Here is a 112,309-nt window from a genome sequence, read left to right as displayed (position 1 = left end):
AAATCCTGCCCCCGCAACCAAATGGTCCCGTGGTGTAGCGGTTAACATGCCTGCCTGTCACGCAGGAGATCGCCGGTTCGATCCCGGTCGGGACCGCCATTTTTATCTGAATTTGTGGGTCAGTAGCTCAGTCGGTAGAGCATTAGATTGAAGCTCTAAGTGTCGGCGGTTCGATTCCGTCCTGACCCACCATTTTTTGCGGGTGTAGTTTAGTGGTAAAACCTCAGCCTTCCAAGCTGATGATGAGGGTTCGATTCCCTTCACCCGCTCCATTTTATATACATATGGGCCTATAGCTCAGCTGGTTAGAGCGCACGCCTGATAAGCGTGAGGTCGATGGTTCGAGTCCATTTAGGCCCACCATTCCGAAGTAGCTCAGTGGTAGAGCACCGCACTGTTAATGCGATGGTCGTAGGTTCGAGTCCTACCTTCGGAGCCATACTGGGGAAGTACTCAAGTGGCTGAAGAGGCGCCCCTGCTAAGGGTGTAGGTCGGGCAACCGGCGCGAGGGTTCAAATCCCTCCTTCTCCGCCAGTATATGGCCCCTTGGTCAAGCGGTTAAGACACCGCCCTTTCACGGCGGTAACACGGGTTCGAATCCCGTAGGGGTCATCATAAAAAAAGTGTCATGCATTCAGTTGCATGACACTTTTTTTCTTTTGTCCAGAAATGTAGCTGTGGACCGTCATCCCAAGCATGACGAGTACAATGCCGCACCAGGATAATGCAGAAGGCCATGCAATTGACAAGAAAAGGATTTCCCCTATTAAGGCAAATACAACTTCCATAGATTGGGTAGCTTCCACTGCGGCCAGTTTTTGCATATTCCCTCTGACCAGATCCGTTGCTTTAAAAAACAGTACGGTGGCAATGACTCCTGAACTGATTGCCACGACCAGCGTTTGAATGCTTTGCGATCCCGTCGGTCCACCAACTGTAAACAAGCCATAGAGTGACAGCAAAAACCAAAAAGGAAGGCTCGCTAATGCCATTCCCAGTACTCTTTGATAAGCGTCCAGTCTGCCATCGCACACTTCCATCATCTTTCTATTTCCTAATGGATAGGCAAAAGCAGCGAGTATAACAGGAAGAAAACCGAACCATATTGAAGCTGAGGAAACAGAAGCTATGTGTTCCAACTGCATCAGGCTGACACCGGCCACGATGATAAGTGATACCAGCAATCCCTTAATGGGGATTTGGCCTCTGACTTGAAGGGGCCCTTTATTTGTATGTAGAGTAATTAGAAAAAGTGGAGCCAGCAGCGTACCTGCTATTATGGTGATTTGCCATGTACCGGCTATTAACCATCCCGGGGAATAGGCAGCGGCAAAACACAGTGGGGCATAGAACAACCCAAATCCGACAAAACTCCAGAGCGCCCATGCTCTTTTATTTTTGTTCATTTCCAGCAGCAATTGTTTCAAATTGTTTCGCATAAGAACAATCACCAACAAAAAAGGAACCATAAAAATAAAGCGGAGAGAAGCACTCCAAATCCAACTGCCTCCGCCGGCTTCCATGATGGCGTTCAATACAAACGTAAAGGCGAAGAAAAATGCGGCGCAAATGCCGATAATGACAGGTTTCAGCTTCTTCCCCTCCAAACTAGAATCTCCTGAATTATCTATCTACTATATCGTATGGCTATCGATTTTTCAAAGTATAATTTAAATACAAAAAGGGATCTCCGAAGAAATCCCTTTTGAGCATTCTATTATAGTAGGTAGTCAATCAATAAACCGATGCCCAGCAAAAATGCGAAAAATGTATTTGTTTTACCTGTATCCTTCATAGCCGGCATTACTTGTAACGGTTCCGTATAGCGTTTAAAGATCTGCACAACTTTAACCGGTTTGAGGATGCTCAGAAAAACCAGCAAAGCCCAAGGTGTCAATGTCCCTGAAATAACTAGGATGACAATCCATGCATAAGCAATAATAAAGAAAAACATCAGAATATTGACTGCTGCCGGTCTTCTTACTAAAATCGCCAGCGTCTTGCGGCCGCTTTCTTCATCTCCCACAATGTCACGGATATTATTGGACATCATGATAGCTGCCACCAACAAAGTACTCGGAACAGCAAGCAAAGATGCTTCCAGAGTCACGGTGCCTGTTTGAATATAGAAGGCGATGATGACGATCAAGTAGCCCATGACGACTCCGGAAAAGAGTTCTCCGAAAGGGGTATAGGCAATCGGATAAGGTCCGCCTGTATAAAGGTAGCCGATCATCATTGCCACTCCGCCTACGACTAATAGCCACCAAGTAGTCTGTGAACAAATATAGATTCCGATTGCACCGGCAATCACGTAAAGCAACAATGCCAACATCAGAACGGTTTTGGGTTTGACGCCGTTCCGTACGATGGCGCCGCCGATGCCGACAGATTTCTCGTTATCTAAGCCTCGGGCGAAATCGTAATACTCATTGAACATATTCGTAGCTGCCTGAATCAATAAACTTGCGATCAGCATAGCTGAAAATAAAGTCCAGTTGATCGTAGAATAATGCAAAGCAATCATCGTTCCCAGAAAAACGGGAGCAAAGGAAGCGGTTAAGGTGTGGGGACGGGTTAATTGCCACCAGACGCGCCATCCGCTGTCTGCCTGTAGTGAATGTGTCATGTATATCTCTCCTTTAATTCTTTCCACTCTTCATTGTACTTCAAAATAGAGGCAAATACAGCATATGATGTGCTGATTTTAGCAGAAAAGAGTATGATAGAGGGTAGAGATTAAAAAGTAGAATACTGAATGAAATAAACTAAACTATTGTTTAAAACGGAGGTAATCAGGTGAATTCAGAATCGTATTCATCGACCCAGCAATTTGCGGAAAGCCGTTACGAAGGCTACCGCTTTTATACGGAAACAATCGAAGTAACCCGCATGTCCGCATTAGCTTTTTTTGAAGCGGGCAGAGACGGCCATGCAGGAAAGCGCATGTATTGGCAAAATCGTGAAAAAACCTTTACGCTTGTTGGCCTCGGGCATGCCCACGTTTTGACATCAGATGCGGCACAAGGCCGGTTTCAGAATATCAAAGTTGATTGGAAGAGCTTATGCCGGCAAATCGTCAATGAAGAGCATGCTGTACAACCAGTGCTGTTTGGTGGATTTTCATTTGACCCATTAAACGATAAGGAAAGTGAATGGACAAATTTCCCGCAAGCTTATTTTGCTGTGCCGACTTTCCAGCTTATTTTAAAAGGCGAGCAGGCTTACGTCAGCATCCATCTGATCACTGAACAACAAGAGAGCTTTGCCGAATTTGAGGCATTGCGCAAAGAACGCGACAAATTGATTCATGCAGCTCAAGTATCCGAAGTGGACAAATACGATAAGCCACAGGCAATTGGCCATCTGGAATTGAGAAAAGAGGAATACCTGCATTCCATTCAACAAGTCACCGACACCATCAAAGCTGAAGAGGTGGAGAAAGTCGTTATCGCACGTGCTTTGAAGCTGGAGTTCGATGAAAAACTTTCGCCGACGGCTGCCTTGTACCAGGTATCCAACGAACAACCCGAAAGTTTCCTCTTCGGGCTTGAAGCAGAAGAGCAGTTTTTCTTTGGGGCCACACCGGAACGACTAGTGAAAGTGGAAGACAAAAAAGCACTTTCCACTTGTTTGGCGGGCTCTACACCTCGCGGGAAAACTGTCGAGAAAGATACGGAACTGGGAAATGCTTTGCTGGCAGATCCCAAAAACCGTGGAGAACACCAATACGTGGTCAATATGATTTCTGAGGTTTTTGAAGCTTATTGCAGTCAGGCAAGTGTTCCTAAACTGCCGAAATTAATGAAAATCAGAGATATCCAGCACTTATATACACCGGTGGAAGGCAATTTAAATCCAGGTGCTACTTTGTTTGATTTGGTGGAAGCCCTCCACCCGACGCCAGCACTTGGTGGAGAGCCTAAACTGGAAGCTATGGAGATGATCCGGGAGTATGAGGCATTGAACCGCGGCTATTATGCAGCGCCGGTCGGTTGGATTGACGCTAAAGGAGATGGTGAATTCGCTGTTGCCATCCGTTCGGCTTTATTGGATGGAAAAGAAGCTTATTTATATGCGGGAGGCGGAATTGTAGCCGATTCCACACCGCAATCAGAGTATGACGAGACATGGGTTAAATTCAGACCGATGCTTCGGGCATTGGGAGGTCAATTGAGTGACGAGTCGTGAATCATTAACAGAGTACGTATCCGCATTTACCCATTCGCTGGTCGAGCAGGGAGTGACGGACGCGGTTATCAGTCCGGGATCCCGTTCAACGCCGCTTGCCTATGCCTGTATGAAGCAGGAAGGGATGACAGTATACCGACAGATTGATGAACGTTCAGCAGCTTATTTTGCACTGGGCATGGCGAAGGCTTCCGGCAAACCGGTGATGTTGTTATGTACATCCGGAACGGCGGCAGCAAATTATTTCCCAGCAATCGTCGAAGCTTATTATGCACGGGTCCCATTGATTGTCGTAACGGCAGATCGTCCGCATGAACTGCGGGAAGTAGGGGCTCCTCAAGCAATCAATCAAATCAATTTATTTGGTTCACATGTGAAATGGGCGACGGATCTGCCATTGCCGGAAACGGAAAACCAATTGGCGTTCCTATCCCGCCATCTGCATCGTTCTGTCCGAAATGCCAGCAGCGAACCAAAAGGCCCGGTACATATCAATGTGCCTTTCCGCGAACCATTGCGTATTGATTTCGAACAGGTGTATGAAAGCCTTGGTGAAATTGCTCATTTTGGCGGTGGGATATCATTAAGTGCTGATAGCCAGGCATTTCTGCAGGACCTTGTGAAAAAAGAAAAAGGCTTGCTGATTGTCGGCGAAATGACTGCACCGATGCCGGAGGAATTCTGGGGTTTTATTCGAAATCTCGATTGGCCGGTATTGGCGGATCCGCTGTCGAATCTGCGGGGCAATGTGCCTGCGGAAGCGCAACACCTAATTATCGACTCTTACGACGCTTTGTTGAAAAGTGAAGCATTTAAAGAAGACATGGTGCCTGAAGTGGTCATCCGCGTCGGACCGCAGCCGGTTTCAAAGCCGTTGACTTTGTTCTTGGCTGCAGCAAAACCGGAAAAGTACATCGTCTTTGACGAAAGCCCCATGTTGCGGGATGCCCAATCCGTGGTGACGCACCATATCCAGGCATCGGCGAATAGTTTATGGAAAATGCCTATGGACACTGGAAATGCCAACTCTTACCGTGAAAAATGGACAGCAGCATCCGCCCTTTACTGGGAAGTTGTCAGCCGCCATTGCCAGGAAGAATTGGATGAAGGTGTCTTGGCGAAACTGTTTTTTGACAGATTGGAAGCTTGCGATCTGATTGTCGGCAGCAGCATGCCAATCCGTGACGTCGATACGTTTTTTAAAGCGACAGAGCGGGATGTGATGGTGTATGCAAATCGGGGAGCAAACGGCATTGACGGCGTGGTCTCAACAGCATTCGGGGTTCAGGCTGCGAAACAGCGGCCGGCTTATCTATTTATCGGCGATTTGTCATTTCTGCATGATATGAATGGGCTGATTGCGTCCAAAATGCAGGAAACGGATTTGACCATTGTCATCATGAACAACGATGGCGGCGGCATCTTCTCCTATTTGCCTCAGTCTCAGGAAGAACGCCATTTTGAAGAATTGTTCGGAACCCCGACAGGACTGACTTTTAGTGATGCGGCGAAAATGTACGATGCACAGTATGCAGCGGTGGAAACGGCTGAGCAATTGGCAAAAGCATTGGACCAGCCGAAAAATAAAGCCGTAAAAATCATTGAAGTGTTTACAGACCGACAGCACAATGTTGTGACGCACCGCAAATTATGGAGCCGCTTTAATGAGGAGCTGGCAACGCAATGAAACTGGACGTTAATGGAGTAAGCTACCATGTGGAAATAATCAATGCCGACAAACAGGAAACGATTGTCTTTTTGCATGGCTTTACCGGCAGTACAAAAAGCTGGCAGCCGGTCATTGAAAAATGGAGCGGCGTGAAAATCGTTCTGATTGACTTGATTGGCCACGGCGAAACGGATTGTCCGGAAGATTTGGAGCATTATCGAATGCAACGGCAGGTGGAAGACCTGGATGTGTTGTTCGCCCAATTGGGTTTGGAAGGATTGACGCTTGTCGGCTATTCAATGGGCGGGCGCACGGCACTTGCTTATGCCTGCAATTTTCCGGAACGCCTTAAAGGATTGGTATTGGAAAGTGCGTCTCCCGGGCTTCGGACTGATGAAGAACAGCAAGAACGCCAGACCCGTGATGAAGGACTGGCGCAGCGGATTGCTGGCGGTGGAATAACGAATTTTGTTGACCGTTGGGAAAACATTCCGTTGTTCAACAGCCAGAAATCCCTCTCTCAGCCGGTAAAACAAGCTATCCGGGAAGAAAGGTTGGCACAGAATCCCATTGGCCTTGCAAACAGCCTGAACGGCATGGGTACAGGTACGCAGGAATCCTATTGGGAGCACCTGAAAGACTTAGAAATACCGGTTTTATTGGTGACAGGGCAATTGGATGGGAAGTTTAGAGCAATCGCCGAAGAGATGGCTGAGCTGATGCCGAACGCTGTTCATAAAACTATTGAAGGCGGGCATGCAATACATGTGGAAAAACCTGCTGAATTTGCTACAATAGTAAGGGAGTATTCAAGTTTGAACTATCAAGGAGGAAAATCATGACACGCGAGTGGATTACAGAACGTACATATGAAGATATTAAGTATGAAATTTTTAATGGTATTGCTAAAATTACCATCAACCGTCCGGAAGTGCGCAATGCATTCCGTCCAAAAACGGTTCACGAATTGATCGATGCATTTTCACGTGCACGCGATAATTCAGATGTCGGCGTCATCATTTTGACAGGAGAAGGCGAAAAAGCTTTCTGTTCAGGTGGAGACCAATCCGTACGCGGACATGGCGGCTATGTTGGGGAAGATGAAATTCCGCGTTTGAACGTCCTGGACCTTCAGCGTTTGATCCGTGTAATTCCAAAACCGGTCATCGCAATGGTTGCAGGATATGCAATCGGCGGCGGACATGTCCTTCACGTAGTATGTGACTTGACGATCGCAGCTGATAACGCACGTTTCGGCCAAACTGGCCCGCGCGTTGGTTCATTTGATGCCGGCTATGGTTCGGGTTACTTGGCACGCATCATCGGACACAAGAAAGCACGCGAAATCTGGTACTTATGCCGTCAATACGATGCGCAGGAAGCATTGGATATGGGCTTAGTCAACACAGTGGTTCCTCTGGACCAGCTGGAAGACGAGACCGTTCAATGGTGCCAGGAAATGCTTGAGATGAGCCCAACTGCTCTTCGTTTCGTTAAAGCAGCAATGAATGCAGATACAGATGGCCTTGCTGGATTGCAGCAGATGGCTGGAGACGCGACATTGTTGTACTACACAACGGATGAAGCAAAAGAAGGCCGCGATGCGTTCAAAGAAAAACGCAAACCGGACTTTGGCCAATTCCCACGTTTCCCTTGATCACCGAATAATTGAAAGCTGTCCTCTCAGGGGACAGCTTTTTTTGAAGAAAGGATTTTTTAAAATGACGTATCCGAACTGGTTGAGCCAGCGGAGTTATTTGAGCGGAGACCGGATGGCCTTGTCGTTCCAGGAACAGCAATGGACATTTTCAGAAATCAATGATTTGGCGCTTGTTTATGCCGGTAAACTGTCAGCAGTTGGCGTTAAAGCGGATTCACGTGTGGCCATCCTGGCCAAGTCTAATCCTGATTTTGTTTTTGTCATGTATGGCTGCCTTCATTTAGGCTGCGAGATGGTCATGCTGAATGAGCGTTTGGCGAAAGCTGAACTGGCCTATCAAATTGAAGATGCCCAGGTAAATAATGTATTGGTGGCTGATGTCCTGAAGGAGAAAATAGACGCAGCCAATGTGATTTTGTTCAGCCAATTAGATGAAACGGAACCGGCAGCATTCGAACCGCAAAAACAATGGCAACAGGACCGCACCATTTCCATCATGTACACATCAGGCACCACTGGAAACCCAAAAGGTGTCCGGCAAACAGCTGAGAATCATTTCTCCAGTGCTGTTTCATCGGCGCTTAATATTGGAATTGCTCCTGAGGATGTTTGGCTTTGTTCAGTGCCGTTGTTCCATATCAGCGGTTTTTCGATTCTTATGAGATCTCTGATTTACGGCATGGGAGTACGGTTGTATGAAAAATTCGACGCCGAGCGCAGTGCAGAGGAAATCTGCAACGGAACGGTGACGTACATGTCTATGGTCGGTGTCATGCTGGAACGCGTTCTGGCAAATGTGGAAGAAGCTAAAATGTCCGCTTCTCCTCGTTTCAAAGCCATCCTTGCAGGAGGAGGGCCCATTCCGGTCGCCTATATTAATCGCGCCGAGAAATTTGGAATTCCGGTGCTGCAGACATACGGCATGACGGAAACGTCTTCTCAGACCACCACTTTGCAATCAGCGGATGCTGAACGGAAAGTCGGTTCTTCCGGCAAGCCACTGTTTTTATATCAGGTAAAAATAGATGGAGCAAAAGAACCGGGAGAAAGAGGGGAAATCCTTATCCATGGCCCTCAAGTCACACCGGGGTATATCGGTAAGTTTTCAGATCGGAAAGTTCAGGGAGACGGCTGGCTCCATACCGGGGACATCGGCTATTTAGATGAGGAAGGGTTTTTATTCGTCGTGGATCGCCGTTCTGACCTGATTGTTTCAGGTGGGGAAAATGTCTATCCTGCTGAAATTGAAAAAGTGCTGCTGGCTCATCCTGCTGTCCGTGAAGCCGGTGTATGCGGTGGACCGAGTGAAAAATGGGGGGAAGTTCCCGTAGCGTTCGTCGTGTTGAACAAAGAGGCGACGGCGGATGAGCTGTTGGCGTATTGCCGCGAACAGGTTGCTTCCTATAAAGTGCCGAAGCAGCTGCTGTTTGTTGAGGAGCTGCCCCGCAATGCCTCCAACAAGCTGCTGAGAAGAGAGCTGAGAACATGGCTGTAACCATCCGGAACATCCAATTGGAGACGGTGCGGCAACCGCTGCGGAAACCGTTTAAAACGGTGCTGCAGCAAGTGGACGAGCGTGAAGTGATCATTGTTGCGGTGACCGGTGATAAAGGGCATGTCGGCTACGGGGAATGCGTGGCTTTCGAAACGCCCTGGTATACAGAAGAGACGATTACAGGCTGCCGTTTTGTATTGGAGCATTCGTTGCTGCCGCTTCTTGCCGGTAAAACCATCGGCCATCCGAGCGAAGTTTGGGAGTTGTTCAAAACGCTCAAAGGCAACCGGATGGCTAAAGCGGCGGTTGAAATGGCGGTATGGGATTTGTTCGCCAAAGTGGACCAACAACCATTGTGGAAGTTTCTGGGAGGTTCCCGGCAAGCGATTCCAGCAGGCGTGGTTGTAGCTGCGGACCCTTCAAAAATAGCAGAGCAGGTGGCACAGGCTGTGAACTCCGGTTACCGGCGAATAAAAATAAAGATACACCCTGAAACAGATCGTACTTTAATGAAAACGATTGTTGCCGCCTACCCGGAACTCCTGTTTTTTGCAGATGCCAATGGCAGTTTCCAGACACACAGTGTTGAACGATTGAAAACATTCGACGATATCGGCTTTACGCTGATTGAACAGCCTTTTGGCGAACGGCAATGGGAGTTGCATGCACAGGCGAAAAAAGAGCTCGACACGAAGATCTGTTTGGATGAAAGCATTGCCTCTGTGGAAGATATGCAGGAAATGATTGACCGGGAAGCCGGCGACATTATCGTTTTGAAAATGAGCCGGCTTGGAGGATGGACAGAAACATTAAAGGTGATCGAACTGTGCCGGACCCATTCCATCGGCACCTGGGTCGGGGGAATGATTGAATTCGGCGTTTCCAAAGCCCATAATCTGGCTTTGGCATCGTTGCCGGGAATCATCTACCCTGGTGATTTTTCAGCTTCCGGACATTTCTGGGAGAAAGATATCATCGAGCCTGAAATCACAGTAGAAAATGGCGAAATCGTTTTGAGCGATCAACCGGGAATCGGTTATACAGTGGTCTGAATCAATTATGGTTCAGACCTTTTTTATCAGATGGAATTTTTGTTTGCAGTTGGGAAATAATATGAGACAATGAATAAAAATTAACAGTAATGAATAATTAGCGGTTGTAATCATTCTTTTAAAGATCTGAGGAAAGAAGCCAGGGAGGTGCATCCATGTTTTTGAATCGAATCAGTTTATTGAAAGAAGAAATCGACGATTATGGAAAGTATCCTTTTACTGTTCCTTCGATCGGCACTATGGATCAACTGGATTTGAGCAATCCAATTACTTTTTTTGTAGGGGAGAATGGCTCGGGCAAGTCTACATTGCTCGAGGCCATTGCGGATAAATGTGGTTTTAACACAGCTGGAGGAGGCCGCAATAACACCTATGAAGTCCATGCTGCTGAATCGGCATTAGGCGACTATATCCGTCTTTCCTGGATGCCGAAAGTCACGAATGGGTTCTTTATGCGTGCGGAATCGTTTTACAACTTTGCCACACATCTTGAAGAAATCGACGGAGATGGTTTCCAATCGTATGGAGGCCGTTCCTTGCACGAGCAATCACATGGTGAGTCGTTCTTGTCTTTGTTCTTGAACCGTTTTAATGGGCGTGCCTTGTATTTGCTGGATGAGCCGGAGGCGGCATTGTCTCCTCAGCGCCAATTGACGTTTCTGCGGATATTGAAGGATTTGACTGATGAGGAAAATTGCCAGTTTATCATCGCGACCCATTCGCCTATTCTTCTTGGCTATCCGGATGCCAAAATCCTGAGCTTTGATGGTGGTTCCATTGAAGAGATCGATTATGAAATGACCGACCATTACCGGATCACTAAATATTTTCTGGACCATAGGGAAAATTTTTTGAAAGAGATTTTGGAGGATTGACAAGCCGCCATACTATGGAAGAAAATGAGAATCATTAATATATACAAAAGGTGGGGTGGATGTGACAAATTCGGAGAGAGCGGCCATAAAAAGTTTAGCTGTCGGTATGCCGGAAAAGATGGTGTATGGAGACGGCAAAATAATGGAAACGGCTATACGAAAAAAACAGGTGGAAGAAGTATATTTAACCAAAGATGGTTTCGAGGGAGATGGTGTGGCGGACCTGAAGCACCATGGAGGTCCGGAACGCGCTGTCTGCATTTATCCTTATGAACATTATAATCACTGGAACAACCACTTCGGCACACAATTGCCCCACGCTGCTTTTGGAGAAAACCTGTCTGTAACGAATATGCTGGAGCAGGATATCTGCATTGGCGATATTTTTCAGGTGGGAGAAGCCATCATTCAAGTGACGCAGGGGAGAGTTCCTTGCCATACAATCGACAAGCGGCTCAATATGAAGCCGCTGCTGAAAGACATGGTGAAGACAGGCTATACGGGATTTTTATGCCGAGTCCTGGAAGAAGGGACAATCAGAGCCGATTCGACCATCCGTTTAGTATCGAAAGATCCTCAACAAGTCTCAGTTCTCTATGCCAATGAAATCAATTTCCATCGCCCGAAAGATATAGATGGCATCGTCAAAGTGCTTGAAGCGGAAGAGCTTGCAGATGAATGGCGGCAATTTCTGACAAAGCGGTTGATTAAGCTGACCTCTGGAAAGTAGCATACCTTTTCTTTGCCATCAAAAAGCACGGCAGCTGAAATTTCGCTGCCGTGCTTTTTGATGGATCGGTGTACCTTTTTATTTCAGAATTGTTTCCAGTACCTGCAGATTTTTTTCCATTAAGGTGAAGTAAGTTTCTTCATTGTCGATATTCTCCTGTGTCAATACACCGAGATTATGCATTTGAATCGCTTCTGCGCCTACTTCGTTTTGAATGACTTCCGTCAAATTGGAAGAAACATTTTGTTCGAAGACAATGTACTGAACGTCTTTTTCTTTCGCCAAATCGACGATTTTGGTCAACTCTTTTTGCGATGGTTCATCCTGGCTGTTCAATCCTGCAATCGCAACTTGTTCAAAGCCATAAGGTTCAGAAAGGTAGCTGAAAGCCGCGTGAGAGACGAAGAAAGTATCTTTGCTGACACGTTCAGACAAAGCCTCGAATGATCGATCCAAAGTCTCTAACTCCGCAACCAGTTCTGTATAATTGCTTTCGTAAACTTCTGCATTTTCCGGATCAGCTTGTGTCAACGAAACCTTGATGGATTCCGCCAATTTCTCGCTAAGCACCGGAGACATCCAGACATGTGGGTCAGTAGAACCGTGATCATGGCCATCGTGGCTTTCCGCTTCTTCGGCATGTGCTTCTTCATGTTCTTCGTCGTGCTCTTCATCATGTTCCTCTTCTTTATGGCCGAGAGCTCCTTCCAGATCTTCATCTGAAATCTGATCGGCTGTGGCAATGAATTTGACGTTTTCATTCTGTAAAGTTTGTTTGGCGCTATCGATAAATCCTTCCAGCCCCAGACCGATTGAAAACATCAAATCAGCATCTGCCAACTTGATCATTTCTTGCTGTGTAGGTTCAAAAGTATGTTCATTTGAACCTGCTGGATAGATTGATCGGACATCGACCAAATCTCCAGCAATGCGCTCAGTGAAATAAGTCAGAGGATAAACTGTTGTGTAGACCTGCAGCTTTTCCGGATCTCCATCCACGCTTTGTGCTTCTTCACTTGTCTTTCCGCAAGCTGCCAATAACAAAATCAAGGATACCAATAATAGAATCTTTTTCATGTTCAACCTCCAAAATGTAATGATTACGTTTTAATGACTATTTGAATATTACAGGAAGCTCTTTAAAAACACAAGAAAAACCACCAATTATTTTTTTGGTGGCCATTCTTCCGGGACAAAATCAATCCCGCCTTTATGGAAAGGGTGACAGCTCAAAATGCGTTTTGCTGCCAAATATCCGCCTTTCAATGCGCCATGCTTCTCGACCGCTTCGATGCCGTAATGGGAACAGGTCGGATAGAAACGGCAGCTTGGTGGAGACAATGGCGAGATGAACCGCTGGTAGAAGCGGAAAATCTTCAGTAAAACCGTCTTCATGATTGTTCAGCTCTTTTCGGGTAAGTTCTTCACATGTTTATTGTAGGGGCATAAGAGGTATAAATAAAGTATAAGAACTTATCAAACTAATTGGAGTGTGATTGGAAATGTCAAACGAATTAAACCACGAATTAAACGTACAGGTGGCTACATGGTCTGTAGCTTATACAAAATTACATAATTTTCATTGGTACGTTAAAGGGCCTTCGTTCTTCACTCTGCATGTAAAATTTGAAGAATTGTATAACGAAGCAACCCTTCATATGGATGAAATCGCTGAGCGCTTGTTGGCATTGGGCGGAAAACCGGTCGCTACAATGAAAGAGCAGCTTGAGCTGTCCGTTATTGAAGAAGCAAACAAAAAAGAAACAGCCGAAGAAATGGTTGATACCGTTGTCAGCGACTACGACAAAATCATGAAATCTTTGAAAAAAGGCATGGAATTGGCGGCTGAAGACGGCGATGACATGACAGAAGATATGCTGAATGCTATTCACCAGAACCTCGAAAAACATTCTTGGATGTTATCAGCATTCCTGGGTGAAAAGAAGTAAAATAGAACTATACAAGCGTACACTGAATTCTAGTGTACGCTTTTCCTATGGCATCGGGGTGAAAAAATGCAGTATACAGATTTAAACGGTTATTTATGTCAATTATCATTCAAAGAAAACAGCTTTTTAATTGAGAGCAGGCATGTGTTGGTGATCAGCCGTTACAAAGGGCAATGGCTATTGACACGGCATAATGAGCGCGGACTGGAATTTCCCGGAGGCAAAGTAGAAGCGGGTGAAAGTTTACAGGAGGCGGCGATAAGGGAAGTTTATGAAGAAACGGGCGCTCATCTGAAGGACCTAGAATGGTTTGCAGAATACGTGGTTTTTTCGGAAATTCCTTTTTGCAAAACTGTCTTTACAGCGAGGATCGAAAAAGTCGATCCGATTCCGCTCCTTGAAACGCAAGGAATCGTTTTGACGAAAGAGTTGGAGTTGGACGGTACTTACAGTTTTTTGATGAAAGATGAAGGAATGAAGACATTAACAGAGAAGGTGAAGCAGCTTGGAAAATGGAATGATTGATAAAAAGAAACCTTATCCATCACCGAACCCTCATGTCCGTTTGACGGAAATTGTTTATTGGTCGGAAGGATTAAGGGTAAAAGGCATGCTGGCAGAGCCTAAGGAGCCCGGAAACTATAGCGGCATTTTGTATTTAAGAGGTGGCATCCAGTCGATCGGAATGGTGCGCCCTGCTCGCATCGCCCAATTTGCGGCACAGGGCTTTGTCGTTTTTGCGCCTTATTACAGAGGCAACCGGGGTGGTCAAGGCCGTGATGAATTTGCGGGAGCAGACCGGTGGGATGCGGTCCATGCAGTCGATGTCCTGAAGCACTACAGCAACGAAAACGTGCATCTGCTGGCGTTTTCAAGAGGCGGCATCATGGCTTTATGGACGGCAATTCTTCGCCAGGATATTGCATCTGTCGTTACGTGGGCGGGTGTAACAGATACAGTACTGACATATAAAGAACGGCCGGACATGCGGCGCATGATGAAACGGCTCTATGGCGGGACGCCCAACACTGCATTGGCTGAATACGAAGAACGCAATCCATTGTTGCGGATCGAGGAAAGTGCAGCCCCTTTTCTGATCATTCATGGCTTGAAGGATGAAAACGTCTATCCGGCTCAAGCTTTTCTGTTGGAAGAAGCATTAAAGCTGAATGGGCAGACGCACGAAACCTGGTATTTTCCGGATTACACACATTTTTTTCCGCCGGCAGCAAATCGCCAAACAGTACAAGCAGTCTGCAAGTGGATGGGTGAACAAGAAAAAAAATGATTTAACTGAATCCAAACAAAAAAACCGTTCGGATTTCTCCGAACGGTTTTTTAACATATGCTTATTTTTGAAGTGGTCCGCCGAGTGTAGTAATTTCCGGTGCGACAGTACCGAACTTTTGGAAGTTCTCTTGGAATTTCTGTGCCAATTCCGTTGCTTTCTGGTCATAAGCTTCTTTGTCTGCCCATGCATTGCGTGGGTTCAATACTTCTGTTGGCACTCCTGGTACTTCTACAGGAATCTCGAGGCCGAAGATCGCTTCTTTTTCAGTCGGTACGTTGTTCAACTCGCCTTTGATGGCAGCGCGAACCATTGTACGCGTGTAAGAAAGCTTCATGCGGCTGCCGACTCCGTAGACGCCGCCAGTCCAACCTGTGTTGACAAGGAAGACTTGAACGCCGTGCTCATCGATTTTATTGCCGAGCATTTCTGCATAGACCGTTGCGTGCAACGGCAGGAATGGTGAACCGAAGCAAGTAGAGAATGTTGCTTCAGGAGATGTAATGCCGCGTTCTGTACCAGCCAATTTTGATGTATAGCCGCTTAGGAAATGGTACATCGCCTGTTCTTTCGTCAACTTGCTGATTGGAGGCAAGACGCCGAATGCATCTGCTGTCAAGAAGACGATCGTTTTCGGATGTCCAGCAATTGAAGGGTCTACGATATTATCGATTGCCTGCATTGGGTAAGCAGCACGTGTATTTTCAGTCAATGAACCATCGTTGTAGTCAGGGATGCGTGTATCCGGATCCACTACCACGTTTTCAAGGACAGAACCAAAACGGATTGCGTCGTAGATTTGTGGTTCGTTTTCGCGTGACAAGTTGATGGTTTTGGCATAGCAGCCGCCTTCGATATTGAAGACGCCATTATCGGACCAGCCATGCTCGTCATCACCGACCAATTTACGGTCTCCATCAGCTGACAAAGTCGTTTTGCCTGTACCGGACAAGCCGAAGAACAAAGTCACATCGCCGTCTTGGCCAACGTTCGCTGAACAGTGCATAGGAAGAATGCCTTTTTCAGGCAACAAGTAGTTCATGATTGAGAAGATGGACTTCTTCATTTCGCCGGCGTATTCAGTACCCCCGATTAAAATGATGCGTTGTTCCATCGATACGATGATGAATGTTTCAGAAGCGGTCCCATCAACTGCAGGGTCTGCCATGAATGTAGGAGCATAGACTACAGTGAATTCAGCTTCATGCGTTTTCAATTCTTCAGCCGTCGGACGGATGAACAATTGGTGGGCAAACAGATTATGCCACGCGTACTCATTGATTGTTTGGATCGGTACACGAGATTCGTGGTCAGCTCCGGCGAATCCTTTGAATACGTATAGCGCATCTTTTTCTTTTAGGTGTTTGAGCACTTTAGCGTACAGGTTTTCGAACACTTCGCTGGAAATCGGACGGTTCACATTGCCCCAGTCGACTTTGTTTTTAGAACTTTCTTCTTCGACCATGTATTTGTCTTTCGGCGAGCGGCCTGTGTATTTCCCAGTCTCCGCTTTAACAGCGCCTTCCCGTGTCAAAACCGCTTCTCCGCGGGATGTTGCTGCTTCCACTAATTGTGGCACTGATAATTGAACATGTACATTTGGGCCAGTTAAAAGATCCTTCAAATCGTTTGCAAAGTTCACTGAAGTCATATATATGTACCTTCCTTTTCTGTTATTCCCATGGCGATGGGGAGGATGTATATTCGTTCATTAGTATAACACATTAGGTTCATTAGTCTATACTAATTCGCTGCAGAATTGAAAAAATATTGAAATAAGGTTCTATATTAGGGGATTGGAAAGGATGGAGGCCGTTGCTCCTTGAAAAATTCGAAGGTCATATTGTTTTAGGGATGGCGCTAACTTCCATCATAACAGGAGCTGAATGAAATCACATAATCCCAATGAGAAATTATTGCAGACTCCTGGCCGATAGGAAAAGAACTTCACGAATGTTCACTGCATAGGATGAGAACATCCAGCAATAAAATTTGAGCATTTTATTCGCCGAAATCGTTGACATCCCCGAACTATTTCCGTATGATGAAAAATTGAACGGATACTCTTATTCCGAGCTGGTGGAGGGGACAGGCCCTATGAAACCCGGCAACCTGCTGCAGCTGCAGTGATGGTGCCAAACCTGAAACAAGGCTTACAGGCCTTGGATGATAAGAGTGAAAGGTGCTTATGATGATTCTCCTTTCCTCATGACGAATGAGTGAAGGGATTTTTTTATGGAATGCCCTTAATCCTCGTGTGAAAGGCCACAGAAGGCTTGAAGTTCAATCCGGAAATTCCGGAACGGACTTGACATGGGAAACGAGTACCGTATCAATTTCGAGAGCAATCTCGCAGGATATAAGGAGGAACATTTTTTGAAAAACCGTCGATTATTTACTTCAGAATCAGTAACAGAAGGACATCCGGATAAAATCTGTGACCAAATCTCAGATGCAATTTTGGATGCTATCTTAACCGAGGATCCAAACGCACGTGTTGCGTGTGAAACGACTGTAACGACAGGACTTGTTTTAGTAGCTGGAGAAATCACTACTTCCACTTATGTGGACATTCCAAAAGTCGTTAGACAAACGGTAAGAGAAATTGGATACACACGTGCTAAATATGGTTTCGATTCAGAAACAAGTGCAGTCCTTACAGCAATCGATGAGCAATCACCGGATATCGCTGCTGGAGTAAACGTGGCACTTGAATCACGTGAAGGCCAAATGACAGATAAAGAAATGGACGATATTGGAGCAGGCGACCAAGGGTTGATGTTCGGATATGCCAACAACGAAACTGAAGAATTAATGCCATTGCCGATTTCATTGGCACATAAATTGGCGCGCCGCTTGGCTGAAGTACGCAAGGAAGAAATTCTTCCATATTTGCGCCCGGATGGCAAAACGCAGGTGACAGTTGAATATGATGAAAACAATCAACCGCTACGCGTGGACACAATTGTTATCTCTACTCAGCACCACCCGGAAGTAACGCTTGAACAGATTCAACGCAATATTAAAGAATACGTCATCAAAGAAGTCGTTCCGGCAAAATGGATCGATGAAGACACCAAATACTTTATCAATCCAACTGGGCGTTTCGTAATTGGCGGACCTCAAGGAGATGCGGGCTTGACTGGCCGCAAAATCATCGTAGATACCTACGGTGGCTATGCTCGCCATGGCGGCGGTGCTTTCTCCGGTAAAGACGCGACAAAAGTTGACCGTTCAGCAGCTTACGCAGCCCGTTATGTAGCTAAAAACATCGTTGCTGCAGGCCTTGCAGACAAATGCGAAGTGCAGTTGGCGTATGCAATCGGAGTAGCACATCCTGTGTCTATCGCTTTCGATACATTCGGCACGGGCAAAGTAGATGAAGACAAATTGGATGATTTGGTACGTGCAAACTTTGATTTGCGTCCTGCCGGCATCATCAAAATGTTGGATCTGCGCCGCCCGATCTACAAGCAGACTGCAGCTTACGGACACTTTGGCCGTACGGATGTTGATCTTCCTTGGGAACGTACTGACAAAGCAGCAATTCTTAAAGAACAAGCTGGCGTAGAAGCTGGTATTTAATTAGCACACAACAAAAAAGAACGGCCAGACAGTGATGCCTGGCCGTTCTTTTTCTGTTTTTATGAAGTGAAGCTGGTCTGCAGTTTATCAACACGTTTGCCTATCGCTTCTATCAATTCAGCCGGAAGTGGAAAATTCATAGCCGCAGGATCTGACTGGACTGCCGCTATAGTGGTCGGCAGTGAATCATCAGGAATATTGTATTTCGAAAAATCTTTCGGCAAGCCTACTTCTTCCTGCAAATCGCGGATTTTCTGTACTACTTCCTCAAGCAAATTTTGTGGAGACTTGTCACGATTGTCCACATTTAAGGCCTGCGCCAGCTGGTCGATTTTCGGCAAATACAGGGCTGGAATCATCTCGATAACATGAGGCAGGAAAACGGCATTCGCAAGTCCGTGTGGAATGCGGTATAGAGCGCCATATGCATGAGCCAGGTTGTGGACAGGAATGGCGTTCAGCGCGAAGCTGAAAGCAGTAATCCCCATAGTGCTGGCCTGCAGCATTTCCATGCGTGCTTTGACATTGCTGCCATTGTTGACTGCTTCAACAATGTTTTTTTCGAACATCCGGATGGTCTGAAGCGCGTAGGCGTCGGTAAATCCAGTTGCTGTCGGTGACGCGAGCGCTTCAATAGCATGTGTCAATGCGTCAAAGCCGGTAAAAGCCGTGATGAACGGTGGCAAGCCAATCGTTAGATCAGGATCCAAAACGGCCATATTGGCGCTGATGAAGGGGTGAATAATATTTGTTTTGACCTTTTTTTCTTCATTGTAGATTACGGCAATCGGCGATACTTCCGAACCGGTCCCGGCAGTGGTCGGAACGGCGATGTGCGGAATGGGAATAAATTGAGCTTCTGGCCAGGTATAATGTGCCAAACCGCCCGGGATCGCTTTTTTGATGTCGGTCAATCCGTGGTGTAAGGCAAACTTGATGCCTTTCACGGTATCCAAGACACTGCCGCCTCCAACAGCCAATAAAGAGTCAGCTGCCATTTCTCTTGCATACTGGATAGCGCGGTTTACAGATTCACTGCCCGCATCCTGCTGGATGTCGGTGAAGATGCCCACCAGTTGTGTGCCGGTGCCGTTTTGTGTCAGACGGAATATTTCTGCTACTTTGTCAACGATTCCGGCATCTTTCAGTCCTTTGTCGCTGAACAGCACGACCCGTTTGGCGCCAAGCCCATTTAACAGGTCTGGTATCATGGCTCTCGTATTGGAGCCGCTGTGGATGGTGGTCATCAATGCGAAATTCGAATAGGTTGTAATCAATGAGAGTCACCCCAATCTTAAAATTAGTGGTCATTTGTTCCTTCAGGAAACAGCAGTCCAAATGCAAGGCGGCGCTCAAGTTCCGGCACCATGGAAGTATGGACATGTTTTAATTGTGTATAGGCGTCCAACGAATACTTGCCCATTTCACGGCCGATGCCGCTTTGCTTATACCCGCCGAAAGGCGCATCATTCCGCAGCATATGCCAGTCATTGATCCAGATGACGCCGGCTTTAATTTTGCGGGCAACATCATAGGCTTTATTGACATCCTGGGTCCATACGCCGCCGGCAAGGCCGTAGATTGAGTCGTTGGCCATCTTAATGGCTTCGTCCACATCGTTGTAGCGGATGATTGTCAGGACCGGACCGAAGATTTCTTCCTGCGCGATAGCCATATCGTTGGTGACATCCGCAAAAATAGTCGGTTCGATAAAATAACCGTTTTCAAACCCTTCAACTACAGCTTCTTTTCCGCCGCAGACTAGCCGGGCACCTTCCTTAATGCCGGTGTCAATGTAGGAAAGAATGGTCTCTTTCTGCCGCTGTGAAATGACGGGGCCCATAGCAGTCGTTTCTTCCAATTGATTGCCGAGCTTCAGCGTTTTTGTCAGTTCGGCAAGTTTTTCGACCACGACATCATAGAGCGAGTCTGGAACAAACAGGCGAGTACCCGATTCGCATAGCTGGCCCGAATGGAGGAATACGCCGAACAGGCTGCCAGGCAAGGCGATTTCAAGATCTGCGTCTTCCAACAGAATATTAGGCGATTTGCCGCCAAGTTCAAGAGTGATATTCTTAATCGATTCGGCTGCGATTTTCATGATATTGCGCCCGACTTCAGTTGAACCGGTAAATGCGACTTTACTGACTTTCGGATGGCGGACAAGCGGTTCGCCGACTTCAGTCCCGGATCCGGCGACTACATTGATGACACCGGGAGGAACGACTTGTGAAATGATTTCAGCCAAGCGCAGAGCGGTCACCGGTGTATGGCTAGCCGGCTTTAATACGATGGTGTTGCCGGTAGCGAGAGCAGGCGCAATCTTCCAGGCAGCAATCAATAGGGGCATATTCCATGGAGTGATGGCTGCGCATACGCCGATTGGTTCCCGCCAGACAAAGTTATGGGCAGGGCCTGGAAAAAGCGGCGATGGCAATGTTTCAGTGAACGGGTAGTCCACAACAAATTTCGCCATTTGCTGGAACAGGTCGATGATGCTCATTATGTCGTTCCCTGCAATGCGTCGGACAGTTCCACCGGAAGTCAATGATTCCAAGTAGATGAGTTCATCCTTATTCAGCGCAATGGCGTCGGCAATCCGGTTAAGTGCATCGGCTCTTTCCAACGGAGTCATTTGGCTCCAACCGGAATTTTCAAAAGCGTCCAGGGCTGCTTCAACTGCCTGGTCGACTTCTGTTGCCGACCCTTTCGCAACTTTCGCCACTACTTCACCTGTAGCGGGATTATGGACGTCGAAAGTTTCGCCGCTTGAAGAAGAAACCCAAGAGCCGTTGATGAAATGTGAAAAATTTTGTACTCCAACTTGAATCGACATGACTTTACCCCCTAATTGAATTTTTCTGTAAGACAAGATATGATGAAGCTTAACTGATAAAGAGACGGAATATTCAAAAATAAATGTAAGGGCTTTCAAGTAGAGTTTAGATTTAAGCGGTATGTAAGTCTATCCCTGAAAATGTAGGGATGAAAGGGAGGCGGATGCATGAAGGCTTTACCGGTTTCTGCAGAGCGGTTTATTGATAGTTTATTGGATACAGGCAGTACTGAAGAAAAAATCAATCGGATAGTCGAAGGCTTTTTCAGCTTATTTCCATTTTCAAGGCTGTCATTATTTTCTTATTCACCCATCAATTTCATCAGCGAATTGATTTTCTCACTGCATGCTGACGGATCAATGCTCAACCAGGATGCTATTCGGGAAGACATCCGTACAATCCAGCCGATTTACGAGGCTGTTCTGAATAAAAAAGCCCGCTACATAACCGTTAGTGAAGATCATTCTGAGTTGCCTGCAAAGTACGTGGAAAAGTATAAGCTTTCTTCTGTTCTCGTTGTGCCTATCAAAACAGGAGCGATGGTCATCGGCTGCGTATTGCTTGATGGGTACAAAGGGGAAGAAAGCGATAAAGAGTCGATGGTCCAATCGGTAGAAAATTATTTCGGAAGGGCGTTTATCAAATTGTCTTTATTTAATGATAAACATATGGGACATAAATTGAGCCGGCGGGAAATCGAAGTTCTGGAACAGTTGTCAATGGGGTGGAGCACAAAGGAAATGGCCATGAATATGGGAATCAGTGAATTTACCGCAAGGGACTATATCGCATCTGCAATGAAAAAATTGAACGTCAAGCACCGGGCACAAGCCATTGGCGAAGCGATTAGGAGCGGATTGATTTCATAAACGGATTTTACATACAAAAAGAAGCGGTGGACTCAGTCCATGGCTTCTTTTGTTTAACAGATTCTATTCTTTCTGAAGAGACTTGTAATAAGCTCCTTTTTCCGCATATTCACGAACAATGCGTTCCATGTCAATCTTGTCATCTTCGCGCAGTTCACGGACCACTTTTGCGGGACGGCCGAGCGCAAGCATGCCGGGTGGAATGACTTTCCCGGGAGGAACCAAGCTGCCCGCTCCGATAAATGCGCCTTCTCCGATTTCCGCTCCGTCGAGAATGACGGACCCCATCCCTACCAACGCCCCTTTGCGGATGATGCAGCTATGCAAAGTCACTTGATGGCCAATGGTCACTTCATCTTCCAAAAGCAAGGTTTTTCCAGGGCTTTGATGAAGCATGCAAAGATCTTGGATATTGACTTTATTGCCGATAATGGTTGGGGAGACATCGCCGCGGATAACCGTGTTGAACCAAACCGATGATTGGGCGCCAATCGTCACATCACCCGAGATGGTCGTATAGTCAGCGATGAAAACCGATGGATCGATTTGGGGGAATTTGTCTTTATATGGATAAATCATGGCAAAGCTCCTTTAAAAAAGATAAGATATTCTATAATCGTAACAAATCAAATCGAAACGTCAAATAGGAAATACAGCAGTAAGAATTATTGGCGGAGAAAGGAAGTCGGAATATGTGGAAATGGCAGTCGGAAGGCACAGCAAAAGCGGTAGTGGTATTGATCCATAGTGCGTATGAGCAGCATTTGCGTTATGCATGGCAAATCGAGAAATGGCGATCAGCTGGATTCCATGTTTATACAGGAGATTTGCCGGGCCATGGCAGGAATGCTGGTGCCGATCACGTACACCGGGAATCGTTCGCTGACTATGAGCAGGCAGTAAGTGAAATGCTGAAACTGTCATCGGAAAATGATTTGCCGGTATTTGTCATAGCGCATGGACTGGGCGCAACCATAGCGATGAATGTGCTGGCAGACCGCAAGTTCAATGTGGCTGGCGCTATTTTCACGTCTCCGTGGCTGCAGTTAAAAAAATTGCCTCCGAAAGCACCTAATGCATTTCCAGGAGTTTCGCAGTTGACTGGCCGCAGGAAAATGGATCATGGCATTGAACTCCGCCATTTGACGAGAGACCAATTTTCTTTAGACCAGGAGACCGAAAACAACTTGTATCATTCTGTCATTACTTCCGGGTGGTATAAAGAGTTGCAGAACTATATGAAAGAAACCGCAGCTGCGGTCGAACGGTATCCTCGTATACCGACGTATCTGCATACAGCTGAGCGGGATATGATTACGGAAAAAGATGCGTCCCGGCAATGGCTGCTGAAGCAGCAGCTTACCGAGTTTAGTTATAAGGAATGGAAATTCTGCTATCACGACATTTTTCAGGAACCGGAGAAAGAAGAAGTTTTTCAGGTGGCGCAAGCATTTATCTATACAGTGCTGCGGTCGGTCGGTTACTTGGTTGAAGAGTGAACGAGAATAAATGGCGCAGAGGAGAGATTACAATGGCATTAAGCTATAGCATACTGGACCAATCCCCGATTTCAGAAGGCAGTTCACCGCAGGAAGCCTTGAAACAGACGGCGGTTCTTGCACAAAAAGCTGAGCAATGGGGGTATACCCGCTTTTGGGTGTCTGAGCATCACGATGCGACGACCCTGGCCGGCTCTTCGCCAGAAGTGCTGATCGCCCATCTCGGAGCGGTGACCAACACTATTCGGTTGGGATCGGGGGGTGTCATGCTGCCGCATTATGCCCCTTTTAAAATTGCTGAAAACTTTAAGCTCCTGGAAGCGTTGTATCCAGACAGAATCGATGCCGGAGTCGGCCGTGCCCCTGGAGGCATGCCGCGTGCTTCGTATGCATTGAACGAAGGCAAAAAACGTGACACCAGCCAATTTCCTAAACAAATCGATGAGCTGCGCATGTACTTGACGGATTCGATTCCCCAAGAACATCCGTATTACGGCATGAAAGCGACACCGGTGACGAAGCATAGCCCGCCGATCTGGATATTGGGATCAAGTGAAAACTCGGCACAGCTGGCAGCGGAAAAAGGATTGCCTTATATGTTCGCTCATTTCATCAATGGCGAAGGCGGACAGGAGTTTGCCAAAGAATACCGGAAACAGTTTAAGTCTCATAAAGAAAGCGAACCCCGTGTAGGCTTCGCGATATTCGTCGTCTGCCAGGAAACGGCTGAACAAGCGGAGTGGGTGGCTTCTTCGATGGATCTGTCCTTGTGCATGGGGGCGCAGGGAATGCCTTCAAAAGGTACGCCGCCTCCTGAAAATGCTAGGGCATATCCCTATTCCAAATTTGAAAAGTTATTGGTCGCTGAAAACCGCCGCCGAATGGTCGTCGGTACACCGGAGCAGGTAGTGGACAAACTGGAAATTATGGCATCCGAATATGGAGCAGATGAAGTGATGCTGGTTTCCTCGGCTTACGACTTTAATGACAAACTTAAAACCTTCCGATTGATTGCGGAAGAAATGCAGAAACGCCGATAGGAGATTTCCTATCGGCGTTTTTTGACAAAACAACTTTTTAAGAAATGCTGCTCAACAATCTGTTCAATCTTTTATGCAAAAGAATGAACTATTGATCGATTCGTACAATCGACTTGATCGTGATTCCTTTTTTGGAGTCTTCGAATGCTTCGTTGATTTGTTCGAAACCATACACTTTAATCAGTTTATCGAACGGGAACAGACCTCGTTTATAATAGTCCACCAATTAGGGAATGAACACTTGCGGAATGGAGTCGCCTTCAATCACACCCATTACCGTTTTGCCTTCTGCCATGATGTCATTGTGGACATCGAAGGTGATTTCAGGTGTCACGCCGACGACGGCGCATGAACCGAGTGGCCGGAGGGCATGGATGGCTTGTTTAACGACAGGCGGCACTCCTGTTGTTTCAACGGCATAATGAGTACCGCCATTGGTGATTTTTTTGATTTCTTTTACAACATCGACATTTTGTCCATTTAAGGTATGTGTCGCACCAAGTTCTTTGGCCAGCGCCAGGCGGTTGTCGTGGATATCAACCGCAATGATGTTAAGGCAGCCGGCGATTTTTGCCGCCATGACAGCACTCAATCCAACGGCACCACTGCCGTATATGGCGATGGAAGAACCGAACTCAGGCTTGAACCGGTTCAATACTGTGCCAGCGCCAGTCTGAATGCCACAGCCGAGTGGGCCGAGGAGCGCCAAATCGACTCCTGGATCAACTTTGACGACATTGCGTTCATGAGCAACCGCAAAAGTTCCAAAAGACGATTGGCCGAAAAACGTCGACACGGCGTCGTCGTGGTGATGGATCCGATTTGTGCCGTCCTGCATTTTGCCGCCAAAATTCAACTCATTGAAGTTCAGGCACACTGTCGGGTGTCCAGTCAGGCAATTTTCACAGCGGCCACAATAAGCGAAAGACAGCACCACATGGTCGCCAGCCTGAATCGTTGTCACTGCAGCACCTACTTTTTCAACAACTCCCGAGCCTTCATGCCCAAGAACAGCAGGAAATGGGGATAATCCTAAATCCCGTGCCACGGCGTCTGTGTGGCAAACTCCCGATGCGACGATTTTGACCAATACTTCATTCATCTTCGGCTCGCCCAATTCCACTTATTCAAATTTAAAATCTTCTCCTAAACCATGTGTAACAGCTGCTTGGATTTTCATTCCAATCCTCCTCCTTTAAATTGATGTCCTTATCCTACTACCCGTTCAGTTTTTATTTAGACATGACAATCAAAGTGAATAAGGACTTACGGCAGCCAGAAAAACTAGAATTTATCATTGCCAATTACTAAGTGTATAGCTTCAATTTGCCTTGTTGGAAATAGCGATCCTGATGTGCTTAACTCGAATTAAGCATTAAACACATGAAAGGAGGAAGTAAGATGGACAGCAATTCAATTGCTCCTGCTGGTTTCATGAAAGCTGCTGTATTGCATGCGTTCGGAAATGAACACCAGTTGGCGACAGAGTTTATCCCGGTACCGGATGTTGGCGAGGATGAGGTATTAATAAAAGTAGAATTTGCAGGAATCGGGCAATGGGATCTTTTTGAAAGGCAAGGCGGTTATGCGGAGATGCTGAATATGGAAGTGGAGTTTCCTTATGTGCTGGGCTCTGAAGGTTCTGGAACCATTATTTCAAAAGGCGAAAATGTAAATGAATTTGAAATAGGGGATAAGGTGATGGCCGCAGGTTTTCTGAATCCGAAAGGCGGCTTCTATGCAGAGTATGCAACAGTCGACCGGAAATATGTAACGCTTGTTCCAGCGTCTCTAAATGCGCAAGAAGCGGGCGGGATTTTAGGAGTGGGGATAACGGCATTGCGCGGGTTGGAAGATGTGCTTCAGCTGCAAAAAGGTGATTCCGTCGTTATTTTAGGTGCCAGTGGAGGAGTCGGCTATATAGCGGTCCAACTCGCCCGAAAAATCGGTGCCCGGGTTTTTGCCATTGCCTCCGGAGCAGACGGAGTCGGTATGGTCCGCAACCTGGGCGTAGAGAATGTCGCCGATGGCTATGCAGAGGACTTATTGGCTGCGGCAAAAGCAGCAGAACCCGAAGGATTTGATGCCGCTTTATTGACTGCGGGAGGAGAAGTGACGAAAACGGTCATGCAATCCATGAAAAAAGATGGCCGGGTAGCGTATCCGAACGGGGTCTTTCCGTTGCCAACAAGTGAAAATCTTAAGGCGGTTGCCTATAATGGAGAACCCGATGCGGATATAATCAGCAGACTTGTTCATTATGTGAAGAATGGAAATGTAAAAGCGCATGTGGACAAAGTTTTTCCTTTAGAACAAGCTTCTGCTGCTCACGTGGCTTTACAGCAACATTATTTAGGAAAACTGGTATTGGAAATAAAGTGAAACAAACTCTTGAAACGCTTTCCAGGCAAAGGAGAAAGCTTGTACATGCAGCATAAAAAAGCGAAGAAACGTAGTTTTAGTTTCTTCGCTTTTCAATTTCCTGTCTATTTAATTAAGTTGCCGGGGATTAATTTCAAGAAACCAATTTCAAGCCTACTGCCGCCCCTAAAACCATCGCAATAAAGAAAATTCGCTTCCAATCCGTGGATTCATTATAGAAAAGCATGCCAAGTATAGCTCCGCCTGAAGCGCCGATTCCGGTCCAAATGGCGTATGCAGTGCCCATAGCCAGTGTTTCCATGGCATAAGCCAAAAACACAAAGCTTGCCCCGAACCCGGCAATCAATAGTGCCAGAGATTGCCAATTGCGGTCCTGGTGCAGCTTGTTGATCATCGCAACACCTAACATTTCGAATATCCCCGCTAAAACCAATGCTGTCCAGGCCATTATGATTCTCCTCCTTCTGAAACAGGATCTTGAGTGACGAGTTTCAGCCCGATGACGCCTGCCAACAAAACGCCGACCAATAATAGTTTTGGAGCACTAAACGGTTCATTGAATAGAATGATTTCGGAAAGCACCGTTACCGCTGTTCCTAAACCGACAAAGACTGCATAGACGGTTCCAACCGGCAACTCTCTTCCTGCCATGATCATGACAGTAAAACTGATGACAATCGCGATGACCGTAACTGTCCAATCCCAAAAGCCGTCTGCGTGTTTTAATCCGATAACCCATACCACTTCAAAAAATGCAGCTAGTATAACTTTTAACCAATTTGAATTCATTCTATCTTCCTCCTTCGTTGAGTTATAGAAATAAAAAAAGCCCGAGAGAACTGTAAAAACAGTTTCTCCCAGGCTTTTGTCCTTCCGTGACACAGCAGAGCTGTGAGTTTTCTCTCGGACCAGACCAGCTTGTTTGCTGCGGAACCCTAGAAAACATTTCAATTATGCGATTAATTCGTATTTTACATGCTTTAGCGCAATCCTTCAATTAATGGGGGCTTATAATTAATCAATTTGTCTTTCACTCATCTTATCAGCTATTTTTTGTGCATTCGGATCTTTTTCTTCCTGCAGGCGGCTAATGATGTTTATGTAATCTGTTTTATTTCGGTTCTGGCTCATTTTATAGGCTGCTTGAACTTCTCTCACCGGAATCTTGAAACCAACTATGCCTTTCAATTCTCTTTCCAATAACTCACGGGAAAGGGTATCCCAAAGAACTGGATTGGCACGGTGGCTTTCGTACTTTTCCATTAAACGAGCCAGATCCTGTTTCAACTCTTCTTCAGTTAAGATTTGCGCAGTTCCATAAATGTGGACAGCCTGATAATTCCAGGTCGGGACATTTTCCTGTTCATACCAGGAAGACGATATGTAAGCGTGCGGTCCTTGAAACATGACCAATACATCTTCAACTGTTTCGAATGTCCGCCACTGGGGATTGCCATAAGCCATATGTCCGGTAATACAGTATCCTTCCTCTTCTTTTATGAACTGTAAAGGCAGATGTGTCGCAATGGGCTTGCCTTTTTTTGTGGTAACAAGCGTTCCAAAAGAATTTTGGTGAACAAATCCACAGATTTCCTCGTAATCATTTACTTTAAAGAATTTGGGAATATACATAGGGTTCCGCCTTTCTGACAAGAATTATTGGAGTGTTTTAACCATGATCAAATCTACTTGTTCGTCATCGCCCATATAGAAAGAATGGGATCCTGTTTGCACAAACCCTTTTTTTCGGTAAAACGCAATGGCGTTTGCATTTTCTTCCCAAACACCGAGCCAGATCCTTTTTTTGCCTTGTTCAGCTGCCATTTCGAAGGCTTTGTTCAATAGCTGTTTCCCCAACCCATGTCTTTGAAAGGCTTTCTTAATATAAATCCGCTCGACTTCCAATGAGTCAGACCCCATCGGTTCTGTCTGTGCAGCATCCGTATTGAGTTTCAGGTATCCTGCCACTTGTTGGTCAACATACATAAAGTAGAAGTGGGAGGATGGGGTGGTTAATTCTTTTTCCAGTTTGTCCAAGTCATAAGCTTTGTCTAAATAAGCCTGGAGATGTTCAGGTGAATTCTGGTCCTTGAATGTTTCAGTGAATGTAATAGTGCTGATAGCTTGAAGTTCGTGTATCTCGTTAAGTGTACACGCTGTTAACATTGTAGCCATATATGGATCATCACTCCTCTAAGTGTGGTCAATAGTTTCGCTTATTGCCTTTTTTTACAGATTCCCAATCCTTTTCGACATTTTTCCGGATGCGCTGCAGAAGACCGAAAGCAGTTTCTGCTTCTTCTTCAGAGAAACCGGACAATGCAACTTGATCGGAATAATCGTTTTCCTTTCTGATGAATGGGTAGACGGCTCGCGCTTTATCTGTTGGAAAGAGATTTTTATTTTTTTTGTTAGCCGGATTGTCTTTCTTTTCGATAAATCCATTTTTTTCAAGTTTTTGAAGTGCACGGGCTGCAGTTGATTTATCGACTTTGATCATCTCCAATAATTGTGCTTGAATGATTCCTGGATGTTCGCAAATGCGTATAACATACAAATACTGTCCTTTGGTCAAATCGAACTCTTTAAATTCAATATTGCTTATGGAGTCCAAGGCTCTGGCGATCATGCCAATTTCACGTAGAATTTCTTTCATAAAAAATCTCCTCATTTGAATAGCAGTTTGGCAAGTATTTGAAATTGAATATAGCAGTTTATAGTTGTATTTGCAACAAAAAGATAGCTTTTGTCTTTCCTGATAGAAAATGACGGCAGACAAATTGCTAAATATTATTGTACAAATTATTGATTTTATAAAAAATTTGTTTAATTCATGCTTTACTTTGTATAGAATAGGATTAGCTTGAATAGTTTGCAGTAATATAGGGGGTTGCGTACTACACAAGGTGAATCGCAAGGATGGGTTATGTTGCAGTTTTAATGGAAATTAACAGGGGGAATAATGTATGAAAGTGTTCAAAATGTGGAATCAGATAAGCTTAGTAAAACAAATATTAATTGGATTGATTTTTGGAGTGGTTTTAGCTGTTTTGATTCCTGACGCAGCCAAATCTTTAACTATTTTTGGCACGCTATTTGTAGGCGCATTAAAAGCAGTTGCTCCTATACTGGTATTGTTTCTTGTCATGGCGTCAATCGCTCAGCATAGAAGTGGCCAACAGACAAATATGAAATCTATCATCTTCCTTTACCTGTTAGGTACGTTTTTTGCAGGATTGATAGCTGTGATTGCCAGTTTCATTTTTCCTGTAAGTATTGCACTTACTCAGGGAGCAGAAGATTTAGCAGCTCCGGGGAATGCAATTGAAGTAATTAAAAATTTATTGTTGAATGTCGTCGATAATCCAGTCAGTGCCCTATACAATGCAAACTACATCGGCATTTTAGCTTGGGCGATTGTTCTTGGAGTCGCATTGAGAACAGCACCAGATTCTACGAAATTACTTATTACCAATTTTTCTGATGCAATCATCAAGATGGTTGGCTGGATAATCAAGTTAGCGCCACTCGGTATCATGGGCTTAGTGATTGAGTCGATTACGACAAATGGACTTGAGTCATTGCTGAGCTATGGAAAGCTCCTTGCACTGTTAATCGGCTGTATGCTGTTTGTGGCTCTTGTAGTTAATCCGCTAATCGTATTTATAAACATACGCCAGAACCCATATCCACTTGTATTTAAATGTTTACGAGAAAGTGGTATTACGGCATTCTTTACACGTAGTTCTGCAGCGAATATTCCAGTAAATATGACTTTATGTGAAAAGCTGGGGTTGGATAAAGACACATATTCTGTTTCAATTCCTTTAGGAGCAACGGTTAATATGGCCGGTGCAGCTGTTACAATTTCTGTATTAACACTTGCTGCAGTCCATACGCTTGGCATACAAGTCGATATTCCAACTGCGATTATTCTTAGCGTCTTAGCAGCTGTATGTGCATGTGGTGCTTCTGGTGTGGCTGGCGGTTCCCTATTGCTTATTCCTTTGGCTTGCGGCTTGTTTGGAATCCCTGCAGATGTAGCGATGCAAGTAGTTGGCGTTGGGTTTGTCATTGGTGTATTGCAAGATTCTTTTGAAACATCGCTTAACTCTTCAACGGATGTTCTTTTTACAGCAACAGCTGAATACAAGAAGCTTCTAAAAGAAGGAGAGAAAGTAAACTTCAAAGAAGCTTTTGCTATCAAAAAAACTTCTGAAGATCTAGTGAAGAACTGAGTTAATTGATTTTTCGAATCAAGTGAGCATAAGTTGTCGCATAAAATTTAATTGAACCAATAAGATGGAACAAGCCGATTAAAAAATAGTAAGCTGTTTGATCCCGTTTTTCGGAATCATGCAGCTTACTATTTTGTTTTAGCGGCAGATCTAAGAAACTTTATCACCAAGGTTTGAAAACAGGGAAAAGATGGTATTAATGTAATGTGTATTAATTTGTCAAAAAAATGATATTTATAATAAGAAAATTATACATACTGAGTAAGCTAAACCAGAGAACAGATGTAGCAACTCCTTTAGCCCTTGAATTATTTTGCGCTGATCAGTCTGTGGAACAGTATTAATAACAACCTATGGAGGAAGGTTTGTTTCATGATCAGACGAAGCCATGACGGCCCTGTCTTTTTGGCGGGTAATTTTTTGATGGTATCTCTCCTTTTGAGCGGCTGTATTGAAGCTGACGAACAGACTTCGTCTTTTCCTTCTGCGGTAGAAAAAAAGGAGCAGGAGAAGGAGAAGGGAAGGGATGAGCAGGAGATTACTCAAGAAATAGGGCCGGTAGAAGAAGATGCTGTCAGTGGGATGGAGATTGGATTGCAAACTACAGAAGTTTCAGATGCTGAAGTTTATCGGTATTTTTTAATGCGTTTACAGGAAGAGCAGTGGGAGATGGTCCTTCTGGAAGTGAAAGAAGCTGCTGAAATCCGTGTACCGTCGGATGACTTTAAAGAACCGCATATGACTCATGCGGTTTTGGAAAAAAAGATTATTCAAACGATTATACGTGGTTGGAAATCAATGATGTGAACGAGAAATTCAATACAATCTGGCAAAAACATTGGGAAAAAATCCTTGCAGGATCCGAAGATTTTGAGGAGGGAGTTTTATCTGAACACCTGACCAGCATCCAACGGAAGTTTGAAACCTTATTGAATCAACTCAGCTATATGGAATTTAAAAATTCCACAGAATATGCTCAGCATTTGCATGACTATAAATTATACCTTGAAGGAGCAATAATTTATCGGATGGAAGCAGCCTCCGCATTCCTGGAAGCACTGGAGACGAAACAATCGTGGGTTGCATTGGTGAATGAATCGGTGGAAGCCGCAATAGAATCTGAGGCCTATGCCAGATTGGCGGCCTCTGAATTGACCAATTATGAAAATAGTTTTTGAACACAGTTAGAAGAGAATTCGACGTTAAACTAGAAGATGCCGAAAAGAACAAATGTCCTTTTCGGCATCTTCTAATTTTTATGCTTCTTTTTCTCGACCGCCAATAGGAAAGGAGGAGAATGCTTCTGGTTGACGAATTCATATTTCAACACGTCGAAAGACTTTTGCGGCAATGCTGAAACAAATTCCATCACGGCATCGCGTTCTTCGCTGCCGCCTTCGTGCCCACTGTATACAACAACCAGTAATACACCGTTTGCCTGCAGCAAATCCAAACATTGCTGGAGGGCAGTCAATGTGCTTTGGGCTTTCGTGATGATCCTGTGGTCGCCTTTCGGCAAATACCCTAAGTTGAAAATTGCTGCGGACACGGGTTCTTTAACATACTCTTGGATTTTTGCATGGCTGTCATGAATAAGCTCTACATGCTGGAAGCCTTGAACTTTCTCGCTTGTCGCTTTAATTGCGTCTTGTTGGATATCAAACGCAAAGACTTTTCCAGAGGGTCCGGTAAGCTCGGCAAGGAAAAGAGTATCATGCCCATTGCCTGCCGTGCCGTCTATGACACAGTCTCCAGGCGAGACAGCTTCTTCAAGCAAGAATTTTGTATAGGGCAACACCCGTTGCAATGTCATAATGCTACACTTCCCTCGGCCAATTTCCCTTGCCAGCTTGCGCGCCGCTCCAGCTCTGCATCAATGCCATTCAGGACTTCCCATTTATTGGCGCTCCACATCGGCCCAATCATCAAGTCGATGGGGCCGTCACCAGTGATTCGCTGAACAACCATTTCAGGCGGCAGCACTTCCAACTGATCTGCGACCAAATTGATGTATTCCTGTTTTTCCAAAAACTCTACCATGCCTTTTTCGTATTGTTTTACCATCGGTGTCCCTTTCAATAAATGAAGTAAGTGAATTTTGATGCCTTGTACATCAAGCTTGGCAACTTCACGGGCAGTCTCCATCATCATATCGCGGTCTTCCAGTGGCAAGCCATTGATGATATGGGTGCAAACGCGAATGCCTCGTTCGCGCAGTTTCGTGACCCCTTCCACATAAGCCTCGAAATCATGTGCACGGTTGACTAATAAGGCTGTCCGTTCGTGTACGGTCTGAAGCCCGAGTTCCACCCACAAGTAAGTCCGTTCGTTCAGCTCAGCCAAGTAATCGACCACATCGTCCGGCAGGCAGTCGGGACGTGTTGCGATGCTTAAGCCGATGACATTGTCCTGTTCCAGTGCTGCTTCAAATTTTTCTTTGATGACGGGCAAAGGAGCGTGGGTATTGGTATAGGCTTGAAAATAAGCCATGTATTTGGCATCTTTCCATTTGCGGTGCATTTTTGTTTTGATTTTGTCGAACTGTACAGGGATGGGATCTACACGGTCACCCGCGAAATCACCGGATCCTGCAACACTGCAGAATGTGCAGCCGCCATGGGCCACTGTGCCGTCACGGTTGGGACAATCAAAGCCCGCATCCAAGGCGATTTTCATAACTTTAAAGCCAAAATGGTCGCGCAGGTGGCGGTTCCATGTATAGTAGCGTTTTCCATCAGATGAAAAAGGAAATTCTGTGTTCACTCCAAACAACTCCTCTACCTGATATTGTAGCATGCCTTGGAAATGGCAAACAATCACCAGCAAAGGAGGTTGGCTAATTTTGTTCATATTGCGTTTCCAGCAATAGTTTGTTTAAATTAGAATGAAAGCGTTTTAATTAATAATATTCAGTTTATTGGCAAAGGGGGCACGATGGGATGAAACCGATTTACAGTTCTGCGAAAGAAGCCATTGAACAGATTCAGGACGGAGCCACAATTATGGTAGGCGGCTTTGGCTTAGTGGGAATACCTGAACAGCTCATACTGGCTCTTGTTGATAAAGGGGTAACTGATCTGACCGTCATTTCCAATAATTGCGGAGTGGATGAGTGGGGTCTTGGATTATTATTGAAAAACAAGCAGATCAAAAAAATGATCGGTTCGTATGTAGGGGAAAACAAAGAATTCGAGCGGCAAGTATTGTCTGGTGAAATTGAAGTGGAGTTAACGCCGCAAGGAACGCTTGCTGAGAAAATGAGGGCAGGCGGAGCAGGCATTCCCGCATTCTTTACACCGGCTGGCGTCGGGACAACGGTTGCGGACGGCAAGGAAATCCGCGAGTTTGGCGGTAAGGAATATGTGCTCGAACATGCTTTGAGGGCTGACTTTTCATTGGTTCGGGCTCACCGTGCCGATAAAATGGGGAACCTGGTGTACAACAAGACAGCACAGAACTTTAACCCGCTCGCTGCAGCCGCTGGGAAAATAACCATCGCAGAAGTCGAAGAAATCGTGGAAATCGGAGAAATTGATCCGAACCATGTGCAAACCCCGAGCATCTATGTCCAAGGTTTGCTGCAGGCGGACCAGGAAAAACGCATTGAGCGCTTAACAACACGCACTGTTTAGGGAAGGGTGGGGAAAAACGTGGATAAACAAGCAGTCAGAGAACGAATTGCAAAACGGGCCGAAAAAGAAATTAAAGACGGTGATTACGTCAACCTGGGAATCGGTATGCCCACGTTGGTGGCCAATTTCATTTCCCAAAATAAAAGCGTGGTGCTTCAGTCTGAAAACGGACTTCTGGGGATCGGACCTTATCCGACCGAAGATCAGGTCGACCCTGATTTGATCAACGCCGGAAAAGAAACAGTGACCACAATACCTGGATCCGCATTCTTTACAAGTGCGGAATCCTTTGCGATGATCCGTGGCGGACATATTGATGTGGCGATTCTCGGCGGCATGGAAGTAGCTGAGAACGGCGACTTGGCCAACTGGATGATTCCCGGCAAAATGATCAAAGGCATGGGCGGTGCAATGGATCTTGTCCATGGCGCCAAAAAAGTCATCGTCATCATGGACCACGTGTCAAAAGATGGCTCTGCCAAAATCAAAAAGCAATGCGATTTGCCGTTGACTGGCAAAGCCGTGGTCGACAAAATCATTACAGAACGTGCAGTTATCGAAGTGACGGACGCTGGACTGGTCCTGTCTGAGGTATTTGAGGGCTTTTCGGTCCAGGATATCATCGACTCTACAGATGCACCGCTGAACACCGATAACGTTAAAGTCTCATAGGCTATTGCCAAAAAACGGCCGTTCGTCTAAAATGAAGACAATAGCCAATGACAGCGAAGAGGACCAGTACATTGTGTGTTTTCCACAGAGAGCCGGCGGGTGGTGCAAGCCGGTGAAATGCGCAATCGAACTCACCTTGGAGTCAGTGTATGTGAAACCAAGTAAGATACACCGTTTTCCGCGTTAAGGAGTCAAGTTGAGCGAGCGTTCGCTAATTTGGGTGGTACCGCGGGAAAACTCCCGTCCCTTATTTATAAGGGACGGGAGTTTTTATTTTTGAGGAGGAACAGGAAAATGACATTCAAGCATAAGATAGTAGAAAAGAAATGGCAGAAATATTGGCAAGACAACAAAACATTCAAGATGGTGGATGACCCATCGAAACCGAAATTTTACGCATTGGATATGTTCCCATATCCATCAGGTGCTGGACTTCATGTTGGCCATCCAGAGGGGTACACGGCGACGGATATTTTGAGCCGCGTCAAACGCATGCAGGGCTATAACGTTCTTCATCCTATGGGATGGGATGCATTCGGTCTTCCAGCAGAACAGTATGCACTCGATACTGGCAACGATCCGGCCGAATTCACAGCGAAAAACATCGCAACTTTCAAGCGCCAGATTCAGGAACTTGGATTTTCCTATGATTGGGACCGTGAAATCAATACGACGGATCCTTCCTACTATAAATGGACACAATGGATTTTCATCCAATTGTATAATAAAGGCCTTGCTTATGTAGACGAAGTGGCAGTTAACTGGTGCCCGGCACTTGGCACGGTTTTGGCCAACGAAGAAGTTATCGACGGCAAATCAGAGCGTGGCGGCCATCCCGTCGAACGCCGTCCGATGCGCCAATGGGTGTTGCGCATTACGGAATATGCAGATCGTTTGCTTGAAGATCTGGATGATTTGGACTGGCCTGAAAGCCTGAAAGATATGCAGCGCAACTGGATCGGCAAATCTGAAGGGGCGGAACTGGAATTCCAGGTGGCAGACACCGAACATTCTTTCCGTGCTTTCACAACACGCCCGGATACGATTTTCGGCGCGACTTATGCGGTACTGGCTCCTGAACATAAATTGGTGGCAGCCATTACAACTGCCGGCCAACAACAGGCTGTCGAAAAATACATCGATGACGTCAAGACGAAAAGTGACTTGGAGCGCACCGATTTGGCTAAAGATAAATCAGGCGTCTTCACGGGTGCTTATGCAACCAATCCGGTCAGCGGCGAAAAAATGCCGATCTGGATTGCCGATTATGTATTGGCGACTTATGGGACAGGCGCTATTATGGCGGTACCTGCTCATGATGAGCGCGATTATGAATTTGCTAAGCAATTCGATTTGCCGATTGTGGAAGTCGTTTCAGGCGGTAACATCGATGAAGAAGCGTATGCCGGCGACGGTGAATTGATCAATTCTGATTTCTTGAATGGCCTTAATAAAAAAGAAGCAATTGAAAAAGCCATCAACTGGTTGGTCGAAAAACAAGTCGGTGAAAAGAAAATCACTTACCGTCTGCGTGATTGGCTATTCAGCAGACAGCGTTATTGGGGCGAGCCGATTCCGATCATCCACTGGGAAGATGGCACAATGACACCGGTTGAAGAAAAAGACTTGCCATTGATGCTTCCGGTAACAACAGATATCAAGCCGAGCGGCACTGGCGAATCACCTCTTGCCAATATCGATGAATGGGTCAATGTCGTTCATCCTGAAACTGGCATGAAAGGGCGCCGTGAAACAAATACGATGCCACAATGGGCGGGCAGCTGCTGGTATTACTTGCGCTTTATCGATCCGACCAATGATGAAATGCTGGCAGATCCGGAACTTCTGAAACGCTGGTTGCCGGTTGATGTTTATATCGGTGGAGCTGAACACGCTGTGCTTCATTTATTGTATGCCCGTTTCTGGCATAAAGTACTTTATGACATCGGTGTGGTCTCGACGAAAGAGCCATTCCAGAAGCTGTTCAACCAAGGGATGATTCTTGGGGAAGGCAATGAGAAAATGTCGAAATCAAAAGGCAATGTCGTCAATCCGGATCAGATTATCGAAAGCCATGGTGCAGATACATTGCGCATGTACGAAATGTTCATGGGTCCACTAGAAGCTTCGATTGCCTGGTCAACGAACGGTTTGGATGGTTCCCGCAGGTTCCTGGACCGCGTATGGCGTCTGTTGATGAACGAAGAGCAATTGAGTGCTAAAGTCACCGATGCGAACGACGGCAAGCTGGACAAGGTTTATCACCAGACCGTCAAAAAAGTGACAGACGACTTTGAAGGCCTGCGTTTCAACACAGCGATTTCACAAATGATGGTCTTCGTCAATGAAGGCTATAAAGTGGATTCCATTCCAAAAGAGTACGTGGAAGGCTTTGTCAAACTGTTGTCGCCGATTGCACCTCACGTAGCAGAAGAACTGTGGGAGAAATTGGGGCACGAGGGTTCTGTGGCTTACGAAAATTGGCCGCACTACGACGAGTCGAAAATGGTCGATGATGAAGTTGAAGTCGTGGTACAAGTCAACGGCAAAGTAAAAACCAAGTTGACAATTGCCAAAGACAGCACAAAAGAAGAACTGGAGACGGCAGCACTGGCGGACGAACATGTCCAAAAAGCAGCCGAAGGCAAACAAGTACGAAAAGTTATCGTCATTCCAGGGAAATTGGTTAACATCGTAGTAGGGTAATGAAGAAAAGCGGAGTCTTCCGGTAGCCCCGAAAGACTTAAGGCGGACTGGCGAAGCGGCGCTTTTTGCCGCACAGCCAGGCAGACTTAAGATCCGAGGGGCTGGGAGACGGAGTCTGGACAGAAGAAAAGCGGAGTCTTCCGGTAGCCCCGAAAGACTTAAGGCGGACTGGCGAAGCGGCGCTTTTTGCCGCACAGCCAGGCAGACTTAAGATCCGAGGGGCTGGGAGACGGAGTCTAGACAGAAGAAAAGCGGAGTCTTCCGGGTACTTGAAAAGATAGAAGTTCTCGGATAGGCACAGTGCAATAGCAAAAAAGAGAGGCAGGCCGGAAAATTCCGGTCTGCCTCTCTATTGTTTAGATAGAAAAGTATCGTTTTGGTCCTTATCTTTGCAGCAAAACTATGGAATCGTTCACTTTTTCTTATTCTTATCAAAAGCGCGCCCGATCAGCAAAGCGCCGAAAATAATAAGCAATGGCAGAAAATAGACTAACAGCAACGTGTATTCGGTAAAGCTGTCCATTAATTTCAAGCCCCGCTTTCTACCTGGCTTTCCTGCACAAAACGCGCTGCACTTTGGCCGGCGACATTGCCCGTCACGAGTGCAGAGGTAATGTTGTAACCGCCGGTATAGCCGTGGATATCCAAAATTTCACCGCAGAAATACAAGCCTGGTTTCTTTTTGGACGCCATCGTTTTCGGTTCGATTTCCTTGATGGATACGCCGCCTCCGGTAACAAAGGCTTTCTCAATCGGCTGAGTGCCATTTACAAACATACTGAAAGCAGTCAATTGCTGAGCGAATGCACGCACTTTATCGCTGGCAAGTTCCGCGCCGGTCAATTGGGGATCGATATCTGCACGCGCAAGAAGGAACAGCAGCCAACGTTCCTGTGCTAGACTTTTCCAAACGTTTTTAACCGATTTTTTGGGATCTTCTTTCATCATCTTAAAGAGCAGCTGAAATGCGGACTCTGCATTTTCATCGGGCATAGAATTGATGCGCATTTCCACAGGCTGGCCACCGTTTTTCTTCATTTCCTTGACGACATACTGGCTGCAGCGCAAAACGGCAGGTCCGCTCAATCCGAAATGGGTAAACAGCATATCCATCTGATGGGTCACGAGGACTTTGCCTTTTTTGTTCAAGACGGTTACGGCAGCATCACGCAGTGCGAGGCCTTGAAGTTCCTTGCTGACAATAAACGGTTCTTTCGACAGCAAAGGAACCTCGGTCGGATAAAGGTCGGTGACGGTATGCCCGGCTTTTTCGGCCCATGGGTACCCGTCTCCAGTAGAACCGGTTTGCGGCACGGCTTTGCCGCCGACCGCCACGACGATGGCTTTGGCCGTATACTCTTCACCGGTATGAAGGCGGACGCCGGTTACTTTTTCGTCAGTCATCAATAATTTCTTGACTGGTGAATCGAGGAGCACGGTGACATTCAGCCGGTCCATTTCCTTGAACATGGCATCTGCCACGTCCTGGGCCCGGTTGGAGACCGGGAACATCCGGCCGTGGTCTTCTTCTTTTAAAGCGACGCCAAGTCCTTCAAAGAAGGAGATGATGTCTTCGTTATTGAAGACGGAAAACGGACTGTGGAGAAAGCGTCCGTTTCCTGGAATATGTTTCACAATTTCGTCAAGAGGCAAGCGGTTGGTCACGTTGCAGCGGCCGCCGCCCGAAATAATTAATTTTTTTCCTAACTTTTTTCCTTTTTCGATCAATAAAACCTTTTGGTTTCTAGAAGCTGCGGCAATTGAAGCCATTAAACCGGAGGGACCCCCACCGATGATTATAACGTCATACATAAAATAAGAACTCGCTTTCGTTTTTCTCTCAGTATACACGATGATGCGAAACTCGTTGAGTAATTTCTTTTATAGGTGTAAACTATCGTGTAGATTGCTTTTATCATGAACAAGTCAGGAAGTGCAAAATGTCATCATTAATTAAAGGTACAGCCATCTTAACTTTGGGTTTATTTTTATCGAAAATCCTGGGCGTTATTTATATCATCCCGTTTTACAGCATGGTGGGAGAAGACAATATCGGTCTTTATCAATACGCATACATACCGTATAACCTGATGCTGGCGCTGGCCATTTCAGGCGCCCCGATCGCTTTCTCGAAATTCACAGCCAAATACAATTCCCTTGGAGATTACGAGACAGGGAGGAGATTATTGAAGTCCGGGTTGCTGACGATGATGGTCACTGGCTTTATTTCTTTCCTCTTGCTTTATTTGTTTGCGGAACCGCTTGCCCGCATTACAATTTCTGAAGACGAACTGATTTATTCAGTTGGGGATGTCACCGAAGCGATTCGCTGGGTCAGCTTTGCATTGATCGTTGTTCCATTTATGAGTCTTTGGAGAGGGTTTTTCCAGGGCTATAACTACATGATGCCAACCGCTGTATCCCAGTTGGTTGAACAGATTGTCCGTATTATTTTCTTGCTGGGCGGCGCTTTTGCCGTTATCTATATTTTCGATGGCACTCCAAAAACAGCGATTCAATTTGCTGTATTATCTGCAGCTGTCGGAGCACTTGGCGGAATTGTCACGCTGGGTTATTTCTGGAAAAAGAAAAAACCGGAATACAACCGTCTGCTGGCCAATTCAGTTGAGTCTTACGATGTTAAACTGCGTGATATGTACAAGGAAATTGTAATTTATGCGATTCCGGTCATTTTCCTTGGCATCGCCAATCCTTTGTTTCAATTTGTCGATCTGATGACATTTAACCGGGCCATGAGTTCGGGAGGCAATGTCTCTGAAATCGATTTGCTTGGAATTTTGAACTTGACGGCGCATAAGCTCGTTATGATTCCAGTCATGCTGGCCACAGGTTTTTCCATGGCCTTGATTCCGTTGATCACCAAGCATTTCACCCGCAATGAGCATCTTCAGGTATCACGGACTTTGGATCAGTCCATACAGGTCTTGCTGTTCCTGACATTGCCTGCCGTAATCGGGATGACGATGTTGTCAGACGAACTGTATCATGTCTTTTATGAAGTCAGCGATGTTGGTTCGGAAATTTTGGCGCATTACTTGCCGGTAGCGATTTTGTTTTCAGCTTTCCCGGTAACGGCGTCAATTCTGCAAGGAATCAACAAACAAAAATGGATCATCATCAACTTGTCTACCGGTTTGCTGCTGAAAGCAATCCTGAATACACCGCTGATCGAACGTTTTGAAACGGACGGCGCGATTGCAGCAACCATCATCGGTTATCTAGTTGCTATCGGCATGAATATGCTGGTCATCGTCAAAACCATGAACTATCGTTCGCAGATGGTGGGAAGACGTGTCATCCTGATCGTTATTTTGAACTTGATCATGGCCGGAGCGGTTTATCTGGCAATGTCAGGGCTGGATCTGTTCTTGGGAATGGACAATAAATTCTTATCTATGATACGGATCATCCTAATTGGTGGAGTCGGGGCAGTCGTATACGGCTATCTTGGCCTGAAGACCGGTTTGGCACAAAAACTGTTGGGCTCGAAAATAACGAAAATTTCCCGGAAGCTCGGTTTTTAGGAGTGACACTATGCGTATAGATAAATTTCTTTCAAACATGGGCTTCGGCTCAAGAAAAGAAGTCAAAGTCCTGCTTAAAACAAAAGCAGTGGAAGTAAACGGCGAAATTGTCCGCGATCCGAAAGTTCATGTGGATGAACATGCCGACCAAGTGCTGGTTGGCGGAGAAGCAGTCGCCTATACGGAATTCATCTATTTGTTGATGAACAAGCCGCAGGATGTCATATCGGCGACAGAAGACAAGTACGACCAAACGGTCATTGATTTACTGGATGAAGAAGAGCAGCATTTCGAACCGTTTCCGGTCGGGCGGCTGGACAAGGACACCGAAGGATTTCTGTTGTTGACCAATGACGGCAAATTGGCGCATGAACTGCTGTCGCCTAAAAAGCATGTGGATAAAACCTATTATGCATTGATTGAAGGACTGGTTACGGAAGCGGATAAAGAAGCATTCAAGAAAGGTGTAGCGTTGGATGATGGGTATGTGACGAAGCCTGCCAGCCTGAACATCCTTGAAAGCGGACCTCTTTCTAAAATTGAATTGACTATTACTGAAGGCAAGTTTCATCAGGTCAAGCGGATGTTCGAAAGTGTCGGTAAACGGGTAGTTTACTTGAAGCGTCTGTCGATGGGACCGTTAACTTTGGACCCGGAGCTCGGGCTCGGCGAATACCGCCATTTGACGGAAGAGGAAGTAAACAGTTTAAAACAAAGAAAATGACCGCATAGCTGCGGTCATTTTCTTTGTTTAGGAAATCTTTTCAGGACGTCATCTTCACTTTCCGTTGCGTCGTTGTCCATTTGCCTCGAGTTGGGCTTGTCACCAAGTCGTTAAAGGCTAACACATTCAAATCTCTTTGAATGGTGCGAGGAGTGATGCCGAATTCGTCGACAAGATCTTGCGTCGTTACAGTCCCGTTTTCGAGAATGTACTTATACATATCTTTAATTCGAATGAGCATGCGGTCGGTCGTAGGTTTCATAATGATAGAACCACTCCTTCATCTTTTTTCCCATTGGCAAAGACTAGCGGACGATATCCTGAGGTTTATACAGCAGGTTTAAGATAGATGCCAAAGACAGCCCCTTTTCCTAAAAAGATGTGTCAATCTAACTAATCTGACAATTTGATTATAGCGGAAAAACATTTCGAATTCTAGGATTTTCCTTTATTTTTACACAAATATAACATTGGAAAGACAGAATTTTTTGTGCAAATTCCATACAAATTCTTTAATTAAGTGAAAAAAGGTGTACAATAGCCATAACAAAAAGGAGTGTGAAACATGGATTGGCTGCTAGAAGCTAAAAAAAGAAAAGATACCATGCTGAGTGAATTGCAGGAGCTCGTGGCGATTCCCAGTGTACTAAGTGACGAAACAACGCCAACAGCTCCTTTTGGAAAAGATGTTAAGCAGGCTTTGGACTGGTTTTTGGAAAAAGGTAGACAACATGGCTATTCAGTAAAAAATGTGGCCGACATGGCAGGGCATCTTGAAATTGGCCAAGGAGAAGAATTGCTTGGGATTTTAGGGCATGTGGATGTGGTTCCGGCAGGCGAAGGATGGACCAAAGATCCGTTCGGCGGAGAAATCCATGATGGTCGGCTTTATGGCCGGGGAGCCATCGATGACAAAGGGCCGACAATCGCCGCTTGGACTGCGTTGAATATGCTGAAAGATGCCGGCGTGGAATTCAATAAGCGCATTCGCTTGATCATCGGAACGGATGAAGAGAGTGGATTCCGGTGTGTCGAACGATATTTCGAAACAGAGGAAATGCCAGCTATGGCTTTTGCACCCGATGCGGATTTTCCGATCATCAATGCGGAAAAAGGTATTGCCAGCTTGGTCTTCTCCACATTTTCGATGCACGAAGACGCGATTCTGGAATCGTTCATTGCCGGACATCGGACAAATATGGTGCCGGACAAGGCAACCGCTATTTTAAACGGGCAATTGGCTGAATGGCAAGAGGAGTTTAGGGCGTTTTGTGCCAAGCATCAAGTGACAGGTGTGGTGGAACAGCATAACGGCTCAACCGAATTGACCGTGAAAGGCAAATCAGCGCATGCCATGGAGCCGGAGGATGGCATCAATGCCGGAATCCTGCTTGCTTTGTTTTTAAAGGATCGGTTGGAAGGCGATGGCCAGAAATTCGTGGCTTTTGTTGCGGACACATTTTATCAGGATTCACGAGGGCGCAAGCTGGGTCTTGATTTTTCGGATGAGCAATCCGGTGACACAACATTCAATGCGGGCATCATCCGTTTTGAAAAAACGAAAACGGCGACGATCAATGTCAGCATGCGCTACTCTGTCAGTTACCCATTTGAAGAAAAGATGGCTGCCTATGAGTTAAAGGACTTTGTCCTGGAAGTGGTGTCCAATTCTCCACCTCATTATGTGGACGAAAACGATCCATTCATTAAGACGCTGCAAAACGCCTATGAAAAAGAGACCGGCGAAACCGCCGAATTAATTGCCATTGGCGGCGGCACTTATGCGCGTGTCCTGGATAAAGGTGTAGCATTCGGCATGTTGTTCCCGGGAGAACCGGACCTTGCCCATCAAGCGGATGAATTTGTCGATATCGACAATTTAATAAAAGCGACTGCGATTTATGCGGAAGCAATTTATCAATTAGCATGTAAAAAATGAGGGAAGAGGGAATGGATATGGATTTGATTTTGCATAATGGAGAGTTTATTCGTGAAGAAGATTTGGTGATTTCAAAGGAAGATCGCGGCTATCAATTTGGAGACGGGATTTATGAAGTGATCCGTGTTTATGACGGAAACCTGTTTACAGCGAAAGAACATATTGATCGTTTTTATGAAAGCGCAGATAAGATCAAAATCGTCATTCCTTACACAAAAGATGTATTTCATAAAATGATGTATGATTTTGTTGAAATGAACAATATTGATAATGGCCAGGTATATGTCCAGATCACACGTGGAGCTGCAGAACGTCAGCATCAGTTCCCGACAGATGCCACACCAGTCATCACAGGCAATACGAAGACCGTTGAGCGTCCGGTTGCCAGCATGCAGTCAGGCGTAACGGCTAAATTCATTGAGGACATCCGTTGGTTGCGCTGTGACATCAAGAGCTTGAACTTATTGGGCAATGTTTTGGCTAAACAAGAAGCCTACGAAGAAGGCTATTTTGAAGCGATTCTGCATCGAGGCGAGACGGTGACAGAAGGCTGTTCATCAAATATGTACGGATTTAAAAACGGGACTCTTTTTACACATCCTGCCAATAATCTCATATTGAACGGTATTACAAGAAGAGTCATTCTCGAGTTGTGCAAAGAGCTGGAAATTCCTGTAGAGGAAACGGCATTTACAAAAACGCAAGCACTCGAAATGGATGAATTCTTCATGTCGTCGACAACCACTGAAGTGATGCCAATCGTCAAGATTGGTGATCAGCAGATCGGCGATGGAACGCCGGGAGAATTGACGCGCAAGCTTCAGAAAGCATTTGAAGCACGTATTCAGGTGGGAATCAAATTATAATAGCAGCATTTTAAAAGAAAAGTGATTGGCTCTAGCCGATCACTATTTTTTTGCGTCTGTTTGCATGGTAAACTGAAGCCAGGTGATGACAATGAAACCACATTATTTTATTGGAATTAAAGTTCCGCAAAATATCGCAGAAACATTGGGCAAAGAACGCGACAGTTGGCAGCTGCAAACCCATAAAAGACTGACGCCTCCAGAAGATATGCATATTACGCTTCTGTTTATAGGCGAAGACAAACAGGACAAGATCAAGCAAGTGGAAGAGCTGTTAGCCGCTATCCATGAATCGCCGTTCCAGTTGGTGATCGAAGGCGTTCAGACTTTCGGCAACCCGAAAACCCCTCGGGTGATTTATGCCGCATTACAAAAAAGTGCGGAACTGGAAAAACTGCAGCATCAAATTTCAGAGTCTTTGGAATCGCTGCAGCTCGGAACCGACCAGAAAAGGTATGTGCCGCACATTACTTTGGCGAATAAGTGGGCTGGCGGGGAACCGGTGGATCTTCATTTGTCGGTCAGCCTGTTGGAATTTGAGGTAGCGGAGTTCTCGCTATTCCGAATAGCACCAAAAGAAAAACCACGGTACAAGAAAATCGCTAATTACCCTCTCGGGATTTAGTTCCTAATATGTCTAAAGGCGAGTGTATATGAAAACAGTATTTATCATCAATCCCCTCGCGGGAAATGGCAGAGCACTGAAAAAATGGCACCGATTTGAAAAGACCATCCGGTTTCCTTATGAGCATATTGTTACGCAATTTCCCGGGCATGCAGTTGAACTAGCAGCCGGCTACCGGCACCAGCAAAATGTCTTATTGATTGGTTTTGGCGGAGACGGCACGCTCAGAGAAATTATAGTTGGAGCTGCCGGTGCAAAAGGAATCATTGTCGGCTCTGTAGCGGCTGGTTCTGGCAACGACTTTGCCAGAGCATATGGAAGTTTTAAGGATGCACAGGCTATCGAGCGATTTCTTGAACGGCCTTTTTTTCGGCGGGAAGATCTTGGTGAGTTTACAGATAGGGCCGAATCCCAGTTCGTCAGCAGTACTGGAATCGGTTTTGATGCGCAAATCACCATCGCTGTGAACCTTTCAGCCATTAAGCAAAAGCTCAATCAGCTTGGCCTTGGAAAGCTGGTTTATTTTTTGTACGTCATCAGGACTTTTTTGACGTTTGAGAAATTTACTTTATCAGTGGAGACGGATGGAGATTTAACAGTCTACGAAGATGTCTGGCTGGCGACGGTCAGCAATCAGCCGTACTTTGGCGGAGGCATGAAAATATCACCGTCCTCAAAAACAGATGACGGATTGCTTGAGCTGACGGTCGTCCATCACATTTCGCGTTTGAAACTCCTGCTGGTTTTTGGTACGGTATTCAGCGGAGCACATACGCGTTTCAAAGAGGTCAGCCAAATGAGCAGCCGGGAATTCCGGCTCTCGACGGATAAACCGGTTTGCCGCCATGTGGATGGTGACGATGCCGGTATAAGTTCTCCAAACGAAATGGTCGTTTATGCAGTCAGCCACAAAAAATGGAACTCAATAAATATTGGAAAAGAAAGAGGATGAAACATGAGATCACGTTTTAAACCATGGGCAGCCGATTTGATCGACACCCATCCAGAAATCGTTATTCCCGATCCAGAGCAGAAAAAAGGAAAATGGCAGGAAGTTTTCGGTAATGAAAATCCGCTTCACATCGAAGCCGGAACTGGAAAAGGACGCTTCATCATCGGAATGGCTAAAGCCAATCCGCAGATTAATTATATCGGCATCGAGTTGTTCGATAGTGTCATCGTCACGGCTCTTGAGACTATTTTGGAAAATGAGGAAGAAATTTCCAATCTGCGTTTATTGAAAGTGAATGCAAAAGACATCGCTGATTATTTTGAAAAAGGTGAAGTGGATAGACTGTACTTGAACTTTTCTGATCCATGGCCGAAAAAACGGCATGCCAAACGCCGTCTGACCCATGAATCTTTTTTGAAGCTTTACGAAGCGGTGCTTCCTGAACAAGGAGAAATCCATTTTAAAACCGATAACCGGAAACTTTTCGAATATTCGCTTACGAGCATTTCTGAATATGGTATGTTATTAAAAGAGGTCTCATTGGATCTTCATGACAATGAACCCGAGTGGAACATCATGACGGAGTACGAAGAAAAATTCTCGAAAAAAGGCCAGCCGATTTATCGGATGGAAGCGCAGTTTTCAATTAGCTGATCACGACAAGGGGGAAAAGGGAATGCAGAAATTTCAATTTCACGATATGGCTTTAACTTGGCTTGATGGGGGAACGACGTATTTGGATGGCGGCACGATGTTTGGGGTAGTGCCGAAAGTGATTTGGTCAAAGCGGTATCCGGTCAATGAAAAAAACCAGATTGAATTGCCGACACATCCAATCTTAGTCCAATACGAAGGCCACAATATCTTGATCGACAGCGGCCTCGGTGCCGGCAAATTGACTGAACGCCAACTGCGTAATTTAGGGGTTTCCCAAGAGTCGCGTGTGGAAGAGGACTTGGCGGAGCTTGGGCTGACGCCTGAAGATATCGATACAATCCTCATGACTCATCTTCATGGTGACCATGCAGCGGGGTTGACGAAATGGCAGGGAGAAGAGCTGGTTTCGGCATTCCCGAATGCAACCATCCATGTTTCAGCAACAGAATGGAATGAAATGCAGCATCCGAATATCCGCTCGCGCAACACCTATTGGAAAGAAAACTGGGAGCCGATAACCGGTCAAGTGGAGACTTTCGAAGGCGAGAAAACTTTGTTTGATGCCATTACGCTGATCCATACAGGAGGCCATTCGGATGGCCACAGCGTCATCAAGATGCAAAGCGGGGATGAAACGATCCTCCATATGGCGGACATCATGCCGACCCATGCGCATCAAAACCCGCTATGGGTACTGGCGTTTGATGATTATCCGATGGATTCGATTTACGCGAAAGAAAAGCTGATGAAAGAAGCGTTGGAAAATGGCTATTACTTCAGTTTTTACCACGATGCCTATTATCGCATCCTGAAATGGAGCGCAGACGGCAAAGAAATCGTCGAATCGCTTGAGCGCAAAGAAAAAGTGATATGAAAAAAGGAGCCGATTAGGCTCCTTTTTTATTATACTTGTTTGACTTCAATTACTGCGCCTGTGTAGGCATCCGCCAAAAACTCGAATTGCTGAAGTTCGTCTTCTTTATGGCGCGTGATGCCGCCTTTATAGACTTCCGTCGTAAGTGCATGCTGTTTATAAGGCTCGGTTTTCATGAAGATCCATGAACCGTCGATCGGGCCTTCTTCTTTAAACGCAGACTTGACTTCTTTCAAGACGTTGTCCGCCGGATAAAGTTTTTGTGTGCGATCAACCACTTCTTTTACTAAATATGCTGCTGCTACACCTGTAGCAAATCCAATCAATAAATCACGATTTTTCACTAAAAATCCCTCCTCTGCTTACTGAATAAATTGTACCATAAATATTTTGAAGGGCGAAATGATAGCTTAAAAGTCATTAATCTTTCGAAAAACGAATTATATAGCTGGAAATCGTCTGAAAAAAGCTCTAAACTTAATGAAGGTAAGTTATTAGGAGGAATTTTGATATGAATGCTGAAACTCGTGAAATGTTTAAAACCTTAACGGAACTGCCGGGCGCCCCGGGCAATGAACATGCTGTCCGGAAGTTTATGCGCCAGGAACTGGAAAAAGTTTCAGATCGATTGCTCCAAGATAATCTAGGGAGTATTTTTGGTGTCAAAGATGGCCAAGAAGATGGACCACGGATCATGGTGGCTGGACATATGGACGAAGTAGGATTCATGGTGACGCAAATTACAGAAAACGGCATGATTCGCTTCCAGCCTTTAGGTGGTTGGTGGAACCAGGTAATGCTGGCTACCCGTGTAGACATAGTAGCTGGAAATCGGGTGATTCCTGGAGTTATCGGTTCGATTCCTCCGCATTTATTGAGTGATGAATTGCGCAGCAAACCAATGGAAATCAAGAACATGTTAATCGACATCGGCGCAGATGACAAAGACGATGCGTTGGCTCTCGGCGTACGTCCAGGCCAGCAGATCGTCCCGTTCAGCCCCTTCACGCCAATGGCCAATGACAAAAAGATTATGGCAAAAGCCTGGGATAACCGCTATGGTTGCGGATTGGCCATCGAATTACTGAAAGAACTGAAGGACGAAAAACTGCCGAACCAATTATTCTCCGGAGCGACAGTGATGGAAGAAGTCGGTTTGCGGGGAGCGCAGACAGCGGCAGCGATGATCAAGCCGGATTTGTTCTTCGCATTGGACGCCAGCCCGGCGAATGATGCGACAGGCGATAAAAATGAATTTGGCCAGCTTGGCAAAGGGACGTTGTTGCGCATTTTAGACAAGAGCATGGTAACGCATCGCGGCATGCGTGAATTTATCTTGGATACTGCCGAAACGCATAACATCCCATATCAGTATTTTGTTTCACAAGGTGGAACGGATGCAGGTCGTGTGCACACAGCCAACGAAGGGATTCCAAGTTCTGTGATTGGGATCTGCTCACGCTATATCCATACCTCGTCGTCTATCATCCACACGGACGACTATGCTGCGGCGAAAGAACTCTTGACGAAACTTGTCAAAGCGACAGATCGTTCGACGCTTGAAACCATTAAACAAAACGTCTAAAAAAGTGCCTGCGGGCTCTTTTTTTTGGAAAGGAATAGTGAAGATGAAGAAAATTCGTGCAGTTATCGCCTCAAAAAACCCGGCGAAAATAAATGCGGTCTCAAGCATCCTGGCAAATCTTGAGTGGACTGTTGACTTGTCAGCAGTTGAAGCCGCTTCTGGAGTTTCGGAACAGCCTTTTTCCCAAGAGGAAACGCGTCAGGGTGCAAAGAATCGTGCCGCAAACGCATTGGGAGATTTCGATTTCGCCATTGGACTTGAAGGCGGCGTCTATGAAATGGAAGGCATTCTGTATTTATGCAATTGGGGTGCTTTAACCACAAAGGATGGCCGGATGTACACAGCAGCCGGTGCCCAGATTCCTTTGCCGAAAGCGATTGCAGACAAACTGTATTTAGGTGCGGAGCTGGGACCGGTCATGGATGACTATGCCAATGAAATTGGAATCCGCCATCATAAAGGCGCTATCGGAATTTTGACTGACGGTGCAGTCAATCGAGGAGAAATGTTTAGCCATGTGGTCAAGTTGCTGATTGGGCAATACCAGCTGGACAGCGATTAAGTTGCATGTGTCTGTAAACACCTTTAAAATAAGTAGCAGTAACGTAAGGGGGAATGGACGTGCCTCGAAATGGATTGGTTCTTGTCTTGCTGTTGTCCGTCATACTGGCTGGGTGCATGGCGACACCGGAAGAACAGATTACCCAAGGAATAGCCAATGCGCGCGAAGCGTTTCAGGGAGAGCCAGAAAAACCCAATGAAAAGGTGGGCAAAATGGATTTGTACCTGCCTAAAGGCTACGACATAGAAGAACCGTCGGATGACTATAACAGCATGATTACAAAAGGCAATGATTCATTTATTTTATTCATCAACCCGAATGAAAAAGGCGCAAGCACTTTTTTCTACGACTTGCAAAAAGCAGATCCCGAACAGATCTGGATAGCAGATGAGACATTTCGGCAACACGGCCGTTTCGGCTTTGTAACCGTTAAAGAAATAGCCGAAGATCAGCTGGAGTTGGTGGTCAGTTCCGGTGGTGCAAAAATGACGACTATGACGGGCAAAAACGACGTCCCTCAGAAAATGGAGTGGATGATGGAAACTGTCCGTTCAATCAATACCGATGAATAGGAGAATACACAAATGAGAAACTTACAATCGACCGAAGAATTTCATGACCTGACGAAAGGGACGCCAGCTGTTTTTATGTTCACAGCAGGCTGGTGCCCGGATTGCCGCGTGATCGATCCCATTATGCCGGATATCGAAAAGACGTTTCCGGATTATGCCTTTATTTCAGTAGACCGCGATCAATTTATCGATTTGTGTATCGAACAGGATATCTTTGGCATCCCGAGCTTCCTTGCTTATTCAAATGGCCGGGAAACAGGGCGTTTCGTCAGCAAGGACCGTAAAACACAAGCAGAAATCGAAGGGTTTATTTCGAATTTGCCAAAATAATAAAAAGACGGTTCGCCTTGACTGGGCTGAACCGTTTATTTATGAAAGAGAGGTCAAAACAACGATGAAATCAACTGAACTTTTTAATATACTTAGAGAACGGATGCCAAGCCGCCAATTGGAATGGCGCTTTGACCGTGAAAAGGACATTACGCATATCAACCACAAAGAACTCGGAAAAGGCATGAGCATCTCTATGCCACAGGTGATCAATCGGTTTGAAGCAAAAGGGGATGCAGCGATTCAGGAAATCGTTTATACCATCACCGAAACTTTTGATGCTATGGAAAGGGAAGCTAAGGGAGAAATGAAATCGACTGAGCATATTTTCCCGGTTATCCGTTCTACTTCGTTTCCAACTGAATCCAATGAAGGCCATAAGTTCATTACAGCTGAACATACAGCAGAAACACGTATTTATTTCGCTTTGGATGCTGGCACTACCTATCGCTTAATTGACGAAAATGTGTTAAATTCATTAAGTCTGACAGAAGAGCAGATAAAGGAAATCGCGAAGTTTCAGGTAAGGAAATTGAAGACCGCTGTCAAAGAAGATCATGTAGCGGGCAATGTCTTTTATTTCCTGAATGAAAATGATGGTTATGATGCTTCCCGCATTTTAAACGAATCTTTCCTGAAAGAAATGAAGGCGAAAACAACGGGAGATATGACGGTGTCCGTACCTCATCAAGATGTATTGATCATTGGAGATATCCGAAATGAAACGGGATACGACGTGCTCGCACAGATGGCCATGCATTTCTTTACCAATGGCAAAGTGCCGATCACTTCCTTGTCGTTCATTTATGAAAATGAAGAATTAGAGCCGATTTTCATCATGGCCAAAAATAAACCGAATGAGGAGAACGATAAAAAATGAATGCATTCTACAATAAACAGGGAATTGGCGATGTTTTGCTGGTTCAACTGCAAACAGAAACCCCAGAAAAAATTCATCCTGAACAAAATGGCGATGTCACATTGATCAAAGACGAAGCTGGTGAAATTGCCGGATTCAATTTGTTCAATGCTTCAAGCTATGCAGAACTTCCGGAAGGAAAGCAAGTGGAAGTGACTGAAGCACTAGTTACTTCTTTACAGAATGCTCTTTCGAAAAACGAAATCGATTTCACACTGGAAGTGGATTTCTCACCAAAATTTGTTGTCGGTTTTGTGGAATCAAAAGAAAAGCATCCAAATGCCGATAAATTGAATGTCTGCCAGGTTTCTGTCGGCGGCGAGCAATTGCAGATCGTCTGTGGTGCACCGAACGTTGAACAGGGCCAAAAAGTGGTTGTGGCAAAAGTAGGAGCTGTCATGCCTTCAGGTATGGTTATCCGTGATGCAGAACTTCGGGGAGTGGCATCGTCCGGCATGATCTGTTCAGCAAAAGAATTGGCTTTGCCGGATGCACCTCAGGAAAAAGGCATTCTTGTGTTGCCTGAAGATGCAGAAGTCGGTTCAGCTTTCCAAGTAAAGGCGTGACGCGACATGAGCTGGATTAAAAACGTATGGAACCGCATGTTCACAGATGCAGATGATGTTGAGGAAACGGAAGAAGAGGTTATATATGAACCGGCCCCGACTGCCAAAAAAGAAAAAGCGCCTTTTCGTTTCCCGCTTATTCCAGATGAAGAAAAAGAAGATTTTATCCGTGATGTAAAACGGACAGAAATCCGCCCGAAAATGCCTATTTTTGATGAGCGTGAAAGAGAGATTTTGCGAAAAGAATCGGTCGTTCCAACAGAAAAGCCAATTATGGGACCAAAAGAGGCCCCGGTACGCCCTGCACCAAAACGCAAAGCGACCGAACTGCCTGTTAATACTGCGCGCCGTTTCGAACCTAGCCGTTCAGTTTCATCGGTTTACGGCTATAATACGTCACGCCCTGCACCTACACAAAAGATGACAGAAGAAAGAGAAAATAAATATAACCGTGAATTGCATGATGAAGCGATTCAAGCAAGAGCAAGAGCTGGTTGGCATAAGCCAAGACCTGTAGTTGAGCATGAGATTGCACCGATTTTCGAGAACGAGCCGGAGCAGACAACAGCTCGTGAAACAGCAGAACATCCAGAACCTGTAGTGCACGAAACTTCTCAAGCTCCGTCAAACGTAGAGACGGAGGCCGAAACCACTGAAACCTTAATACATAACGACCCGTCAACAACTGAACCAGACGATGCAGTTGAAGTAGAGCAGGAGCTGGAAACACAGCCCGAGCCAGAAACGGAATTGCAGCCTGAACCTGTAACGGAACCAGAAGCTGAGCAAGTACCGGAAACAGTGGCAGAACAAGTACCGGAACCTGCAATAGAACCAGCAGCGACTACAGAACATGTAGCAGAAGCAATGGCAGAGCCGGAAACAGATCAGGTACGGGAACCGAAATCCGTGCCAGCGCCTAAGCGTGAAAAAACAGTGCCTTTTAATGTTTTGATGCTTAAATCGGACAAAGACCTGCTAAAAAATAAAACAAAATTGGCATCTCCTGCTGCACCTGTAGAGGAAACAACAGGGGGATCTGCCGTATCACCGGAAAAAAAAACGGCAGATTTAGCTGAACAGCCTTCCCATGCATTGAACTCCGTATCTGAAGCCGAGTCAAAAGCCTATGAATTTCCTTTACCCGAATATTTAATGGCACCTGAAAACGACCGGAAAGACGAAGAGTGGATGGAAGAGCAAGGCGAGCGCTTGATCGAAGCGTTATCGCATTTTCAGATCAAAGCTGAAATATTAAGTACTGTCCAAGGGCCGGCTGTCACGCAATTTGAGCTGAAGGTAGCCAAAGGAGTGAAAGTCAGCAAAATCCGTAATTTAGCGGATGATTTAAAACTGGCGCTGGCTGCACGGGATATCCGAATCCAGGCTCCGATTCCAGGCAAGAGTTCGATCGGCATCGAAATACCGAACCGAACAAGCCGTGCAGTGCGCATTTCCGAAATAATCGGCAGTGCAGTATTCGAAGAATCGGATTCGCCACTGGAAGCTGCACTAGGATTGGATTTAACAGGGAAGCCGGTGACATTGGATCTGCGCAAAATGCCGCATGGTTTGATTGCCGGAGCAACAGGATCTGGTAAATCCGTCTGCATTAATTCACTATTGGTCAGTTTGCTGTATAAGTCATCGCCAAGAGACTTGAAACTGCTGCTGATTGATCCGAAAATGGTTGAGCTGGCACCGTATAACCACATCCCGCATCTTGTCAGCCCGGTCATTACGGATGTCAAAGCGGCTACGGCCTCACTTAAATGGGCCGTTGAAGAAATGGAACGCCGTTATCAACTCTTCGCACACAGCGGAGTGCGCGACATCAGCCGCTACAATAAAATGGTAAAAGAAAAAGGAGATTATGCACAACATCTTCCTTATATTCTCATCGTTATTGATGAGTTGGCTGATCTAATGATGATGTCTCCTTCGGATGTTGAAGATTCGATTTGCCGGATCGCACAGAAAGCAAGAGCCTGTGGCATTCATTTGGTGATCGCAACGCAACGGCCGTCTGTCGATGTCATTACGGGCCTGATTAAATCCAATATCCCGACACGCATTGCATTTTCGGTTTCTTCACAAGTCGACAGCAGAACTATCCTTGATTCCCAAGGGGCAGAACGCCTTCTCGGAAGAGGGGACATGTTGTATCTAGGAAATGGAATGTCCGCTCCAAGCCGCCTGCAGGGCACATTTGTTACGGATGATGAGATTGAGAAAGTCATTGAACATGTCCGGCTGCAAGGCAAACCTGAATACTTCTTCAAAGAAGAGGAACTGATCAAGCGGAGTGAGTCTCCTGCTGAACAGGATGATTTATTTGAAGAAGCATGCCGTTTTATCATGCTACAGGGCAGTGCTTCTACTTCACTTCTTCAACGAAAGTTCCATATCGGTTATAACCGTGCAGCAAGATTAATGGATTTGATAGAACAACACGGCTTTATTTCCGAACAGAACGGCAGCAAAGCCCGATCGGTTCTGATCACTGAATCTGATATCGAAGAAGTTTTTCATTCATAAAATAGCCGGATTGGCGAAGCGGGCAGGCAATAGCCAATAGGCTGTCTCCTGCTTTGTCAATTGGTGTAATAGTAAGAATACTGGCTCATTTCGTGAGATAGCAAATTTGTGGTATAATACTATATTGTGTTTATGATGCTATCATGGAAAGTCGGACTTCGCTTATTGCGCAGAGGAAGCTGACAGGTCGCAGTAGGAAGATTTAAAGGCAAGTGATCAAAAAAATGATGCAATTCCTATCAATTAAATACTCACTAATCATCATCAGCTATAGACGATGCAATGCATTTCTATAGACTAATTTTCAACTTCCACAGGAGGTTCATTTATGACAGTTTTACATTTTACCGGTATCAAAGGTTCCGGTATGAGTCCGCTTGCACAAATCATGCATGATATGGGCGAAAAAGTTCAAGGCTCTGATATCGAACAGCATTTCTTCACGGAAGACCGCCTTCGTGAAAGAGGCATCACCATTTTGCCGTTTGATGCAAGCAATATAGAAAAAAACATGACAATCATTGCAGGCAATGCCTTTGGGGATGACCATCCTGAACTGGTTAAAGCGCGGGAATTAGGGGCGACCATCATTCGCTATCACCAGTTTTTAGGCGACTTGATGAAGCAATACGTTTCAGTGGCCATTACAGGAGCCCATGGAAAAACTTCGACGACAGGTTTAATGGCTCATGTTTTAGCTGGTTACAAACCTGTATCTTATTTAATTGGTGACGGAACAGGGGTTGGCCAAGAAAACTCTCATTTCTTCGTGGCGGAAGCTTGCGAATATCGTCGGCATTTTCTTGCTTACCACCCTGATTACGCAATCATGACGAATATCGATTATGATCATCCGGATTACTTCACTGGCGTAGATGACGTCTTCAAAGCTTTTGAAGAGATGGCTCAGCAAGTGAAGAAATGCATTATTGCATGTGGGGACGATGAATACTTACAGCGTATTCAAGCACCGGTTCCAGTGGTCTATTACGGATTTGGTGAAGAAAATGATTTCCAGGCTAGAAATGTGGAAAAAACCACTGCCGGAACAACTTTTGATGTAGTCATCCGCAATGAATTTTATCATACGTTCACAATACCAATGTTCGGGGACCATGCTATTTTGAATGCATTGGCAGTTATTTCGCTTTGCCATTATGAAAATATTCCAGCTGATATCATTCAGCAGCAATTTGAAGATTTTGAAGGCGTTAAGCGGCGTTTTACACAAACGGCAATCGGTGATCGGATTTTAATAGATGATTACGCTCATCATCCAACAGAAATTCGTGCGACCTTGCAATCAGCTCGCCAAAAATATCCGGAGCGTGAGCTTATCGCGATATTCCAGCCGCATACATTCACACGGACTCAGACTTTCCTGCAGGAATTTGCGGATTGTCTGCTTGAAGCAGATCATGTATATCTATGTGATATTTTCGGTTCTGCCCGGGAAAAAGCGGGCACATTGAAGATTCAGGATTTGGCTGAAAAGATTGAAGGCAGCCGCCTGCTGCAACTGGATGAAGTTGCGTCGTTAACAGAGCATAGCAATGCTGTCTATTTGTTTATGGGCGCTGGAGATGTCACCAAATTCCAGGAAGCTTTTGAAAATGTATTGAATACAGGAGAAACGGTTTAACTTTCGGGTTAAACTGTTTTTTTTATGCAGGAATACAAGTGTTTTTGTCGAATAATAATAGAGTCCGTGTTTAACCCAAACTTATCAAGGGTAGAAAAGGGATATAACATAAATTCGTTAAAAGGAGGAAACAGGATGGATTGGCAAATCTTGCTTTACATTGCCGCGATCGTCGCCGCTGTTGGATTCTTAATTCTATGCGTAGCGTTGGCAATGACATTAAATTCGCTGAAAAACACTTTAAAAGAAGTTTCAGGCACCGTAGCTGGTCTTGAAAATCAATTGCAGGGGGTAACGTTGGAAACAACCAATCTGCTGCATAAGACAAATGAACTAGCTGAAGACATTCAAGTAAAATCAGAAAAATTGAATGGTGTAGTTGATGCAGTTAAAGGCGTCGGCAACTCTGTTACTGATTTGAACTCTACTGTCCGCCACATCACGTCACGCGTTGGTGTGCAAGTAGAACAGAACGAAGACAAGATCGCACAAGTTGTCCAATGGGGCAATGTCTTTATGGGCATCCGCGACAAATGGAATGAGCGTAAAATTTATGAAGCTCGTGCAAACTCTACTTATGAACCAGTACCAGGCCAAAAGAAATTACCGCATAACGAACAATACTAAAACTGCTTTTACCACTAATACTAATTGGAGGGAATATCAATGAGCAAAAACAAAGATAATTTTACCCAATCTAACAACTATAACGATTCACAGTATAACAAGGATTACTACACTCAAGGCGGTCAATACAACCAGAACAGCGGCCGCAACTATCAGCAAAGTGATTATGTGCCGCAGTCGTACGGCGCTTCTAACCGTTATGACGACTTATATGATTATGAAGAATCAGGCGGAGGCTCGAGTTTCCTAGTCGGTATTTTAGTCGGCGGAATCGTCGGAGCTGCAGCTGCTCTATTCCTAGCTCCAAAATCGGGCAAAGAATTCCAGGCTGATTTAAAAAATCAAGCCACTACATTGAAAGAAAAAGCAGCTCAGCAATCGGATTCTAACGATGATTCTGCTGGTTTTGCTCAACAATTAAAAGAACAATCAACTAAAGTTGTTGATAAAGTGAAAAACATGAAAGGCGGAACGTCACCAATGGACGATGGCACAGCTTCATCTGAAGGCGAAGAGTCTATCAACATCCATTCGACTGTCCAAAACAGTGCAAGCCAGTCAGCGGACAAAAAAGGATCCGATGCGTTCACTTCTACTGCTAACGCTTTAAAAGAAGCAGTTGAAGAAGTGAAAGAAGAAAAAAAATCGGGTTCAAGTTCGTCGTCAATAGCCGGCAACACTGGCAGCAGCACAAACAGCAACACTGCGAATTCAAGCGCAGGTCCAAATACGACCAGCAGCAACAACAACAGCAATAAATCGTCAAATACCAGCAACACGAATAAATCAACAAACTCTAACAGCAACAACAGCAACAACAGCAACAACAAATCATCCAATAATTCATCGAGCAACAACTACAATAAAAAGAATTAATCTGGGAGCGGTTTAGATGGAAAACTTAGTGCATGTAAACAGTCTGGACAGTTTAAAGCAAGCTGTTGGGAATAACCAGCATTACTGGCTTTTTAAACATAGCAGTACATGCCCGGTATCTGCTAAAGCGTGGAATGAGTATAACGAATATTGCTCATTACACCCGCACCAAGTCTTTTTGTATCTAGTGGTGCAAGAAGACCGGGAATTCTCTCAAGCGATTGAAGAGATAACGGGAGTTAAGCATGAGTCGCCACAATTGTTCCATTTTACGAGTCAAAAAGTTGATTGGCACGCTTCCCACAACAATATTAAAAGAGAATCTATGCAAGAATTTATTGCTTAGAAATTAGCCGAAGCCTTGGTGCTTCGGCTTTTTCATGTTCGAAATACTTTAGCGCGTTGAATCGCTAAAATAAATTTCGTGACTTTACCGAATAGTTTGCTTATAATAGTCCTATCATGTTAATATGAGTCACCTGATAAAGGTTATTCGCGAAAGGGGAAGTTATAGAATGAGTAATTTAGATTTAGAACAGCTAAGAGAAAAAGTGGATGCAGTCAACCTGCAAATTCTGTCTCTGATCAACGAGAGAGCTTCCGTAATTCAAGACATCGGAAAATTGAAAGAAAAACAAGGAGTTGACCGCTACGATCCGTTGCGGGAACGCCACATGTTGAACTTGCTGAAAGATAATAATGACGGTCCATTAGAACAGAAGACCGTTGATCATATTTTTAAGGAAATCTTCAAATCTGCCTTAAACATGCAAGAAGAAGATACACGCAAAGCATTACTCGTTTCACGCAAAAAGAAAGCTGAAGATACTGTTATTACAATCAACGGCGAACAAGTCGGTGCTGGTGAGCCTTCTTTCATCTTTGGCCCATGTGCAGTTGAATCCCAAGATCAAGTATCGAAAGTTGCTGAAGCCATCGGAGCTAAAGGATTGAAGATGATTCGCGGTGGAGCTTACAAGCCACGTACATCGCCTTACGATTTCCAGGGTCTTGGTTTAGAAGGATTGAAGATGCTGAAAAATGCAGCCGATCAGTATAACTTGGCTGTCGTATCTGAAATCGTCACACCTTCCCATTTAGAAGCTGCTCTTGACTACGTAGACGTAGTTCAAGTCGGCGCCCGCAATATGCAGAACTTCGAATTGCTGAAAGCTGTCGGGGCGATCAACAAACCGGTTCTACTGAAACGCGGAATGTCAGCGACTATCGAAGAATTCATCAATGCGGCTGAATACATCATCGCTTCAGGAAATGAAAACATCATTTTATGTGAACGCGGTATCCGCACATATGAAAAAGCGACACGCAACACCTTGGATATTTCAGCAGTGCCAATCTTGAAACAAGAAACGCACCTTCCGGTATTTGTTGACGTAACGCATTCAACCGGCCGCCGTGACTTGTTGTTGCCAGCAGCTAAAGCTGCAATCGCAATTGGTGCAGATGGCGTTATGGCTGAAGTTCATCCGGATCCGGCAGTAGCCTTATCAGATGCTCAACAACAAATGGATTTGGGTCAATTCGATGAGTACTACGATGCGTTGATGAAGTTCATGAAACAATATGAAATGAAAGTGTGACACTGAAAAGTCGGATAAACTCCGGCTTTTCTTTTTTTAGTTGATATTGTTGAAGAATTTGTCGTATGATTAGAGAAAGACTGGAAAAGGAGGGCGCACAATGACCGTTACGATATACGATGTGGCACGTGAGGCAAACGTTTCCATGGCTACTGTGTCACGTGTAGTAAATGCCAATCAAAACGTAAAACCTGCCACAAGAAAGAAAGTATTGAAAGTAATAGAAGAATTGGGCTATCGTCCAAATGCCGTTGCTCGTGGACTTGCAAGCAAAAAAACAACGACGGTCGGCGTCATCATACCCGATATTTCCAATAGCATGTATGCTGAATTAGCCCGTGGAATTGAAGATATCGCTACGATGTACCGTTACAACATCATTTTATCCAATTCAGATCAGAACGAAAATAAGGAACTTCAGTTATTGGAAACCATGCTGGGTAAACAAGTTGATGGCATCGTCTTTATGAGCGATGTAATCTCATCTGAACTTCTTTATGAAATGCAACGTTCTCCTACGCCAATCGTTTTGGCAGGTTCGATAGATGAATCGGCAGCAATTGCTTCGGTTAATATCGATTATTATGGTGCTGCTTATGAAGTGGTTAAGAAATTTATCGACAATGGCCATAAAAAAATTGCTTTTGTATCGGGGCCGTTCACTTCAAGAATCAATAAAGCCTATAAATTGAAAGCTTATCGAGAAGCATTGACAGACGCAGGCATTGAGTTTGATGAGAACTTGGTTGTGGAATGCAACAACACCTATGATGAAGGCATCGAAGCAGCAAAAACGTTGGCTGCTTTTGAGCCTACTGCTTATTTTGTCAGCAATGACGAAATGTCGATCGGTGTTCTCCACGGATTGGGAGAGCTAGGGAAAAAAATACCGGAAGATGCAGAAGTTATCAGCTATGAAAATTCAAAGCTGGCGCGCATGGCTCGTCCGACACTGACATCTGTCGCTTTCCCGCTCTATGATATTGGAGCAGTTTCAATGCGTTTGCTGACGAAGTACATGAACGATGAGGAAATTGAAGAAAAGCAGGTCATTCTTCCATACCGCATCGAAGAAAGACAATCGACGAAGCAAGAATAGCCGCTATAGATGCAATAAGAGTGATCAAGTAGAATTTAGAAAAGCCTGTCCGGATTGCAAATCCAGACAGGCTTTCTTATCACATCAACAAAAAAGAGTCGACGGAATTTCTCCGGCGGCTCTTTTTTTTGCTATGCTTACCCTTATTTATTGCGGATCATATACAGTGCTTTATTCAACATTTGCTGATTCTTGTCAGTGATTTCGGCTTTCCGTGGAATGGCTTTATACATATTCGGAGGATCTTCCCAAGTGTCGATCAATTTCACAGGGGATTCCGGCTGCCATTTCTCCATCCAAGAAACCGGCAACTTGCCTGTTGGAATGGAAAAATTGTTCATTTCCATCCAAATTAACGACCAAGCTCTCGGAACTACGCGCCAAATATCATATCCACCGCCGCCAACAGCTATCCAGCGGCCATCACAGTACTCATGAGCGAGTTCATGAGCAATCTTGGGTATTTCCTTGTAAATATTCATAGTACCGTATAAATGCGTCAGAGGGTCCAAATAATGGGCGTCTGCTCCATTCTGTGTCAAAATGACATCTGGCTTAAAGAATTCAATGATTTCTTTCATGGACGTACGGTAAATTTCGAGAAAAGATTCATCTTCGGTGAATGCATCGATCGGAAAATTGAAAGAAGTTCCATATCCTTGGCCACTGCCGCGTTCATTGATGTTTCCGGTTCCTGGAAAGAGGTAGCGGCCAGTTTCATGGATGGAAACCGTACAAACATCGGGATCGTCATAAAAACTCCATTGAACGCCATCGCCGTGATGGGCATCGGTATCAATATACATGACGCGCGCATTGTACTTGCTTTTCAAGTAGTTGATGGCAACTGAGCTGTCGTTATAGATGCAAAACCCGGAAGCTTTGCCTCTGAAGCCATGGTGAAGCCCGCCGCCTAAGTTCAACGCATGCTGCGCTTTTCCTTCCATGACGTAATCGACAGCCGTTAAGGTTCCACCGACCAGACGGGCACTGGCTTCATGCATGTTTTCGAATATCGGTGTATCTTCCGTGCCGATGCCGTAGCTTTCGCCGGCTTCTGTCGTGATTTCTCCACGGCTTGCTTTCTTGACGATGTCGATATACCGCTCATCGTGGGCAAGCAGCAGTTCTTCGTCAGTGGCGATGCGTGCAGGGACAACCAATTCATCTGGAAGCGCATTCATTTTTTTTAATAAATCAATCGTCAATACAAGTCTTTTCTGGTTGAATGGATGTGTTTCAGAAAATTTATACCCCAATTGATCTTCTGAAAAGATGAATACAGCATGTTTCATTCGTTCACTTGCGGTATGCTTGGCCATAGGACATCGAATCCTTCTTTTTTTAGGTCGCTGATAATGGCAAGTGGATTCATCGTCTGGACGCGGAAAACAAGAATTTTATTGCTGTTGTTTTCTCTGTCGGGGTAAACGAGTACACTCAGCACATTAACGTTCTGCTCATGGAAAACTTTGGACACCTCATACAGGATTCCAGAACGGTTTTCCACACGGACTTCAATTTGGGAGCCGGGCTGATGGGCACCTGTCAGCTCGATGAAGGTATACAAAAGATCCGTCTCAGTCAGGAAACCGACAAGCTCATCGTTGCTGACGACCGGAATGCAGCCGATTTTATATTCATAGAAAATCATCGCCACTTCTTCGACAAAGTCGAGCGGGTGGGTAGTGACGGGATTGGGCGTCATGATTTCTGCCACTTTCTTTTTATAGGGTTCACCTTTAGGAGCTACGGTGAATCTGGATGGGACAGCATCTTTAAGATCCCGATCGGTTACGATCCCGACCACTTTTCCGTCATCGACAATCGGTGCATGCCGAATGCGTTTTTCCTTAAATAAGTCCATGACGTCCTGGACCGTTTGATCAGAACTCAATGTAAAAACATCGGTTTTCATAATTTCTTCCACTAGCATATGAACACCCCTTCAGTAATAAATCAGTACATATAACGATTCATAAACCGCAGCTGATCGAATTTTTGGATCGATTCATTGTCGACACGGCTGCCGATTTTTGCCATCAAGCAATTGGCCGGATGTGAGCTGATTTCAGGATCATCCGTGGCATAATATTCCAACCCGCCGGCTTGCATCATTTTCTCCATGATTTTGCGGTATTCCCAGACATTTAAGCCGGTTCCTTTCAAATCCCAATGCCAGTAATACTCAGTGGTAATGACAATGAAATCTTCAAAAGCGTCATCCATCATCGAGATTTTCAATAATGATTTTCCGACGCCGCTGCCCCGGTATTTGGGGATGACTTCAATTGCACCGAGCTCGATCAGGTTGTCCATTTTTCCTTCGGACCATCGTTCCAAAGGATCAGGATAAAGGAATGTGACATAACCGACAATGGTATTGTTTTCGCGGGCAATAAGAATTCGGCCTTCCGGCAAGTCAGCAATTTCTACAATGGCCTTATGCTGTTGGGCAGGTGGCCTGAAAGCGACCAGGTCTTCATGAAACTCGAGTTCATTTAATTCTTTTCCAGGAAGAGGGCCTTCGATGGTCAAAAGACCATGTTTGGTTTCCAGCTCCGTGGAGTTATACGTTTTTTTATGTTCCATCTTTTCACCGCCTGTAGGATACAATTAGCTACATTATACATGAACTGATGGAAGATATGGAAAAAAGCTGGCGAAATAAGCTATATTTTCTAAAAAGTTAAAATAATTAGCATTCAATTGTGACAATGTTGTAGAATATAAGGTAATCAATCTGAAAGGGTGATCAGGATGAAAGTGGAAGCGTTACCAGCAAGAGCAGGGGTGCATCAATTACATAACTATGAAGAGATAGCTGAGAATTTCGATTGGACTGAAGTCGAGAAGGAATTCAGTTGGTATGAAAGCGGAAAAGTAAATATGGCTCATGAAGCGATTGATCGCCATGCCGATTCCGACCGAAAAAACAAAGTGGCTCTGTACTACAAGGATCAGAATAGAAATGAGTCGTATACATTCTATCAGATGAAGCGCATGACAAACCGTGCGGCCAATTTATTGAAGGAAAATTCAACATTGGAAAAAGGGGATCGGATCTTTATTTTCATGCCACGTTCTCCAGAATTGTATTTTCTGATGTTTGGCGCGTTGAAAATGGGTCTGATTGTCGGACCGTTATTTGAAGCATTTATGGAAGGTGCGATTTATGACCGGTTGGATGACAGTGATGCCAAATCGATCATTACGACACCGGAGCTGTTGAGCCGTGTACCGTATGACCGTTTGCCGAAATTGGAGACGGTTTTCCTGGTGGGAGAAGACGTCGCTGAACACGAGGGGCACATCGATGTACTGAAGCACTTGCCAACCAGTTCCGATAAATTTGAAATTGAGTGGCTGGACAAAGAAGATGGTTTGGTTCTTCATTATACATCGGGTTCCACAGGCAAGCCGAAAGGTGTTTTGCATGCCCAGTATGCAATGGTGCAGCAATACCAGACCGGCAAATGGGTCTTGGATTTCACTGAAACCGATATCTATTGGTGTACAGCGGATCCAGGCTGGGTGACAGGAACGGCATATGGGGTGTTTTCACCTTGGCTCAACGGTGTTACGACAGTCATTTTAGGGGGACGTTTCTCGCCGGATGGCTGGTACAAAGCGATTGAGGATTTTGGCGTAACCATCTGGTATAGCGCGCCGACTGCCTTCCGTATGCTGATGGGAGCGGGGGACGCTTTAGTGAAAGAGTATGATTTATCGACACTGCGCCATGTATTATCGGTGGGCGAACCATTAAACCCTGAAGTAGTGAGATGGGGAGCTCAAGTATTCGATAAACGTATCCACGATACATGGTGGATGACGGAAACGGGTGCGCAGACCATCTGTAACTATCCATCTATGGCTATCAAGCCGGGGTCGATGGGCAAACCGGTGCCAGGCCTCAAAGTTGCGATTGTAGATGACCAGGGGAATGAAGTGCCGCCGAATCAAATGGGCAACCTGGCCATTGAAAAAGGCTGGCCGGCTATGATGCGCCAAATTTGGAACAACCCAGCGAAATACGAATCCTATTTCCTGAAAGACAAATGGTATGTTTCAGGAGATTCGGCTTATATGGACGAAGAAGGCTATTTCTGGTTCCAGGGACGAGTGGATGATGTCATCATGACTTCAGGTGAACGCGTCGGCCCGTTTGAAGTGGAAAGCAAACTGTTGGAACATCCAGCAATTGCCGAAGCCGGTGTAATCGGCAAACCAGATCCGGTACGTGGTGAAATTATCAAGGCGTTTGTCGCTCTGGTTGACGGTTATGAACCATCGGAAGAATTAATAGAGGATATCCGCCAATTCGTCAAAAAAGGCTTGGCTGCGCATGCAGCGCCACGTGAAATCGAGTTTAAGGATAAACTTCCAAAAACGCGAAGCGGTAAGATTATGCGCCGTGTCTTGAAAGCTTGGGAGCTGGATTTGCCGACAGGCGATTTATCTACAATGGAAGATTAATGCACAGAAAAAGAAGCCGTTCACGTGAACGGCTTCTTTTTTAAGAAATAAAACCCCGATTCGCTACTCAGGCGAATCGGGGTTTATTTTTGTTAAGCCGCGTCGTCTTCAGCAGGCTCTTCGGGTTCTTCCGGTTCGTCTGGAGCAGGCTCTTCTTCAACAGGCTCTTCAGGTTCTTCTTCCGGAGGAGCTTCTTCCTCTTCTTCAGCAGGAGGTGTTTCAACTTCCTCTTCAGCAGGTGCTTCTTCTTCCGCTTCCGGTTCTTTTTCTTCCGGCGGCGGTGTTGGTTTCGGTTCTGGCTTCGGTTCAGGTTTCGGCTTCGGCTTCGGTGCCGCTATGCTGACACTGCTTGAAGCTGCCGATTGCTTGCCTGTAATATCTACGGCCACTACTGTATAACTTCCGGCTCCTGAAGCAGAATAGGAATTTCCTTTCGCTTCAGAAATTGAGGCCACACGGGAACCGCCTTTGTAGACACGATATCCTACCACGTCATTGGAAGGAGAATCGGTCCAAGTAATCGTATTGCCATTGATGGCCGCTTTGACGCCTGCAGGAGCTGCGCCGTCAGCTTTGAATGCAGCGCCTGAAACAACAGAAGAAAACTTCGAATTGCCAGGGAACAGCTTGCTGGCGTCTCCGCCGAACGGTGCCATCATGCGGTCGATGTATTTCTGCGACACGCCGATGCCTCCGCCAGAAACAAATTCACTTGGCGTGCTTGATAAGGCAGCATAGCGTTTTCCATTGATCGAAGTAAATGAACCACTGGTTAAGCTATCGTCTTTTTCTGTTGGAACCATTGCTTTGGCATTGAATAAATCAGAACGGACAAGTCCCGCTTCTTGGCAGGCGCCGCCTGGAGCAAGTCCGGAGATTCCGCAGAATGACTTCGTCACGACGCCTTCGGGCTGTTTGAACTTCTCGGCTGTACCGACCAGTTCTGGCTTGACATCATAACTGGCATTCATCAAACGCGCCCACAATTGATTGACACGCAGAGAAGCCGGCAAATCGCGGTTTTCAAACTGTGACAAAGTGAATTTTTCAGAATCATAGCCGAGCCAGACGCCCATGGTTATATTCGGGTTATAGCCGACCAACCACACGTCTTTTGTGCTCTGGGTTGTTCCTGTTTTACCAGCGAAATCGGCATTGAATTTCAATAAACCATTTGCCCGTTTCGCTGTTCCGCGATCGGTCTTGAAGACATCGCGCAACATATCCGTCAACACGTAAGCAGTTGGAGGCGTGAATACTTCTGCCGGCTCCACTTTATGTTCGTAGATGACATTGCCTTCAGCGTCTTCGATTTTGTCGATCATCGTCGTTTGAACATATTGGCCATTGTTTCCGACCATTGCATATCCATTGGTGATTTCTTCTACAGATGCTTCAATTCCTCCGCCAAGGGCAGAAGAGTAGTTATCGTTTTCCGCTTTTTCAACACGCGTAAATCCAGCGTTCATCATGTACTGGATCGGCATTTGCTGTTGAATTTGAGCAAATAAACGAAGAGTGGGTAAGTTTTGGGATTGCGCCAATGCATCGCGTGCCGGCATAATCCCCTGTTCACTTGTAGCAATAAAGTTTGCAGGTCTCCACATTGTACTGCCGTCCATATGTTCGAATTTCACATCGACCAACGGTGAGCCGGCACCAATCTGTCCCAATTCGATAGCAGGACCGTAAACTAATAATGGCTTTACAGTAGAGCCCATAGAGCGATAAGCAGAAGTGGCATGGTTCAGGTTTTCGATATCATGATCACGTCCACCGACGAAACTAAGGATACGTCCAGTGGCATTTTCAATCATGATGCTGCCGACTTGAACTGGGAATTGTTTATCAACAACTTCTCCTTCATCGTTTGTTCCTTTACCTCCGACGGTTGTGCCGTATGATGGATAGGACTTTTGAGCTTCTTCCTGTGCCAGATAAAGATCTTTGTCAATGGTCGAATGAATCCGGTAGCCGTTTGAACGGACTGCCCGGTCTGCAAGAATTGCATACTCTTCGTAAAGCTTATCGTTTTCTGTAAGTGTGGCAGGATCAATGCCGTCTTTTTCAGCTAAAACATCCATAAGAATGCGGGAAGCCCGTTTTTCAATTTCCACTGTAACGAAGGGGAACTCGGAATAAGATCGCGATTCGTTCTGGCGGAAATCGGATACGATATCGTAAGCGATGGCTTCATCGTATTCCTGCTGGGTAATGTATTCAGTCTCTTTCATTCTGTAAAGCACCGTTTTCATCCGGTCAAGACCAGGCTGCAATCCAGCTTCATCTTTTAGTTTTCCACCTTCAAAGTAAGGTGTATAGCTATATGGAGCTTTTGGAATGCCGGCAATGAATGCCGCTTGTGGAAGGTTCAGATCACTCGCCGGCACATTGAATATCCCTTTTGCTGCCGTTTCAATACCGGCAATATGGGCACCAGAAGAAATTCTGCCATAAGGAATGATATTCAAGTATGCTTCCATAATCTCGTTTTTCGTCATGAATTTTTCCAGGCGCATAGCCAAAAGGATTTCTTTCGCTTTTCGCTCATAGGAAACTTCATTGGTCAAAATCTGATTTTTGATCAACTGCTGTGTCAGCGTTGAACCGCCTGTCTGGCTGTCTGAATTTGATACATCCTGGAACAGGCCTCGGAGAATCGCTTTTGGCACGATTCCTTCATGCTCGAGAAAGTATTCATCTTCAGTAGCGAGAACGGCATCTTTGGCGTAGGTTGACACTTTATCCAGAGTCGTGACTTCACGCTCCAAATCTGTCTGTAGCTTTCCAAGGTATACATCATTGTCGAAATACAGTTCTGATGTTTCTTCGAAACTGTAGATTTCGCCCTTCATTTCATCCGGGGTCCGCAGTTTCTCTTCATCCACCAGCGAAGCAAAATAGCCGGCTCCAACAGACGCTGCGAAGACTCCGCCGGTAACCAGGACAATCGCCAGAATCAATGCCAGATTCCATATGACTCCTGACGTAATGCTCAGTCGCTTAAACCATTTGGTTGAAGCCCATCTATCGGTTGTTTCCTCGGCTTTATTCGTCCAATATTTTATTTTATCACGCACATTATCGCCCTCCTAAAATCCATTATATTATATCATATTCTCATAATTGCACCTAAACTTATTGACAATGCCATATAATAAAGTAAACTACTAGTATATTTGATATTTTAAACGTTGAAGGGTCCGAAGTAGAGCATGTGATTTTGTTTAGAGAGCCGGTGGGTGGTGCAAACCGGTCAAAACATATGATTCGAATTACAGGCCTGGAGTTTACGGAAGTGCCCCGTTCGGCACATGATGAGAGGGAGAATCTTTTCTCCAAGCTGGGTGGTACCGCGCAATTGCGTCCCTGCATGAATCAATCATGCAGGGGCTTTTTTATGTGGTTTTACATTTCTCATCGCTTTAAAATTTTGAGGAGGAATTGCAATGGCGAACGAATTGATTCAAGACTTACAATGGCGTGGTTTGCTGTACCAGCAGACCGATGAAGAAGGTATGGCGAATTTATTGGATGAACAGAAAATTTCCTTGTACTGTGGAGTGGATCCGACGGCAGACAGCATGCATATCGGGCACATTGTTCCCTTATTGACGCTGCGCCGTTTTCAAATGCATGGCCATCAGCCGATCTTATTGGTTGGCGGAGCGACAGGAATGATTGGAGACCCTTCAGGGCGGAATGAAGAGCGTCAGCTGCAGACAACTGAACAGATCGACCGCAACGTGGAAGGCATCAAAGTGCAGATGGAACAGATTTTTGATTTCCAATCCGAAAACGGGGCGAAAATGGTCAATAACCGGGACTGGGTCGGCAAGATGAGCGTCATCGAATTCCTGCGCGATTACGGAAAATTGATTTCGGTCAACTACATGCTCGCTAAAGATTCTGTTGCCTCCCGCTTGGAAACGGGCATCTCCTTTACGGAGTTTTCTTATACTCTGATACAGGCAATCGACTTTAACCATTTATACAACGAACATAATTGCCGCATCCAAATCGGTGGATCCGACCAGTGGGGGAATATCACTTCGGGCCTTGAAATGATCCGCAAAACGCATGACGAAGAAGCAAAAGCATTCGGCATCACCATTCCGCTTGTAACAAAAGCGGATGGCACCAAATTCGGTAAATCAGCTGGCGGCGCGGTCTGGTTAGACCCGAAAAAGACGACGCCTTATGAGTTTTACCAGTTCTGGATCAACGCAGCAGATGCGGATGTCATCACATACTTGAAGATTTTCACGTTCATCAGCCGTGAAGAAATTGAGGCGTTGGAAGTTGCAGTGGAAACTGAAGCGCATCTGCGTAAAGCACAAAAAACTTTGGCGGAAGAAATGACTAAACTGATTCACGGCGAAGAAGCGCTTGCTGATGCACAGCGCATCACGAAAGCTTTGTTCAGCGGAGACTTGAAGGCCTTGTCAGCAGAAGAAATGAAAGCTGCCTTTAAAGACGTACCCTCAGTGGAAATGCCGAAAGAAAGCAAATCCATTGTCGACTTGATCGTTGAAGCCGGCATTTCGTCATCGAAAAGACAGGCACGCGAAGATGTTACGAATGGCGCGATTTCGATAAACGGTGAAAAAGTTGTCGATCTGGATTACGTAGTTGATGAAAAAGACCGACTGGAAGATGCATTTGCCATCATCCGCCGGGGCAAAAAGAAATACCATATGGTCCAGTTTCAATAAGCGCGAAGTAAAAAGGGCAGCGGGGAAATTTCCGGCTGTCCTTTTGGCGTTTAAGCAGAAAGTGGATGATGGACGTTTAGGCCGAATAACAGCGGGTAACATAAAGAATGAACGACGATTGACTTTACTAAAACTTCTGGGAGGCGATGGAAATGTCAAGAGTAGTTGGATCATACGAAACGGAAAACGAAGCCATTAGGGCAATTGAAGATTTGCAACGCCAAGGGTATCGCAGTGAAGATATCTCCGTATTGAGTAAAGATAAAAAGGAAACGGAAACTATCACAGAAGAGACAGGGACGCATGCTGGAGAAGGGGCGGCTGCCGGGGCGGTAACGGGTGGCGCTCTTGGTGGCCTTGGCGGCGTGCTGGCTGGAATCGGCGCCTTGGCGATTCCAGGGATTGGTCCGATCGTAGCAGCCGGTCCGATAGCGGCAGGCTTAACCGGTGCAGCAGCAGGTGCCGGTGTAGGGGGCCTTGCAGGTGCCCTGATCGGACTTGGAATCCCGGACGAAGAAGCAGAAATGTACGAAACGCATTTTAATGAAGGAAAAATTTTGGTGCTGGTCGAAGAAAACGACAGTACGATTCCGGACCGCAATGACCGTGACACTTTTATCGGTGAACGGGATCCGCTGATCGGGAATGAAAAGACAACAACCATAAGAGGCGATCAAAGCGAGTTGGACAATGACCCGCTGCGCGGCAACCGCCGTGGCCAAGCTGGATTGTAAAGATGATTCTAAATTGGAAAAAGCCGTCCTGTTGGATGGCTTTTTTTGTTTGCCGAGTGATGGGAAAAACGTTGCACCTGGCATCTAGACCTGTTTTTCTTTAATGAAGCGGGGGAGTTCCATGTCGGAAAACTCTTCGGGATGAATCAGTTTCCCCAGGCGGATAGCTCCTTCAATCAATCGAGGAGAAGGGCGGCAATATAGTTCTTCTTCCATAACGTGAATGTGGTCGATGGCTTTCATTTCATTCCATCCCGGGCGTTTTTTGACGAGTTCCGGTTTGACTTTGGCAGTCAGGATGCCGACCCAAGCAAGCAATATATAATCAGGCTGACGGTTGAATACATCATTCCAATCGGTTTGGACATTGGCTGAATCGATATCATCGAAAACGTTGCGGGCGCCTGTTAGGCGGCTGATCTCGTTCAGCCAGTTGATGTTCCCTGGCGTGAAAACGGGTTTTGGCCACCATTCCCAATAGAGGGATGGCCGAGCTGTCGCTTTTTCGCCGCGTTTTTTGATGTCTTCGATAACCGATAAGTATTCAGAGTGGACAGTGGTGGCATCGATTCCACAGGCATCGGCCACTTTTAACAGGTCCTGCCCGATTTCTTCCAGCGTTTGAGGATCCAGTACGAGATGCGGTATCTTTCGCCGGACCAGTTCGTCAACATTCTTTTCCATTCCGGGCACGCTCAGCGAAGCCAGAACCAAGTCGGGCTTTAAGGCTTCGAGTTCATCCATACGGATTGATAAATCTGGCCCAAGCCGAGGCAATGCCGTAATTTCTTTTGGCCAATCTGAATAATCATCAATGCCGACCAATAAATGTTCCGCATTTAAAAATGCCAATAATTCTGTATTGCTCGGGCAAATTGAAATAATTCGCATCCAGCTCCACCTCCATTTTTTATTAGTTTACCATGCTATCGAAATTTTTTTGTTCTGAATTGTTGAAATGGGCAAAACCAAGTATGATGGTTAAGAGATACAACTGATGGATTCTGGCCAATTAACTTGATTGTCGACTTACAGTCAGGTGAAGAAGGATTCAATTTCCGCTTATTTGGGTAAGCATAGGAAGGTAAACAATTGAAGGACCGTCTGATTGGGATTTATTGAATTGAAATTATAAGCGAGAGTGGGGTGAGGCTATTGTTCGGATTTGCAGGATATCCAATCATGCAGCCGTCGCAATAGCTGGTAAATGTTGAAAGACCAAGACTTGTTTGAGTACTTAAGCGCACGAACCTGGAAAATGACAGAAGACTGGTATGACTCCTTGGATAAAAATAAAGCAGGAGTGTACGGGACAAATGATCCGGATAAAGTGACCTTGCTGAAAGAGCAGAACCACGAATTTCATCTTCGTTTTTGTGCCATGTTCCAGCAGGGGGAACATGATTTTATGTCAGATTTTCAGGATTGGATCGAAACAATCGCCAAAGATGAAGCTCATCTTGATACGCCGATTGTGGAAGTCATCGGAGAGTTTTTCCGTACTCAGCAACAATACCTGGAAGAAATCGGTGCTTATGCCTTAGCCCATAAAGAAGAAATCAGCCACGAAACACTGATGGATTGGACCACGGCCGTCGTTCAAACCATCAGTAAAGTGATTGTGGAATTTACGGATAAAAATTCGAAAGCTGCTGAAAAGCGGATGAACTCCCAGCAGCAGATGATTGTAGAAATGAGTGCCCCCGTCATTCTGCTGGCTAAAAAGACAGGCATGCTGCCATTGATTGGTGAAATCACTCCTCATCGTGCAGAAATCATGTTTGAAAAAGCACTGGCGCAAAGTTCCAAGCACAACTTGGAAAAACTGTTCATCGATTTGTCCGGCGTGCCGCTCATCGATACGATGGTTGCCCAGCAGGTTTTCCAATTGATCAAAGGCCTTGAAATCATCGGCGTCCAAGTCGCATTGTCGGGTATTAGTCCGGTCATCGCACAAACTGCTGTACAATTAGGCATTAAATTTATCGACATTGAAGTTTATAACACGCTCGCACAAGCTTTGAAACAAAATAGAGTTCATTTAGTTTAATAAAGTACGAAATCCCTGTGTCCTGTAGAGGTCTCGGGGATTTTTTTATGCGGTCTGGCTGATTGTTTGCAGAAACGGGATGGTTGTTTGCGGAATCGAAGGGTTTATTTGCGGAATTGCCATAGTTGTTTGCAGACAATCGGAGTTTGTTTACAGAATCCTAAAATTTCAAGCGGCGGCGTTTAAAAGGTCTCATCAGCATAAAGAAAAACCCCCAAATCCTTGAATTAACAAGGAATTGAGGGTTTTCATCACTCTGATCAGGAAAAATTTTTCCTTAACGTGAGTAGTACTCAACGATCAATTGTTCGTTGATTTCAGCAGACAATTCGCTGCGCTCTGGAAGGCGTACGAATGTTCCTGTTTTGCTATCAGTATCGATAGTTACGTATTCAGGAACGAAGTTGCTTACTTCGATTGCTTCGTTTACTACATCAAGGTTGCTTGATTTTTCGCGGAAAGCAATTGTTTGTCCTGGTTTCACGCTGAATGACGGAATGTCAACGCGTTTGCCATCAACAAGGATGTGGCCGTGGTTTACAAGTTGGCGAGCTTGGCGACGAGTGCGCGCAAGACCTAAACGGTAAACTACGTTATCAAGGCGAGCTTCAAGAAGGATCATGAAGTTTTCACCGTGCTTACCAGGCATTTTGCCGGCTTTGTTGAACAAAGTTTTGAACTGACGTTCGTTAACTCCGTACATGAAGCGTAGTTTTTGTTTTTCTTGTAGTTGCAAACCGTATTCAGAAACTTTTCTGCGTTGGTTAGCACCGTGTTGACCTGGTGCGTAAGGGCGTTTTTCTAATTCTTTACCTGTGCCTGTAAGAGAAATTCCCAAACGGCGTGACAGTTTCCATGATGGACCTGTATAACGAGACATATAAGTCTCCTCCTCTGTTTTTGGTTTTTAGAGTAAAATAAAAACCAGATGCATTCATGCTGCAAGCCATTTTATATTCTTGTACCTTCGCTCAGCAGCCAAAGAGTTACACGATACACCTGCAATGAGGAATAAAATGGACGAACACGCACATACAACTGCTGCGATTATTTTACACAAAGCATAGTATAACCGATTTTCGCTCTTTAAGTCAACAGAGAGCTCTAGAACATTTAAAAGCAACAGCTTCCTTTTTTTGATTGTTCAAGGTAGAATGAAATTAAGTATGAATGTAAGCGCTTTCTATTTTAGTTAAGGGGTGGGTATTTATGAGAAATAAAGAGATGAACATGGAGACGGCTGTGATCCACAAAGGATACAACAGCTCCGAACATCACGACAGTCTGGTGACACCGCTTTATCAGACCTCGACATATTCTTTTGCCAATGCGCAAGAAGGGGAAGACCGATTTGCCGGAAACAGTGAAGGCAATATATATTCGCGTCTCGGCAATCCGACAGTCCGGGTATTGGAAGAGCGGATGGCGGAAATTGAAGGGGGCCAAGGGGCGTTGGCTTTTGGTTCTGGAATGGCCGCAGTAAGCGCCACATTGATCTATTTGACAAAAGCGGGCGATCACGTGCTTTGCTCGAGAGGGATTTATGGCTGCACGTTCGGATTGCTTGAGATTATGGAAGAGAAATATGGCATTACGCATGATTTGGTGTCAATGACGACGGAACAGGAAGTGGAGCAAGCGATTAAGCCGGAAACAGTCTGCATCTATGTGGAGACACCGATCAATCCAACGATGGAACTGGTCAACTTGCAAGCCGTAATGGCAGTGGCGAAAAAGCATAATCTCCGTGTGGTTGTAGACAACACATTCAGTTCGCCTTATTTGCAGAATCCACTGCGGATGGGAGCTGATTTTGTTTTGCATAGTGCCACCAAATACTTGAACGGCCATGGGGATGTGGTTGGCGGCGTTTTGGTGGGGCGTGATGCAGATGAAATGCAGCATGTCCGGATGACCGTGCAGAAGGATATTGGCGGCATCATGTCGCCTTTTGACGCCTGGCTGCTGCTTCGCGGGCTGAAAACGCTTCACGTACGGATGGACCGTCACGTCGCAAATGCTCAGAAAGTGCTGGAATTTTTAAAGCAGCAGGAACTGGTGAAAAAGATTTACTATCCATTTGACGTTCAGCATCCACAGTACGAAATTGCCAAGCAGCAGATGAGGCAGGGCGGCGGATTGATTTCTTTTGAAATTGAAGGCGGCAAAAAACAGGCACAACAATTTCTGGATTCGCTGTCCCTCATCAAAATTGCTGTCAGCTTGGGTGATGCCGAGACACTGATCCAGCATCCGGCTACCATGACCCATGCCGTTGTACCCCAGGAAAACAGAGAAGCGATGGGCATCAGTGACTCCTTGCTGCGGCTGTCAGTGGGGCTTGAGCATACGGATGATTTGGTCGCTGACCTCAACCATGCGTTCGAACAGGTGAAACCAAAACTTCAGGAAATCTAAAAAAGACCCTGGACTCGACCATCGAGTCCAGGGTCTTCCTATTAAAGATGCTTAGCTAAAACTTCAACGAAAAGCTCCAAACCTTTCTGGTCGTCTTCTGTAAAACGGCTCAGCTCAGGGCTGTCGATATCCAGGACACCGATCACCTGATCTTCTTTCATCAGTGGAATGACAATTTCAGAACGGGACGCTGCATCACAGGCGATGTGGCCAGGAAATGCTTGGACATCTTCGACCAACATGGTTTTTTTGTCAGCTACGGCAGTTCCGCAGACGCCTTTCCCAACTGGAATCCGTACGCAGGCCGGCAGACCTTGAAACGGGCCAAGGACAAGCTCGCCGTCTTCCATCAAATAAAATCCTACCCAGTTGATGCGTTCAAGAAATTGGTTCAGCAAAGCAGAGGCATTGCTCAGGTTGGCGATGCTGTTGCTTTCGCCTTCCAATAAAGCATCCAATTGCTTTGATAACATTGTATATTGTTCTATACTACTGCCGCTGTAATCGGTTTGCGTAAACATAAATGATAACCCCATTTCATTTTGTTAAGTAATGGTTCAACTTAAGTAAGTATAGATTTTATCATAATGCTTATGCAAGCCATTGACATTGTGGGCATCTGATCCAAAAACCAGGGGGATGCCGAGGTACTTGGCATATCCGATAAAAGAGATTGGTGGATAGGGTTCCAAACAGTCTGGTTTCGAGAATCCTGCACCATTCACATCAAGCTCCAGACCGGCTTTCTTCATTAATTGGAGAATATGGTGAATCTGTGCGCTATCATCGACTTTTTCGCCATGCGCCAATTGGAATTTATGGATCAGTGTCGGATGGCCGATGCGCTTAGGTTTGAATTGGCCGAGGTCAGCGTGTATGGATGCTTCCACTGTGTCATAATAAAGCTTATAAGCAGCTTCCACTGAACCGCTTGCAGCTGCCAATTCAGTAAAGACGTCTTTGCTGTAATCGGCGCAGAAATAACGGTTATCTGCTTTGAGGAAATGGACCGAAAGAATGGCATCGTCGAGAGCCGGTCCGATGTCATCCAAGAAAGAGCGGGTTTCTTTTTCGTATCCTGAGATAAAGTCCACTTCCAAACCTACGCGAATGCGGATATCGTTTTTGTAGACATTTTTAAAATGGGTGATTTCGTGGAGATAAGTTGTGAGCTGCTCCATGCTCATGCCGCTGTCCTGATCAGGAGTGGGGTCTGTAAAGTTACCCGGGAGCGGTGCATGTTCGGTGAAGGAAATATCTGTAAACCCGGACTTTATTGCTTTTTCAATATAAAGTTCTGTTGCGTCTTTAGTCCCGTGAGGACAAAATTTCGTATGAATGTGACCATCTCGTCTCATAAAAGCAGCCTCTTTTCTATGTATTAAAAAATATAATCGCTTTTCTTCTAATTTGGCAAACAAAAGAGTAGAATACATGTTAAAATAAAAGAATCATGAATACATTTACGTATAACTGGTAATGTGATTTTGGAACAGGGGGCTATATGACTTATGATGGAGTATATCATCATTGCGGTCATCATTCTATTAGCGATAATAATCATCGGCTTTATGTTTCGTAAAAAACATTTGGCTGAAATTGAGCGCTTAGAACAATTAAAACTGCAAATACAAAATAAACCGATACTTGAAGAACTGACTAAAGTGAAACAGCTGAACATGAATGGCCAGACAGAAGAAATGTTCGAACGCTGGCGCAATGTGTGGACTGAAATCATGGATGTCCACATTCCTAAAATCGATGCTTCTCTCTATGACGCTGAGGAAGCCATTAACCGTTTCCGTTTCGGTAAAGCGACGAAGATCGAACAGGAAACTGAAGTCAAAATTGATAATGTAGATAAAGATATGAACGGCATCCTGGTTGAACTGGCAGAATTGATCGGCAGCGATGAAAAGAATCGCAACGAAATTGATCTGATCCAGGAAAAATACCGCCGCGCCCGTAAGAATCTATTGGCTCATCAGCATTCTTATGGTGCTGCAGCTGCACCACTAGAGAAAAAATTGGAGTCATTCATTCCGATGTTTGACGAATACGAAAAATTGACGACTGAAGGCAATTACTTAAAAGCCCGCGAAATTGTCATCAGTTTATCAACTGAAGGCGAAGAAGCGTTTTTATTGGCAGATGACATTCCATCATTGTTGGCTGATGTCCACAATAAGATCCCTTCTTATATAGCTGAATTGCGTCAAGGCAAGAGCGAAATGGAAGAGCAGTCGTATTATCTTGGCCACTTGGAGCTCACGCTTCAACTCGATGAGATAGAAGAAGAATTGGCAGTGTTAGAAGAAAACATCGCCCAGCTGGAAATTGCCCAAACAAAAATCGCAGTAGAAAAAATAAAAGACCGCATCGACTCGTTCTATGAATTGTTGGAAAAAGAAGTGGAAGCAAAGCATTATGTCGATGAATTCCAAATAGATACAGAACGCCATTTGGAAGTTGTGGCACGCGATACACAGGAAATGGAAGAGGAAAGCCGCTACGTGCAGCATAGCTACAAGATTAGTGAAAGCGAAGCTGCCATTCCAAAAGCATGCAAAGAAAAAATGGAGCAATTGGCGCAACGCTACGACTTATTGCGTACGCGCTTAGAAGAAGACCAATCCGCTTATTCAAGTTTGCAGGAAGAACTGATGCATATACGTGAAGATCTGTCGATTGTCGATTCGACACAAAACGATTTCATGACAGCATTGAAGAACTTGCGTGTTGAAGAAACCAATGCCAACGCTAAAGTGGAGCAGCTGAAACGCAAATTGCAGGAAACGGATCGCATCTTGCATAAAGCCAATATCCCTGGAATTCCGGAAGATATGGATGTGCGCCTCGAAGAAGCTGAAGAACATCTTTTTGTTGCGATGCAAACTTTGCGTGAAGTGCCATTGAACATGAAGCTTGTGGACAATTATTTGGAGCAGGCAGAAAAAAGTATTGATGACGTTCATGATAAAGCCGTTGAGATGGTAGAAAATGTGTTGTTGATTGAACGCATTATTCAATACGGCAACCGTTACCGGAAGTCGAATCAGCAATTAGATGCTAAACTTGGAGAAGCCGAAGAGTCATTCCGCCAGCTTCGTTATTCGAAAGCATTGGAAGAAGCGGCTACTGCGGTTGAAAACTTTGAACCGGGTTCAATGAAACGGATTGAAGTACTGGTCAAAGAAGACGCTTGGAACATCTAAAAAACAAAAGGCAAAACCACCAGCGGATTTGAGCTGGTGGTTTTCTTTTTCGGAGGTTACAGAATGAATTACCTGGACAATAGCGCAACAACTAAGCCGAAACAGGAAGTGCTTGAAGCATTCATAAAAGTAAATGAGCAATTTTACGCCAATCCGGCTTCTTTGCATGCACTCGGCAATCAAGCTGAAGATTTGCTGGAAACGGCCCGTAAGCAATTGAAGGACCTATTGCACATGGATAAAGTCATCTTCACTTCTGGCGGAACAGAATCGAATAATTTGGCTTTGATGGGCACAGCAAAAAGTTACCAGCACCGGGGCAGGCATATTGTCACCGCCCAAACTGAGCATCCTTCGGTCTTGAACAGCCTAGCAGCATTGGAACAACAAGGTTTTGAAGTGACGCGTCTGTCTGTAAACTACGCGGGGGAAATTGATATCGATGAGTTGAAGAATTCTTTGCGAAGCGATACGATTCTAGTATCACTCATGCATGTCAATAATGAAATCGGCACCATCCACCCTATTGCAGAAATCGCGGGTATGCTGAAAGAACGCCGAATTATCTTTCATGTCGATGCTGTCCAAAGCATTGGCAAGCTGACATTGGACCCGACAGCGATGCCGGATTTATTGACCCTATCAGGCCATAAAATTCATGGTTTGAAAGGCAGCGGATTATTGGCCTATACAGGTGTTGAACTGCAGGCTATTCAATACGGCGGCGGACAGGAAGATGGAATTCGGAGCGGCACTGTTTCTGTCCCGAATGCAGTTGCGCTTTCGAAAGCAGTAAGGCTGGCACAGCCGAACCCGCAGCATCACCAATGGAATCAAGATCTGCGCCAATTTTTCTCGGAATTTAAAGGCGTGAAAATCGTTAGTCCTAAAGGCGCGGCTCCACATATCCTGGCGGTGGCCGTCAAAGGAATAAAAGGTGAAATACTGGTATCTGGATTGCAAAAAGAGTCGGTAATCGTCTCTACTTCCAGTGCTTGTTCTTCTAAAAGCAAGGACACCAGCCACGTGAGTCAGGCAATCGGTCTGCCGCGCGAGTTTAAAGACGGTGTCATGCGGATCAGTTTCGGAGCATTTACTGAAGAACAGGACATCATTTCCCTAAAAAGAGCATTTCAGCGGGTATACCGCATGATTAAAGGAGTTTAACCTTATATGAAAACCAATCAAATTCTCGTCCGTTATGGCGAGCTGTCAACCAAAGGCAAAAACCGGAGTTCATTTATTGGAAGGCTGCGCGACAACGTCAGACAGACTTTCTCTGATTTGGAAAAGATCCGCATCAAAGCGGAACGTGACCGGATGTTCATTACCTCAGACGATGAAGAGGAATTGGCACAGGTGATTGAACGTTTGCCGCAAGTATTCGGCATCCAATCGTTCAGCCCTGTGACCGCATGTGAATTGGATTTGGAAGCGATGAAGCGGACAGCGGAAGCTGTGGTCGCAAAAATCCAGGATACCGATAAGAGCTTCAAAGTATCCGTGAAGCGGCCGTTCAAGGAGTTTCCGCATGAAAAACCGGAAATTATGAAAGAGCTGAGCTCACACGTGCTGAGAGCTTTTCCGGATTTAAAAGTCCAAATGAAAGATCCGGAAATCGACCTGAAAGTGGAAGTACGTGAAGAAGCGGTCTATATGATGGCGGAAGTCATTCAAGGAGCCGGGGGCTTGCCGGTCGGTGCAGGCGGCAAGGCATTATTGATGCTGTCAGGTGGCTTAGATAGCCCCGTGGCAGGATATCATATGCTGAAGCGCGGAGTCCGGTTGGAGCTGATCCATTTCTTTAGTCCGCCATTCACCAACGACCGTGCCAAGGAAAAGGTATTCGATCTGGCTGAAAAGCTGTCGCAATTCGGTTCTTCCGTCAATCTGCACATCATTCCATTTACCAAGCTTCAGCAGGAAGTGCATAAGCAGGTTCCTGATAATATTACGATGACTTCTACACGACGCATGATGATGCGTGTCGCTGATTTGGTTTTGAATGAAACCAATTGCCGTGCGATCATCACCGGGGAAAGCTTGGGTCAAGTGGCCAGCCAGACGCTGGAAAGCCTGCAAGCCATCAATGCCGTAACAAATACCCCAGTCCTGCGTCCGCTGATTGCTGCGGATAAATTGGAGATTATCGAGACGGCTCAGAAAATCGGGACCTATGATATTTCCATCCGGCCGTTTGAAGATTGCTGCACCATCTTTACTCCAGCAAATCCAAAAACCAAACCAAAGCTTGAAAAAGTGGAGTACTACGAAAACTTCGTTTCATTTGATGAATTGATCCAGGAAGCTGTAGCGGAGCGGGAAATCATCAAGTTTCCGCGCGTAAAAGTAAATCAATTTGAAGATTTGTTATAAAGACGGAGCTGCCTATTTGGGCGGCTCTTTTTTATTGTGAACAATCTTATTGTTTACATAGAGTTGAGGAGGACGCATGGGGTTTTGTGATTGTATAGGATGAATTGACGGTTCTGCATGAGCGTTTCGGAGGTCTACCGGAGTATGTGATGCTGCTGCCTTAACTAGTTGCTTCTCTATGTGAAGTTTCTGCATGCCTGCATGAATCATGCGGAAATTGAAGATGCACACTGTGCTCGGTGGGCGAAAGGTCCAATACTGTGTGTGAGCTTTGCTTCGGTAAAGTGTAGCACTCTTTCTGTAACTGTTCGTGGTGCGGACAGCTTCCATTCATTGGCTGGAACTTTTGTGAAACAGCTCGAATTTAGGTAAGAATGGAGGAAGTGCATGTAAAGGACCAATTAGTTCAGGAAGAAAGAGGGCATATCCCTATAGCCGCTCCGAAATTGTTGAAAGAATCTCAATTTGTTCGTGTAGATGCATTTAACCTGTCACCCGTTAAAACTCCAATATCTACAAATAAAATTCAAGGCGAAAAAGTGATCCGTTTCATCTCATAGTCCCACTATATGAAATTATATGAATACTTAAAAACTTCCTGTATAATGATAGGAGTATAATAATAACACTATCTGCAAGGGGGAATTACTGTGAAACGAGAAGAATTAGTAGCGCCGGAATCGTATAACCTGGTCGAGGAAATTGAGCGATACGCCAAAGGGGACGGGAAACTGGCGATTCTCTGGGAAAATGGCCAAGGCGAGAAACAGCAAGTTACATATGATGAATTAATGCAACGCGCCAACCGTGCAGCAAATAGTTTTGAAAAAGCGGGACTGGTGAAAGGCGATGTGGTCCTGGTGATGGTGCCGCGTTTGATTGAAGCCTATGTTGCGTATATTGGTGCTTTGAAAGCCGGATTGGCGGTCATTCCAAGCTCGGAGATGCTTAGAGCCAAAGACATTGCCTACCGTTTGAACCACAGTGATGCCAAAGCTGTCATTGCTTATGAGCCGTTCATGGACCAATTTGAAGGCGTCAAAGAAATGGATAATGTCGTCAAGTTTGTCATCGGCCAATCTGATCATTCGTGGATATCCTTATTGGATGAAATGGAAACCGCTTCTGCCGAATACATAGCAGCGCCGACAAAGAAAGACGATATGGCATTTTTGTCATATACATCAGGAACCACCGGCAATCCAAAAGGCGCAGTCCACAGCCATGGCTGGGCATATGCCCATCTTCGGACATCCGCTGAACACTGGCTGGGAGCGAAGGAAGGCGATGTCGTATGGGCTACAGCGAGTCCGGGCTGGCAAAAATGGATTTGGAGCCCGTTCCTGGCAACGCTCGGCAGTGGAGCAACAGGTTTTGTTTACAATGGCAAATTCGATCCGGCTGTTTATTTAGAGCTTTTGGAGAAGCGAAAAATTAACGTACTGTGCTGCACACCGACAGAATACCGGTTGATGGCGAAGCAAAAAGATTTAGCGAAATATGATTTATCTGCTTTGCACAGTGCCGTGTCAGCTGGAGAACCGCTCAATGCAGAAGTGATCAATGTCTTTAAAAATCACTTCAACCTGGAAGTACGGGACGGCTATGGACAGACTGAAAATACATTGCTTGTCGGTGTGATGAAAGGCATGGAAGCCCGTACCGGCTCAATGGGGAAACCAACGCCTGGAAACCGAGTGGAAATCATTGATGATTTCGGTCAGCCGTGTGCTGCTGGAGAAGTAGGGGACATCGCGGTCCATGTGGACACCCCTGCCTTGTTCAAGGAATACTTTAAAGATCCGGAGCGCACCAGCATGCAATTCCGCGGGGAGTATTATGTCACAGGAGATAAAGCGTCAAGAGACGATGATGGTTACTTCTGGTTTGAAGGAAGGGGAGACGACATCATCATTTCATCCGGTTACACAATCGGGCCGTTCGAAGTGGAAGATGCGCTGGTCAAGCATCCGGCTGTTCAGGAATGTGCAGTCATCGGTGCACCTGATGAAATACGTGGCACCATCGTTAAAGCTTTTGTGGTGCTAGTGGCGGACTACAAAGCTTCCGACGACTTAGTGAAAGAACTGCAAGACTATGTCAAAGAATTGACGGCACCGTATAAATACCCGCGCGCTATTGATTTTCGTCAGGAATTGCCGAAAACGGCATCCGGCAAAATTCGGCGAGTGGAATTGCGCCAGCAGGAAAACCAAAAGAAATAATGATCCGCACTTTCTTTGGCTGATTTCAATGACATCAGCGATACCGCTCAAACTGCAGTACCCGAACAATGTAATTTCCATTTTCACAAGGCAAATTCCTTATTTCAAGGAGTTTGTCTTTATTTACTTTCCGCGTACTGTCAGCCTATAATGAGACTATTATTTCGAAATATAAAATAAAAAACAGAATGGTGCGCGATGCAGGATGACAGATTCTAAAAAAGGCGTTTTAGTCATTATTTTAACTTACACATTATGGGGATTTATGCCGATATTCTGGAAACAGATCGATCATGTTCCGGCAGACGAAATCCTGGCAGGCCGAATTATTTGGTCGTTCTTGCTGACGCTGGGTTTTATTCTTCTATTGAATGGCGGCCGACAGCTTTGGCTTGATTTGAAAATGCTGTGGGCTTCCAAGAAAAAATTCTTTTTGCTGATGTTGGCCTCTTTTCTGATTTCTGCAAACTGGTTTTTGTATGTCTATGCGGTTTCCGAAGACCGGATTGTCGAGACCAGCCTTGGCTATTACATTAACCCGTTGATTTCCATGCTATTGGGGGCTCTTTTCCTGAAGGAGAAACTATCGCCTGCTATTAAAATAGCTTTTCTATTGGCTGCAACAGGCGTTTTGATTTTAACATTTTCGTTCGGTTCTTTGCCGTGGCTGGCATTGGGAATGGCTTTCAGCTTTGCTTTTTATGGCCTCATCAAGAAAACGATCCGTTTGGATGCGCTTCGTGGATTAGCGATTGAAACCTTGTTCGTTTTCCCGATTGCCATCGCTTATTATGTCTATTTGATGTCGATAGACCGTGTGTCCTTTTTGCAGATCGGATTGACGACAGACGTCTTGCTGATCGCCAGCGGATTGGTCACGGCACTGCCATTATTGCTTTTTGCTATTGGTGCTCCGCTAATTCCTTTGTACATGATCGGATTCCTGCAGTACATTGCGCCTTCACTGATGCTGTTGATCGGAGTATTCATTTATGGCGAGGCGTTCGATGCGGTAGATTTGATTTCCTTTTCGTTGATTTGGAGTGCATTGATTCTTTTCACATCGTCGAAATTTCTTGAGGCGCGGAGCATCCGGAAAGCTAATCGCAAAATTTCGGCATAAAATTCCTTTTCCAATGAAACATTTGCCAGTGTTTCCCGTATAGTAAGAAGTAGAAACTAAGGAGGGAATTGCTTAAATGAATACGAAACGATGGATCGCTTTAGTAGTAGCTGCAGCCGTGTTGGGAATTTCGCTGGTCATCAATTCAGCGTTCGCTTTTCTTCAAAGCGGATTTGGCGAAAGTGTCGATGAATTAATGGCGACTACACAATCAAGCCTCTCGGAAGTTGTCATGGAAGATGGAGATTTCGATAATCGGGTGGCCGTGTTGAATGTAGATGGCGCCATCCAGGATACCGGTGAAGCGGCATCTCTATTTGGTACAACCGGCTACAACCACTCTTCCTTCATGGAACAATTGGAAAATGTGAAAGAGGATTCTACAGTTAAAGCCGTGGTGCTTACAGTAAACTCACCAGGTGGAGGCGTAGTGGAATCTGCAGAGATTTACGATAAAATCACTGAAATCCAGGAAGAAACGCAAAAGCCTTTTTATGTCTCAATGGGAGCTATGGCTGCATCAGGCGGTTATTATATTGCGGCACCAGCTGAAAAGATTTTTGTGAACGAAGAAACTTTGACGGGTTCAATCGGCGTCATTATGCAGAGCGTCAATTATGGTGAATTGGCTGAGCGGTACGGCGTTGACTTTGTGACCATCAAGTCAGGTCCATACAAAGATATTATGAGTGCCACGCGTGATATGACAGAAGATGAGCGCGCGCTTCTTCAAACGATGCTGGATGATTCGTACGAGTCATTTGTGGATGTTATTGAAGAAGGCCGAGGCATGACTGAAGAACAAGTCAAAGCTGTTGCTGATGGGCGAATCATGAATGGCCGTCAAGCCGTTGAAGCAAATCTGGCAGACGATTTCGGATTTGAAGAAGATGTCATCGAACAAGTGAAAGCCGATTTCGAACTGGGGAATGCCCAGGTGTTCCAATATGGAGCTTCACAAGGATGGGAATCGCTCTTGTCGATGAAAATGGGTTCTTTCTTCGGCAATGATATTGAAACTCAAATGATTTCGAAAATGCTTACTGAGTATAGTTCTCCTCGTATGATGTATTTATACGGTGATAAATAAGGAGGGACCATGATGACAGACCACGAAACGAATGAAACAGCAGCAGAAGTTCAAGTCGCGCCGCATCGTCCCGAAACGCCGAGCTACGAGGAAGTTCTTTTTTACGAACGGAAACCTGCGGGGTTTTGGGTTCGGTTTTGGGCATATTTGATTGATTTACTGATCATTACAGCCCTTACATCGATTTTGATCAAACCCGCCTTTGCTTTAATGGGTCTTGAAACAACTGAAACCTCGTGGTATGCACCTTTCGCCATCATGTCAGCCATCGTCTTCTATGGATATTTTGTACTGATGACCAAATTCTTCAGACAGACGGTCGGAAAAATGATCATGGGCATCCGTGTGGTATCTTTAAAGTCCAATCACCTGTCATGGACGACATTGCTGTTCCGTGAATGGATTGGCCGCTTCCTTTCAGTGACCATCTGGCCGCTTTACTGGATTGTCGGCTTTACGCCCTTAAAACAAGGAGTCCATGATTTTATCGCAGATACGACAGTGGTCCACGAAGAATCTTTCAGAAAAAACAATGCAGTGAAGAAACGTACAGACGGGTCTGGGTTGCATGAGACCAACATGGTTTAGTATGATAGATGGAAGACGAAAGTGAGGCGCTTTAATTGGTACAAATTACATTCAAGAAAAACCCTGTGACTTTACCGAACAAAGAAGTGAAAGTTGGAGAGCAGGCTCCGGAGTTTACAGTCCTGTCAACAGGCTTGGAACCGGTGACGCTTCAGGATACAGCCGGAAAAATCCGATTGGTCAGCGTAGTGCCTTCACTGGATACGGGCGTATGCTCAGATCAGACGAAACGTTTCAGCGAAGAAGCTGCTTCCCTTGGTGACGATGTGGAGGTTCTGACGATTTCTGCTGATTTGCCGTTTGCACAAAAGCGTTGGACGGAAATCAATAAAGTGGATGCGATTACGACTTTGTCTGACCATCGCGACCTGTCATTCGGTGAAGCTTATGGGGTGACGATGCAGGAGTTGCGGTTGTTGGCCCGATCGATTTTTGTCATTGATGGAAACGACAAAATTGCATATGTAGAGTATGTGCCTGAAGGAACGGACCATCCGGATTACGAAAAAGCGTTGAACGCAGTTAAAGAATTAACAAACTAATACTAGAAACCCACTCGGGAGAGTGGGTTTCCTTATTGAGGACGGCGAAAGCATGAATTCTATGATGGAAAAGACATTTAATTTTATTGATAATCACACAACGGCTATCCAGAAAGAGCAGGATAACGCTTATTTGGAAAGTTTGTTGACGACTACTGAAAATTGGCTGGATGGCATCATCAAGCCCGAAGAGGGAGCCGGCAAGGAAGATATCCGCAAAGCGCTTCAGCTGGCTGTACTAAAAGGCATGAAAGAGCATATCCAGCCGCATCATCAAATGACGCCGGACGCACTTGGGTTATTGGTCGGCTATCTGGTGGAATTATTCGTTAAAAAAGAACAGGCCGTTATTTTGGATCCGGCTGTCGGCACCGGCAATCTGCTGCTGACTGTAATGAATTACTTGGACGGCCGAATGGCAGGAGCGGGTGTAGAACTGGATGACCTGTTGATTCGACTGGCTTCCAATGCCGGCAACCTGGTTGAACAGCCCATCACTTTCTATTTGCAGGATGCGCTGCAGCCTTTATTGATCGACCCGGTGGACGTAGTGGTTTCAGATCTGCCAGTGGGCTATTATCCCGACGAGGAAACGGCAGCAACTTATGAGTTGAAGGCGGATGAAGGCATGTCCTATGCTCACCACCTCTTTATCGAACAATCATTGAAGCATACGGCTGAAGGTGGGTATTTATTCTTTATCGTGCCGAAAGCTTTGTTTGAGTCAGCACAGGCAAGCCAATTGCATAGTTTCCTGAAAAAACATGCCCATATCCAGGCTGTCATGGAATTGCCGGAAACCCTGTTCAAGAACTCGGCCCACGCTAAAGGGATTTTGGTTTTGCAGAAAAAGCAAGAAGGCGTCAAAGCACCGAAGGAAGTGCTGTTGGCACGCGTTCCGAATATGTCCAAACCGGAATCCATGTCTAAATTCTTCTCACAGGTTGCAAGTTGGTTTAAAGAAAACAAAGAATAGAGAAGCGTGTTTATGCTATACTTAAGCTATAAAACATCCATATGCACTATTTTGATGAAAAGAGGGATGCGCAATGACTGAGTCAAACGAAGCGCCGAAAAAAGTTAGTTTGCAGGAAGCTGTAAAACGCCAATTGGAAGCTAAGAAAAACCAGGAGTCAGGCAAACAGTCTGGCGGCAACGCTTCACTTTCAACTAAGAAAATGAAGAGCCAGCAATCAAAGAAAGTCAGCAATAACCGCCGTAAAATGGGTACGTAATGAACGGCAAATGACGAAAGGCAAGGGAGTTTATCCTTTGCCTTTTTTCTATGGGGAAAATTCTATATTAAATTCTTGATATAGAATGTGTATACTATGGTTAATTGAATATTCGGATATAAGGAGGAAATCGATATGCATGCCAATCTGCAACCTGCCTTTGACTCCAGGACTTTTCAGGCGGACTGTGCCAATTGTTTTGGGCTATGCTGCGTGGCACTGGCCTTTACCGTTTCAGCCGACTTTCCGGTCGACAAGGAAAGGGGCATTGCCTGCAAAAACCTGCAGGATGATTTTCGCTGTGCCATCCATCGGAACTTAAAGCTTTCCGGCTACAGCGGCTGCACAACATTCGATTGTCTTGGAGCTGGACAAAAAGTATCGCAGCAGACATTCGGGGGCATTAGTTGGAAAGACGATCCGAAATCAGCTTCCCAAATGTTTCAAGTACTGCCGATTATGCAGCAGCTCCAGGAAATGCTGCTGTACCTCACCGAGGGAATCGAGCGCTGCACTGATAGGCAGCTACAGGAAACACTGCAAATCAGCAGACGAGAAATCGATAAATTGAGCCAAGCATCTGCTGAACAGCTATTGGCTGAAAATCTGCCGAAAATGCGCCGATCCATTAACGAATTGCTTGTGCAAGTCAGTGAACAGGTCCGTCTTGAATCGGGACGTTTAGGCAAAAAACAACAGAAGAAAAAAGGCCCGGATTACCAGGGAGCAAACTTGATGGGGGAGAAACTTAGAGGACGCGATATAAGAGGTGCGAATTTTAGAGGTGCCTACTTGATTGGTGCTGATTTGAGTGATGCCGATTTAAGGAATTCGGATTTTATCGGTGCGGACCTGCGGGATTGCAACTTAAGCGGAGTCGATCTAACAGGCGCTATTTTTCTGACGCAAATGCAAGTAAATTCGGCAAAGGGAGATGCAGACACTTGCTTGCCGCCTCTCTTGTCAAAGCCTGCTCATTGGGAGATTGCCGGGCGAACTCTGTGGTGACGTGATGGCTTAAAAGAGGAGGGATAGGATGCCTGCAGGATTGTGGCTGCGGTTCCAGGCTTTTGCTGCTGATTATTTATTGATTTTTGGCTACTTGCTGTTGGTGATGGTTGTTTCGATGTTTTTGATTCCCTCCCTTCAGGAATTATTTCAAGCTTCTCCAGGAAAGGCTCAGCTGACCGGTTTCTTATTGGTCACTTTACCGGTTTCGCTTTACTTTGTTGTAACGGATTCGCGTCTGGGGGGGCAATCGTTGGGCAAACGCAAAATCCATATTCAAGTGGTTGATGAAAACCACCAAGCGATTTCCGTTTCCCGTGCTGTCTTGCGGACTGCATTAAAATTTTTGCCTTGGGAATTGTCCCATTTCATGGCGTACCGTATGATTTATTTAGGAGATGGAGCAGTTCAGTTAATGGATTACGTTATGGGCGGCTTGGTCTACGCATTGATTTTTTTGTATATTCTCATGGTTATATTCACGAAAAACAAACAGTCACTTTATGATTGGATTGCAAAAACCCATGTAGTGAAATCAAATTTTCCCTAAAAAGTATTGACTTGAGGAAGAGAACTGGTAGAATCTATTTCAATATACTTTTAAAAAATCAACTATTGATAAATAAAGCGATCGATGATTTAGTAGGTAATTTGTGTGCAGCAACAAGAGACTGGATGGCAGGTGTGAATTCAGGCAGCAAATTGGATGAAATACACCATCAGTTGGGATCGTTTCGAAAAGAAGTGGATGTTTTGAACTGTCAAAGCATCAAATTGGGTGGTAACGCGGAGAAAACCTTCGTCCCTTTATGGGGATGAGTGGTTTTCTCTTTTTTTATAGAGAAAAGGAGTGTTCAATATGTACCAGATCAAACCGGTTATTACACCGAAATTTGCAGAAGCATTTGCACTGATAGTTATTATTTTTCTGTTGATCAGCGTCAGCATCATCCGCTTTGAATCGGTTCCGCATATTCCGATTCTGTTGTCGATTCTCTTGCTGTTTGGCTATGGCTTATTAAAGAAAGTGTCGTACCGGACGCTGGAAAAAGGCTTGGTCGAAGGGGCCGGAGCTGGAATGAGTGCCGTATTCCTGTTTTTCTTTATCGGCATACTTATCAGCAGCTGGATGATCAGCGGAACCATTCCGACACTGATTTTCACGGGATTCACGTTAATTTCCATGACGTTGTTCTACGCCATTGTCTTTATTGTGACTTCATTGATCGGTTTGTCCATCGGCAGTTCCTTGACGACCGTTGCGACAATCGGGGTTGCTTTTATCGGTATGGCGACAGCAATGGATTTGTCATTGGCGATTACAGCAGGGGCGATTGTGTCAGGTGCCTTTTTTGGAGATAAAATGTCACCGCTATCTGATACGACGAACCTGGCTTCCACAATTGTTGGAGTGGACCTGTTTGAACATATCCGCAATATGGGCTGGACAACTATTCCGGCATTTGGCATTACATTAATTTTGTTTGCGTTGCTTTCTCCTGAAACAGCTGGCGCAAGTGTGCAAGACGTAACCCTCTTTAAAGAAGGGCTTAAAACCACCGGGATGATTCACTGGTATACGATTATCCCATTGGCTGTACTGATCATTTCGACACTCATGAAAATACCCGCATTAATGACGCTGGCTTTGAGCTCGATATCCGCTATCTTCATTTCTTTTCTCCATCAGAGTTCGACGGCATCCGAGATTTTTTCAGTACTGTTCAGTGGGTACGTATCCACAACAGGGATTGAAGAAATTGATGCATTGCTGTCCCGCGGCGGAATGGAAAGTATGATGTTCACTGTGGCATTGGTGCTGCTCGCACTCAGCATGGGTGGCTTGTTGTTTACATTGGGCATTGTCCAATGTTTGCTGGCAACTATAGAGAGCTTGCTGAAAAAGGTTTCATCTGTCATTGCTGCTTCTGCTTTAACGGCAATCGGCATCAATGTGCTGATTGGCGAACAATACTTGTCGATATTGTTAACTGGGCAAGCATTTAAAGAACCTTATGACAAAGTAGGGCTGGCGGGGAAAAACCTTAGCCGAGTGATGGAAGATGCAGGGACCGTGGTCAATCCACTCGTTCCCTGGAGCGTCTGCGGAATCTTTATTACAGGGGTCATCGGTGTTTCGACGCTTGATTATCTTCCTTTCGCCTTCTTTTGCCTCTTGTCTCCATTATTGACTGTACTGTTTGGTTTTACAGGAAAAACGTTGACTTACAAGCAAGATAAATAAAATGGAAAAGCAGGAACAGGTGATGCTTAGGCTCATCTGTTTTTATTTCAGTAGAGGGAATTTCGAAAGGGAGTCGAATAGTACTCGTAACAGACTATTTTGCCGCCATGCCTCGGAAAAACAGTCGAAGGAGTGGATAAAATGTATCAATCAATTTTATTAGCCGTAGACGGTTCGGAGAATTCCATGCGGGCTGGCAAACAAGCCGCACAACTGGCATCTCTGATAAAAGGTGTGGAAGTGACGGTGTTATATGTTTCGGATTTCAACGAAGACAGCAACGAAGAAGTGCATGATGGTGGTTCGATTGAGTTTGAACTGTCGCGTAAGAAAAAAATTCAGCCTGTCAGAGAATCATTGGAGCGTGAAAATATCTATTATAAAACGGAAATCATGCATGGCCGGCCGGCACCAGTCATCATCGAGCTGGCTAATGACGGCAATTTTGATTTGGTGGTCATCGGCAGCAGAGGGTTGAATCCGATTTCTGAAATGGTTTTAGGGAGCGTCAGCCATAAAGTCTTAAATCATGTGCATTGTCCAGTTCTCGTCGTGAAATAAGGCAGACCGGTCAGCATTCGATTCTGGTATACTGGAGAAAATGATCGGTCTGCCAGTTGCTTGAGATACTGCAAGACCAGCTGGAGGAAAAATCAATGGAAAATTTACCGAATTGTCCCGAATGCAACTCTGAGTATACGTATGAAGATGGCCGCTTGCTGGTATGTCCGGAATGCGCTCATGAGTGGAGCCTTGTAGCTGAGGCTGAAAACGCGGAAGCAGAACAGCTTGTTAAAGATGCCAATGGCACGCTTCTGAAAGATGGAGACGCAGTTACTGTCATCAAAGATTTGAAAGTCAAAGGCAGTTCTTCTACTTTGAAGATTGGCACTAAAGTAAAGAGTATCCGTTTGGTAGAAGGCGACCATAACATCGATTGCAAAATTGATGGTTTTGGCGCAATGAAGCTGAAATCGGAATTCGTCAAAAAAGTGTAACGTGAAAAGACCCCGTGCAAACTTAGCGAAAAGTTTACACGGGGTCTTTCGATTATAAAGAAACTAACAGATATTCTACTCGGCCAACTGTCATACGCCGCGTTTATTGCCCCAAACCAAAGTGTGCAATTGAGGCAATACCTTCACGTCGTTCATAACGGAAGAGCGTACATGATAGTCGATCAATTGCTCGTACCGCTGCAGCAAATCGGCGACCAGCTGCGTGTCATCCGTTGTCGCTGTGTCTTCATTGCCGGTCTGAAGAAAGAACGGAACAGCTGGATAACGCTGATGAAGATTTTCTGCATAGGCAAAATCATCCTGGTCGAATACAACGACTTTCAAACTGACATTGGCGTTTTGCAGTTTGTCGATAAAGAAATCCAATTTGGCAAAATCCGTCGACATGCCTGAGCTGGGTGGTTTAGGTGATAATGTGATGTCATCGATTGCTGCCAGCCAGTCTTGCCAAATAGAGGCCTGTGTCTCAACAGCAACTTTCCAGCCCTGCTGGTGGCAAAGATCGACCAATTCAGCTATGCCCTTGTGGAGTGCAGGATTGCCTCCGGAAATGGTGACGTGTGAAAATGCCTTGCCGCCTATGCGGATCAATTCTTCAATAATTTCTCCAGGCTGCTTGGAAGTGCTGGTGCCTGTGCCATCCCAAGTGAATTTTGAATCACACCAAGAGCAGGAATAGTCGCATCCAGCGGTGCGCACGAACATGGTTTTTTGCCCCATGACCATGCCTTCTCCCTGTATAGTCGGACCAAAGATTTCCATGACGGGAATTCTCATGACAGGTCCTCCTTACGCGGCCGGTAGACCACATAGCTTGTTGGAGTTTCACGGACAATGACCTGCAGGCAATCGGGCTGGTTGCTTTTCGTTTTCAGCACATGCTGAATGGACTGCCAAACCTGCTGGGCAAGCAATTCAGTAGTGGGAAATTTAGTTGCAAATTCAGGATGATCATTCAAGACACTGTGGTCGTATTTTTTATGAATCAATTCTTTCAGTAATTTAAAGTCAATCAGAAAACCGGTAGCGTCAAGCTCATTGCCGGCAATGGTAATGTTCAGGTGGTAAGTATGGCCGTGCATCATCCGGCATTTTCCGGCATCTTCGCTGGGAATAAAATGTGCTGCAGAGAAATGCAGGTCTTTATTGAGTTCGAATTGAAAGTTATGCGTAGCTGTCGGATAAAATTGCTGCATCATACGATTGTACCTGCCGATTTTTTCGTTTGATAACGGGCGAGCCCTTCGTTGCGCAATTGACAGGCAGGGCAATCTCCGCAGCCGGTGCTCGGAATGCCGTTATAGCAGGTCAGTGTTTTCTCCTGGACAAACTCAAATGCATCAAGTGTATCGGAGAGCTCCCAGACTTCGGACTTATCCAGCCACATCAACGGCGTGTGGATAATGAATTGCTTATCCATGGCCAAATTCAATGTGACATTCAACGAACGGATAAAAGTATCGCGGCAATCGGGATAGCCGCTGAAATCCGTTTGGCTGACACCGGTGATCAAATGCCGTGAACCGATTGCATCTGCATAAACCGCTGCAAACGACAGGAATAAGTGGTTTCTGCCTGGCACAAAAGTGGAAGGCAGTTGCCCTTCTTCATCGGTGACTTCAATATCATCACGCGTCAATGCATTCGCGGATAATTGATTGATCAAAGTCATATCCAATACTTTGAAAGAGACGCCGAGTTCTTCTGCGATTTTTCGTGCACATTCAATTTCAGCTGAATGGCGCTGGCCATAATCGAATGTGACCGTGGCCACTTCCTTAAAATTCTTGATGGCCCAAAACAGACAAGTGGTGCTGTCCTGGCCGCCGCTGAAAACAACGACTGCTTTTTCATTTTTCATCTGTAACACTCCTTAGTTTTTTAGAGAGGGAGTTTGCGAACCTCTTTGAACGAACAGTTTTAATGATACCATATTGTGCACTAAAGGAAACAATTGACAGAAAGCTTGCGTAGTTACCAGAGAAATGTGTATCAGAAAACCGGCCAATGAAGAGACCTGTAATTTTTCAATACGCAATGCGTCTAATCTGCAATGGGAGGTGTAGAGATGAAGCGAATCGCTTTACTGGTGTTACTAGCAGCAACAGTTATTGGTTGCAACCGGGAATCGTTTGAAGAAAGGGATATCATTGAAGATATACAAGGCGAAATCACGAACGGGGAGCGACTGTATGCGTTTTATGAAAACACGGTAAATGGAAAAGAAGATGCCGTAAGAATAATCAGCTATACGACAGAAGGCGATCCCATTTATCAAGACCTGCATTTTGACGGCAATAAGATCGAGTCTGTAGAAGATTACAGAGAAGATCAGTTCGGCTCTAAAGAGATCGTGACAAGGATGTGTAATGAAATTACGATCATCTCTTCTGAAACTGAAGCGGTCTATGTGTTGGCAGGATGTGATCCTGAAACAGGAATGAATAGTGTCCTCCACGAAAAGTGATAAAGGTTTTATGCTTTAAACATTTCTAATTTTCTTTTGTGAATAATATTTCTGTATAAGGGTATATTTGATAATAACGGAAGGAGAGATGTGAGATGAAAGCAATCGTCATTGATAGTTACGGCGGCAAAGAGCAATTGAAGGAACAGCAAGTGGAAAAACCGGCAATTATGGACAATCAGGTTCTGGTGGAGATCCATGCTACTTCCATCAACCCGATTGACTGGAAATTGCGTGAAGGATATTTGAAAGAAATGCTGCCTTGGGAGTTTCCAATTATTTTAGGTTGGGATGCAGCAGGCATCATTGCTGAAGTTGGCAAAGACGTGAAGCACTTTAAAGTGGGTGACCGTGTTTTCGCAAGACCTGCAACTACGCGTCAAGGCACCTATGCAGAATATGTGCCTGTGGATGAAGACTTGCTTGCGCATATGCCGGAAAGTATGACATTCGAAGAGGGGGCCGCAATTCCCTTGACGGGATTGACAGCTTACCAATGTCTTGTGGACTTTGCAGAAGTGAAAAAAGGCGACAAAGTGCTGATCCATGCAGGAGCCGGCGGTGTCGGCAGTATGGCCATTCAAATTGCCAACAGCATCGGCGCTTATGTGGCAACAACGGCCAGCGATAAGAACGATGAATTGGTTAAATCTTTGGGAGCCAATCGGGTCATCAACTACCGTGAAGAAGATTTCAGCGAGCTGCTGGAAGATTTCGATGCAGTATTGGATACGATGGGCGGCGAGGTTCTCGATAAAAGCTTTAAGATCCTGAAAAAAGGTGGGAAATTGATTTCCATTGCTGGACAGCCTTCTGCTGAAAAGGCGGAGCAACACGAAGTGAAAGCCAGTGACTTTTGGCTGGAACCGAGTGGAGAACAATTAAAAAAGCTAGCAAATCTTTATGTATCTGGCGAATTGAAGCCTACAATCGGTGAAGTATTTGCATTTACTGAACGAGGTTTGCAAGATGCACATGAGTTAAGTGAATCCCATCATGCCAGAGGAAAAATAATCATCAAAATAAAATCTTAATAAAACGAAAAAGCCTCTCACAAAATTTTGTGAAAGGCTTTTTTCGTCTGTTATTTTAGAAGTTTTCAGGTTTACCTGATTTGTCTTCTGAATAATATTCATCGGGAGCATCATTTTGGGCCTCTTCTGTACGGACGACCAGAACATCGCATTTTGCAGAACGGACAATGTGTTCAGATACGCTTCCGATTAAGAAACGTTCAACTGCATTTAATCCGGTAGCACCACAGACGATAAGGTCTGCTTCCACTTTTTGAGCCAACTCTCTTGAAATCATTGTTTTTGGAGAACCATAATCAACTACAATATTCACTTTTTGAACCCCGCCTGCTAAAGCTTCTTTCTTATAATCTTCCAGCAGGTCTTCGGCGAATTTTTGGGCGCGGTCGGCAATGGAGCGGTCATATGCTTCAATTGCTGCAAATGAGCGGGTGTCGATTACATTTACCAAATTTAATGTGGCATTGTTCCGCTCAGCTATGCCGACCGATTTTTTGAATGCCCATTCCGCTTCTTTTGAACCGTCTACTGCTACAAGAATCTGACTATACTTTAATGTCATCCTACATTCCTCCTTTGTCTCTACTTATACCATTCGCTATAACTGCAAGAGTTCCTTCTAAATTGAAGTTAATTTTACTGAATATTTGTCAAATTAGAGACGGTGATGAGTCCTTCTGGAAACAGCATCAGAAAGGAGGGCAGCTGATATGACAGCGGAAACAAGTGAAGTCTGATAGAATAAAGTAGATATCAGAATAAACAATCTATTTTATCGGTTTAAACTACTTAAAATGATGGAGGGTTTCGAAATGCGAATTGGTGTACCGAAAGAAGTAAAAAACAATGAAAACAGAATAGCTATGACACCGGCCGGCGTAGTCAATCTTGAAGTTCATGGACATGATGTATTTATTCAGTCGGGCGCTGGTCTGGGTTCCGGTTTTACCGATGAAGATTACAGTGCAGCTGGTGCGAAAATTGTTGAAACAGCGGACGAAGCCTGGGCACAGGAAATGGTCATGAAAGTAAAAGAACCCGTCCAGGAAGAGTACCGTTATTTCCGGGAAGGACTGATTCTGTTCACCTACCTGCATTTAGCGCCTGAAAAAGAGTTGACTCAGGCATTGCTGGAAGCAAAAGTGACAGGTATTGCGTACGAAACGGTGCAGTTGCCCAACAATTCCTTGCCGTTGCTGACACCAATGAGTGAAGTGGCAGGCCGGATGTCCACGCAGATCGGAGCTCAGTTCCTCGAGAAGATACACGGCGGTGCAGGGATTCTTCTAGGCGGTATTCCCGGCGTGGGCCGAGGAAATGTCGCCATAATCGGTGCAGGTGTAGCGGGAACCAACGCTGCAAAAGTGGCCGTTGGAATGGGGGCGAATGTGACGATCCTGGATTTGAATCCCGATCGCTTGCGTCAATTGGATGACCAGTTCGGTCAGGATGTACAGACCTTGATGTCCAATCCGCTGAATATCGCAGAATCCGTGAAAAAAGCGGATTTGGTTATTGGAGCTGTTTTGATTCCGGGGGCGAAAGCACCTAAATTGGTGACAGAAGACATGATCAAATCCATGAATCCGGGTTCCGTGGTGGTTGATATCGCGATTGACCAAGGCGGAATTTTTGAAACCAGTGATCGCATCACGACCCACGATGAACCGACCTATGTGAAACATGGAGTCGTTCATTATGCAGTCGCGAATATGCCCGGTGCTGTTCCCAGAACTTCAACAATTGGTTTGACGAACGTTACAGTACCCTACGCCGTGCAGATCGCGAATAAAGGATTTGCAAAAGCAATCTCCGAAAACGAAGCTTTGAAAAAAGGAGTAAATACATTGGCGGGCCATGTCACCTACCAGGCAGTCGCTACTGATCAGGGACTGGAATATAAGTCAGTCGACGATGTATTAGGACAATAAAAAAGGGCATCGGAGAAATCCGATGCCCTTTTTATAATTAATTTGTAATGATCTGAAGTTCTTTCGGGTATTTCGTTAATACTTCATAGCCGTCTTCTGTGACCGCCACATCATCTTCAATGCGAACGCCGACTGTGCCCGGAACGTAAATGCCGGGTTCCAAGGTAAAGACCATCCCTTTTTCCATCTTCATCGGGTTCGCCCCGTGGATAGAAGGGAATTCATGCACCGAAATGCCGAGGCCATGTCCCAGGCGGTGCGTGAAATAATCACCATACCCAGCATCCGTAATGACCTTGCGTGAAATCTGGTCGAGTTCAGCTGCGGTAACACCTGGCTTGACGGCTTCGAGTGCGGCCGTTTCAGCTTTTAAGACAATCTCATATACTTTTTTCTGCTCTTCGCCTGGTTCACCAAGTGCCAATGTGCGGGTGATGTCCGAACAATAGCCTTTATGGACAACGCCAAGGTCGAATAAAACCAAATCACCATTCTGCAGTTTCCGGTCACCGGTTTTGCCGTGAGGCGACGCGGCCTTATCTCCAGCCAATACGGTCGTATCGAAAGACATATGGGTTACGCCGCGTTTTTTCAAAGCCAATTCAATTTCAGTCATCACTTCAACTTCGGTGATGCCTTCTTTAATTGTTTTGGCCGCAACTTCGATGGCATAATCAGCCAATGCTGCCGCTTCACGCAAAATCTGAAGTTCTGCATTGTCTTTGATGACCCGCATAGCATTCAGCTGATCATCCATTTGGACAATTTGGAGCGAGCCGAATAATGAAAGAATGGCATCGTAACGGTCAACCGTCATATGCGCTTTTTCGATTGCCAATGCCTTCACTTCAACTCCACGCGATTGGACGGTGTTGAACAGGATTTCCATAGAGTTCTGTGTATCTTCGTGCCCGATGATTTCGCCCGTCCATCCTGCATTTTTTGCGTCGGGCATTTCCATTTTCGGACAGATCAGAAACGGCTCAGCTTCAGCGAAGACCATTACACCCAGCAGGCGTTCATGCGGGTTGCTTTGGAAACCGCTGACGTAAAAGACGTTATAAGGATCGGTGATGAACGCCGCATCGATTGATTGTTCCTTTAAATAATTCTGTAATTGCTTGATTTTGGTCATATATATTCCTCCTCTACATGTGTAGCATATCAAAAATCAGGGTATAAAACAGCTATATGAGTTGAATTAACCAGCGCTTCACCATTCAATCAGCCCGAAAACAGGATGAAGACATTTTGTCAGCTTTTATCAGAAAGAACCAGTTCAGCTCTTATATCCATCATTATTTAAAAACTTTTTGGAGGGATTTCATGCACATCTCATATCACGGACATTCCATTGTAAAAATCAAAACGGGTGAGCACACGATTTTAATCGACCCGTTCATCAACGGCAACGAATTGACAGACTTGAAAGTAGGGGATGAAAAACCCACGGCGATTTTATTGACGCATGCGCATAACGACCATGTTGGAGATACTGTGGAATTGGCAAAAAGCAATAATGCACAAGTTGTGGCGCCAGTTGAGTTGGCTAATTATTTGGGCAGCCAGGGAGTGAATGCTGCTGGAATGAATCTGGGCGGCGCACATGAATTTGATTTTGGCGTAGTGAAATTCACAAAAGCATTTCATAGTTCTTCCTATACTACTGAAGAAGGTGAAGTGGTATACGGCGGTATGCCAGCCGGAATCCTCTTTAAGGCTGAAGGCAAGACAGTTTACCATGCCGGCGATACCGAAGTTTTCGGTGACATGAAAATTCTTGGGGAACGCAATGAAATTGATGTAGCGTTTGTGCCCATCGGCGATTTTTTCACTATGGGGCCGGAAGATGCAGCGTATGCGGTTGAATTGTTAAAGCCGAAAGTAGTGGTGCCGATCCATTACAATACGTTCCCGCCAATCAAACAAGATCCGGAGCATTTCAAGTCACTGGTAGAAGGTGCAGAAGTGAATATTCTGCAGCCAGGTGGCAGCATCGAATTATAATAAGTACAAAACCCCGAAGAGCAGAGGCTTTTCGGGTTTTGTTTTTCTTTTTTTGAGCGGTTACTCTTACGGACCGTCTTGCATTGGCTCCCTCCACTTTTCGATTGTCCAGTTACGGCAATCAGCCCTTCTGGTCATAAGCCTGCCCAGCTGTGCGGCTGAAGAGACGCCGCTTCGCCGGTCTGTCTTATGCCGATCAGGGCAAACATGATCGCCTCCACTTTTCTCTTGTCCAGTTGCGACGGGCTGGCCCTCGGGACATAAGCCCCTCTGGCAGTTCGGGTGAAAAAACACCGCTCAGCCAGATCGTCTTACGCCTGTCGGACCAGGACGCCCGTCTCCACTTTTCTTGTAATTATGCTACACTAGAATGTACAGCTACGTAGAAAGAATGGGTGAAATCATGGCGACTAAACATGAACAGATATTGGATTATATTGAGACTTTAGCGGTAGGGGAAAAAATTTCCGTGCGGCGCATTGCGAAAGATTTGCAGGTCAGTGAAGGTACCGCTTACCGGGCTATCAAAGAAGCGGAGACGAAACGATTGGTGTCGACGATTGAACGTGTCGGAACCATTCGCATTGAACGCAAGAAAAAAGAGAACATTGAGCGGCTGACCTATGCTGAAATCGTCAATATTGTCGATGGCCAAGTGTTGGGCGGCAGAGCCGGATTGCATAAATCTCTCAACAAATTCGTTATTGGGGCTATGCAGCTGGAAGACATGATGCGCTATACCGAAGCCGGCAATCTGCTGATTGTCGGAAATCGTTACAAAGCACATGAATATGCATTGCGAGCCGGAGCGGCAGTACTTGTGACAGGCGGGTTTGAAGCATCTGAAGGGGTGAAAAAACTGGCGGATGAATTTGAACTGCCGGTCATTTCGACAAGTTATGACACTTTTACTGTAGCGACCATGATTAACCGTGCCATTTACGATCAATTGATCAAAAAAGAAATTCTATTGATTGAAGATATTTTGATTCCGTTGGAAGTGACGGCACATTTGAATGTAAAAGATCCGATCAGCCGTTACCATGATTTGAATGAAGAAACGACCCATGGCGGTTTTCCGGTCGTCGATCATTCCAATAAACTGGTCGGAATCATCACATCAAGAGATGTTATCGGCCATCAGCCGACGGATTTGGTTGAAAAAGCGATGACCAAAGATCCGATCACTGTTTCGATGCAAACCAGTGTGGCCGCTGCAGGGCACCGTATGATTTGGGAAGGCATCGATTTACTGCCGGTCGCAGATGACCACGGCAAATTGAAAGGGGTCATCAGCAGGCAGGATGTCCTGAAAGCGATTCAAACCGCCCAACGCCAGCCGCAGCAAGGCGAAACGATCGATGACATCATCAAAAGCCAGCTGCATCAGCAGACGGGCGATAAATTGATGTTGGAATTCCGGGTAACGCCGCAAATGACCAATGCTTATGGCTCGATTTCCCATGGTGCCTATACGATGATCTTGACGGAAGCGGCAGGAGCGGCGCTGAAAACCAAAAACCGAAAAGACAGTGTGTTGGAAAACATGTCTGTTTATTTCCTGAAGCCGGTCCAATTGGATACCTTGGTATTCGTCAAACCCCAGATTCTCGACATTAGCCGAAAATCGGCCAAAGTAGAAGTGGAAGTTTCCCTGGAAAATGAAATCGTCGGCAAAGCCATTTTGACTTTCCAATTGTTGGACCGTTGAGATAAGTGAATTCCATCCATGAAAAAAGGCAGCAGGAACACTCGATGATCGAGTGCATCTGCTGCCTGAACATCCTTTAGGAGAAAAAAGGGCTTACGGGTTCAAGTCCGCTTCTTCCTCTAGGAATGTTTGGTAATGGCGTGCTGCTTTGTAATTGTAATACACAAGCGCTAAGCCAAGGACGATGAAAATAGCTGAGACGATGAAGGTGACCGTGCTCTGGAAAACGAATAGCTGATTAATGCCGAATAAAGTGACAAAACTGCCCAAAGCCATGGATGCGCGTGCTGCGTACCATTTTTTGCGTATCGGCAAAACGGAGCGGGTGCGGAATTGCTTGGTTTTGTTATAAAAATAAACGACAAATGATACAATGATTAAAACAACGAATATTAACATAGGGACCTCCTGAATTCCAAAACTCATTTTCATTGTACTGAGAATTGAGCAAAATTGCGAATGGATTTCCTTATATAATGGAGGAACTCGGAAATGAACAGTCAAATCATCGACACAATTAAACAATACAGTACCATCATCATTCACCGCCATGTGCGTCCAGACCCGGATGCCTATGGTTCACAGCTTGGCCTGAAATATATTTTGGAACACAATTATCCGGACAAACGCATCCTGGCTGCCGGCACCCATGATTACACAATGGACTTCCTGGACTTTCCTGATCTGGTAGAAGATCAGGATTTTGAAGGCGCATTGGTGATCGTGACCGATACGGCGAATACGGAGCGTGTGGACGATCAGCGCTACAAGACGGGTGCCAAGCTCATTAAAATCGATCACCACCCGAATGATGATGCTTACGGCGACATTGTTTCCGTTGATACGACCGCAAGTTCCGCTTCTGAATTGATCTACGAGTTATTTACATATGGCCGTGACCGCGAGGGCTGGACGATGACGGCAAAAGCAGCCCGTCTGCTGTATGCAGGAATTATTGGAGACACGGGACGTTTTCTGTTCCCAAGTACGACACAAAAAACATTTGCGGTTGCAGGCGAATTGATCAAATACGACTTCGACCGAAATGCGCTGCATAACGGCATGTACGAAATGGACCGCAAGTTATTGCATTTGCAGGGGTATATGTACCAAAACTTCAAAATGGATGAAAATGGGGCCGCTCATGTTAAAATCACCAAAGATATTCTCAAGGAATTTGACGTAACGGCAACCGATACCTCTTTATTGGTCGGATCGCTCGGCAATGTGAAAGGCATGAAAGCGTGGGTCATCTTGATTGAAGAAGACACTGAAATCCGTGTACGCCTGCGCTCAAAAGGGCCGATCATCAATACACTAGCGAAGGAATTCGGAGGCGGAGGACATCCGTTGGCATCCGGTGCAACTGCTTATTCATGGCAGGAAGCTGACCAGGTTATCGCACGCCTTGCCGAAATCTGTGCTGCTGCAAACTAAGGAGGGAGTCGGTTGTCAATGGTTTATCCGCATATAAGCACATCGGCTGATTTGCTGAAAAGCACGGTACGCCTTGACGAACTTTTCCCGTATCTGAAGGAACAAGGAGCCGCTTCAGCCGCAATCGTCAACACCAAATTATATGGTATTCTTCCTTTTTGGGAAGCATGCCGCCGTGCCGGCATCCATGGGGTGGTCGGCCTTTCGGCGTCTATTGAATACGAAGAGCAATCCTATCCGGTCGTTTTATATGCCCAGTCGAATAAAGGCTACGGCAATTTGCTGAAAATCTCCAGTGCCTTGTCGACAAGAGACAAAGAGGCCATCCCTGAGCAATGGCTCAAAGCCTATCGAGAAGGGTTGATCTGTGTTATTCCCAATAAAACAGAATGGCTATTGACCGACCGCAGCCAGGTATTCGAATACGTTAAGCATTTATTCGGCTCAGCAGCTTTTGGAAGCATCGAACGGCCAGGCGGAATAACATCGGAACATGAACCTGCATTTGTCGGCATCTGCGAAAATATGGGCTTGCCGATTATCGCTTCACAGGAAAGCCGTTACCTGCACCAACAAGATGCATTTGCCTATGAAGTGGCATCCGCCATTGGCCAGGGCTTGAAGATGGAAGATCCGGAAAGAAAGAAACCTGAGCACACCAATGCCTATGTGCCGAGCCGGCAAGAGTTCGAGTCCTGGTTCGCTGACCGCCCGGAATGGTTCCGGCGAACAGCGGATGTCTTGAAAAGCTGCCAGTTGACGATTCCGATGAACCGCCAACTGCTGCCAGTATTCCCATTGCCGAAAGAAACCGACAAAGCGGCTTTTATTGCAGAGTTGTGCAAATCGGGATTGGCTGAACGGGTCCCCGGCTATTCACAGGACTATCACGACCGATTGGATTATGAGTTGTCTGTGATTGGAACGATGGGATTTATCGACTATTTCCTCATTGTTTCGGATTTCATGAAATATGCCAAAGACCAGGGCATTATGACAGGCCCTGGGCGTGGATCTTCGGCCAGTTCGCTTGTGGCGTATTCACTGAAAATCACAGATGTGGATCCTCTCGAACACGGCTTGCTGTTTGAACGCTTCTTGAATCCAGAACGCGTAACGCTGCCCGATATCGATATTGATTTTGCGGATCACAGACGGCACGAAGTAGTGGAATACGTAGCGGGAAAATATGGAGCGGTACGAACCGCCCAAATTATCACATTCGGCACCTTATCGGCAAAAGCCGTTGCCCGTGATACAGCCCGTGTGTTCGGTTTTGAAGCTGAAGAGCTGGATGCGATTTCGAAAATGATTCCGAATCGTCCAGGCACTACGCTACGGTCGGCCCTCAAAGAATCGCAGACTTTGGAGAGCTGGATCATGGAGCGGGAAGAGCGCAAAACTTGGTTCAAGACAGCACTGAAATTGGAAGGGCTGCCGCGCCATGCTTCAACCCATGCAGCAGGAGTAATTTTAAGTCCATCGCCGCTGGTTGACCATGTCCCGATTGAAAAAGGGCATGAAGGCATTTATTTGACGCAATGGCCTATGCAGGAACTGGAAGCGATCGGCTTACTGAAAATGGACTTTTTGGGTCTGCGCAATTTAACGATCCTGGAACAAATCCGCAACTTGATTTATTGGGATACGAAAAAACGGCTAGACTACCGGAATATTCCGTTGACGGATGCTGAAACGTTCAAGCTGCTGGCTGCTGGCGATACAACCGGTGTCTTCCAATTGGAATCCGAGGGCATGCGCGGGGCGCTCCGTCAAATTAAACCCACGGCATTCGGTGACATCGTCGCAGTAAATGCTTTGTTCCGGCCAGGCCCAATGGAATTCATTCCGTTATATGCGAGACGGAAACACAAGCAGGAAACTGTGAAATATGTCCATCCGATTCTGGAACCCATTTTAAGCGAAACTTATGGCGTCATCGTTTATCAGGAACAAATTATGCACATTGCAGCGAAGATGGCCGGTTTTTCTTTGGGAGAAGCCGACTTGTTGCGGCGTGCAGTCAGCAAAAAGAAACGCGAGATTTTGGACCAAGAACGCGCGCATTTTGCCCATGGAGCCAAAGCGAAAGGTTTTACAGAAGCGGAAGCATCAGAAGTCTACGATTTGATTGTCCGTTTCGCGGATTACGGTTTTCCGAAAAGCCATGCCGTCGCCTACAGCATCATTTCCTACCAGCTGAGCTATGTGAAGACCCATTATCCGGTTCATTTCTATACCGGGTTGTTGGGAAACAGCGCGGGGAATGCGGATAAAACGAGACAGTTGCTGCAGGAAATCAAAGATAATAAAATTCCGTTGCTGCCGCCTTCTGTTCAGCAAAGCCGCCATTCCTTTTCTGTAGAAGACGGCAAGATCCGGATTGGGTTGAATGCGGTAAAAGGAGTTCCAGGAACAACGATCAAAGCGTTGCTGAACGCAAGAGAAGATGGGCCGTTCAGCAGCCTGTTCAATATTGCCGAACGGATTTCAGCCTTGCATTTCAACAGGAAATCGTTTGAGCCGTTGATTAAAGCAGGAGCTTTGGATGACTTTGGGTATGACCGCAGTGTTTTGCTGGCATCGCTGGACAGTGCCATCAAGCATGCTGAACTGGTTAAACCGAATGAAGACCCTGGCCTATTTGATGATATGGGGTCGAGCTTCATGAAACCGAAATACACCAAAGCAACGGAACTCCCGGAAAGTCTGAAACTCGATTACGAAAAAGAAGTGCTGGGCTTTTATTTGTCTAAGCATCCGGTTGAACGGGAAAAAGAAGAAAGGCAGAAATCCTATAACGAACTGAAATCACTTCATACAAAACGGGACCGTGAATCGGTTAGGGTACTTGGAATGGTGGAAGATATTAAACGGATCCGGACAAAAAAAGGAGATGCTATGGCATTTGTAACCTTAGTGGACGAAACTGGTCCAGCTTCTGTCACATTGTTTCCAGTAGAATATGCCAAATACAACCTTCTTCTTGAGTCCCATGCCATCCTCGAAATTCAGGGGCAAGTCGAAAACCGCAACCATAAAACAGCGATTATCTGCAAGAATATAGAAACCTGACTGCTTTTCTAAAAGAAAAGCAGTTTTTTCTTTACGTAGCCATATTTTTTTTGTAAGGTATAGAATATGAGTGGTCAGACCACTTTCAAAAAAATGGGAACTGAGGAACTGTCATGAATCAAACTAAACGGTATTTGGATATAGTCAGGGACATTCGTGATATGATCCGGCAGGAAAAAATCAAGCCGGGTGACCGCATTCCATCTGAAAGGGAATTGGCCGAAACCATGCAAGTAGGTCGCTCAACGCTGCGGGAAGCATTGCGCAGTTTGGAATTGCTTGGGTTGATCGAAACGCGCAGAGGTGAAGGTACATTTCTGTCTGACCATCGCAACCATACATTGGTTGAGGTGTTGTCGACGTTCGTCCTGCAGGACAATCAGTCGCATAAAGATGTCTGGGAAACGCGCTTGCTCCATGAAGTGGCCGCGATCCAGTCTATTTGCCAAAATGAAGCAGCCAGCCAAATGAAGGTCTGGGACAGTTTTCGGCTGCACCTTACAAACGACAGCTTTCAGCGAGAAGACTTTGTCCGTGAACTGATGGTGCTGTCGGGCAATCGATTGTCATTGAAAATCTGGTTTCTATTGAAGCAATACAGCGGAAATCCATATGATGGAACTGTCACTTCTGATGAAATTGAACACATGAACCATATACTTACTGCAATTGAGCAGCAAGATGCAGAGACGGCCGTTCGGGAGTTTCGGGCCTGGAATGAATGGCTACAAAAGGAGAGAATACGCAATGGCAATGATTCGTGATATTTTTAAACGCAATAAAGACAGCAAAGAGGCGACCATACCTACGAAATCTGCAAAGGATGTCCCAGAAGGCTTGATGACTAAATGTCCTTCCTGCAAAGAAATTACATTGACGAAGGATTTAGATAAAAATAATAAGGTTTGTCCAAAATGCGACCATCATTTTAAGATGACTGCTTATGAACGTGTCAATAGTTTGCTGGATGCCGGAAGCTTCGAATCGATGGACGATCATTTAAAATCGGAAAACCCACTCGGCTTTCCTGGCTATACAGAAAAAGTCCAGGCAGACAGTGAAAAAACCGGTTTGAATGAAGCGGTCTTGACTGGTACCGGCCAGCTGTTTGGCCATCCGATTGTAGTAGCGATTATGGATTCCCATTTCCGGATGGGTTCTATGGGGTCGGTTGTTGGAGAGAAGATTACGCGTGCCATTGAAGCAGCTACTGAGCGCAAATTGCCTTTTATCATTTTTACAGCGAGCGGTGGAGCACGTATGCAAGAAGGCGTTCTGTCGTTGATGCAGATGGCAAAAACCAGTGTGGCTTTGAAACGCCACAGCAACGAAGGCCTGCTTTTTGTCTCAGTTCTGACGCATCCGACAACAGGCGGCGTTTCCGCAAGTTTTGCATCAGTGGGGGATATCAATATCGCTGAACCAAAAGCATTGATCGGTTTTGCAGGACGCCGGGTTATTGAACAGACCGTGCGCGAGAAATTGCCGGAAGACTTTCAGACTGCTGAATTTTTACTGGCCCACGGACAACTGGATGCAGTCGTTCACCGGGCGTCAATGAAAGATACGCTGGCGACGATTGTGCGTCTCCACACGAAAGGAGCCGTGACCAATGGCTAAGAAAAACGGAAAAAAAACAATGCCTTTTGAAGAACCGCTTATTCAGCTGAGAACAAAAATCTCAGAGCTGAAGGAGTATACAGCGAATGCCGAAGTTGATTTGAGTTCGGAAATCAAGTCTCTGGAAGACAGGTTCTCCAAGCTTGAAGAAGAGATATACGAAAACATGAAACCTTGGGACCGTGTCCAAGTGGCTCGCCATCCGGAACGGCCGACTACTCTCGACTATATCCCGTTGATTTTTAATGACTTTATCGAATTGCATGGCGATCGCCTTTACGGGGACGATGAAGCGATCGTCAGTGGAATCGCTTCTTTTCACGGCCAGCCGGTTACGATTATCGGCCATCAGCGCGGCAAAGATACGAAAGAGAATGTCAGACGGAATTTCGGCATGCCGCATCCTGAAGGCTACCGGAAAGCTTTGCGCTTGATGAAGCAGGCGGAGAAATTCAAGCGTCCGATCATTTGCCTGATAGACACGAAAGGGGCGTATCCGGGTAAAGCAGCTGAAGAACGTGGGCAAAGCGAAGCGATTGCGCGGAACCTTGTTGAAATGGCCGGGCTGGAAGTTCCTGTCCTATCTATTATCATCGGTGAAGGAGGTAGCGGGGGCGCATTGGCACTTGGTGTCGGCAACCAGATTTTGATGCTGGAAAACTCAACTTTCTCGGTTATCTCGCCTGAAGGCGCGGCATCGATTTTATGGAAAGATTCGGCTCTTGCGCAAACAGCAGCTGAAGCCATGAAAATCACTGCACCCGACTTGTTGGAAATGAAGATAATTGAACACATGATTCCGGAAGTGCGCGGTGGTGCACATCATGATCCACAGCGGCAGGCGGCAATCATTTCTGAGGCGATCCGCCGTTCCCTTGAGGAATTGAATGGCATGACCTCTGAAGAACTGATTGACCAGCGTTACCGGAAGTTCAAATCAATCGGTGTTTTCAGTGAATGATGGAGAACCGCCTCGGCGGTTCTTTTTGTTTTCGGAAAATTGAGGCACCTGAATTAAATAAGGTTTGGATTTTGCAAACAAAATCTTAACATGTTTGAAGGCTATTCAGGACTGACAGCAACGCCTTGGCGTGGTAAGGTAAACAGAGTAAATGGACTGCAGGAGGGGTATATCAATGAAGAAAATTGGAGTGTTGACAAGCGGAGGAGATTCGCCGGGCATGAATGCAGCTGTTCGGGCAGTTGTCCGTAAAGGGATTTTCCATGGCATTGAAGTAGCTGGGGTTTATTCCGGGTATCAGGGCCTGATCGAAGGCACCATCAAAAAGCTGGAAGCAGGAGATGTGGGAGACATTATCCAGCGTGGCGGAACTAAATTATATTCCGCACGCTGCGAGGAGTTTCGCACCGAAGAAGGCCAATTAAAAGCGATTGAAAACATGCGCAAAGAAGGTCTTGAAGGGCTAGTAGTCATTGGGGGCGACGGTTCTTATCGTGGAGCGATGGCATTGACAAAAAGAGGATTTCCATGCGTAGGCGTTCCGGGAACCATCGACAATGACATTCCGGGAACCGACTACACCATTGGATTTGATACGGCATTGAATACCGTTATCGAAGCGATTGATAAAATCCGTGATACCGCGACAAGCCACGAACGGACGTTCATCGTAGAAGTGATGGGCCGCGATGCCGGTGATTTGGCTTTGTGGGCAGGTCTGGCCGGCGGTGCAGAAACCATCCTCATTCCGGAAGACAGCTATGATATCGATGACATGGTCGATCGTCTCCAAAAAGGCCGCAACCGAGGCAAGCGCCACAGCATCATCATTGTGGCGGAAGGAGTCATGGGCGGCAATGAACTGGCTGAGCTCATTAAAGAGAAGGCGGATATAGAAACACGCGTGTCGGTACTGGGCCATATTCAACGCGGTGGATCACCGACTGCCCGAGATCGTGTCCTTGGCAGCTTGTTTGGCGCACGGGCAGTGGAAGTTTTGCTTACCGGTGCTGGAGGACGAGCTATTGGCATGAAAAATCATCAGGTGGTAGACTATGATATGACAGAAGCATTCACTGCTGAGCATAATGCGGATATGAGTTTGTATACTTTATCTAAAGAGTTGGCAATTTAATACGGTAAATGGAGTGAGTTTATTGAGAAAAACGAAAATCGTCTGCACAATCGGACCAGCAAGTGAATCACCTGAACTGCTTGAACGTTTAATTGAAGCGGGCATGAACGTCGCCCGTTTGAACTTTTCACACGGCAACCATGAAGAGCATGCACTGCGGATCAAACGGATCCGTGAAGCAGCAGATAAAGCCGGTAAAATTGTCGGCATCCTGCTGGACACCAAAGGGCCGGAAATCCGTACGCATCAAATGGAGAACGATTCAATCGAATTGGTAACGGGCCAAAAAATTGAAATCTCCATGACGGAAGTAGTGGGGACTCCTGAAAGATTCTCTATTACGTATGATCAATTGATTGAAGATGTAGATGCTGGATCTATCATTTTGCTTGATGACGGACTGATTGAACTGCGCGTGGAAAGCCTGGATAAAGCAAATGGAATTATCCACACGATAGTTGAAAATGCCGGAACTTTGAAAACCAAAAAAGGCGTCAATGTTCCGGGAGTTTCAGTTCAGTTGCCGGGAATCACTGAAAAAGATGCCCAGGATATTTTATTCGGTATTGAACAAAGAGTTGACTTCGTAGCTGCTTCTTTTGTCAGAAATGCTGCAGCTGTCTTAGACATCAGAGGGCTTCTTGAGAAAAACGGCGGAGCCCATATCCAAATCATCCCGAAAATCGAAAACCAGGAAGGCGTCGACAACATTGATGAAATCATCATGGTATCTGACGGCCTGATGGTGGCGCGCGGAGATCTTGGTGTAGAAATTCCGGCAGAAGAAGTGCCATTGGTTCAGAAGTCATTGATCGACAAATGCAACAGCGCTGGAAAACCGGTTATTACAGCTACACAGATGCTCGATTCCATGCAACGCAATCCACGTCCGACACGTGCAGAAGCAAGTGATGTAGCCAATGCGATTTTTGATGGCACAGACGCTATTATGTTGTCAGGTGAAACGGCAGCCGGGCTGTATCCGATCGAATCTGTTGAAACAATGCACCGCATCGCAGAAACAACGGAAGCGGCACTGAATTATAAACAAATCGTCTCAACCAGAAGAAAAGAAAAAGAGTCGAATATGACTGAAGCGATTGGACAGGCAGTTGCCTACACTGCACTGAACTTGAAAGTTCAGGCGATCATTGCACCGACGGAAAGCGGAACAACTGCTAAAATGATTTCCAAATACCGTCCGGGAGCGCCTATCATTGCTGTCACGTCTTCCGATATACCTGCTCGTAAGTTAACATTGGTTTGGGGCGTTCAGCCCATCGTCGGGTCGTCAGTTGAATCGACGGATGAATTGCTGGAAAAAGCTGTGGATGAAAGCTTGAAACACGGCTATGTCAAACACGGTGATCTTGTCGTCATTACGGCGGGCGTTCCAGTCGGGCAAGCCGGAACGACCAACTTGATGAAAGTGCATGTGATCGGCGATATCCTTGCAAAAGGACAGGGAATCGGCAAAACAGTCGCTTTCGGTGAAACTGTTGTGGTCAAAAACGCAGAAGAAGCGCTGGCAGTCGATGTTGAAGGCAAAATCATTGTTACGATCGGCAGCGACCGCGACATGATGCCAGCTATTAATAAATGTGCTGGCCTCATTACAGAAGAAGGCGGATTGACGAGCCATGCCGCAGTTGTCGGTTTGAGCCTTGGCATTCCGGTAATCGTTGGTGTCAAAGAAGCAACTTCATTGATTAAGAACAACTATGATATTACAATGGATGCGGAAACCGGCATAGTTTATCATGGCCACGCGAGTGTCCTTTAAACAATAGAGAATCAGTTAGCAGGGAGTTTTGCTCTCCGTTAAAGCATCAAAGGAAAGTAAAGAAGAAGGAGGCCGGTCAACATGATGAAATGGATTTTCTTGGCCTTGATCATAGTACCGACTTTGGAATTGGCTTTGCTGATTTGGGCTGGAGGCAAGCTCGGATTCTTTGCAACAATGGCAATCATTGTGGCGACCGGCTTGCTTGGCGCTTTTCTTGCCAAAAAGCAAGGTCTAAAAGCATTAAAGGATATCCAGGATGGCATGAATAGTTTTCAAGCTCCTGGGGATCAATTATTGAATGCGGCATTCATTCTGGTGGGCGGTATTTTGTTGCTGACACCAGGCTTCATTTCTGATGCAGTCGGGTTTACGATGCTTTTCAGTCCCACTCAGAAAATGTATAAGCCATTCATTTACCGAATAATCCACAAAAAAATGAAAAATACCCGGGTTATCGTTGGATAATACCGGGTATTTCCATGGATTTTGAAAGGAAATTTAAATTCTATAAGCGTTTCCATTCACAAATTCTACAAAGTTGATTATAATGGCTAAGTAAGGGAATAAAAACAGAAGTTCATAAACGCAGATGAGACATCATTCTGCATTTTTTTT

The 112,309-nt window shown here is 45.6% G+C and carries 108 protein-coding genes, 7 tRNA genes, 1 pseudogene, 3 riboswitches and 2 other annotated features; of the genes and pseudogenes, 83 read left to right on the top strand and 33 right to left on the bottom strand.

Annotation, left to right across the window (positions count from 1 at the left end; all coding sequences use genetic code 11):
• Window positions 1-23 precede the first annotated feature (23 nt).
• From IRE19_RS16620 to IRE19_RS16590, 7 genes are all read left to right on the top strand, one after another.
• Window positions 24-99: transfer RNA gene (locus tag IRE19_RS16620), tRNA-Asp, on the top strand.
• Window positions 100-116: 17 nt separating this feature from the next.
• Window positions 117-192, top strand: a tRNA-Phe gene (locus tag IRE19_RS16615).
• Between the two features lie 6 nt (window positions 193-198).
• A tRNA-Gly gene (locus IRE19_RS16610) sits at window positions 199-272 on the top strand.
• Between the two features lie 14 nt (window positions 273-286).
• Window positions 287-363 (top strand) — tRNA-Ile (locus IRE19_RS16605).
• A 1-nt stretch (window position 364) separates the two neighbouring features.
• A tRNA-Asn gene (locus IRE19_RS16600) sits at window positions 365-439 on the top strand.
• A 4-nt stretch (window positions 440-443) separates the two neighbouring features.
• Window positions 444-534 (top strand) — tRNA-Ser (locus IRE19_RS16595).
• A 6-nt stretch (window positions 535-540) separates the two neighbouring features.
• Window positions 541-612 (top strand) — tRNA-Glu (locus IRE19_RS16590).
• 14 nt (window positions 613-626) lie between these two features.
• Here IRE19_RS16590 and IRE19_RS16585 read toward each other — a convergent pair.
• Both IRE19_RS16585 and IRE19_RS16580 read right to left on the bottom strand, forming a co-directional pair.
• Complete coding sequence (locus tag IRE19_RS16585) at window positions 627-1,592, bottom strand: DMT family transporter (protein WP_203341259.1); 966 nt, start codon at window positions 1,590-1,592, stop codon at window positions 627-629.
• Window positions 1,593-1,717: 125 nt separating this feature from the next.
• Complete coding sequence (locus IRE19_RS16580; RefSeq protein ID WP_203341250.1) at window positions 1,718-2,629, bottom strand: 1,4-dihydroxy-2-naphthoate polyprenyltransferase; 912 nt, start codon at window positions 2,627-2,629, stop codon at window positions 1,718-1,720.
• Window positions 2,630-2,799: 170 nt separating this feature from the next.
• Here IRE19_RS16580 and IRE19_RS16575 point away from each other — a divergent pair, with 170 nt between their 5' ends.
• The 8 genes from IRE19_RS16575 to IRE19_RS16540 all read left to right on the top strand — a co-directional run bounded on the left by IRE19_RS16575 (window position 2,800) and on the right by IRE19_RS16540 (window position 11,672).
• A complete protein-coding gene (locus IRE19_RS16575; protein WP_203341249.1) occupies window positions 2,800-4,191 on the top strand; it encodes an isochorismate synthase in 1,392 nt (463 codons plus the stop codon).
• Window positions 4,178-5,878 carry a 2-succinyl-5-enolpyruvyl-6-hydroxy-3-cyclohexene-1-carboxylic-acid synthase gene (gene menD / locus IRE19_RS16570; protein ID WP_203341248.1) on the top strand — a complete coding sequence of 567 codons (1,701 nt, stop codon included), beginning with the start codon at window positions 4,178-4,180 and terminating at the stop codon, window positions 5,876-5,878. Before IRE19_RS16575 ends, menD begins: the two co-directional genes overlap by 14 nt.
• Complete coding sequence (gene menH, locus IRE19_RS16565; RefSeq protein WP_203341247.1) at window positions 5,875-6,702, top strand: 2-succinyl-6-hydroxy-2,4-cyclohexadiene-1-carboxylate synthase; 828 nt, start codon at window positions 5,875-5,877, stop codon at window positions 6,700-6,702. The genes menD and menH overlap by 4 nt, the downstream gene beginning before the upstream one ends.
• Entirely contained in the window at window positions 6,699-7,517 is an 819-nt protein-coding gene (gene menB, locus IRE19_RS16560; protein WP_191716657.1) for a 1,4-dihydroxy-2-naphthoyl-CoA synthase, read from the top strand. Before menH ends, menB begins: the two co-directional genes overlap by 4 nt.
• 64 nt (window positions 7,518-7,581) lie before the next feature.
• Window positions 7,582-9,015, top strand: a complete 1,434-nt coding sequence (locus tag IRE19_RS16555) for an o-succinylbenzoate--CoA ligase (RefSeq protein ID WP_203341258.1) — start codon at window positions 7,582-7,584, stop codon at window positions 9,013-9,015.
• A complete protein-coding gene (gene menC, locus IRE19_RS16550) occupies window positions 9,006-10,067 on the top strand; it encodes an o-succinylbenzoate synthase (protein WP_203341246.1) in 1,062 nt (353 codons plus the stop codon). The genes IRE19_RS16555 and menC overlap by 10 nt, the downstream gene beginning before the upstream one ends.
• 155 nt (window positions 10,068-10,222) lie before the next feature.
• Window positions 10,223-10,942: an AAA family ATPase gene (locus tag IRE19_RS16545; protein ID WP_203341245.1), complete on the top strand. Its 720-nt coding sequence runs from the start codon at window positions 10,223-10,225 to the stop codon at window positions 10,940-10,942.
• Window positions 10,943-11,003: 61 nt separating this feature from the next.
• Complete coding sequence (locus IRE19_RS16540) at window positions 11,004-11,672, top strand: MOSC domain-containing protein (protein WP_349291296.1); 669 nt, start codon at window positions 11,004-11,006, stop codon at window positions 11,670-11,672.
• 78 nt (window positions 11,673-11,750) lie between these two features.
• Here IRE19_RS16540 and IRE19_RS16535 read toward each other — a convergent pair whose 3' ends face one another.
• Together IRE19_RS16535 and yidD are read right to left on the bottom strand one after the other, a co-directional pair.
• Window positions 11,751-12,749, bottom strand: a complete 999-nt coding sequence (locus IRE19_RS16535; protein WP_203341244.1) for a metal ABC transporter solute-binding protein, Zn/Mn family — start codon at window positions 12,747-12,749, stop codon at window positions 11,751-11,753.
• 87 nt (window positions 12,750-12,836) lie between these two features.
• On the bottom strand, window positions 12,837-13,067 hold the full coding sequence (gene yidD / locus IRE19_RS16530; protein ID WP_191716661.1) for a membrane protein insertion efficiency factor YidD: 231 nt from the start codon (window positions 13,065-13,067) through the stop codon (window positions 12,837-12,839).
• A 107-nt stretch (window positions 13,068-13,174) separates the two neighbouring features.
• Between yidD and IRE19_RS16525 the strand changes: the two genes are divergently transcribed.
• The 3 genes from IRE19_RS16525 to IRE19_RS16515 all read left to right on the top strand — a co-directional run bounded on the left by IRE19_RS16525 (window position 13,175) and on the right by IRE19_RS16515 (window position 14,909).
• Window positions 13,175-13,621, top strand: a complete 447-nt coding sequence (locus IRE19_RS16525; protein WP_191716662.1) for a Dps family protein — start codon at window positions 13,175-13,177, stop codon at window positions 13,619-13,621.
• Window positions 13,622-13,771: 150 nt separating this feature from the next.
• Window positions 13,772-14,146: an NUDIX hydrolase gene (locus IRE19_RS16520; protein ID WP_349291295.1), complete on the top strand. Its 375-nt coding sequence runs from the start codon at window positions 13,772-13,774 to the stop codon at window positions 14,144-14,146.
• A complete protein-coding gene (locus IRE19_RS16515; RefSeq protein WP_238943282.1) occupies window positions 14,127-14,909 on the top strand; it encodes an alpha/beta hydrolase family protein in 783 nt (260 codons plus the stop codon). Before IRE19_RS16520 ends, IRE19_RS16515 begins: the two co-directional genes overlap by 20 nt.
• A gap of 61 nt (window positions 14,910-14,970) precedes the next feature.
• On the opposite strand, the gene pckA is transcribed toward IRE19_RS16515, so the two are convergent.
• On the bottom strand, window positions 14,971-16,560 hold the full coding sequence (gene pckA, locus IRE19_RS16510) for a phosphoenolpyruvate carboxykinase (ATP) (protein WP_191716664.1): 1,590 nt from the start codon (window positions 16,558-16,560) through the stop codon (window positions 14,971-14,973).
• Between the two features lie 412 nt (window positions 16,561-16,972).
• Window positions 16,973-17,085, top strand: a riboswitch (SAM riboswitch).
• Window positions 17,086-17,285: 200 nt separating this feature from the next.
• Here pckA and metK point away from each other — a divergent pair.
• Window positions 17,286-18,494, top strand: a complete 1,209-nt coding sequence (gene metK / locus IRE19_RS16505; RefSeq protein WP_203341242.1) for a methionine adenosyltransferase — start codon at window positions 17,286-17,288, stop codon at window positions 18,492-18,494.
• A 59-nt stretch (window positions 18,495-18,553) separates the two neighbouring features.
• Here the strand turns inward: metK and IRE19_RS16500 are convergent, their stop codons facing one another.
• Window positions 18,554-19,771 carry an iron-containing alcohol dehydrogenase gene (locus tag IRE19_RS16500; RefSeq protein WP_238943281.1) on the bottom strand — a complete coding sequence of 406 codons (1,218 nt, stop codon included), beginning with the start codon at window positions 19,769-19,771 and terminating at the stop codon, window positions 18,554-18,556.
• Window positions 19,772-19,794: 23 nt separating this feature from the next.
• A complete protein-coding gene (locus IRE19_RS16495; RefSeq protein WP_203341241.1) occupies window positions 19,795-21,330 on the bottom strand; it encodes an aldehyde dehydrogenase family protein in 1,536 nt (511 codons plus the stop codon).
• 168 nt (window positions 21,331-21,498) lie between these two features.
• Between IRE19_RS16495 and IRE19_RS16490 the strand changes: the two genes are divergently transcribed.
• The gene (locus IRE19_RS16490; RefSeq protein WP_203341240.1) at window positions 21,499-22,200 is read left to right on the top strand and encodes a response regulator transcription factor; all 702 of its coding nucleotides are present in this window, start codon (window positions 21,499-21,501) and stop codon (window positions 22,198-22,200) included.
• 63 nt (window positions 22,201-22,263) lie between these two features.
• Here the strand turns inward: IRE19_RS16490 and IRE19_RS16485 are convergent, their stop codons facing one another.
• Entirely contained in the window at window positions 22,264-22,779 is a 516-nt protein-coding gene (locus tag IRE19_RS16485; RefSeq protein WP_203341239.1) for a gamma carbonic anhydrase, read from the bottom strand.
• A 113-nt stretch (window positions 22,780-22,892) separates the two neighbouring features.
• On the opposite strand from IRE19_RS16485, the gene IRE19_RS16480 reads away from it, so the two are divergent.
• Both IRE19_RS16480 and IRE19_RS16475 read left to right on the top strand, forming a co-directional pair.
• Window positions 22,893-23,699 carry an alpha/beta hydrolase gene (locus tag IRE19_RS16480; RefSeq protein WP_203341238.1) on the top strand — a complete coding sequence of 269 codons (807 nt, stop codon included), beginning with the start codon at window positions 22,893-22,895 and terminating at the stop codon, window positions 23,697-23,699.
• Between the two features lie 32 nt (window positions 23,700-23,731).
• Window positions 23,732-24,739, top strand: a complete 1,008-nt coding sequence (locus tag IRE19_RS16475) for an LLM class flavin-dependent oxidoreductase (RefSeq protein WP_203341237.1) — start codon at window positions 23,732-23,734, stop codon at window positions 24,737-24,739.
• Window positions 24,740-24,827: 88 nt separating this feature from the next.
• Here the strand turns inward: IRE19_RS16475 and IRE19_RS16470 are convergent.
• Window positions 24,828-25,862 (bottom strand): annotated as a pseudogene (locus tag IRE19_RS16470) (NAD(P)-dependent alcohol dehydrogenase).
• A 278-nt stretch (window positions 25,863-26,140) separates the two neighbouring features.
• On the opposite strand from IRE19_RS16470, the gene IRE19_RS16465 reads away from it, so the two are divergent.
• A complete protein-coding gene (locus IRE19_RS16465; RefSeq protein ID WP_238943280.1) occupies window positions 26,141-27,121 on the top strand; it encodes a quinone oxidoreductase family protein in 981 nt (326 codons plus the stop codon).
• A gap of 133 nt (window positions 27,122-27,254) precedes the next feature.
• On the opposite strand, the gene IRE19_RS16460 is transcribed toward IRE19_RS16465, so the two are convergent.
• The 5 genes from IRE19_RS16460 to IRE19_RS16440 form a co-directional block, all read right to left on the bottom strand.
• Entirely contained in the window at window positions 27,255-27,569 is a 315-nt protein-coding gene (locus tag IRE19_RS16460) for a DMT family transporter (RefSeq protein WP_203341236.1), read from the bottom strand.
• Window positions 27,569-27,910, bottom strand: coding sequence for a DMT family transporter (locus IRE19_RS16455; protein ID WP_203341235.1), 342 nt, complete (start codon window positions 27,908-27,910; stop codon window positions 27,569-27,571). The genes IRE19_RS16460 and IRE19_RS16455 overlap by 1 nt, the downstream gene beginning before the upstream one ends.
• Window positions 27,911-27,973: 63 nt before the next feature.
• Window positions 27,974-28,071, bottom strand: a riboswitch (guanidine-I (ykkC/yxkD leader).
• Window positions 28,072-28,135: 64 nt separating this feature from the next.
• Window positions 28,136-28,753, bottom strand: a complete 618-nt coding sequence (locus tag IRE19_RS16450; protein WP_203341234.1) for an FMN-binding negative transcriptional regulator — start codon at window positions 28,751-28,753, stop codon at window positions 28,136-28,138.
• A 24-nt stretch (window positions 28,754-28,777) separates the two neighbouring features.
• Complete coding sequence (gene paiA / locus IRE19_RS16445; protein WP_203341233.1) at window positions 28,778-29,296, bottom strand: spermidine/spermine N(1)-acetyltransferase; 519 nt, start codon at window positions 29,294-29,296, stop codon at window positions 28,778-28,780.
• Between the two features lie 28 nt (window positions 29,297-29,324).
• Window positions 29,325-29,777 carry a MarR family winged helix-turn-helix transcriptional regulator gene (locus IRE19_RS16440; RefSeq protein WP_203341232.1) on the bottom strand — a complete coding sequence of 151 codons (453 nt, stop codon included), beginning with the start codon at window positions 29,775-29,777 and terminating at the stop codon, window positions 29,325-29,327.
• 310 nt (window positions 29,778-30,087) lie between these two features.
• Here IRE19_RS16440 and sstT point away from each other — a divergent pair, with 310 nt between their 5' ends.
• From sstT to IRE19_RS16425, 3 genes are all read left to right on the top strand, one after another.
• Window positions 30,088-31,359, top strand: a complete 1,272-nt coding sequence (gene sstT, locus IRE19_RS16435) for a serine/threonine transporter SstT (RefSeq protein WP_203341231.1) — start codon at window positions 30,088-30,090, stop codon at window positions 31,357-31,359.
• A 372-nt stretch (window positions 31,360-31,731) separates the two neighbouring features.
• Window positions 31,732-32,166, top strand: coding sequence for a hypothetical protein (locus tag IRE19_RS16430; RefSeq protein WP_203341230.1), 435 nt, complete (start codon window positions 31,732-31,734; stop codon window positions 32,164-32,166).
• The gene (locus tag IRE19_RS16425; protein ID WP_203341229.1) at window positions 32,163-32,537 is read left to right on the top strand and encodes a hypothetical protein; all 375 of its coding nucleotides are present in this window, start codon (window positions 32,163-32,165) and stop codon (window positions 32,535-32,537) included. Before IRE19_RS16430 ends, IRE19_RS16425 begins: the two co-directional genes overlap by 4 nt.
• A gap of 71 nt (window positions 32,538-32,608) precedes the next feature.
• Here IRE19_RS16425 and mnmM read toward each other — a convergent pair whose 3' ends face one another.
• Together mnmM and mnmL are read right to left on the bottom strand one after the other, a co-directional pair.
• A complete protein-coding gene (gene mnmM / locus IRE19_RS16420; protein ID WP_203341228.1) occupies window positions 32,609-33,172 on the bottom strand; it encodes a tRNA 5-(aminomethyl)-2-thiouridylate-methyltransferase MnmM in 564 nt (187 codons plus the stop codon).
• Window positions 33,169-34,155 carry a tRNA modification radical SAM protein MnmL/YtqA gene (gene mnmL / locus IRE19_RS16415; protein WP_203341253.1) on the bottom strand — a complete coding sequence of 329 codons (987 nt, stop codon included), beginning with the start codon at window positions 34,153-34,155 and terminating at the stop codon, window positions 33,169-33,171. The genes mnmM and mnmL overlap by 4 nt, the downstream gene beginning before the upstream one ends.
• A gap of 143 nt (window positions 34,156-34,298) precedes the next feature.
• On the opposite strand from mnmL, the gene IRE19_RS16410 reads away from it, so the two are divergent.
• The 3 genes from IRE19_RS16410 (at window position 34,299) to leuS (ending at window position 38,369) form a co-directional block, all read left to right on the top strand.
• On the top strand, window positions 34,299-34,991 hold the full coding sequence (locus IRE19_RS16410) for a CoA transferase subunit A (RefSeq protein ID WP_203341227.1): 693 nt from the start codon (window positions 34,299-34,301) through the stop codon (window positions 34,989-34,991).
• Window positions 34,992-35,009: 18 nt separating this feature from the next.
• Window positions 35,010-35,663 (top strand): 3-oxoacid CoA-transferase subunit B, encoded by a 654-nt coding sequence (locus tag IRE19_RS16405; RefSeq protein WP_203341226.1) that lies wholly within the window; start codon window positions 35,010-35,012, stop codon window positions 35,661-35,663.
• A gap of 44 nt (window positions 35,664-35,707) precedes the next feature.
• Window positions 35,708-35,914, top strand: a binding site (T-box leader).
• A gap of 43 nt (window positions 35,915-35,957) precedes the next feature.
• Window positions 35,958-38,369 carry a leucine--tRNA ligase gene (leuS, locus tag IRE19_RS16400; protein WP_203341225.1) on the top strand — a complete coding sequence of 804 codons (2,412 nt, stop codon included), beginning with the start codon at window positions 35,958-35,960 and terminating at the stop codon, window positions 38,367-38,369.
• Between the two features lie 528 nt (window positions 38,370-38,897).
• On the opposite strand, the gene IRE19_RS16395 is transcribed toward leuS, so the two are convergent.
• Window positions 38,898-40,181 carry a BaiN/RdsA family NAD(P)/FAD-dependent oxidoreductase gene (locus IRE19_RS16395; RefSeq protein WP_203341224.1) on the bottom strand — a complete coding sequence of 428 codons (1,284 nt, stop codon included), beginning with the start codon at window positions 40,179-40,181 and terminating at the stop codon, window positions 38,898-38,900.
• A gap of 128 nt (window positions 40,182-40,309) precedes the next feature.
• On the opposite strand from IRE19_RS16395, the gene IRE19_RS16390 reads away from it, so the two are divergent.
• Window positions 40,310-41,914: a putative polysaccharide biosynthesis protein gene (locus IRE19_RS16390; RefSeq protein WP_191716682.1), complete on the top strand. Its 1,605-nt coding sequence runs from the start codon at window positions 40,310-40,312 to the stop codon at window positions 41,912-41,914.
• A gap of 10 nt (window positions 41,915-41,924) precedes the next feature.
• A complete protein-coding gene (locus IRE19_RS16385) occupies window positions 41,925-42,638 on the top strand; it encodes a pseudouridine synthase (protein WP_203341223.1) in 714 nt (237 codons plus the stop codon).
• 40 nt (window positions 42,639-42,678) lie between these two features.
• On the opposite strand, the gene IRE19_RS16380 is transcribed toward IRE19_RS16385, so the two are convergent.
• Complete coding sequence (locus IRE19_RS16380) at window positions 42,679-42,900, bottom strand: DeoR family transcriptional regulator (protein WP_142829443.1); 222 nt, start codon at window positions 42,898-42,900, stop codon at window positions 42,679-42,681.
• Between the two features lie 303 nt (window positions 42,901-43,203).
• On the opposite strand from IRE19_RS16380, the gene pepV reads away from it, so the two are divergent.
• The 6 genes from pepV to IRE19_RS16350 all read left to right on the top strand — a co-directional run bounded on the left by pepV (window position 43,204) and on the right by IRE19_RS16350 (window position 48,551).
• Entirely contained in the window at window positions 43,204-44,577 is a 1,374-nt protein-coding gene (gene pepV, locus IRE19_RS16375) for a dipeptidase PepV (protein ID WP_203341222.1), read from the top strand.
• A gap of 17 nt (window positions 44,578-44,594) precedes the next feature.
• Window positions 44,595-45,443, top strand: coding sequence for a D-amino-acid transaminase (dat, locus tag IRE19_RS16370; protein ID WP_203341221.1), 849 nt, complete (start codon window positions 44,595-44,597; stop codon window positions 45,441-45,443).
• 91 nt (window positions 45,444-45,534) lie between these two features.
• Window positions 45,535-46,068: an RNA 2',3'-cyclic phosphodiesterase gene (gene thpR, locus IRE19_RS16365; RefSeq protein WP_203341220.1), complete on the top strand. Its 534-nt coding sequence runs from the start codon at window positions 45,535-45,537 to the stop codon at window positions 46,066-46,068.
• Between the two features lie 28 nt (window positions 46,069-46,096).
• On the top strand, window positions 46,097-47,020 hold the full coding sequence (locus tag IRE19_RS16360) for a diacylglycerol/lipid kinase family protein (protein WP_191716687.1): 924 nt from the start codon (window positions 46,097-46,099) through the stop codon (window positions 47,018-47,020).
• Between the two features lie 3 nt (window positions 47,021-47,023).
• Window positions 47,024-47,674, top strand: coding sequence for a tRNA (guanosine(46)-N7)-methyltransferase TrmB (gene trmB / locus IRE19_RS16355; protein ID WP_203341219.1), 651 nt, complete (start codon window positions 47,024-47,026; stop codon window positions 47,672-47,674).
• Window positions 47,675-47,696: 22 nt separating this feature from the next.
• The gene (locus IRE19_RS16350) at window positions 47,697-48,551 is read left to right on the top strand and encodes a YtnP family quorum-quenching lactonase (RefSeq protein ID WP_203341218.1); all 855 of its coding nucleotides are present in this window, start codon (window positions 47,697-47,699) and stop codon (window positions 48,549-48,551) included.
• Between the two features lie 29 nt (window positions 48,552-48,580).
• Here the strand turns inward: IRE19_RS16350 and IRE19_RS16345 are convergent, their stop codons facing one another.
• Window positions 48,581-48,895 (bottom strand): PepSY domain-containing protein, encoded by a 315-nt coding sequence (locus IRE19_RS16345; protein WP_191716690.1) that lies wholly within the window; start codon window positions 48,893-48,895, stop codon window positions 48,581-48,583.
• Window positions 48,896-49,062: 167 nt separating this feature from the next.
• Here IRE19_RS16345 and IRE19_RS16340 point away from each other — a divergent pair, with 167 nt between their 5' ends.
• The 13 genes from IRE19_RS16340 (at window position 49,063) to ccpA (ending at window position 61,468) form a co-directional block, all read left to right on the top strand.
• Window positions 49,063-50,136 (top strand): M42 family metallopeptidase, encoded by a 1,074-nt coding sequence (locus IRE19_RS16340; RefSeq protein ID WP_191716691.1) that lies wholly within the window; start codon window positions 49,063-49,065, stop codon window positions 50,134-50,136.
• Window positions 50,137-50,179: 43 nt separating this feature from the next.
• Window positions 50,180-50,698 carry a DUF84 family protein gene (locus tag IRE19_RS16335; RefSeq protein WP_203341217.1) on the top strand — a complete coding sequence of 173 codons (519 nt, stop codon included), beginning with the start codon at window positions 50,180-50,182 and terminating at the stop codon, window positions 50,696-50,698.
• 59 nt (window positions 50,699-50,757) lie between these two features.
• Window positions 50,758-51,270 (top strand): hypothetical protein, encoded by a 513-nt coding sequence (locus IRE19_RS16330; RefSeq protein ID WP_203341216.1) that lies wholly within the window; start codon window positions 50,758-50,760, stop codon window positions 51,268-51,270.
• A 12-nt stretch (window positions 51,271-51,282) separates the two neighbouring features.
• On the top strand, window positions 51,283-51,600 hold the full coding sequence (locus IRE19_RS16325; protein WP_203341215.1) for a thioredoxin family protein: 318 nt from the start codon (window positions 51,283-51,285) through the stop codon (window positions 51,598-51,600).
• Window positions 51,601-51,664: 64 nt separating this feature from the next.
• Entirely contained in the window at window positions 51,665-52,480 is an 816-nt protein-coding gene (locus IRE19_RS16320) for a DUF1444 family protein (protein WP_203341214.1), read from the top strand.
• On the top strand, window positions 52,477-53,085 hold the full coding sequence (ytpR, locus tag IRE19_RS16315) for a YtpR family tRNA-binding protein (RefSeq protein ID WP_203341213.1): 609 nt from the start codon (window positions 52,477-52,479) through the stop codon (window positions 53,083-53,085). The genes IRE19_RS16320 and ytpR overlap by 4 nt, the downstream gene beginning before the upstream one ends.
• A gap of 6 nt (window positions 53,086-53,091) precedes the next feature.
• Window positions 53,092-55,623: a DNA translocase FtsK gene (locus IRE19_RS16310; protein ID WP_203341212.1), complete on the top strand. Its 2,532-nt coding sequence runs from the start codon at window positions 53,092-53,094 to the stop codon at window positions 55,621-55,623.
• A 328-nt stretch (window positions 55,624-55,951) separates the two neighbouring features.
• On the top strand, window positions 55,952-57,265 hold the full coding sequence (gene murC / locus IRE19_RS16305; protein ID WP_191716698.1) for a UDP-N-acetylmuramate--L-alanine ligase: 1,314 nt from the start codon (window positions 55,952-55,954) through the stop codon (window positions 57,263-57,265).
• A gap of 135 nt (window positions 57,266-57,400) precedes the next feature.
• Window positions 57,401-57,892 (top strand): DUF948 domain-containing protein, encoded by a 492-nt coding sequence (locus IRE19_RS16300; protein ID WP_191716699.1) that lies wholly within the window; start codon window positions 57,401-57,403, stop codon window positions 57,890-57,892.
• 39 nt (window positions 57,893-57,931) lie between these two features.
• The gene (locus tag IRE19_RS16295) at window positions 57,932-58,768 is read left to right on the top strand and encodes a YtxH domain-containing protein (RefSeq protein ID WP_203341211.1); all 837 of its coding nucleotides are present in this window, start codon (window positions 57,932-57,934) and stop codon (window positions 58,766-58,768) included.
• Between the two features lie 16 nt (window positions 58,769-58,784).
• Window positions 58,785-59,114 (top strand): bacillithiol system redox-active protein YtxJ, encoded by a 330-nt coding sequence (ytxJ, locus tag IRE19_RS16290; RefSeq protein ID WP_203341210.1) that lies wholly within the window; start codon window positions 58,785-58,787, stop codon window positions 59,112-59,114.
• Window positions 59,115-59,283: 169 nt separating this feature from the next.
• Entirely contained in the window at window positions 59,284-60,369 is a 1,086-nt protein-coding gene (locus IRE19_RS16285; RefSeq protein ID WP_203341209.1) for a bifunctional 3-deoxy-7-phosphoheptulonate synthase/chorismate mutase, read from the top strand.
• A gap of 100 nt (window positions 60,370-60,469) precedes the next feature.
• On the top strand, window positions 60,470-61,468 hold the full coding sequence (ccpA, locus tag IRE19_RS16280) for a catabolite control protein A (RefSeq protein ID WP_203341208.1): 999 nt from the start codon (window positions 60,470-60,472) through the stop codon (window positions 61,466-61,468).
• A gap of 143 nt (window positions 61,469-61,611) precedes the next feature.
• Here ccpA and IRE19_RS16275 read toward each other — a convergent pair whose 3' ends face one another.
• The 3 genes from IRE19_RS16275 to IRE19_RS16265 are packed head-to-tail and all read right to left on the bottom strand — an operon-like array spanning window position 61,612 to window position 64,060.
• The gene (locus IRE19_RS16275) at window positions 61,612-62,763 is read right to left on the bottom strand and encodes an acetoin utilization protein AcuC (RefSeq protein WP_203341252.1); all 1,152 of its coding nucleotides are present in this window, start codon (window positions 62,761-62,763) and stop codon (window positions 61,612-61,614) included.
• On the bottom strand, window positions 62,760-63,404 hold the full coding sequence (locus IRE19_RS16270) for an acetoin utilization AcuB family protein (protein ID WP_203341207.1): 645 nt from the start codon (window positions 63,402-63,404) through the stop codon (window positions 62,760-62,762). Before IRE19_RS16270 ends, IRE19_RS16275 begins: the two co-directional genes overlap by 4 nt.
• A 23-nt stretch (window positions 63,405-63,427) precedes the next feature.
• The gene (locus IRE19_RS16265; protein ID WP_191716705.1) at window positions 63,428-64,060 is read right to left on the bottom strand and encodes a GNAT family N-acetyltransferase; all 633 of its coding nucleotides are present in this window, start codon (window positions 64,058-64,060) and stop codon (window positions 63,428-63,430) included.
• 168 nt (window positions 64,061-64,228) lie between these two features.
• Between IRE19_RS16265 and acsA the strand changes: the two genes are divergently transcribed.
• On the top strand, window positions 64,229-65,947 hold the full coding sequence (acsA, locus tag IRE19_RS16260) for an acetate--CoA ligase (protein WP_203341206.1): 1,719 nt from the start codon (window positions 64,229-64,231) through the stop codon (window positions 65,945-65,947).
• A 92-nt stretch (window positions 65,948-66,039) separates the two neighbouring features.
• On the opposite strand, the gene IRE19_RS16255 is transcribed toward acsA, so the two are convergent.
• Window positions 66,040-69,027, bottom strand: coding sequence for a transglycosylase domain-containing protein (locus IRE19_RS16255; protein WP_203341205.1), 2,988 nt, complete (start codon window positions 69,025-69,027; stop codon window positions 66,040-66,042).
• 105 nt (window positions 69,028-69,132) lie between these two features.
• Window positions 69,133-69,321, top strand: a binding site (T-box leader).
• Window positions 69,322-69,396: 75 nt separating this feature from the next.
• Here IRE19_RS16255 and tyrS point away from each other — a divergent pair.
• Together tyrS and IRE19_RS16245 are read left to right on the top strand one after the other, a co-directional pair.
• The gene (gene tyrS, locus IRE19_RS16250) at window positions 69,397-70,662 is read left to right on the top strand and encodes a tyrosine--tRNA ligase (RefSeq protein WP_203341204.1); all 1,266 of its coding nucleotides are present in this window, start codon (window positions 69,397-69,399) and stop codon (window positions 70,660-70,662) included.
• Between the two features lie 146 nt (window positions 70,663-70,808).
• On the top strand, window positions 70,809-71,396 hold the full coding sequence (locus IRE19_RS16245) for a general stress protein (RefSeq protein WP_203341203.1): 588 nt from the start codon (window positions 70,809-70,811) through the stop codon (window positions 71,394-71,396).
• A gap of 84 nt (window positions 71,397-71,480) precedes the next feature.
• On the opposite strand, the gene IRE19_RS16240 is transcribed toward IRE19_RS16245, so the two are convergent.
• The gene (locus IRE19_RS16240; protein WP_203341202.1) at window positions 71,481-72,287 is read right to left on the bottom strand and encodes a cobalamin-binding protein; all 807 of its coding nucleotides are present in this window, start codon (window positions 72,285-72,287) and stop codon (window positions 71,481-71,483) included.
• A gap of 316 nt (window positions 72,288-72,603) precedes the next feature.
• Here IRE19_RS16240 and IRE19_RS16235 point away from each other — a divergent pair, with 316 nt between their 5' ends.
• Window positions 72,604-73,446: an STAS domain-containing protein gene (locus IRE19_RS16235; RefSeq protein WP_203341201.1), complete on the top strand. Its 843-nt coding sequence runs from the start codon at window positions 72,604-72,606 to the stop codon at window positions 73,444-73,446.
• Window positions 73,447-73,723: 277 nt separating this feature from the next.
• Here IRE19_RS16235 and rpsD read toward each other — a convergent pair whose 3' ends face one another.
• Window positions 73,724-74,326 carry a 30S ribosomal protein S4 gene (rpsD, locus tag IRE19_RS16230; RefSeq protein WP_191716712.1) on the bottom strand — a complete coding sequence of 201 codons (603 nt, stop codon included), beginning with the start codon at window positions 74,324-74,326 and terminating at the stop codon, window positions 73,724-73,726.
• A gap of 329 nt (window positions 74,327-74,655) precedes the next feature.
• Here rpsD and megL point away from each other — a divergent pair, with 329 nt between their 5' ends.
• Entirely contained in the window at window positions 74,656-75,864 is a 1,209-nt protein-coding gene (gene megL / locus IRE19_RS16225; RefSeq protein ID WP_191716713.1) for a methionine gamma-lyase, read from the top strand.
• A 41-nt stretch (window positions 75,865-75,905) separates the two neighbouring features.
• Here the strand turns inward: megL and IRE19_RS16220 are convergent, their stop codons facing one another.
• Together IRE19_RS16220 and hisJ are read right to left on the bottom strand one after the other, a co-directional pair.
• Window positions 75,906-76,385 carry a GAF domain-containing protein gene (locus IRE19_RS16220; protein ID WP_191716714.1) on the bottom strand — a complete coding sequence of 160 codons (480 nt, stop codon included), beginning with the start codon at window positions 76,383-76,385 and terminating at the stop codon, window positions 75,906-75,908.
• Window positions 76,386-76,421: 36 nt separating this feature from the next.
• Entirely contained in the window at window positions 76,422-77,222 is an 801-nt protein-coding gene (gene hisJ, locus IRE19_RS16215; protein ID WP_203341200.1) for a histidinol-phosphatase HisJ, read from the bottom strand.
• A 153-nt stretch (window positions 77,223-77,375) separates the two neighbouring features.
• On the opposite strand from hisJ, the gene ezrA reads away from it, so the two are divergent.
• The 15 genes from ezrA (at window position 77,376) to IRE19_RS16140 (ending at window position 92,509) form a co-directional block, all read left to right on the top strand.
• On the top strand, window positions 77,376-79,079 hold the full coding sequence (gene ezrA, locus IRE19_RS16210) for a septation ring formation regulator EzrA (RefSeq protein ID WP_191716716.1): 1,704 nt from the start codon (window positions 77,376-77,378) through the stop codon (window positions 79,077-79,079).
• A gap of 63 nt (window positions 79,080-79,142) precedes the next feature.
• Window positions 79,143-80,246 (top strand): cysteine desulfurase family protein, encoded by a 1,104-nt coding sequence (locus IRE19_RS16205; protein WP_203341199.1) that lies wholly within the window; start codon window positions 79,143-79,145, stop codon window positions 80,244-80,246.
• A gap of 6 nt (window positions 80,247-80,252) precedes the next feature.
• The gene (thiI, locus tag IRE19_RS16200) at window positions 80,253-81,455 is read left to right on the top strand and encodes a tRNA uracil 4-sulfurtransferase ThiI (RefSeq protein WP_191716718.1); all 1,203 of its coding nucleotides are present in this window, start codon (window positions 80,253-80,255) and stop codon (window positions 81,453-81,455) included.
• A 650-nt stretch (window positions 81,456-82,105) separates the two neighbouring features.
• On the top strand, window positions 82,106-83,680 hold the full coding sequence (gene mbcS / locus IRE19_RS16195; protein WP_203341198.1) for an acyl-CoA synthetase MbcS: 1,575 nt from the start codon (window positions 82,106-82,108) through the stop codon (window positions 83,678-83,680).
• Between the two features lie 205 nt (window positions 83,681-83,885).
• On the top strand, window positions 83,886-84,803 hold the full coding sequence (rarD, locus tag IRE19_RS16190) for an EamA family transporter RarD (protein ID WP_203341197.1): 918 nt from the start codon (window positions 83,886-83,888) through the stop codon (window positions 84,801-84,803).
• A gap of 76 nt (window positions 84,804-84,879) precedes the next feature.
• Window positions 84,880-85,893: a signal peptide peptidase SppA gene (gene sppA, locus IRE19_RS16185; RefSeq protein WP_203341196.1), complete on the top strand. Its 1,014-nt coding sequence runs from the start codon at window positions 84,880-84,882 to the stop codon at window positions 85,891-85,893.
• Window positions 85,894-85,905: 12 nt separating this feature from the next.
• A complete protein-coding gene (locus tag IRE19_RS16180) occupies window positions 85,906-86,481 on the top strand; it encodes an RDD family protein (RefSeq protein WP_203341251.1) in 576 nt (191 codons plus the stop codon).
• A gap of 35 nt (window positions 86,482-86,516) precedes the next feature.
• The gene (gene tpx, locus IRE19_RS16175) at window positions 86,517-87,023 is read left to right on the top strand and encodes a thiol peroxidase (RefSeq protein WP_203341195.1); all 507 of its coding nucleotides are present in this window, start codon (window positions 86,517-86,519) and stop codon (window positions 87,021-87,023) included.
• A 52-nt stretch (window positions 87,024-87,075) separates the two neighbouring features.
• Window positions 87,076-87,999, top strand: a complete 924-nt coding sequence (locus tag IRE19_RS16170; protein ID WP_203341194.1) for a class I SAM-dependent methyltransferase — start codon at window positions 87,076-87,078, stop codon at window positions 87,997-87,999.
• 73 nt (window positions 88,000-88,072) lie between these two features.
• A complete protein-coding gene (locus IRE19_RS16165) occupies window positions 88,073-88,258 on the top strand; it encodes a hypothetical protein (protein WP_191716725.1) in 186 nt (61 codons plus the stop codon).
• A 135-nt stretch (window positions 88,259-88,393) separates the two neighbouring features.
• Window positions 88,394-89,266, top strand: coding sequence for a pentapeptide repeat-containing protein (locus IRE19_RS16160; RefSeq protein ID WP_203341193.1), 873 nt, complete (start codon window positions 88,394-88,396; stop codon window positions 89,264-89,266).
• A gap of 28 nt (window positions 89,267-89,294) precedes the next feature.
• Window positions 89,295-89,816: an RDD family protein gene (locus IRE19_RS16155; protein WP_203341192.1), complete on the top strand. Its 522-nt coding sequence runs from the start codon at window positions 89,295-89,297 to the stop codon at window positions 89,814-89,816.
• Between the two features lie 309 nt (window positions 89,817-90,125).
• Complete coding sequence (nhaC, locus tag IRE19_RS16150; protein ID WP_203341191.1) at window positions 90,126-91,511, top strand: Na+/H+ antiporter NhaC; 1,386 nt, start codon at window positions 90,126-90,128, stop codon at window positions 91,509-91,511.
• Between the two features lie 141 nt (window positions 91,512-91,652).
• Window positions 91,653-92,072: a universal stress protein gene (locus tag IRE19_RS16145; protein WP_203341190.1), complete on the top strand. Its 420-nt coding sequence runs from the start codon at window positions 91,653-91,655 to the stop codon at window positions 92,070-92,072.
• A gap of 95 nt (window positions 92,073-92,167) precedes the next feature.
• The gene (locus IRE19_RS16140; protein ID WP_203341189.1) at window positions 92,168-92,509 is read left to right on the top strand and encodes a zinc ribbon domain-containing protein YjdM; all 342 of its coding nucleotides are present in this window, start codon (window positions 92,168-92,170) and stop codon (window positions 92,507-92,509) included.
• A gap of 90 nt (window positions 92,510-92,599) precedes the next feature.
• Here the strand turns inward: IRE19_RS16140 and queE are convergent, their stop codons facing one another.
• From queE to queC, 3 genes are read right to left on the bottom strand one after another with little or no spacing between them, the layout of a single operon-like run.
• Entirely contained in the window at window positions 92,600-93,307 is a 708-nt protein-coding gene (queE, locus tag IRE19_RS16135; protein WP_191716731.1) for a 7-carboxy-7-deazaguanine synthase QueE, read from the bottom strand.
• On the bottom strand, window positions 93,304-93,729 hold the full coding sequence (gene queD, locus IRE19_RS16130; protein WP_203341188.1) for a 6-carboxytetrahydropterin synthase QueD: 426 nt from the start codon (window positions 93,727-93,729) through the stop codon (window positions 93,304-93,306). The genes queE and queD overlap by 4 nt, the downstream gene beginning before the upstream one ends.
• Window positions 93,726-94,391, bottom strand: coding sequence for a 7-cyano-7-deazaguanine synthase QueC (gene queC / locus IRE19_RS16125; protein ID WP_191716733.1), 666 nt, complete (start codon window positions 94,389-94,391; stop codon window positions 93,726-93,728). The genes queD and queC overlap by 4 nt, the downstream gene beginning before the upstream one ends.
• A gap of 6 nt (window positions 94,392-94,397) precedes the next feature.
• Window positions 94,398-94,441, bottom strand: a riboswitch (PreQ1 riboswitch).
• Between the two features lie 157 nt (window positions 94,442-94,598).
• On the opposite strand from queC, the gene IRE19_RS16120 reads away from it, so the two are divergent.
• Window positions 94,599-94,997: a DUF4362 domain-containing protein gene (locus tag IRE19_RS16120; protein WP_203341187.1), complete on the top strand. Its 399-nt coding sequence runs from the start codon at window positions 94,599-94,601 to the stop codon at window positions 94,995-94,997.
• A gap of 95 nt (window positions 94,998-95,092) precedes the next feature.
• Window positions 95,093-96,031: an NADP-dependent oxidoreductase gene (locus IRE19_RS16115; RefSeq protein WP_203341186.1), complete on the top strand. Its 939-nt coding sequence runs from the start codon at window positions 95,093-95,095 to the stop codon at window positions 96,029-96,031.
• A gap of 55 nt (window positions 96,032-96,086) precedes the next feature.
• Here IRE19_RS16115 and IRE19_RS16110 read toward each other — a convergent pair whose 3' ends face one another.
• A complete protein-coding gene (locus IRE19_RS16110) occupies window positions 96,087-96,593 on the bottom strand; it encodes a universal stress protein (RefSeq protein WP_191716736.1) in 507 nt (168 codons plus the stop codon).
• A gap of 250 nt (window positions 96,594-96,843) precedes the next feature.
• Between IRE19_RS16110 and ald the strand changes: the two genes are divergently transcribed.
• Window positions 96,844-97,962 carry an alanine dehydrogenase gene (gene ald / locus IRE19_RS16105; protein ID WP_203341185.1) on the top strand — a complete coding sequence of 373 codons (1,119 nt, stop codon included), beginning with the start codon at window positions 96,844-96,846 and terminating at the stop codon, window positions 97,960-97,962.
• A gap of 37 nt (window positions 97,963-97,999) precedes the next feature.
• Here ald and IRE19_RS16100 read toward each other — a convergent pair whose 3' ends face one another.
• A complete protein-coding gene (locus tag IRE19_RS16100; protein WP_203341184.1) occupies window positions 98,000-99,097 on the bottom strand; it encodes a M24 family metallopeptidase in 1,098 nt (365 codons plus the stop codon).
• Between the two features lie 191 nt (window positions 99,098-99,288).
• Between IRE19_RS16100 and IRE19_RS16095 the strand changes: the two genes are divergently transcribed.
• Window positions 99,289-99,969, top strand: a complete 681-nt coding sequence (locus IRE19_RS16095; protein ID WP_203341183.1) for a metal-dependent hydrolase — start codon at window positions 99,289-99,291, stop codon at window positions 99,967-99,969.
• Between the two features lie 403 nt (window positions 99,970-100,372).
• Window positions 100,373-101,680 carry a DRTGG domain-containing protein gene (locus tag IRE19_RS16090; protein WP_191716740.1) on the top strand — a complete coding sequence of 436 codons (1,308 nt, stop codon included), beginning with the start codon at window positions 100,373-100,375 and terminating at the stop codon, window positions 101,678-101,680.
• Window positions 101,681-101,773: 93 nt separating this feature from the next.
• Here IRE19_RS16090 and IRE19_RS16085 read toward each other — a convergent pair whose 3' ends face one another.
• Window positions 101,774-102,079 carry a YtpI family protein gene (locus IRE19_RS16085; protein WP_203341182.1) on the bottom strand — a complete coding sequence of 102 codons (306 nt, stop codon included), beginning with the start codon at window positions 102,077-102,079 and terminating at the stop codon, window positions 101,774-101,776.
• Window positions 102,080-102,172: 93 nt separating this feature from the next.
• Between IRE19_RS16085 and IRE19_RS16080 the strand changes: the two genes are divergently transcribed.
• From IRE19_RS16080 to IRE19_RS16045, 8 genes are all read left to right on the top strand, one after another.
• Window positions 102,173-103,117: a DHH family phosphoesterase gene (locus IRE19_RS16080; protein ID WP_203341181.1), complete on the top strand. Its 945-nt coding sequence runs from the start codon at window positions 102,173-102,175 to the stop codon at window positions 103,115-103,117.
• Window positions 103,118-103,135: 18 nt separating this feature from the next.
• Window positions 103,136-106,192, top strand: coding sequence for a DNA polymerase III subunit alpha (dnaE, locus tag IRE19_RS16075; RefSeq protein ID WP_238943283.1), 3,057 nt, complete (start codon window positions 103,136-103,138; stop codon window positions 106,190-106,192).
• A 113-nt stretch (window positions 106,193-106,305) separates the two neighbouring features.
• Window positions 106,306-106,956: a FadR/GntR family transcriptional regulator gene (locus tag IRE19_RS16070; protein ID WP_203341179.1), complete on the top strand. Its 651-nt coding sequence runs from the start codon at window positions 106,306-106,308 to the stop codon at window positions 106,954-106,956.
• Window positions 106,940-107,812 (top strand): acetyl-CoA carboxylase, carboxyltransferase subunit beta, encoded by an 873-nt coding sequence (accD, locus tag IRE19_RS16065; protein WP_191716745.1) that lies wholly within the window; start codon window positions 106,940-106,942, stop codon window positions 107,810-107,812. The genes IRE19_RS16070 and accD overlap by 17 nt, the downstream gene beginning before the upstream one ends.
• The gene (gene accA, locus IRE19_RS16060; RefSeq protein WP_203341178.1) at window positions 107,805-108,773 is read left to right on the top strand and encodes an acetyl-CoA carboxylase carboxyl transferase subunit alpha; all 969 of its coding nucleotides are present in this window, start codon (window positions 107,805-107,807) and stop codon (window positions 108,771-108,773) included. Before accD ends, accA begins: the two co-directional genes overlap by 8 nt.
• A 175-nt stretch (window positions 108,774-108,948) precedes the next feature.
• A complete protein-coding gene (gene pfkA / locus IRE19_RS16055; protein ID WP_203341177.1) occupies window positions 108,949-109,908 on the top strand; it encodes a 6-phosphofructokinase in 960 nt (319 codons plus the stop codon).
• Window positions 109,909-109,930: 22 nt separating this feature from the next.
• On the top strand, window positions 109,931-111,691 hold the full coding sequence (pyk, locus tag IRE19_RS16050; protein ID WP_203341176.1) for a pyruvate kinase: 1,761 nt from the start codon (window positions 109,931-109,933) through the stop codon (window positions 111,689-111,691).
• A gap of 81 nt (window positions 111,692-111,772) precedes the next feature.
• Window positions 111,773-112,159 carry an FxsA family protein gene (locus IRE19_RS16045; protein ID WP_191716749.1) on the top strand — a complete coding sequence of 129 codons (387 nt, stop codon included), beginning with the start codon at window positions 111,773-111,775 and terminating at the stop codon, window positions 112,157-112,159.
• Window positions 112,160-112,309 lie beyond the last annotated feature (150 nt).

This window comes from Planococcus beijingensis (assembly GCF_016820615.1).
Taxonomy (GTDB): Bacteria; Bacillota; Bacilli; order Bacillales_A; family Planococcaceae; genus Planococcus; species Planococcus notacanthi.
The sequence above is the reverse complement of the archived record's forward strand: the minus strand, read 5'-3'. Positions and strand labels throughout refer to the sequence as shown.

Coding starts and splice junctions, on each gene's coding strand:
- IRE19_RS16490 (WP_203341240.1), top strand. CDS start 21,499: ATGAAGGCTTTACCGGTTTCTGCAGAGCGGTTTATTGATAGTTTATTG.
- IRE19_RS16245 (WP_203341203.1), top strand. CDS start 70,809: ATGGAAATGTCAAGAGTAGTTGGATCATACGAAACGGAAAACGAAGCC.
- queD (WP_203341188.1), bottom strand. CDS start 93,729: ATGATGCAGCAATTTTATCCGACAGCTACGCATAACTTTCAATTCGAA.
- IRE19_RS16110 (WP_191716736.1), bottom strand. CDS start 96,593: ATGACATTAAAGTATAGTCAGATTCTTGTAGCAGTAGACGGTTCAAAA.
- IRE19_RS16480 (WP_203341238.1), top strand. CDS start 22,893: ATGTGGAAATGGCAGTCGGAAGGCACAGCAAAAGCGGTAGTGGTATTG.
- tyrS (WP_203341204.1), top strand. CDS start 69,397: ATGGCGAACGAATTGATTCAAGACTTACAATGGCGTGGTTTGCTGTAC.
- IRE19_RS16160 (WP_203341193.1), top strand. CDS start 88,394: ATGCATGCCAATCTGCAACCTGCCTTTGACTCCAGGACTTTTCAGGCG.
- IRE19_RS16410 (WP_203341227.1), top strand. CDS start 34,299: ATGAAACCGATTTACAGTTCTGCGAAAGAAGCCATTGAACAGATTCAG.
- sstT (WP_203341231.1), top strand. CDS start 30,088: ATGAAAGTGTTCAAAATGTGGAATCAGATAAGCTTAGTAAAACAAATA.
- queC (WP_191716733.1), bottom strand. CDS start 94,391: ATGAAAAATGAAAAAGCAGTCGTTGTTTTCAGCGGCGGCCAGGACAGC.
- ccpA (WP_203341208.1), top strand. CDS start 60,470: ATGACCGTTACGATATACGATGTGGCACGTGAGGCAAACGTTTCCATG.
- IRE19_RS16385 (WP_203341223.1), top strand. CDS start 41,925: ATGCGTATAGATAAATTTCTTTCAAACATGGGCTTCGGCTCAAGAAAA.
- IRE19_RS16460 (WP_203341236.1), bottom strand. CDS start 27,569: ATGGCCTGGACAGCATTGGTTTTAGCGGGGATATTCGAAATGTTAGGT.
- IRE19_RS16455 (WP_203341235.1), bottom strand. CDS start 27,910: ATGAATTCAAATTGGTTAAAAGTTATACTAGCTGCATTTTTTGAAGTG.
- dat (WP_203341221.1), top strand. CDS start 44,595: ATGGATTTGATTTTGCATAATGGAGAGTTTATTCGTGAAGAAGATTTG.
- IRE19_RS16340 (WP_191716691.1), top strand. CDS start 49,063: ATGAATGCTGAAACTCGTGAAATGTTTAAAACCTTAACGGAACTGCCG.
- rpsD (WP_191716712.1), bottom strand. CDS start 74,326: ATGTCTCGTTATACAGGTCCATCATGGAAACTGTCACGCCGTTTGGGA.
- IRE19_RS16325 (WP_203341215.1), top strand. CDS start 51,283: ATGAGAAACTTACAATCGACCGAAGAATTTCATGACCTGACGAAAGGG.
- IRE19_RS16555 (WP_203341258.1), top strand. CDS start 7,582: ATGACGTATCCGAACTGGTTGAGCCAGCGGAGTTATTTGAGCGGAGAC.
- ytpR (WP_203341213.1), top strand. CDS start 52,477: ATGAATGCATTCTACAATAAACAGGGAATTGGCGATGTTTTGCTGGTT.
- accA (WP_203341178.1), top strand. CDS start 107,805: ATGGCTAAGAAAAACGGAAAAAAAACAATGCCTTTTGAAGAACCGCTT.
- IRE19_RS16395 (WP_203341224.1), bottom strand. CDS start 40,181: ATGTATGACGTTATAATCATCGGTGGGGGTCCCTCCGGTTTAATGGCT.
- menH (WP_203341247.1), top strand. CDS start 5,875: ATGAAACTGGACGTTAATGGAGTAAGCTACCATGTGGAAATAATCAAT.
- IRE19_RS16350 (WP_203341218.1), top strand. CDS start 47,697: ATGCAGAAATTTCAATTTCACGATATGGCTTTAACTTGGCTTGATGGG.
- IRE19_RS16045 (WP_191716749.1), top strand. CDS start 111,773: ATGATGAAATGGATTTTCTTGGCCTTGATCATAGTACCGACTTTGGAA.
- IRE19_RS16320 (WP_203341214.1), top strand. CDS start 51,665: ATGAAATCAACTGAACTTTTTAATATACTTAGAGAACGGATGCCAAGC.
- hisJ (WP_203341200.1), bottom strand. CDS start 77,222: ATGAGACGAGATGGTCACATTCATACGAAATTTTGTCCTCACGGGACT.
- sppA (WP_203341196.1), top strand. CDS start 84,880: ATGAATACGAAACGATGGATCGCTTTAGTAGTAGCTGCAGCCGTGTTG.
- IRE19_RS16380 (WP_142829443.1), bottom strand. CDS start 42,900: ATGAAACCTACGACCGACCGCATGCTCATTCGAATTAAAGATATGTAT.
- IRE19_RS16170 (WP_203341194.1), top strand. CDS start 87,076: ATGAATTCTATGATGGAAAAGACATTTAATTTTATTGATAATCACACA.
- IRE19_RS16545 (WP_203341245.1), top strand. CDS start 10,223: ATGTTTTTGAATCGAATCAGTTTATTGAAAGAAGAAATCGACGATTAT.
- IRE19_RS16295 (WP_203341211.1), top strand. CDS start 57,932: ATGAGCAAAAACAAAGATAATTTTACCCAATCTAACAACTATAACGAT.
- trmB (WP_203341219.1), top strand. CDS start 47,024: ATGAGATCACGTTTTAAACCATGGGCAGCCGATTTGATCGACACCCAT.
- menC (WP_203341246.1), top strand. CDS start 9,006: ATGGCTGTAACCATCCGGAACATCCAATTGGAGACGGTGCGGCAACCG.
- IRE19_RS16180 (WP_203341251.1), top strand. CDS start 85,906: ATGACAGACCACGAAACGAATGAAACAGCAGCAGAAGTTCAAGTCGCG.
- IRE19_RS16165 (WP_191716725.1), top strand. CDS start 88,073: ATGACTGAGTCAAACGAAGCGCCGAAAAAAGTTAGTTTGCAGGAAGCT.
- IRE19_RS16430 (WP_203341230.1), top strand. CDS start 31,732: ATGATCAGACGAAGCCATGACGGCCCTGTCTTTTTGGCGGGTAATTTT.
- ezrA (WP_191716716.1), top strand. CDS start 77,376: ATGATGGAGTATATCATCATTGCGGTCATCATTCTATTAGCGATAATA.
- IRE19_RS16360 (WP_191716687.1), top strand. CDS start 46,097: ATGAAAACAGTATTTATCATCAATCCCCTCGCGGGAAATGGCAGAGCA.
- IRE19_RS16440 (WP_203341232.1), bottom strand. CDS start 29,777: ATGAAAGAAATTCTACGTGAAATTGGCATGATCGCCAGAGCCTTGGAC.
- menB (WP_191716657.1), top strand. CDS start 6,699: ATGACACGCGAGTGGATTACAGAACGTACATATGAAGATATTAAGTAT.
- IRE19_RS16465 (WP_238943280.1), top strand. CDS start 26,141: ATGGACAGCAATTCAATTGCTCCTGCTGGTTTCATGAAAGCTGCTGTA.
- queE (WP_191716731.1), bottom strand. CDS start 93,307: ATGAGAATTCCCGTCATGGAAATCTTTGGTCCGACTATACAGGGAGAA.
- ald (WP_203341185.1), top strand. CDS start 96,844: ATGCGAATTGGTGTACCGAAAGAAGTAAAAAACAATGAAAACAGAATA.
- IRE19_RS16270 (WP_203341207.1), bottom strand. CDS start 63,404: ATGCTAGTGGAAGAAATTATGAAAACCGATGTTTTTACATTGAGTTCT.
- IRE19_RS16475 (WP_203341237.1), top strand. CDS start 23,732: ATGGCATTAAGCTATAGCATACTGGACCAATCCCCGATTTCAGAAGGC.
- thpR (WP_203341220.1), top strand. CDS start 45,535: ATGAAACCACATTATTTTATTGGAATTAAAGTTCCGCAAAATATCGCA.
- pfkA (WP_203341177.1), top strand. CDS start 108,949: ATGAAGAAAATTGGAGTGTTGACAAGCGGAGGAGATTCGCCGGGCATG.
- IRE19_RS16240 (WP_203341202.1), bottom strand. CDS start 72,287: ATGCGAATTATTTCAATTTGCCCGAGCAATACAGAATTATTGGCATTT.
- IRE19_RS16525 (WP_191716662.1), top strand. CDS start 13,175: ATGTCAAACGAATTAAACCACGAATTAAACGTACAGGTGGCTACATGG.
- IRE19_RS16140 (WP_203341189.1), top strand. CDS start 92,168: ATGGAAAATTTACCGAATTGTCCCGAATGCAACTCTGAGTATACGTAT.
- nhaC (WP_203341191.1), top strand. CDS start 90,126: ATGTACCAGATCAAACCGGTTATTACACCGAAATTTGCAGAAGCATTT.
- IRE19_RS16580 (WP_203341250.1), bottom strand. CDS start 2,629: ATGACACATTCACTACAGGCAGACAGCGGATGGCGCGTCTGGTGGCAA.
- thiI (WP_191716718.1), top strand. CDS start 80,253: ATGAAAACCAATCAAATTCTCGTCCGTTATGGCGAGCTGTCAACCAAA.
- acsA (WP_203341206.1), top strand. CDS start 64,229: ATGAAAGTGGAAGCGTTACCAGCAAGAGCAGGGGTGCATCAATTACAT.
- IRE19_RS16090 (WP_191716740.1), top strand. CDS start 100,373: ATGGCGACTAAACATGAACAGATATTGGATTATATTGAGACTTTAGCG.
- ytxJ (WP_203341210.1), top strand. CDS start 58,785: ATGGAAAACTTAGTGCATGTAAACAGTCTGGACAGTTTAAAGCAAGCT.
- IRE19_RS16285 (WP_203341209.1), top strand. CDS start 59,284: ATGAGTAATTTAGATTTAGAACAGCTAAGAGAAAAAGTGGATGCAGTC.
- IRE19_RS16265 (WP_191716705.1), bottom strand. CDS start 64,060: ATGGAACATAAAAAAACGTATAACTCCACGGAGCTGGAAACCAAACAT.
- pckA (WP_191716664.1), bottom strand. CDS start 16,560: ATGACTTCAGTGAACTTTGCAAACGATTTGAAGGATCTTTTAACTGGC.
- IRE19_RS16115 (WP_203341186.1), top strand. CDS start 95,093: ATGAAAGCAATCGTCATTGATAGTTACGGCGGCAAAGAGCAATTGAAG.
- dnaE (WP_238943283.1), top strand. CDS start 103,136: ATGGTTTATCCGCATATAAGCACATCGGCTGATTTGCTGAAAAGCACG.
- IRE19_RS16205 (WP_203341199.1), top strand. CDS start 79,143: ATGAATTACCTGGACAATAGCGCAACAACTAAGCCGAAACAGGAAGTG.
- IRE19_RS16300 (WP_191716699.1), top strand. CDS start 57,401: ATGGATTGGCAAATCTTGCTTTACATTGCCGCGATCGTCGCCGCTGTT.
- accD (WP_191716745.1), top strand. CDS start 106,940: ATGGCAATGATTCGTGATATTTTTAAACGCAATAAAGACAGCAAAGAG.
- IRE19_RS16085 (WP_203341182.1), bottom strand. CDS start 102,079: ATGTTAATATTCGTTGTTTTAATCATTGTATCATTTGTCGTTTATTTT.
- IRE19_RS16220 (WP_191716714.1), bottom strand. CDS start 76,385: ATGTTTACGCAAACCGATTACAGCGGCAGTAGTATAGAACAATATACA.
- IRE19_RS16335 (WP_203341217.1), top strand. CDS start 50,180: ATGAAGAAAATTCGTGCAGTTATCGCCTCAAAAAACCCGGCGAAAATA.
- IRE19_RS16095 (WP_203341183.1), top strand. CDS start 99,289: ATGCACATCTCATATCACGGACATTCCATTGTAAAAATCAAAACGGGT.
- IRE19_RS16080 (WP_203341181.1), top strand. CDS start 102,173: ATGAACAGTCAAATCATCGACACAATTAAACAATACAGTACCATCATC.
- IRE19_RS16310 (WP_203341212.1), top strand. CDS start 53,092: ATGAGCTGGATTAAAAACGTATGGAACCGCATGTTCACAGATGCAGAT.
- mnmM (WP_203341228.1), bottom strand. CDS start 33,172: ATGACATTGCAACGGGTGTTGCCCTATACAAAATTCTTGCTTGAAGAA.
- mnmL (WP_203341253.1), bottom strand. CDS start 34,155: ATGCTACAATATCAGGTAGAGGAGTTGTTTGGAGTGAACACAGAATTT.
- IRE19_RS16120 (WP_203341187.1), top strand. CDS start 94,599: ATGAAGCGAATCGCTTTACTGGTGTTACTAGCAGCAACAGTTATTGGT.
- IRE19_RS16535 (WP_203341244.1), bottom strand. CDS start 12,749: ATGAAAAAGATTCTATTATTGGTATCCTTGATTTTGTTATTGGCAGCT.
- paiA (WP_203341233.1), bottom strand. CDS start 29,296: ATGGCTACAATGTTAACAGCGTGTACACTTAACGAGATACACGAACTT.
- pepV (WP_203341222.1), top strand. CDS start 43,204: ATGGATTGGCTGCTAGAAGCTAAAAAAAGAAAAGATACCATGCTGAGT.
- rarD (WP_203341197.1), top strand. CDS start 83,886: ATGACAGATTCTAAAAAAGGCGTTTTAGTCATTATTTTAACTTACACA.
- yidD (WP_191716661.1), bottom strand. CDS start 13,067: ATGAAGACGGTTTTACTGAAGATTTTCCGCTTCTACCAGCGGTTCATC.
- IRE19_RS16100 (WP_203341184.1), bottom strand. CDS start 99,097: ATGACCAAAATCAAGCAATTACAGAATTATTTAAAGGAACAATCAATC.
- IRE19_RS16450 (WP_203341234.1), bottom strand. CDS start 28,753: ATGTATATTCCCAAATTCTTTAAAGTAAATGATTACGAGGAAATCTGT.
- IRE19_RS16155 (WP_203341192.1), top strand. CDS start 89,295: ATGCCTGCAGGATTGTGGCTGCGGTTCCAGGCTTTTGCTGCTGATTAT.
- IRE19_RS16145 (WP_203341190.1), top strand. CDS start 91,653: ATGTATCAATCAATTTTATTAGCCGTAGACGGTTCGGAGAATTCCATG.
- IRE19_RS16485 (WP_203341239.1), bottom strand. CDS start 22,779: ATGATTTATCCATATAAAGACAAATTCCCCCAAATCGATCCATCGGTT.
- leuS (WP_203341225.1), top strand. CDS start 35,958: ATGACATTCAAGCATAAGATAGTAGAAAAGAAATGGCAGAAATATTGG.
- IRE19_RS16235 (WP_203341201.1), top strand. CDS start 72,604: ATGTTGAAAGACCAAGACTTGTTTGAGTACTTAAGCGCACGAACCTGG.
- IRE19_RS16275 (WP_203341252.1), bottom strand. CDS start 62,763: ATGAAACATGCTGTATTCATCTTTTCAGAAGATCAATTGGGGTATAAA.
- IRE19_RS16390 (WP_191716682.1), top strand. CDS start 40,310: ATGTCATCATTAATTAAAGGTACAGCCATCTTAACTTTGGGTTTATTT.
- IRE19_RS16070 (WP_203341179.1), top strand. CDS start 106,306: ATGAATCAAACTAAACGGTATTTGGATATAGTCAGGGACATTCGTGAT.
- IRE19_RS16495 (WP_203341241.1), bottom strand. CDS start 21,330: ATGTCGATTCAAGTTGGAGTACAAAATTTTTCACATTTCATCAACGGC.
- megL (WP_191716713.1), top strand. CDS start 74,656: ATGAGAAATAAAGAGATGAACATGGAGACGGCTGTGATCCACAAAGGA.
- murC (WP_191716698.1), top strand. CDS start 55,952: ATGACAGTTTTACATTTTACCGGTATCAAAGGTTCCGGTATGAGTCCG.